The sequence below is a fragment of the Clostridioides sp. ES-S-0054-01 genome (genome assembly GCA_021561035.1).
Taxonomy (GTDB): domain Bacteria; phylum Bacillota; class Clostridia; order Peptostreptococcales; family Peptostreptococcaceae; genus Clostridioides.
Genome location: CP067346.1, coordinates 3,672,958 through 3,788,300, shown reverse-complemented (window position 1 = coordinate 3,788,300; position 115,343 = coordinate 3,672,958). Strand labels below are relative to the sequence as shown.

Sequence of the window (115,343 nt, the reverse complement as noted above, 5' to 3'; positions counted from 1 at the left end):
TTTGAAAACTGCATATATATTTAGTGATATGACATCTAATTTGTAATATATAAAGCTGATAACTTTTTAAAATTATCAAGTTGATAGACTTTAATCTATGAAACCTTTTTAACTGGTCAAGTTATTAAGGGTGCAGGGCGGATGCCTTGGCACTAGGAGCCGATGAAGGACGTGATAAGCTGCGATAAGCTTCGGGGAGTTGCACGTAAACTTTGATCCGAAGATTTCCGAATGAGGAAACTCACTTAGAGTAATGTCTAAGTATCATTGAGTGAATACATAGCTTAATGAGGGGAACTCAGGGAACTGAAACATCTAAGTACCTGAAGGAAGAGAAAGAAATTCGATTCCGTAAGTAGCGGCGAGCGAACGCGGATTAGCCCAAACCAATAAAGTTTTCTTTATTGGGGTTGCGGACATATCATAACGAAGAGGTATCGTAATTGAAGAGGTTTGGAAAGACCCACCACAGAAGGTAATAGTCCTGTATGTTAAACGAGAAGACTTCAGATATGATCCAGAGTACCACGGGACACGTGAAACCCTGTGGGAAGCAGGAGGGACCACCCTCCAAGGCTAAATACTACCTAGTGACCGATAGCGTATAGTACCGTGAGGGAAAGGTGAAAAGAACCCCGGGAGGGGAGTGAAATAGAACCTGAAACCCTGCACTTACAAGCTGTGGAAGCACATTTCTTGTGTGACCGCGTACTTTTTGTAGAACGGGCCAACGAGTTACGTTAAGTAGCAAGGTTAAGCACTTAAGGTGTGGAGCCGTAGCGAAAGCGAGTTTTAACTGAGCGTTCAGTTACTTGACGTAGACCCGAAACCGGGCGACCTACCCATGAGCAGGATGAAGCGAAAGTAAAATTTCGTGGAGGTCCGAACCCACGAGCGTTGAAAAGCTCGGGGATGACTTGTGGGTAGCGGTGAAATTCCAATCGAGCCCGGAGATAGCTGGTTCTCCCCGAAATAGCTTTAGGGCTAGCCTCAAGGTGAGAGATACGGAGGTAGAGCACTGAATGTCCTAGGGGGTATTGCACCTACCGAAGACTATCAAACTCCGAATGCCGTCATCTTATACTTGGGAGTCAGACTGTGGGTGATAAGATTCATAGTCGAAAGGGCAACAGCCCAGATCGTCAGCTAAGGTCCCTAAATGTAAGTTAAGTGGTAAAGGATGTGGGATTGCACAGACAACCAGGATGTTGGCTTAGAAGCAGCCACTCATTCAAAGAGTGCGTAATAGCTCACTGGTCGAGTGATCCTGCGCCGAAGATTTCCGGGGCTAAAACTTACTACCGAAGCTACGGCATCATTATGATGGGTAGGGGAGCTTCCCATACGGGTTGAAGCATGACCGTAAGGACATGTGGACAGTATGGGAGTGAGAATGTTGGCATGAGTAGCGAGATGTGGGTGAGAATCCCACAGGCCGTAAACCCAAGGTTTCCAGGGGAAGGTTCGTCCGCCCTGGGTTAGTCGGGACCTAAGCTGAGGCCGAAAGGCGTAGGTGATGGACAACAGGTTGATATTCCTGTACTACCGATAACCGTTTGAGAGATGGGATGACACAGTAGGATAAGCTAAGCACACTGTTGGTTATGTGTGCCCAAGCATTGAGGCAGTCAGAGTAGGTAAATCCGCTTTGATAATGCTGGGATGTGATGGGGAGCGAAATTTAGTAGCGAAGTAGCTGATTTCACACTGTCAAGAAAAGTCTCTATCGAGGTTAAAGGTACCCGTACCGCAAACCGACACAGGTGGGTGAGGAGAGTATCCTAAGGCCAGCGAGAGAACTGTTGTTAAGGAACTCGGCAAAATGACCCCGTAACTTAGGGATAAGGGGTGCCACCATCCGGTGGCCGCAGAGAATAGGCCCAAGCGACTGTTTACCAAAAACATAGGTTTCTGCTAAGTCGCAAGACGATGTATAGGAGCTGACGCCTGCCCGGTGCTGGAAGGTTAAGGGGATCTGTTAGAGCAATCGAAGCAGTGAACTTAAGCCCCAGTAAACGGCGGCCGTAACTATAACGGTCCTAAGGTAGCGAAATTCCTTGTCGGGTAAGTTCCGACCCGCACGAAAGGCGTAACGATTTGGGCACTGTCTCAACAACAGACTCGGTGAAATTGTAATTCCGGTGAAGATGCCGGATACCTGCGACAGGACGGAAAGACCCCATGGAGCTTTACTGTAGCTTGACATTGGGTCTTGGTACTACATGTACAGGATAGGTGGGAGGCTTTGAAACCAGGACGCCAGTTTTGGCGGAGCCATCCTTGGGATACCACCCTTGTAGTACTGGGACTCTAACCATAGGCCATGAATCTGGTCTTGGGACACTGTCAGGTGGGCAGTTTGACTGGGGCGGTCGCCTCCCAAAAGGTAACGGAGGCGCTCAAAGGTTCTCTCAGTACGGTCGGAAATCGTACGTAGAGTGTAAAGGCAAAAGAGAGCTTGATTGCAAGACATACAGGTCGAGCAAGGATGAAAATCGGACTTAGTGATCCGGTGGTTCTGCGTGGAAGGGCCATCGCTCAACGGATAAAAGCTACCCTGGGGATAACAGGCTTATCTCCCCCAAGAGTCCACATCGACGGGGAGGTTTGGCACCTCGATGTCGGCTCATCACATCCTGGGGCTGTAGTAGGTCCCAAGGGTTGGGCTGTTCGCCCATTAAAGTGGTACGCGAGCTGGGTTCAGAACGTCGTGAGACAGTTCGGTCCCTATCCGTCGCAGGCGTAGGAAATTTGAGAAGACCTGTCCTTAGTACGAGAGGACCGGGATGGACGTACCTCTGGTGTACCAGTTGTCCTGCCAAGGGCATGGCTGGGTAGCTATGTACGGAATGGATAAGCGCTGAAAGCATCTAAGCGCGAAGCCAACTTCAAGATAAGATTTCCCACCGCAAGGGTAAGACCCCAGAAAGACTATCTGGTTGATAGGTCGAAGGTGTAAGTGCAGCAATGTATTTAGCTTATCGATACTAATAGGTCGAGGACTTGACCAATATTTATTTGATGTTTATTCAGTAAAATATATATGTAGTTTTTAGAGTGTTAACTCTAAAGAAACTAGTGTTACTAGATTCTAAAAACTTACTAAAACTTAATAGAAATATTAAGCATAGAGATTATGTGGTTACAATAGCAGAGAGGATACACCTGTTCCCATTCCGAACACAGAAGTTAAGCTCTCTAGCGCTGATGGTACTTGGTGGGAAACTGCCTGGGAGAGTAGGACGTAGCCACGTAATTTTTTTTATTTTTTGTCAAAAAAAACAAAAAAGATGTATTTCTTTTTTCATTTCGGGAAAACTAAACACAGGAATTATGGACTATTATAAAAATTTAATTCTTGAGGAGTGATATAAATGAAAAAAGTTGCTTTAATTTTAGCTATAATAGGTGCACTTAACTGGGGTGCAATTGGTATTCTAGGTATAGACTTAATTGGTAGTATTTTTGGTGGAACATATGAAATGATAAGTAGAATAATATACTTCATTGTAGGTTTAGCTGGATTATACTTAATACCAAGCTTAATGTCTGATGATAGAGAATAATTTATATTCTTGTGTTAGATACCTCATTCTAAATATTTAGAATGAGGTATTTAATTTTATAAAAATATTAATTTGTTTCTTTTTTAATGGTAAAATAGATAAGAATTGAAGTTTTTAAAAAGAAGTATTATGTAAAAAAGGAGTATTATTAATATATGTTTATAATTAATGAATTAAGTAAGATTGTAAGTGAAGAAGTAATATCTTTTCATATGCCTGGTCACAAAAAAGGACAAATTTATAAAAAATTAGGATATAAAGATATACTAGAAAATTTGTATAAAATGGATACAACAGAGATATTAGGAACAGATAATTTACACTCTCCAGAAGGAATTATAAAAAATTCACAAGAAAAAACATCAAAAGTATTTAAAAGTGATTATACATACTATCTAGTAAATGGAAGTAGTTGTGGAATACAATCTGCAATAATGTCAGTATGCAGTCCAAAGAGTAAAATAATAGTAAATAGAGATTGTCATCAGTCTGTTATAAATGGATGTATTTTGGGAGATATAGATATAGAGTATGTGCCTTGTGAGATAAGTGAAGATACGAATGTCTTAAAAGGTATCTCTATAAGTAATGTAATTGATATAATAGATAAAAATTTGGATGCAAAAGCAGTACTGCTTACTTATCCTACATATTATGGAATGACATATGATTTAGAATATATATGTAATTATGCACATAGTAAAAAGATGGTGGTAATAGTAGACGAAGCTCATGGTGCACATTTAGGTCTTAGTGAAAGACTTCCTAAAACAGCTCTTGAGCAAGGTGCAGATATAGTTGTACAGAGTACACATAAAACTCTTCCATCGTTTACACAATCGTCAATGATACATATACAAGGAGACCGGGTTGATATAGATAAAATCTTAAAACTGTTAAGAATTACAGAATCATCAAGCCCTTCATACTTATTATTATCTTCTCTTGAATTAGCAGTAGATATATATGAGAACAAAGGAAAAGAATTAATGGAAGAACTTTTAAATAATATTAGAACTTTTAAAAATAACATTAATGCAAATATTAATATATACGATACGAATGATAAAACAAAACTATTTATATCATCTAAAAAGATGGGTTTAACAGGTTATAAACTAGAAAATATTTTAAGAAACAAATATAACATACAAGTAGAATTATCTAATTATTATGGGGTTCTTTTAATATGTACAATAGGAAATACTACTAAGGATTTCACTAGTTTAGAAACAGCATTAAACAATATTGTAAAAGAAAATTTTAAATTTACGAAGTTAGAAAATAAAAAATACCCTGTTGTTATTCCAAAGAAAATATTAACACCTAGAGAAGCATTTTATAAAGCTAAAAAAAGTGTTAAAATATATGACAGTATAGGTAAAATTTGTGGTGAATGTATAGTACCATACCCACCTGGAATAAGTATAATATCCCCTGGTGAAATAATAAGTAAAGAAATAATAGACTATCTAACGTTTTGTCACTCTAAAGGGATGGCTATAAGTGGATTGAAAGATGTAGATTTAAATTTTATACAAGTAATAGATTTGGAATACATTTAAAAATTATGATACTAATAAAAAATTATGATACTAAAGTAGATAGTTTGAAATTGCAAAGATAAATAAATAGACTGCTTATATAGCGTTATCTAATAAAAGTATTAAAAAAGAAAAAAGTGTTTGTATGGAGGAAATGAAAATGAAAGGTAAGCTAATAATTATAGAGAGTGGTTCAGATGCAAGTGGAAAGGCGACTCAGACAAAAATATTATATGAAAGATTAAAAAAAGAAGGCTATATGATTAAGAAGGTAGAATATCCAAATTATGAGTCTCCAGCATCTACATTGGTGAAAATGTATTTGAAAGGAGACTTTGGTAAAAATGCATCAGATGTAGACCCATATATAGCGTCAACTTTTTTCACGGCTGATAGGTATGCATCGTTTAAAACCGATTGGGAAGAGTTTTACAATGAAGGTGGAATAATTATCGCAGACAGATATACAACATCTAATATGGTACATCAGGCTTCTAAAATGGATATTTGTGATAGAGAAGAGTATTTAAATTGGTTGACTGATTATGAATTTAATTTATTTAAGATACCACAGCCTGATTGTGTTATATTTTTAGATGTACCTATTGAGTTTAGTGAAAAGCTTATGGAGAATAGAAAAAATAAGATTACAGGGAAAGACGAAAAAGATATTCATGAAAGTGACATAGAGTATTTAGAAAAATCTTACAATAATGCTTTATATATAGCAGATAAATATAATTGGAAAAAAATAAATTGTGTTTCAGATAACAAATTAAGAAGTATTGAAAGTATACATAATGAAATTTATAAAATAGTTCTTGATTCAATAAAATCTATGGAGAGATAAATATGTATTTTGAAAATATTATAGGGCAAGATTTTGCAAAGAGATATTTAACAAATTCTATAAAGAAAAATAAACTTAATAATGCGTATATGTTTGAGGGAATAGATGGAATAGGAAAGAAGAAATTTGCTGATGAGTTATCAAGACTATTGCTTGATTATGAAAATCTCGAAAACAGTCCAGACTATGTACTCATAAAGCCGGATGGAAATAGCATAAAAATAGCCCAAATTAGAAATTTACAATCAGATATAGTAATAAGACCTCATAAGGAATATAAAATATATATAATTAATAATGCTGAGAAAATGACTGTAGAAGCCCAAAATGCGCTTTTAAAGACGCTGGAGGAACCTCCAAACTATGCTATAATAATCTTAGTCACAAACAACAAGGAATCTTTATTAGAAACTATAAAATCTAGATGTGATATAATAAAGTTCTCACCTATACCAATGGAGGACTTAAAACGTTATTTGATAAATACAGGTATAGAAGAAGAAAGGGCTCAATTGTTGGCTACTTTTTCGAGGGGAAGTATTGAGAATGCGTTAAATTTATCTCAGTCTGCTGAGTTTTCAGTGATGAGAGAGGATATACAACAGTATATTCAGATAATGTTAGATAAAAACATAGTAGAGATTCTAAATATACCAAATAATATGGAAAAATACAGAAGTCAAATTATAAGTTTATTGGATATAATGATAAACTATTTTAGAGATATTATCCTATTAAAAGAAAATGTAAACAAGAATATGTTAATAAATATAGATAAGCTAGTTTTTATTCAAAATATGAGTGGAAAAATTAGTTATTCTCAATTGTCCAAGATTATTGATATAATAGAAGATGCAAAGAGTAAAATAAACAGTAATTGCAATTTCAATATAAGCATACAAGTTATGTCTTTAAATATATACGAGGTGATTAAATGATAAATATAGTAGGTATAAGGTTTAAAAGTGCTGGGAAAATATATTATTTTGACCCTGTTGATTTTAATATAGAGCAAGATATGGATGTAGTTGTAGAAACTGCAAGAGGTTTGGAGTATGGGAAGGTAGTTGTTGGACCAAAAGAAATGGATGAAATTGAATTAATTTCTCCTTTAAAGCCAATTATAAGAATAGCTACAGAAGAAGATAAAAAAATATATCTAGAAAATAAGGAAAGGGCAAAAGAAACTTTTGAGTTATGCCAACAAAAAATAAAAGAACATGAGCTAACAATGTTTTTAATAGATTGTGAGTATACGTTTGATAGGAATAAGTTGATTTTTTACTTTACAGCAGAAGGAAGAATAGATTTTAGAGAATTGGTCAAAGATTTGGCTGCTATATTTAAGACTAGAATAGAACTTAGACAAATTGGTGTTAGGGATGAAGCTAAGTCTATAGGTGGTCTAGGACCTTGTGGTAGAAAACTTTGTTGTTCATCTTGGCTAGGTGATTTTCAGCCAGTTTCAATAAAAATGGCAAAAGACCAAAGTTTATCTTTAAATCCAACAAAAATATCTGGAATATGTGGAAGATTATTCTGTTGCTTAAAATATGAGCATGATGTGTATAGTGAGGCAATAGAAAAAATGCCTGTTGTAGGTGCATTAGTGCAATCAGATGATGGAAAAGGAAAAGTTGTAGAAGTAAATCCTTTATTAGAACAAATTAAAGTGGAATTCCAAGACAAGACCGTAAAGATATACACAAGAGAAGATATAAAAATACTTAGAGAGCCTAAAAAATGTGATGGCTGTGGCGGTAAATGTAAGGACAATGATGGACTAGATGAGGCCACACTAAGAGAGTTAAAGAAATTAGAAGATTAAATTTAAGGTAGGGCTTTTCCTACCTTTTTTAAAGCAATTAATGATTGAAGTTATTAATATTTGAGGAGAATTTATAATATGCAATTAAAAGATTCAGAAAGAATAGATGATTTACAATTAAAAAATCTTAAAATTATACAGGATACTAACGGGTTTTGTTTTGGTATAGATGCAGTTTTGTTAGCCAATTTTACTAAAATAAAAAAAGATGCTAAAGTAGTAGATTTGGGTACTGGAACTGGCATTATACCTATTTTGATGGCTGGGAAAAGTGAAGCTAAAAAAATTATTGGTGTAGAAATACAAGAAGATGTATATGAAATGGCAACTCGTTCTGTAAAATTAAATGGATTAGAAGAAAGAGTTAAGATTATAAATGATGATATAAAATCCATAGACAAAGTTTTGGACGTAAATGGTTACCATGTAGTTACATCAAATCCTCCATATATGCATATTGATGGAATAAAAAATCCAAATGATAAAAAAGCAATATCGAGACATGAAGTAAAATGTAATTTGGAGGATGTAATTAGAGCTGCATCTAGATTGGTTATGTCTAGAGGGAAATTTTTCATGATACATAGACCAACAAGACTGGTTGATATAATAACTTTAGGGAGAAAATATAAATTAGAGCCAAAAGTTATTCAATTTGTGCATCCAAAACCTCAAAAAGCACCCAATTTAGTCTTAGTTCAATTTGTAAAAGATGGAAGACCAGAGCTTAAGATATTAGACCCATTGTATGTTTATGGAGAAGATGGGAATTATACAAAAGAATTAAAAGCAATATATAATAATGAAGATATAGGAGAGTTGTAGATGAGTGGGAAATTGTACATATGTCCAACACCAATAGGAAACCTAGAAGATATAACATATAGAACTTTAAGAGTATTAAAAGAAGTAGACTTGATTGCAGCAGAAGATACAAGACATAGTATAAAACTTTTAAATCATTTTGAAATTTCAAAGCCATTGACTAGTTATCATGAACATAATAAAGGCTCAAAGGGAGATTATTTAATAAATAAACTAATTGATGGTGAAAATATAGCTTTGATAAGTGATGCAGGTATGCCTGGTATATCTGACCCAGGAGAAGGTATAATAAAACAAGCTATACAAAACAATATAGAGATAGAAGTATTACCAGGTGCAACAGCTTTTGTAACAGCTTTAGTTGGTTCTGGTATGGATACACATAAATTTGTTTTTGAGGGCTTTTTAGATAGAGATAAAAAAGTTAGGAAAGTACAATTAGAGGAACTAAAGGAAGAAAGTAGAACTATAATTTTCTATGAATCACCACATAGATTGAAGGATACACTAAAAGATATGCTTAAAATTCTTGGGAATAGGAAGATTTCTATAAATCGAGAACTTACAAAAAAATATCAAGAGATAATAAGGGAAGATATAGAATCTGTTATAAAAATATTTGAGGAAAAAGAAGTAAGAGGAGAGTTTGTATTAATCGTAGAAGGTTTTCATGGTGAAAAGTCAAAGAAAGAGGATTATGATGGGCTTACAGATAGAGAATATGTTTTAAAACTAATTGAAAGTGGTATGAACAAAAAAGATGCAATAAAAATAGTTTGTAAAGATAGAAAGTTAAAAAAAGATGTGGTTTATAAACAAGTTCTAGATTTATAAAACCTGAATCTGAGGTGATTTTATGGAAATAGGAAAAGTTATAATAGAGAGTTTAAAGAGGGAAGATACACATAAAACATTTATAGAATTAGATGAAAAGCATGAATTAGAAAAAATAATCCCTAAAATAAGCTGTATGAAGTCTGTAGGTGAATGTAAATATCATGTAGTAAATTGTTTTGAACACTCTATAAATGCATTAAGAGAATTAGAAATAGTATTAAATGACAAGGATTTTTTTCCAATACATTTAAGAGAACATGTGTTAAATTATTTAAACACATATATTGAGGATGGAATAAATAAGTTACATGTATTAAAGTTAGGAATATTTTTACATGATGTAGGTAAGCCTGACAGTATGACTTTAGATGAAACAGGAAGAGTTCATTTTACAAATCATGAAAAAATAGGTGCTCAAATAGTTGACAATATGGGTATAAAGTTAGAGTTATCAACAGAAACATATAGACTTATAAGTAAATATGTAAGATATCACATGATACTTTTATCTTTGTACAAGAAAAATGATTTGAGTAGAAAAGAATTAATTAATGTATTTAATTTAGTGAATGATGATACCATAGGTATAATAATGCTTGGATATGCAGATATAGTATCTACAGTAAAATTACTAGATAAAAGTGGAGAAGTTAGTGTATTAAAGACATACATGGAATATATTTTAACAAATTACTTGTATAAGAGTAATTATACACATGTATAAATTTAGTCGATATAATTGAGTTTTAAATGATTAATTGAAGTTTGAAATATATAGAATTCAAAAACATAAAAGAAGTTGTCTTTGTTGTAAAATTATGAAAGACAACTTTTTTTATATCAAAAATTGAAATCTTATTAAGTATACTTAATGGTCTATTAATTAATAAACCATTAGTATTTAATTTATATTACAATATTGATTTTGCTTGTATTGGTGTTGATAATATAACAGAGGTCTTAGTAGAACCTATTTTCTTTATAGTATCAATCACATTTTCTAGTTCGTACATATCTTTTACAATTACTTTTAAAAGTAAGCAATCATCACCTGTTATATGGTGACACTCTACAATTCTAGGGTCCTTTGCAGCTGACTCAATGAATTCTGTATATCCATTACTTGGAAGAGAAATATGAATAAATGCTTTTATAACTCTACCTAATGAATCTGGGTTAACAATAGCTTTATAACCTTCTATAACACCAGACTCTTCTAATCTTTTGACTCTTTCTGAAACTGCAGGAGAAGTTAAACCAACTATTTTTCCTAAGTCCTTCATAGAAATTCTCCCATCATCCTGTAAAATCTCTATGATTCTGTAATCTGTAACATCCATAAATAAACAGTCCCCCTTAAATAAAAATAATTAATGCTATAAAACTTTTTTAGAATCTATCATTCGTGTTTTTAAATACCAAAGATTTCTAGATAAATCAACCTTATAAATGTGTGGTTTTGAAAGTCTTTTGTATTGTTCCCAGATAGTACTTAATTCATATTGTACATGATTTTTTATTTCAAGAACAGGTTTTTTATTATATTTGCATATTCCTTTTATATACAATGGTTTAAGAAGCTCTTTAACCTTATAATTTGTAAATGTCTTTGTTTTCCATGTATAAGTAGGATGGAAAATTTCTAAAGGTTTAGATTCATCTATAACTTCATCATGTAACATAATTAAATCTGCCTCTGCTTTATTGTCTTCGTTATATATTCTTATAACTTTCTTGTAACCAGGATTATTTATTTTTTCTGGATTCTCAGAAATCTTTATCTTAGGTTCAAGAGTTCCATTTTCACAAGATGCAGCTAATTTATAAACGCCTCCAAGAGAAGGTGAATCGAAAGATGTAATGAGCTTTGTACCTACTCCCCATGAATTTATAGTAGCTCCCTCTGCCTTAAGTGATGCTATAGTATATTCATCTAGGTCATTAGATGCAGTGATACTAATATCTGAAAAACCAGCACTATCTAATTGTTTTTTAGCTTCTTTAGATAAATAAGCTAAATCTCCAGAGTCTAGCCTTATACCCATAGGTTTGTGTCCTTTTTCAGAAATATTTTTGAATACTTTTATTGCATTAGGAACTCCACTATTTAACACATCATAAGTATCTACAAGTAGCAAGCATTTGTCTGGATAAACATCAGCATATGCTTGGAATGCTTCAAGTTCATTATCAAATTTTTGTACCCAACTGTGAGCATGTGTACCAATTATAGGTATATCAAACATTTTCCCAGCTAGTACATTTGCAGTTCCAGCACAACCACCAACTACAGCAGCCCTAGCTCCATATATACCTGCATCTGGACCTTGTGCACGACGTAATCCAAATTCAAATACAGAGTCGCCTTGAGCTGCGAAGCAAACTCTAGATGCTTTAGTAGCAATAAGGGACTGAAAATTGACTATTGTCAACAATGCTGTTTCAATGAGTTGAGCTTGATATAAAGGTGCTTTAACAGTAATTAATGGCTCATTAGGGAACATGATAGTTCCTTCTTCAACAGCATATATATCTCCTGTGAATTTAAATTCTTTTAAAAACTTTAAGAACTTATCAGAAAATAAATTTAAGTTTTTTAAGTACTCTAAATCTTCATCTGAAAAATGAAGATTATCTATGTATTCAACAACCTGATCAATACCACAAACTATAGTATACCCTCCATCACAAGCGTTTTTTCTAAAAAACATATCGAATACAACAATGTCTTCGTGAATATTTTTTTCAAAATAGCCATTTAACATAGTAAGCTGATATAAATCAGTAAGAAGTGTTAGATTTCTCATTATTTCTCTCCTTAATTATTATTAAATATTAAAAATTGTAAAAACTCCCACACTTATACTAAAACATAATATAGTACAACTTTCAAGTATAAAGTATTACCTAACTATCATAAAATTATTTAAAGAGGAGGATGATTATAATAGGAAAAATATGGTTTTATATGGTATCAATAGGGATAATAGGAAGTTTGTTTTCTAAAAATATGGGTGAATTAAATAAAGTTATATTAAGTGAAACATCAAAAGGTATAGAATTTGCAATAAGTCTAGCTGGTATTATGGCACTTTGGATGGGTATAATGAATATCGCAAAAGAGTCAGGTTTAATTGAAAAGATAGGTCAAAAACTAAATCCTATAATGAGAAGATTATTTCCTTCTATCCCAAAAGGTCATAAAGCAATGTCTTATATAGTTATGAATATTGCTTTAAATATGTTGGGCGCTGGAAATGGTGCAACAGCATTTGGTTTAAAAGCAATGAGAGAGCTTCAAACTTTGAATAACAAGAAAGATACAGCTACTAATGATATGATTATGTTTATGGTAATCAATATATCATCTATACAAATAATTCCATTTACTATAATCAAATTAAGGATGGATATGGGAGCTCAAAATCCAAGTGAAATAATTTTTACCACTTTATTTGCAACCATAATATCTACAGCAATAGCAATAATAACATGTAAATTTTTTCAAAGAAGATATAGATAAAGGGGATGTAGATACATGGAGATATTTTCAAACTTACTTATACCAATAATAATTTTGTACATAGTAGTTTATGGTAAATATAAAAAAATAGATGTATATGATAGTTTTGTAAAAGGGGCAATTGATGGATTAAAAGCAGCGTGGGATATTCTACCATATATAATAGGTATATTTTTGGCAATAGGAATATTCAAAACTGGTAAAGGTCTTGATATGTTAGAATGGCTATTTACACCAATAGCAAATATGATGAGTATACCTAAAGAATTAATAGGTCTAATAAGTGTAAAACCTTTATCTGGAAGTGGTGCTTTAGGGATGTATAGTGAACTTGCAAATAGGGTTGGAATAGGAAGTTTGGTAGAAAAAATGGGTGCTACAATTGTAGGTTCTTCTGAGACTATTTTTTATACAATGGCAATATACTATGGAAGTCTGAAGATAAAAAATACTAGACATACATTATCATGTGCTATGATTAGCCATGTTGCAGGTGTCATAGCAGCTGTTTTTATTTGCTATGTAATATTTGTATAATTTGTTGACAATATGGGAAAAATTTTATAATATAGTGATTATATAGAAACAAATAGTAATACAAATTATAAGCTATGAAAAGAAGAGTAAATAAAGGTTTTTTCTATCAGAGAGCTAGGTTAGGTGAAAGCTAGCGTCAAGAGCTTTATTGAAGATGGTCTTGGAGCTTTTTATCTGAGCAAGTGTGCTAGGATAAAACGGTTGGACACGTTATAGTCTACTAAGGTATCTATAAAGTATTTCTACATTTCATGTGAAACATAGCCATTATAGATGAATTAGGGTGGTACCGTGAATAATCTCGCCCCTATGTTAACTCATAGGAGGCGATTTTTTATTATTTAAAGGAGATTACGAACGATAAAAAATTAGGAGGTAAATAATATGAGTAAACCGAGTTTTTATGTAACAACACCAATATACTATCCAAGTGGAGGATTACACATAGGACATACTTATTCAACAGTAGCTGCAGATACAATAGCTAGATTCAAGCGTTTCTGTGGATACGATGTAAAGTTCTTAACAGGAACAGATGAGCATGGTGAAAAAATTCAAAAGAAAGCCATGGAGCAAGGAATGTCAGAGATAGAGTATCTTGATGGAATGATAAGAGATATAAAGGCTTTATGGAATACTATGGATATATCTTACGATGATTTTATAAGAACTACAGAAAAAAGACATACAGATATAATACAAAAGATATTTACTAAATTATATGAGCAAGGTGACATATATAAAGGTGAATATGAAGGTAGATACTGTACTCCTTGTGAAAGTTTCTGGACAGAATCTCAATTACTAGAAGGAAATAAATGCCCTGACTGTGGAAGAGAAACATACTTAGTAAAAGAAGAATCTTATTTCTTTAGATTATCTAAATATGAAGATAGATTAAAAGAATTATTCAAGGATGATAGTTTCTGTTTTCCTGCTACTAGAAAAAATGAAATGGTAGCAAACTTTTTAGATAAAGGATTAGAAGATTTAAGTGTAACCAGAACAACTTTTGATTGGGGTATAAAAGTTCCTTTTGATGAAAAACATGTAATTTATGTATGGGTAGATGCTTTATGTAACTACATAACAGCATTAGGATATATGACTGATGATGATGAAGAATTCAAAAAATATTGGCCTGCCAATGTTCAAATAGTAGGTAAAGAAATAGTGAGATTCCATACAATAATATGGCCGGCACTTTTAATGGCTTTAGGTTTAGAAGTTCCAAAACAAGTATTTGGACATGGATGGATACTGTTTGCTGATGACAAAATGAGTAAGTCAAAAGGTAATGTGGTTTATCCAGAACCTATAATAGAAAGATATGGAATAGACACACTTAAGTACTTCTTATTAAGAGAGTTTGCATTTGGGCAAGATGGAAGTTATACTCATAGAAATTTTGTAACAAGAATAAATTATGACCTAGCAAATGATTTAGGAAACTTAATAAGCAGAACTGTAGCTATGGTTGAAAAGTACAATAACGGTATAATACCAACAGCAAAAGTTTCAACTGATTTTGATGCTGATTTAAAAGAGCAAGCTGTATCGACTAGAGAAAACTTTGAAGCCGAAATGGATAAGATGCAATTCCACGAAGCATTAGAGAGTGTATGGAAACTAGTTAGAAGAACTAACAAATATATAGATGAAACTATGCCTTGGGCACTAGCTAAAGATGAAAGTAAGAAAGATGAATTAGACACAGTTTTATATAATTTATGTGAATCTATAAGAATAATCGCAACACTAATAAATCCTATAATGAATGAAACTGCTAATAAAGTATATGAACATATAGGAATAAAAGGTCAAGATGATATAACTACATGGGAAAGTACAAAAATATTTGGTCTTATTGGAGAAAATGTAAAAGTATTTAAAGGTGAACCTTTATTCCCAAGATTAGATATAGAAAAAGAGATAGAAGAATTAACTAAAATGTTCTCTGGGAAACCTTCAGTAGAGGAAAAACCTTTAGAGCATAAAGAGGAAATTACCATTGATGATTTAGACAAAATAGAGCTTAGAGTAGGGAAAATAATAAGCTGTGAAAAGCATCCAAAAGCAAATAAATTATTAGTATCACAAGTTAAGGTTGGACCAGAAACAAGACAAATAGTATCAGGAATAGCTGAATACTATAAGCCAGAAGACTTGGTAGGTAAAGAGGTTACAGTGGTATGTAACTTAAAACCAGTTAAATTAAGAGGGGTAGAATCTCAAGGTATGATATTAGCAGCAGGTGATGATGGAGACCCATATGTTTTACCATTTACACAAGGTGCTAAAGATGGATGCGAGGTTCGTTAGTAGGCAATTAAATAGTAAGGAGATTAAAGATGTTATTTGACTCACATGCACATTTAAATGATGAAAGTTTTGATGAAGATAGAGATGAACTTATTGGTTCATTAAAAGATAAAGGTGTAGATTTGGTTGTAAATCCAGGAGCAGATATAGAAACTTCGATAACAGCAATTGAACTTGCGAAAAAATACGACTTTATATATTCAGCAGTTGGAGTACATCCACATGATGTATCAAAACTAGATGATACAGCGATAGAGACGCTAAGAAAACTTGCAACTGAAAATGAAAAAGTTGTGGCTATTGGAGAGATTGGATTAGATTATTATTATGATTATTCTCCAAGAGAAGAACAAAAAGAGTGGTTTAAGAAGCAAATTGAATTAGCTAATGAATTAAAACTTCCAATAATAATACATGATAGAGATGCACATGGAGATACTTTTGAGATAATAAAAAGCACTAAAAGCCCTGAAATAGGATGTGTACTTCATTGTTATAGTGGAAATGTGGAGTTAGCTAGAGAATATGTTAAGATGGGTTGTTATATATCAATTCCAGGGACAGTTACTTTTAAGAATAATAAAAAAACTAGAGAAGTAGTAAGAGAAATACCTCTAGAAAGATTATTCATAGAGACTGATTCACCGTATATGTCACCAGAGCCACATAGAGGAAAGAGAAATAATCCTTCTCAAGTATCTTTTGTTGCTGATAAGATAGCTCATGAAAAAGGAATATCTTATGAAGAAGTATGTAGAGCTACAAAAGAAAATGCAAAGAAATTTTTTAATATAAAATAGACAAATTAAAATTTATAATGACATATAAAATAAGTCATTATAAGTATAGGATGAGGGGCTGTCTCAAAATAAAGATTGTACTGAGACCTAAAAGTTGGACTTTATACAGGAATGGAATTTTCATTCCTGTTTTTTTACTTTATGTAACTTTACTTTATGTAACTTTAGATTCATATTCAAATCTATATTTAACAGGGCTACGCCAATTTAATTTTTCTTTAATTCTTTTGTTATTACAATAGTAAATATATTCTGTTATAGTTGTCTTTAATTCGTTGAAACTTTTATATGTTTTTCTATAATACATTTCTTGCTTCATTATTCCAAAGAAATTTTCCATAGGAGAATTATCAAGTCATGTACCCTTTCTAGACATGCTTTGAAATATTTTATTTTTCTTAAGTGTTTTGTTATACTTATTCATTTGATATGCACAACCTTGGTCTGAGTGAAAAGTTTTTCTATAAGGACAATCTTTTGCAATATTGATAGCTTCATTTAAAGCATGACTTATTGATTTAAGGCTAGGTCTATCTGAAATACTGAATGATAAAACTTCTCCATTAAACATATCTAAAAATGGATCAAGATATGCTTTTTTTATAATTAATTTTCCGTTTTTATCGGTAGTATATATTTTAAATTCTGATGTATCAGTTGTTATTTTCTGATGTGGAATTGATGTTTTAAATCTTCTATTAATTTTGTTATTTTTTATCTTTTCAATTGTACTTTTATAGGAATTATATTTGCGTGATTTACGAGAAAATGCTATATATTTAAGTTCTAATTTTCTCATAATACGTCTAACTTTCTTTTGATTAATAACGATACCACTATTTTTTAATGTATCTGTAATTCGGCGATAGCCATATCTGCCACTGTGTTCTTCAAAAATAGACATGATTTTTTCTTCAATATATTTATCTGGATTTTCAATATCAAATCTCTTCTGGCAATACATATATGTTGATTTAGGAAATTTAGTAGCTTCAAGAAGAATGGAGAGTTTAAACTCCTTACGAAAATCATAAATTACTTTTGCTTCGTATTGTTTTTTAACCTTTCGGGAACATTCATCCCTGAAGCACGCAGCTTTTTTAGAAATGCAAGATACGCTTTTAAAAGTTGATTTTCATATTCTAATTCTTGTTCTTTTGTTAATTCATTTTTTTCTTTAGTGTTTTTGCTTTTATTCATTGATGGTCTTCCTTTTGTTTTAGACAAGGCATCGACAACACCATGTAAAAATTTTTATTTCCATATTGCTATAAATGTACTATTTTTCATTCCAAAATGGTTAGGGACTTCTTGTGCACTAGATTTAGTTGTTATCATATAGTTTATAACATCTAGCTTGAACTGTATAATATAGAAAGTATTTTTATTTTTTCTTTTTAGTCCATCCTCTCCTAATGTATTATACGTATTAACCCATCTTTCAACTTGAGAATGGTTAGCAACTCCATGTTGTTTTGCTATTGAAACATATCCTGCTTCTCTATTTAAATAGGACTTAATTACTTTTAATTTGAAATTAAAATCGTATTTAGCCATATAGAAACACCCCAATCGTTAGATTTTTAGTCCAACAATTGGGGTGCAGTACACTTTTTAGTTCATGAGGCACTCTTTTTTGTATGAAATCAATATATTTTCATAATTTCAACAATGAAAAAGATGCTTATATCTATTTTTAGATATTAATTTAGAAGTGGATATATTACAGCCCAAAATAGTTTATTTTAATGTCATTATGAAAATAGTTAATATAAAGGAAATGCTTTATTAAATAATTATTAAACTAAAGTTAATAAATTATTGGGCGATTATTAAAGAGAATATAAATTTTATGTTGAGCAGTTATGTCATAATATGATGAAAAAATAGATAAAAATGAAAATAAAAAGGAGATTACTTCTAGATAACTGTGAAATTGGAAGCAATAGTACTTAAATAGAGAAGACTTATTTAAGTTTAGGTTGGCTTTAGAAGGGGGATTATAGATGTCTTTTTTACAAGTAAAAAATGTAAGTAAAAGTTATGGACAAGTCAAAGTGCTAAAAGATATATCTATTGATATTGAAAAAGGAGAGTTTATCTGTTTACTAGGTCCAAGCGGTTGTGGTAAAAGTACATTACTTAGAATAATTGCAGGGCTTGAGGATAAACATGATGGAAAAATAATAATAAATGATAAGGATATGACTAGTTCACCACCTGAAAGTAGAAATTTTGGTATAGTTTTTCAGTCATATGCATTATTTCCAAATATGAATGTTTACAAAAATATAGCTTTTGGGTTAGAAAATAAAAATATAAGTAAATCTAATATAGATAAGAAGGTTAAAGAAGTTTTAGAAGTTGTAGAATTGAGTGGATATGATAAAAAATATCCATCACAATTATCAGGAGGACAACAGCAAAGAGTAGCATTAGCTCGTGCAATTGCTTTAGAGCCAGACTTTTTACTTCTTGATGAACCGTTATCTGCATTAGATGCAAAAGTAAGGTTGAAACTTAGGGAACAGATTAGAAGTCTACATAGAAAACTAGGCATTACAATTATAATGGTAACACATGACCAAGAAGAGGCACTTTGTTTAGCCGATAAGATGGTTGTTATGAATAATGGAGAAATAATACAGGTTGGAACTCCTAAAGAAGTCTATAAAAGTCCAGAAACACCTTTTGTAGCTGATTTTATAGGAACAATAAATTTTATAGATGATGGTGTTAATAAGATAGCAATTAGACCAGAAGATATAAAGATAGAGTTTAGTAGAGATTCTAAAGATAAGGATATAAAAGTTGGGGAGATTTTAGATATTGAATTTAGAGGATTTAACTATAGAATTACAGTTGAGTATTGTTCTAAGCAAATAAAGCTAGATGTAGTTTCAAAGGTTGCGGAGCGAATGAAACTATGCATAGGTTCTAAAATAAACTTCAAGATACCTAAAGAAGGAATTGTAGAATATAAATCAGAGGGATGTGCTTAATAGCTAGGGGTGAATAAATGATAACAGTAAAAAGTAAAAGAAGAATAGGTGATAGCACGATACAGAAATGTTTCTTAGTTTTTTCAGTGATTGCACTAATATTATTCATATTATTTCCATTAATATCATTATTAAAAAATGCATTTTTAGATACAAGTGGAAATTTTATAGGTATTTCAAACTTTAGTAAATATATTGAAAATCCAAGTCTTATAGCATCATTTAAAAACTCAATTTTTGTATCTACAATTTCATCTTTAATATCACTATGTTTAGCATTTATATATTCATATGCAATAACAAGAACGAATTTAAGGTTTAAAAACTTTTTTAAAACTATGGGAATATTTCCACTTTTTGCACCAGCTATGCTATATGGTATCTCACTTATATACCTTTTTGGAAATAAAGGAATATTTACAATTATAGGGATAGAAGTACCACTATATGGTCCATTAGGAATAATTATTTGTCAGATACTATTTACATTTCCACAAGCATTCTTAATATTATCTGTTGCACTTTCGATGGCTGATTACAGGCTTTATGAAGCAGCAGATAGCTTAGGGGCTAGTGAATTTAAGAAGTTCTGTAAAATCACAATTCCAGGTATAAAGTATTCACTAGTTAGTTCGTTCTTTGTATCTTTTATACTTGCATTTACAGATTTCGGAGCGGCAAAGATAGTTGGAGGAAACTACAATGTATTGGCTACTGACATATATAAACAAGTGGTAGGTCAATTTAACATACCAATGGGAGCTACTGTTTCTATGGTAATGTTGATTCCTGTATTGATAGCTTTTACATTAGATAAGATGGCAAGTAAAAAACAGGGTATGACTATAACTGCAAAATCTATACCATATAAGATTAAGGAAAATAAGCTTAGAGATAGAGTGTTTTTAGTAGTATGTAGTCTTATAACTTTATTGATTTTTACTTTGATATTTGTTTCAGTTATAGGTTCAGTTATAAAATTATGGCCATATAATTTAAGTCTTACAATGGAGCATTATACATTTAAAGGTATATCAGCAAATGGAATAAAAACATATTTGAGTAGTTTAAAAATATCAACTTTAACAGCAATATTTGGAACTATATTTGTATTTTTTAGTGCATATATGATAGAAAAAGTAGATAAGTTTCCTAGACTGAGACAAATAGCTTACTTTTTATCGATGATACCAATGGCATTACCTGGTTTGGCTTTAGGTATATCATATATAACTTTTTTCAATTCAACAAGCAATCCATTAAATTTTTTATATGGAAGTACAACGATAATAGTTATAGCCAATATAGTTCATTTTTATTCAGTATGTTTTATAACTTCAAACTCATCCCTAAAAATGTTGGATAGAGAGTATGAACTAGTTGCAAAATCTATAAATATTCCATTTTATAAGGTGTTTTTTAATGTAACAGTGCCAATGTCCATAACATCAATACTTGAAGTAGTAGTATATTATTTTGTAAATTCAATGGTTACTGTCTCAGCACTAATATTTTTATATACTCCTCAAACTCAAACTGCATCAATATCAATATTAAAGCTAGATGAGATAGGGTATATAGGTCCATCAGCTGCTATGGCAGTATTAGTGCTTTTAACAAATATAATAGTAAGACTTTTGTATGAATTTATAACAAAGAAATTAAAAAATAACACACAAAAATGGCAACAAAAAGATGTTGCATAGGGGAGGTAAAAATGAAATTTAAGAAGCTAATTTCCTTAGGAGTATTATCAACACTTTTATTGAGTGTAATAACGGGGTATAGTACTGCATCATCAGGTTCAGATTCAAAGTCTAATAGTAAGACGAAAGGAGAGTTAACTGTTTATACAGCAATTGAAGAAGATAGCATAGACACATATTTAACTACATTTAAAGAGAAATATCCAGATATTAAATTGAATGTACTTAGATTATCAGTAGGAGATATAACAGCAAGACTACTGGCTGAAAAAGATAATCCTCAAGCAGATGTGTTATGGGGGGTCGCAGCTACAAGTTTGATAATTTTAGATGACCAAGGAATGTTAGAGCCATACGCTCCAAAAGACTTTGATAAGATAAATCCTGCATTTAAAGATGATAAGGAAGTTCCTTCATGGGTTGGGATAGATGCTTGGATGACGGGTATAACAGTAAATACTAAAGAATTAAAGGATAAAAACATATCAACTCCTAGTTCCTATAAAGATTTAATAAAGCCAGAATATAAAGGTCTTATATCTATGCCTAATCCAGCTTCTGCAGGAACAGGGTATTTAACAGTATCGGCGCTTATACAAATTATGGGTGAAGAAAAAGCATGGGAATACATGGATAAGCTACATAAAAATATTGGTGTATATACTCAATCTGGATCGGCACCAGCTATATCAGCAGCTTCAGGAGAATATCCTATAGGTATATCTTTTGGAAATAGAGGTATAAAGTTAAAAGGTGAAGGTTATCCAGTAGAAGTAGTGTTTCCAAAAGAGGGTTCTGGATGGGAGTTAGAATCAAATGCCCTTGTGAAAAAAGATAATATAAAAGAAGCTTCAAAAGTATTTTTAGATTGGGCAATAAGTAAAGATGCAATGAATGAGTATTCTAAGAATTTTGCAGTTACTACAATTGATACAGGAAATCCAATACCAGAAGGATTCCCTAAAAAGCCATTAGAACAAATGATAGATAATGATTTAAAATCATCAGCAAGAAATAGAGAAGCCATACTAAATAAATGGATATCAAAATATGATGGGAAGACAGAAAAAGAGAGTTAAGCTTAACAATAAAATCTAATGCAAAAGAGCCTAGAATATAAATTTTATATCTAGGTTCTTTTAATATATTTGTCTAAAACACATATTTATATATAAAAATAAATATCTTAATACCTTGATTAAATCAAATAAAAACCTTAAAATAAAGGAATGTAAAGAAAAACTAAAAATGAATAAAAGGTGAATTTATATGATAAAAGAAATAATAGTAGTAGAAGGAAGAGATGATGTTACAGCAGTTAAGAGAGCAATAGATGCAGAACTTATAACTACAGGTGGATTTGGATTTCCAAAAGGTGTAATGGAGCGTATAAAAGCTGCCAATGAAAGACGTGGTGTTATAATATTTACAGATCCAGATTTTGCAGGTGAAAAAATAAGAAAAAAAATAGCATCAGAAGTTCCAGGATGTAAACATGCATTTCTGCCAAGAGAAGAAGCTAAAAAGGATGGAGATATAGGCATTGAAAATGCTACTCCTCAAAGTATAATAGCAGCTTTAAATAAAGTTAGAACTGAAAATACAGAAAAAAGAGATGAATTTAAGCAAGTTGACTTAATTAAAAATGGTCTTATAGGTAATGAAGAAGCATCATTTAGAAGAGATGCACTTGGTAAAATACTTGGAATCGGATATGGAAATGCAAAACAATTTTTAAATAGATTGAATAATTATGGAGTTGAAAGAGAAGAATTTATAGATGCATTAAAACAAATATAAATGTAATATTTAATATATGAAAAATATGTATATAAAATAAATTGTGGAATTACAGGCTAATTTTAACCTATAAGGCGAAATTCTTCTTCATCACTGTAGGAAGAGTATTTTGCTAAAACTTTTGGTTATAGCAGATGGCTATACTACCAATAATTATAATTAATAAAATTAAATATCAAAATAAGTTAAAAAGGAGTAAATAATGGATAGACTATCTTCACATAATGCAACAAAGGAAGTAGTACAAAAATATAATTTTAAATTTTCAAAGTCTTTAGGTCAAAATTTTTTGATAGATAGTAATATAATTGATAAAATCTTAGCTGGAGCTAGAATCACAGAAGGAGATAATATAATAGAAGTAGGACCTGGTATAGGTACTCTTACTCGTGAGATGGGTAAAATAGCAGAAAAAGTAGTAGCTATAGAAATCGATAGGAATTTAATTCCTATATTGAAAGACACCTTGTCAGATTTAGATAATATAGAGGTTGTAAATCAAGACATATTAAAAGTAGATATACAAGAGTTAGTAAAAAACAAATTAAATGGTGGACCAGTTAAGCTTGTGGCAAACCTTCCATATTATATAACTACTCCAATAGTTATGAAATTTTTAGAGGAAGATATACCTGTAACAGATATAGTGGTCATGGTTCAAAAAGAAGTTGCAGATAGAATGAATGCTAATTCAGGTACTAAAGATTATGGAGCATTATCTATAGCTGTTCAATACTATTGTGAGACAGAGATTGTAGCAAAGGCTCCAAGACATATGTTTATACCACAACCAAATGTAGATTCAACAGTTATAGGTCTACATGTAAGAGCTGAAAAAAAATATGACGTTCATAATGAAGAAATATTTTTTAAAACAGTAAAAGCATCTTTTGGACAAAGAAGAAAGACACTTCTTAATTCGTTGGGAGGGCTTGGTTTTCTTAATAAAGATGAAATAAGAGAAATATTAAAAAAAGCTAATATAGACGAAAAAAGAAGGGGTGAAACTCTTAGTATAGAGGAGTTTTCAGTTCTTTCAAATATAATAAATACAAAAGTATCTTCTAAATAGAAGGTACTTTTTTTTATTTTATTAACATATATTGTTTAGAGAAACTGTGTTAAGGGGGGATTGCAGTGGGTTCTAAAAGAAAGTTTAAAAGAGACTATATAATACTAGAAGCTAAGGACATAAACTTTAGATACAAAGAACGAGTACTGCCAAAAGCTTTTGCAAAAGTTGAAGTAAATGATGAAAAAGCAATTATTGCATTATATGTAGAAAATCTAAAATATGTTAAAGATGGGTATAAAGCAGTAGCAATAAAAGGTGACCATGGATTAATAGACCTAGGAAATATAATTTTAAATGAACAAGGAAGAGGTGAGTTTGTTTTAGATTTAGAAGATTACGATGATGAGATAAAAGGTATTGCATTATTGTATGAAAGAAATATACCTTTAATTGGATTTAAAGGAAACAAGATTGAAAATTATGAGGACATATTATTCCAAGAGATAGAAGATGAAGAAGAGTATGAAGAATTGGAAGAAGATGAAGAGTTAAACGCTGAGGAAGAGAGTGATAGAGAAGAAGGGAATGACGATGAAGAAGAATACATTATAGAAGAATATGATGAAGATGAGTATGAAGATTATTGGGAAGATGAAGAAGACGTTGATGAGGGAGAGTTAAAAGCAAGAACGGAAATAGAAGATTCTAGAGATGAGGAAATAGAAGAATTCAATAATTATAAAGAAATAGAAAATTATAATAAGGTTAAAGCACAGGAAGAATATATAGATATAGAATATGATGAAGAAGATGAAGAAGAAGTTTTTGAAGTAAACAGAGAAGAAGACAGATTTGTTTCTTCAAAACCTACTAAATCAAAGAAAACTCAAAAAGAGCAAAATAATATTGAAAAAATAAAAAGAGTCAATGGAGTAAGTCAAGGAGACAGTGGAAATAAACAAGCTAGCACATTACTTATGCCAAGACAAATAAAGAAAGGTTTGAAATTATTTAAAGAAGTAAAACCGTTTGTAACAGATTATATAGATAAAACAAGATGGTGGAAAATAGAGATAAATCCTACAACATTGTGTGGATATACAATGCCTTATTTAGGCTATTTAAATGTGCTGAATTATACTATGTATAGTGATGCAGTGTTGCATTCATATAAATATAGACACTACTTATTTGGAGTTCAGTATGATGAATATAATAAGAGAAAACATTATATTTATGCTATTCCGGGAAATAGAAATGAACAGCCAGATAATGGAAGCACAGGATTTTTAAGATACCAAGCTTGTGACAATAGAACAAATAGCTTAGGGTATTGGCTATGTTTTATAGATTCCAGACAAAGAAATATAGTTAGATAAAAATGCAAGAATTTAGTTTTAGCTTTCATTTTGCTGAAAAAAATTAATTAAAGTAATACAAAACTTTAAAAACTATTGATAATATTTAAATATTAAACTACAATATATTTTAAAATACCTATTATATTATGGAGGAAGGTTATGATAAACGAGCAAAGGATTTTAAACGAGTTCCTTGAATTAGTACAGATAGACAGTTTATCTTTAAAAGAGGGGAATGTTGCTAAAGTATTAGTTAAAAAATTAGAAGAAATAGGTTGTTCAGTAGTAGTAGACAATGCTGGTGAAAAAACAAATGGAGAAACTGGCAATATAATAGCTACACTAAAAGGAAATAAAGAAGGAAAGAAAATATTATTTAGTTCACATATGGATACAGTGACTCCAGGTATTGGAGTAAAACCTATAGTGGATGAAGCAAATGGAATAATAAAAAGTGATGGTACTACAATATTAGGTTCTGATGATAAAGCAGGTATAGCAGCTATATTAGAAGGCTTAAGATATATAAAGGAAAATAACATAGAACATACTGATATACAGGTTGTATTCTCTATATGTGAGGAATGTGGATTAGTTGGAGCTAAAAATTTAGACTATGGAAAAATAGATTCTGAATATGCTTTTGTATTAGATAGTGGTGGTTCTCCAGGAGAGATAATAGTAAAAGCTCCTGCACAAGATGTAATAAATGTTAAGATATTAGGAAAGACTGCTCATGCAGGTCTTGAGCCTGAAGCTGGTATAAGTGCTATAATGGTAGCAGCCAGAGCAATAGAAAATATGAATTTACTTAGAATAGATGAAGAAACAACTGCTAACATAGGAATTATAAACGGTGGAACAGCCACAAATATAGTAACAGGTGAAGTTAATATAGTTGCAGAAGCCAGAAGTTTAAAAGAAAATAAATTAGATGTTCAAACTAAACACATGGTAGAGACTTTTGAAAAAGCTGCAAAAGATTTTGGAGCTAAAATTGAGATAGATGTCAATAGAGCGTACACACCAATAGATGTTAGTGAAGATTCTGAAATAATAAAACTTGCAAAGAAAGCTTTTTCAAACTTAGATATAGAAAGTCATACTGAATCTACAGGAGGAGGTAGTGATACAAATATATTAAGTAAGAATGGTATCGAAGCTATAACTTTAGGAATAGGTATGAAAAATGCTCATACATTAAGTGAACATATAGCTATAAAAGATTTATATAATTCTGCTAAAATGGTAGTGGAGATAATAAAAGAAGCATAAACTTAAATAATAGTGTATAATATATATCGCCTAGCTTAAGCTAGGTGATTTTTCATTTTATAGAAGATTGATAATCTCTATTGAAAGTAAAGGGTACACATTTGTATATAAGAGTAGATTTAATTTATGTTCAGAGGTACATATTTTAATAGTATTTAGAGTTGTTTCAAAAGGAGGAATAAAAATGGAGACAAGGTATGAAGAAGCAAATAAAATAACAATACAATCGATACTTTGGAATGTAGTATTAACAATAATTAAGGTTATAGCTGGTGTTATTGGTAATTCTAGTGCTATGGTTGCAGACGGGTTGCATTCAGCATCAGATATTATAAGTTCTATAGGAGTATTAATAGGCAATTATGTATCTTCTAGACCAGGAGATAGAGAACATAATTATGGTCATGAGAAAGCAGAGACATTAGTATCATTCGTGTTATCAATATTGCTTATCTTCGTTTCTATAACAATAGGTATAGAGGCAATTAAATCTTTATTTAATTTAGATGCATTAAGTGTTCCATCAATATTACCATTAGTAGTATCAGTTATTTCAATCCTGATAAAAGAGTATCAATATAGAATAACAATAAAAGTTGCTAAAAAGATAAATTCACCGGCCCTAAAAGCTGATGCTTGGCATCATAGGTCAGACGCTTTATCTTCAGTAGCTGCTTTTATAGGGATAGGTGGTTCTATTTTAGGGTTTAAGCCTTTAGACCCAATTGCATCAGTTGTAGTGGCTATATTTGTGGCTAAAGTAGGAATTAATATACTTATAAGTTCTGTTAATGAATTGATGGATGTTTCGGTTGATGAAGAGGAGATAAAAGAATTAAACTTTATTGTAGCAGATACAGAAGGGGTTAAGAATCTAGGTGATATAAAGACTAGAAAACATGGAGCTATGGCATATGTAGATTTAACTATATGTGTGGATGAAAATCTGACAGTTAAGCAAGGTCATGACATTGCTACCAAGCTTGAAAAACATATAATAAAACATATGGAATTTGTAAAAGGTATAACAGTTCACGTTGAACCATGTACTAATTGCCAAGGAAATAAGTGTAATAATTAATTAAACCTTAAAAAAAAGTGTAAAAAGTTATATAATTGTTTTATGATTATAAACTCTAGGGGTGGTTAAATGAGCAAGAAAAGAAAATTAAAGAAAAAAGCTGCAATATTAATAGGAGTAGTTGTTTTCTTTATAATATACTTTATATCCTTTAGAATAGGAATAAATCTGGAAAAGGATAAAAGTGAAGTTCCAAAGAAAGTAGAAAAAGAAGAAGATAATAGGTCTCTAATGACCCAAATAAAAGAAAAGAAGAAGGTTTATATATCAGATAAAAATATAGAAAACATAAAAATTGAAGAAGATATGTGGGATGAAATAAAGCTATTTTTCTCAGGTTTCAAGAAAGTAAGAAATACTACTTCTTATGAAGCAGTTTATGAAGGATATTCTGATGATGGAGTTAAATTTTCTACTGATCTTAACTTCTTTAGAGTATATACTGTAAATAAAGAAGAATATTATAAAGTTCCAGTTGATTCTAAGAATGTTTTTAAGAACCTTTTAGATGAGAGTATATATACTTCGTTTGACCTTTTAAGTCACTATAAAGATTGGAAAGAGGTAACTATAACTTATGGAAAAGAAACTAAAAAAGTTCATAGATGGAAGTTTGATGATTTAGCACATAAGATGATTTCAAAAAGAGTTGTAGGAAAAGTTCAACCTGAGAAAAATAAGGAAAGAAGTGACTATAACTTTACTATAAACATAAAAGGTGATAATTTTGCTGTAAAGGTTGATACAATGGGAAAAGATTATGTAAAAGTTACTTCTAAGAAAACTGTATCTTACTATGAGGTTCATACAAGTTTGTTTGATTACCTTAAAAATGAGATATTTGAAATTGGAAAGAAATAGGATTTTGAGAAGGGGCTGTTTCAAAATAGAGAGATAAGCCTCTTTTTCATTGTTGAAATGATGAAAATATATTTGATTTCATATAAAAAAGAGTGCCTCATGAACTAAAAAGTTCATTTTGAGACACCACCTAAATTATTTTTATATGTTATTTTTCAACCAACAAGTCTGCAACTTTATAAATTGGACCAGCACCAGCAGTTATTACTAAATCATTGTCATTAACATTTTCACGTAAATATTTTACTATATTCTCAAATTCTTTTATGTAGATAGCATCTACGTTGTTTTGATATAATTTTTCAACCAAGTCTTTAGAATGTATATCTCCAGGGTCTTTTTCTCTAGCAGCATATATGTCTGTTATGATAACTTTATCAGCAGCATAGAATGCTTCTGAGAATTCACCTAAAAGAGATTTTGTTCTAGTGTAAGTATGTGGTTGGAAGACACACCATAAAGTGGATTTTTTTAATTTTTTAGCAGCAGCCAAAGTAGCTTTTAGCTCAGTTGGATGATGTGCATAATCGTCTACTACTAAAGCATTCTTATAATACCCCTTAGTTTCAAATCTTCTTCCTACACCTTTATAGATTTTTATATTTTTTCTTATAGTCTCTAAGTCAATACCAGAAACAAGAGCTGCCATTATAGCAGAAGAAGCATTATATATGTTATGAAGACCATATACAGAAAGCTCAAATTCTCCTAAATCTCTTCCTTGATATTCTATTTTAAATATTCCATGACCACTATTGTCAAAGTGAATATCTTTTATTACAGCATCATTATCAGAATCCCTACCGTATTTTATAATAGTAGCTTTAACATCATACAATATGTCATCAACATTTTCGTCATCACCATTTATTATGAAATAGCCTTCTGGAGGCAACAGCTTACCAAATTTGTTAAAAGAAGCCTTGATTTCATCTATTCCAGAGAAATAATCAAGATGGTCTTCCTCAACATTTAAAACTATAGATATTTTGGGGTTAAAATTAAGGAAACTATCTACATATTCACATGCTTCAGTTATAAAGTGGTTAGAATTACCTATCTTAACATTACCACCTATCATATTTAAGTTACCACCAACTAGTATGGTAGGGTCTAAGTCTGCATATTCAAAGATTGTAGATAACATAGATGTTGTAGAAGTTTTTCCATGTGTTCCAGAAACTGCTATAGAATTTTTATATTCCCTCATAATTTGGCCTAAAAAAGTCGCTCTGTTCATTACTAATTTATTTTTTTCTTTAGCAGCCACAAGCTCTTCATTGTCTGGATGAACTGCTGCTGTATAAACAACCATATTTACATCATCTGATATATTATCTTTTTTCTGACCAATATAGATAGTTGCCCCTTGGTCTCTAAGTTTGTCTAATAGGTATGATTCGTTTGAATCCGAACCTGAGACTTGATAACCTTTATTGATACATATTTCAGCTAATGCACTCATGCTGATACCGCCAATCCCTATAAAGTGTATATTCATAATAAAACCACCTTTCTTTTTAATTAAGTCCTACAATATGAACTATTTATGTGGTATAATAATATAATGTTCAATATTTTATAATTAATATGCATATAATATTATATGTATTTTATTTTTGAATATAATAAAACATAAGTAATATTATACCACAATAAGAATTGTTATGCATTAGTTAGTTTAACGTTATATAAAGGTACTTGTAGGAGGAAATAATAATGAAATTTAAAAGAACAGAGAGAATTGGAGCAATAGTCAAAATACTGTCTGATAATCCAAATAAAATATATACATTAAGTTATTTTACAAATCAGTTTAATGCAGCAAAGTCAACAATAAGTGAAGATTTATTAGTTGTAAAGAACGTATTTGAAAAGTTACATTTAGGTAAAGTTATAACCATTTCAGGAGCAGCAGGAGGAGTAAAATATATACCTAAAACTTCTATAGCAGAGAATGCAGAGTTCTTGATGGAATTATGTGAGAAAATATGTGACAAGTCTAGAATATTATCTGGTGGTTTTTTATACTTGATTGACTTAATTTATGACCCTACAATAGCTGCTAAGATAGGAAAGATATTTGCATCAAATATTGAGTATGTAGATGCAGATTATGTTGTGACAATGGAAACAAAAGGTATACCTATGGCACTTATGACTGCAAAAGCCATGAACTTACCTCTAGTTATAATAAGAAAAGATATAAAAGTGTCAGAAGGTCCTACCCTTAGCATGACATATGTGAGTGGAAACAGCTCTAAGGTTGAGAGTATGAGTTTGCCAAGAAAAGCTCTTAAACCAGACAGCAAAGTTATAATTATAGATGATTTCATGAGGGGAGGAGGTACTATAAAAGGAATGGTAGACCTTATGAATGAATTTGGTGCAGAGGTTGTAGGTACTGGAGTATTCATATCTACAACGAATCCTTCTGAAAAGATGGTAAAGGATTATATTTCACTGATTCAGCTGGATGTTAATGGAGATGAAATAGTAGTAGAGCCAAATTTGAAGACTTTTAAGGATGAATATAGAAATGAAGATTTAGATGAAGAAGAAGATTCAGAATTTGAATTTGAGATAGATGAAGATTAATAAAAAAATATTTAGAAAAATATGTAAAAATAAAAAGAGGATATCCCTAGTTGTCCATAGAATTATTTAAAAAACAGTTTATATTAATTTATTCCAGCGATAATAATTTTAATATAAATTAATTTCTGTCAAAATCAAAGGGGGATATTTTGGTATGAAGATAACTGACGTAAGAGTAAGAAAATTAACAGAAGAAGGTAAGATGAAATGTATAGTTTCAATAACTTTCGATAATTTGTTTGTAGTACATGATATAAAAGTTATAGAAGGCCATAATGGGCTATTTATAGCAATGCCTAGCAGAAAAGTAGGCGAAGGGAATTTCAGGGACATAGCTCATCCTATAAATGCAGAAATGAGACAAGTTTTAGAAGATGCAGTTTTACAAGCGTATCATGAAGCATTAGTTCAATGGGAAGTAGCTGCTGAATAATAATAAATATATAAAATAGAGAGAGCCCGAACATTTAGGCTCTTTTTAAATGTAGAATTTCCATTAAAATATGTACTTTTTACTAAAAAAGTGCTATATTATTAGTGATAATGTATATGTTGTATACAAATTATTAAATAAATGTATTATAATGTATATTGATTGAGAAAATCTTACGAATAAAATTAAATTAGATTGAATGGAGTGTATCAATGAACTTTAAAGCTATAATCCTTGCTGCTGGCAAAGGAACGAGAATGAAGTCTAAATACCCAAAAGTTATTCATAAAGTATGTGGAAAAGAAATGGTGAATCATATTATAGATGTTTCAAAAAAATCAGGTGTGAAAGATACTGTTGTGATTTTGGGGCATGAAGCTGATGTAGTAAAGGAAAAACTTGCAGAAGAAACTATAATAGCTATGCAAACAGAACAGCTTGGAACAGGACATGCTGTAAAAATGGCTAAAGAGTATATTAAGGATGAAGATATAATAGTTGTACTTTGTGGAGATACTCCACTTATAAAAGAAGAAACACTGAAGAAACTATTTGAATATCATATAGAAAATAAATATCATGCCACAGTTCTTACCACAAGAGTTGGAAATCCAACAGGTTATGGTAGAATAATAAGAGATAAGAAGGGTGACCTTCTTAAAATAGTGGAACAAAAAGATGCAAATTCAGAAGAAAAAATGATAAGTGAGATAAACTCTGGAATTTATTGTTTCAATGGAAAGAGCCTTAGAGAAGCCTTAGATTTGTTAAATAATAACAATTCACAAGGCGAATATTATTTAACTGATACTGCTAAAATAATGAGAGATAAGGGATTAAAAGTGGGTGCATTTGCAGGTTCAACTATTGAAGAACTTATGGGTGTTAATTCAAGAGTAGAATTATCAAAGGCAGAAGAAATTATGAGAAGAAGAATAAATGAATCTCATATGGTAAATGGAGTGACTATAATAGACACTAACTCTACCTATATAGAATCTGATGTTCTGATAGGTAATGATACTATAATATATCCAGGTGTTATATTACAAGGAAAAACAAATATAGGTTCAGATTGTATAATTGGAATGAATTCATCTATAACAAATTCAGAAATAGGTGATGGTACAGAAGTAAAAAACTCAACTATAATTGATAGTAAAGTTGGAGAAAATTCTACTGTTGGACCATATGCATACTTAAGACCAAAGAGTAACTTAGGAAACAATGTAAAAATAGGTGATTTTGTAGAAGTAAAAAATGCTATTATAGAAGATGGTTCAAAAGCATCTCATCTTTCTTATATAGGAGATGCACATGTTGGTAAAAATGTAAATATCGGATGTGGAGTAGTATTTGTAAATTATGATGGTAAAAATAAATTTAAATCAATAGTAAAAGATAATGCATTTATAGGTTCAAATTCTAATTTAGTTGCACCAGTAGTTGTAGAAGAAAAAGGATATATAGCAACTGGTTCAACAATAACGCATGATGTTCCAGATGGAGCTTTGGCAATAGCTAGAGAAAGACAAGTTATTAAAGAAGGCTGGGTAGAAAAGAAGAATCAAAAAGACGACCAAAGCAAGTAATTATTTAGTTTATTATTTTGGCTAAAAAATTTAGCTCGAAATTATTATAAATTATATTCATTAGTATTTTAAAATTTTCAGGAGGGTTACATAAATGAATACTAGCGGAAGCGAGATTAAAATTATTGCAGGTAATTCATCGAAAGAGTTAGCACAAAAAATAGCTGACTATATAGGTGTATCAGTACTAGATTGTGAAGTAGGTACATTTAGTGATGGTGAAATATGTGTAAATATGAATGAGACAGTAAGAGGTTGTGATGTGTTTGTAGTGCAATCTACTAACAGCCCAGTAAATGATAACTTAATGGAGTTATTAATCTTAATTGATGCATTAAAGAGAGCATCAGCAGGAAGAATAACAGCAGTTATTCCTTATTATGGATACGCAAGACAGGATAGAAAGGCTAAGGCAAGAGATCCAATCACTGCTAAATTAGTTGCAAACTTAATAACTGCTGCTGGAGCAGATAGAGTGTTAACAATGGATTTACATGCAGCTCAAATACAAGGATACTTTGATATACCATTAGACCACTTACTAGGTGGAACAATATTAGCAGATTATTTCAATGAAAAGAAGATAGAAGATTTAGTAGTAGTATCTCCTGATTTAGGAAGTGTTACTAGATCAAGAAAGTTTGCTAACACTTTAAATGGAGAAGTTCCAATAGCTATAATAGATAAGAGAAGACCAAAAGCTAATGTATGCGAAGTTATGAACTTAATAGGTGATGTTAAAGGTAAAAATGTTATACTACTAGACGATATGATAGATACAGCAGGAACAATCGTTAATGCTGCAAATGCACTTAAAGAGTTTGGAGCAAAGGATGTTTATGCTTGCTGTACTCATGGTGTATTATCAGGACCAGCTATTGAAAGAATTGCTAATTCAGAGATAAGTGAGTTAATAGTTCTTGATACTATACAACTTCCTGAAGAAAAAAGGATAGATAAGATAAAGATAAAAACTGTAGCTCCATTATTTGGTGATGCGATAAGAATGATATTCTCTAATGAATCAGTAAGTAAATTATTCTAATTTATTAGATTTATAAGAGTTGTTTAAAAGGATATAAAACTTTTGAGCAACTCTTTTTTGATATTTGAATTTATAGAGCTATTTTTTTTAAGAAATGTATGTTATTTTAGAAAAGGATTATGGTTTAAAAATTATGTGTAGTTAAGTAAACTAAATATAAAAAATAACTTAGTATAAACAAATAAATAATAAAATAATTTTATATATTTATTACTGAAAAATAAGTAAACTAATAGAAGATATGGAGAGTAAATATTATGTATATTTATGATTTATTGGAACACGGTATAGGACTAAACGCATCAGATATACACATAACAGTTGGAACAAATCCTGTAGCCAGAGTAAAAGGTGGATTTGTAAAACTAAGTGAACAGATATTGACATCAGAAATAACAATTCAAATGGCAAAAGACATAGCAGGGGAATCTATGTTTAAAGTAATAGAGGAACATGGAGAAGCTGATTTTTCAGCTTCTCTAAAAACAGGAGAAAGATTTCGGGTAAATGCATATAGACAAAAAGGAAATTACGCAATAGCAATAAGAACCATAACAGCAGAGATACCAACTTTTGAAAAATTGGGTCTTCCAGAAGATATAAAATCATTTACTGAAAAGCATAAAGGATTAGTTTTAGTTACAGGTCCAACAGGAAGTGGTAAAAGTACAACACTTGCAAGTATGATAAACATAATAAATGAAACACAACAAAAACATATAATTACACTTGAAGACCCAATAGAATATGTACATCATCATAAACAAAGTTTAGTAAATCAAAGAGAAGTGGGAACTGATACAGAAAGTTTCCATTCAGCTCTTAGAGCTATTTTGCGTCAAGACCCAGATGTAATACTAATAGGAGAGATGAGAGACCCTGAAACTGTATCAATAGCATTAACAGCAGCAGAGACAGGTCATTTAGTATTTTCAACACTACATACAGTTGGGGCGGCTAAGACAATCGATAGAATAGTGGACATGTTCCAACCATCTCAACAGCAACAAATAAAAACACAGCTATCTACAGTTTGTGAAGGTGTAGTATCACAGCAGTTACTTCCTACAGCAGATGGAAAAGGCAGAATAGCTGCGATTGAATTGATGTTTGCTACTCCAGCAATAAAAAACCTGATAAGAGAAGGTAAAACATATCAAATTCCAAACATGATACAAACTGGAGTTAAAGCAGGTATGAAAACTATGGACCAAGATTTAATGGAACTTTATAAAAATGGAAAGATTACAAAAGATATGGCACTTAGTAGATGTACTGACCAAGAGTTTATGGCAAGAATGATAGGTGGAGTAAACTACAATGGATATTGTAATCGTTAATTTATATGTATTTATAGTTGGGCTATTATTTGGAAGTTTCTTTAATGTTTGCATTTTTAGGATTCCAGAAGGTATATCTATTTCTAGACCTCCTTCCCATTGTATGAGTTGTAATACTAAACTAAAGCCAATAGACTTGATACCAGTACTAAGCTATTTAATGAGTGGTAGAAAGTGTAGATATTGTTATGAGAAAATTTCTAGTAGATATGTTATAGTAGAATTGATTGTAGGAATTTTATTTTTAGCAGTATTTATGTTATATGGAGTATCTAAATCTACTGTTTATTATTTGATTCTTGTGTCCTTACTGATTATAATTACATTTATAGATATTGACCACTTTATAATACCAGATAAAATACTGGTTTTTGGAGCTATATTTGCTATAATTTTCAATTTCTTATTTAAAGAGATTCCAATTAAGGATTCGATTATAGGTGCTTTTATTTGTGGAGGAAGTGTTTGGATTATCGTGATTCTTATTGAATTTATAATAAAAAAAGAGTGTATGGGTGGAGGAGATGTTAAACTATTTGCAATGCTGGGTTTTTATATGGGTGTTAAAAATGGTCTTTTGACAGCTTTGCTAAGCGTTTATGTAGGAGCAGTATATGGAATTTGTGTGATAATTTTAAGTAAGATAAAAGGAAAGGAATACAATTCTGTTATACCTTATGGTCCATTTATATCAATTGGAGCATTAATAACAATCTTATGTGGAAAACAGTTATTTGAACTTTATTTTTCTATGATTATGTAGATAATAGTTAAACTAAATCAAGTTTTAATTTTTATAAAAATGAATTAAAGTATCTAATAAGGACAATATTATTATTAACCCTATTACTAAAGTGCTACAAACTATGGAGTATATAATAGTAATTTCCTTATTTTTTGCACATTTGATAAATAAATCTCTATGTATTTTTTGTGATAGAGTAAAGAAAAATTTATATAATATGCTTTTTATTTACATAATAACTGTAGTTTTATCTGTATTAGTATATCTAAAATTTGGAATTAGTGTAGAATGTGTACAATATATGCTATTAATTCCATTTCTAATAATTATATCCATTGTAGATTACTACACAATATATGTATATGATATAACAATAGTTAGTGGTATAATAGTTCAAGGTATAATTTTTTTGGGCTTTTACAATATCGTCCAATTTGACTATATAAATCATATATTTGGACTAATTATAGGCTTTATTATACCTTATATTATTGCTAAACTAACAAAAGGATTAGGCTATGGAGATGTAGGTCTCTATAGCTTATGTTGCTTTGCATTGGGAAATAGATATGGATTTTATGCGATAGTTTTATCATTTATTTTAGCGTTTTTGTTTTTTGCTATTTTATACATAACTAAAATGTTTAAAGATATAAGTATAAAAAAGCAAATTCCTTTTACACCTTTTATTTCCTTAGCAACAATTTTAATAATATTTACAGAGTATAATATATTTGATTTCTATTATAGTCTGTTATACAAATTTATATAACAGGAGGTAAGAAATGTACGTAGTAGTAGGGTTAGGTAATCCAGGAAAGAAATATGAGAAGACTAGACATAACGTTGGATTTGATGTTATAGATATTCTTGCCAAAGAATACAATATTAGTGTTACTAAAATAAAGCATAAAGCCTTAATTGGTGAGGGGAGAGTAGGTACTGAAAAAGTATTATTAGTAAAGCCACAAACTTATATGAATTTAAGTGGAGAAACATTAATAGATATATATAAATATTACAAGGTTGATTTAAGTAACATAGTAGTAGTATACGATGATATAGATTTAGATGTTGGAAAGATACGCATAAGAAAAAAAGGAAGTGGAGGAACTCATAATGGTATGAAATCCATAACTAAATGCCTAGGTTCAAATGATTTTCCAAGAGTAAGAGTAGGTGTATCTAAGCCAGAAGTTGGTCAAGACTTAGCAGACTTTGTACTTTCTAGATTTAGAAAAGAAGAATCTGATAATATAAATGAAGCACTAGAAAAAGCAGCATATGCTATTGACTCAATAATAAGAGAAAATATAGATATGTCTATGAACAAATACAATGGATAGTGAGAGGGAGATTTAAATGAATGATGTTTTTTTATATCCTTTGCAAAATTCAAAAGAGTATAAAGATATAATAAACTGTATAAAAAATACAAAAGGCTCATTATTGGTTAATGGACTTTTACCAGTACAAAAACCTCATATATCGTATTCTATGTTTAATGATTTATCACGACAAATGATTTTTATAACGAGTAGTGATTTAGAAGCAAAGAAAGTATATGAAGATTTAAGTTTTTATATTGAAGATAAAGTTGAATATTTAGGCTTTCAAGATGTTTATTTTTATCACTTGGATGCAAAGGACAGAAGCGAAGAAGCAAAGAAACTAAAGGTATTGTTAAAACTAGCAAATAAGGAAAAAATAATTTTAGTAACTTCTATTGAAGCAGTTTTAAGAAAATACATACCAAAACAAGTTTTACTTGATAGTGTATCTCATTATAAAGTAGGAGATAACTTAGATTTAGAGAAATTAACTGAGAAATTAGTTTCATTAGGATATGAAAGAGTTTCAAAAATAGAGGGGTTTGGTCAATTTAGTATAAGAGGTGGAATTATTGATGTATTTTCACTTGAATATACAAATCCAATTCGTATGGAATTATTTGATGATGAGATAGATTCCATACGAACTTTTGACGTATATTCACAAAAATCAATTGATAAATTGAAACAATTCTCTATAACTCCATCTAGGGAATTTATTTATCCAGAGAAAACTACAGATGCATTAGTTAAACTAAAAAAAGAAACAACTAAAAATACTGATGAAGGTACATTTCAAAATATAGATTATATATCAAGCAAGACTTATTTTGAAGGTGTAGAAAACTATATAGATTATATTTATCCAGAAGAAAACAAAAGCATATTTACTTATCTAGCAGATGATGCAATAGTGTTTATCAACGATATAACAAGGCTTAAAGAAAGATGCGAAAATTATATAAATGAGTTTAGAGAAAATTATAAATTAAATCTTGAAAGAGGTCTGGCTATTAAGAGCCAAGGTAAATTATTATATCATTATACAGATTTAGAGTACTTAGTAAAAGACAAGTCTGTAGTATTAAACTCACTATTGCCAAAGTCTATAAATAATTTTTCTATAAAATCTATAATCAACTTTGAAAGTAGAGAAGTTCCTACATTTAATGGAAAGGTAGATTTGCTTGTAGAAGAATTAAATAGGCTGAAATACAATGGATACAAAATAATTTTAGCAACAAATACCTTAGAAAGGGCAAATAAATTAGGAAAAGATTTATTGGATAAAGGCTTAGAAACGACTGTTTCTAAAGGTAGAGATATTGAAATTAAATCTTCTCAAGTTATAATTGTACCTGCACACATAAACAGTGGTTTTCAGTATAAATCCATAAAGTTTGTTGTTATAACAGACAATGAAATGATAGGTGTTTATAAAAGAGCGTCTAAGACTAGCAATAAAAAAGTTAAAAAAGGAAAGAAAATAGAATCATTTTTAGATTTAAGTGTTGGAGACTATGTAGTTCATGAAAATAGTGGTGTAGGTAGATACACAGGAATTGAACAAATTACGGTCAATGCTATCAAAAAAGATTATATGAAAATAGTATATCAAGGTGGAGATAATCTATATGTGCCAATAGACCAGATGGACAAAGTACAAAAATATATTGGTGCAGAAGTAGAAAAAGTTAAGTTAAATAAGCTTGGAACAAACGAATGGACAAAGGCAAAAGCAAAAGTTAAAAAAGAAATTGAAGATATGACAAAGGACTTAATTGAGCTTTATGCAAAACGTGAAAAAATACAAGGATATAAGTTTTCAAAAGATACACCTTGGCAAGCAGAGTTTGAATCGTTGTTTCCATATCAAGAAACAGAAGACCAATTAAAGGCGATAGAGGAAACTAAAAAAGATATGGAATCAAGTAGGGTAATGGATAGACTTGTATGTGGAGACGTTGGTTATGGAAAAACAGAAGTAGCTATTAGAAGTATTTTTAAAGCTTGTATGGACCAAAAGCAAGTTGCTGTGTTGGTTCCAACAACAATATTAGCTCAACAACATTATAATACATTCAAAGAGAGATTTGAAAATTATCCTTTGAGAGTAGAAGTTTTAAGTAGATTTAAAACTCCAAAGCAACAAAAACAAATTATTGAAGATGCTAAAAAAGGATTAGTAGATATTTTGATTGGAACACATAGAATAATATCCAAAGATATAAATTTACCAAACTTGGGTCTTGTAGTCATTGATGAAGAGCAAAGATTTGGAGTAAAACATAAGGAAGCTTTAAAGAAAATTAAATCTACAGTAGATGTACTTACACTTTCAGCAACTCCTATACCAAGAACTTTACATATGTCTTTAAGTGGAATAAGAGATATGAGTGTTATAGAAGAACCTCCACAAGAAAGACATCCTGTAATAACATATGTTACAGAGAGTAAGGAAAGCGTAATTCAAGATGAGATAGAGAGAGAACTAGGTAGGGGTGGACAGGTATTTTTTGTATACAATAGAGTTGAACACATTGAAGAGATGGCAAGTATGATTCAAAAGCTCGTGCCAGATGCTAGAGTGGCTGTTGCACATGGAAGAATGACTTCTAAATCATTAGAAAATATAATCCTAGGATTTTTAAATAAAGATTATGATGTATTAGTCTGCACTACAATAATTGAAACTGGTATGGACATATCCAATGCAAACACAATGATTATATATGATGCAGATAAAATGGGGTTAGCTCAACTTTATCAATTGAGAGGTAGGGTTGGAAGAAGCTCAAGACAAGGATATGCATATCTTTTATATGAAAAAGATAAAACTCTAAGTGAGATAGCAGAGAAGAGATTAAAAGCTATCAGAGAATTTACAGAGTTTGGTTCTGGTTTTAAAATAGCAATGAGAGACCTTGAAATAAGGGGAGCTGGAAATATTTTAGGTTCCCAACAACATGGTCATATGGCAGTTATAGGTTATGACTTGTATGTAAAAATGCTTAATGATGCAATTAAAAAGGTTAAAGGCGAACCTATTGTGGAAGAAATTGATGTTGAAATAGATTTAAGTGTAAATGCATACATTCCAGATAATTATATCAAAGATGAATTGATTAAGATTGAAATGTATAAGAAAATAGCTTCTATTGAAAATAAAGAAGATATGTTGGATATACAGGAAGAACTTGAGGATAGATTCTCTGATATACCTAAACCAGTTCAGACACTTCTTACAATAGCTTATATAAAATCACTGTGTAAGATATTAAAAATAGAAAAAATAAGACAATTAAAAGATGAAATATTGTTAGTTCCAATAACAAAGTATAGAACTAAACAGAAAATAGGTTATAATATAGTTACAGAATTAGAAGAATTATTAGAAAAAATGTGCAAGGTGAAATAACTTGTAAATTTAAGAAGGGATGTTTTAAATTTGAAAAAAGTAATAACATTGGCAATAGCTATGATTTTGGTAGTATCTGTGACTGCCTGTAGTTCTAGTAAAGGAGAAACTGTGGCGACAGTTGAAGGGACAAAGATATCATCAGATGAGTTTAAAAAAACTATAGCTCTTTATAAAGATTCTATGGAACAAACTTATGGAAAAGATATATGGGATAAGGAAGTTGAAAAGGGTGTAAAATATAAGGACAAGTTTAAAGACTTAATTCTTGACCAACTTATAACTACAGAAGTAATATATTCTCAAGCTAAAAAAGACAACTTACTTCCTAAAAAAGAGGATGTTGAAAAAAGTTTTAAAGAATTAAAAGATGCTATGAGTAAAGATGAAAAATATAAAGAACAGCTTAAGAAATTAGGAATAGATGATGCGTTTTTAAAAGACCAACAAGAGAAAGATTTAGCAATGCAAAACTATCAAAGCAATTTTACTAAAAAGACTAAAATATCAGATGAAGAAATGAAAAAATACTATGATACACATAAAGATGAATTTAAAAAAGATGAAGTAGAAGCCTCTCATATTTTATTGAAAACAGTAGATGACAATAATAAGCCACTTTCAGATAAGGAAAAGACCGAAGCTAAGAAAAAGGCTGAAGAGGCTCTTAAAGAGGTTAAATCAGGAGAAGATTTTGCAAAAGTAGCAAAAAAATATTCACAAGATTCTACAGCAAGTGATGGAGGTAAATTAGGATTTTTCTCAAGAGGTCAAATGGTTGCTGAGTTTGAAGAGGCTGCTTTTTCTATGAAAAAGGGTCAAGTTTCTAATTTAGTTGAAACTCAATATGGATACCATATAATTAAAGTAACGGATAAAATAAATGAGCAAACATCATTTGAAGATGCTAAAGAAACTATAAAAGACCAATTATTAAAAAATAAATATCAAGAGCAAATAGAAAAATTAACTAAAGAAGCTAAGGTAGAAAAAGATGAAAAAGTAATAAATAAAATCACAATCTAAAAACTAAAAAAAGAGTAATATGATTAAAAAAGCTATATCTAGATAAGATATAGCTTTTTTTGTATATTTTTCTTAACAATGGTAAAAATAAACTTAAAGTAATTTATGGAGGGATTAAAAAATATGAAAGCAACAGGTATAGTTAGAAGAATAGATGATCTTGGAAGGGTAGTTATCCCAAAAGAGATAAGAAAGACATTAAGAATTAGAGAAGGAGATCCTTTAGAGATATTTACAGCAAAAGATGGAGAAGTCATACTTAAAAAATACTCTCCAATAGGAGAATTAAATGAATTCTCTCAAGAATATGCTGAAACATTAGCTGAAGTACTAGGATATGGTGTGTTGATAACAGACTTAGATTCTATAATAGCTGTATCTAAGCTTCCTAAAAAAGATTATAAAGAAAAAAGTATAAGTGATGAGTTAGAAGCAATAATAAGTGAAAGAACAGTAAAGTATTCAAAAGATAAAAACATTTTACCTTTATTTAAAGAAGACCAAAAAGAATATACTAGTCAAGTTATCATGCCTATAATTAGTGCATCTGGTGACTGTATAGGTTCAATTGTAGTTGTTTCAAAAGATAAAGATACAATTGCAGAAAGTGAAGAAAAATCTTTAAAAATTGCTGCTAACTTTTTAGGAAAACAAGTTCAATAATTTTATCATAAAGACCTTTTAAATGAAGGTCTTTTGAAGTTTTTGTGTAAAATATTGAATATAGCATTAAAAATATGGTATATTAAAGTTTGTTATATAAACAGTGTGGAGGTTATGTTATGAACAATAACAAAAATAAAGACTCCTTTCTAAAAGGAGCCCTTATACTTGGGCTAGCAGGTGTAATCGTAAAAATAATGGGTGGATTTTTTAGGATTCCCCTTGGAAACATGATTGGTTCAGAGGGTATGGGATACTATCAGGCTGCTTATCCTGTGTATACTCTATTTCTAACATTAGCTACCGCTGGATTTCCAACAGCTGTAGCAAAATTGGTTTCGGAAAAAGTTGCCATTGGAAATTTTAAAGGAGCAAATAAGATATTTAAGGTGTCACATACAGTTTTATTCATTACCGGCATAATATCATTTTGTATATTATTTTTTGGAGCCGACTACATAGTAACAAACATAATGAAAAATCCAGGTGCCTTATACTCTATGAAAGCCATTGCTCCAGCATTACTATTTGTTCCTGCAATGTCTGCATATAGAGGATATTTTCAAGGGAGACAAGATATGACTAAGATTGCTGTGTCTCAAGTTGCAGAGCAGTTTTTTAGAGTTGTATTAGGTCTTACTTTGGCTTACTTCCTTATGAAGAGTCTAGGGCAGACTTTTGGGGCAGCGGGTGCTATATCAGGAGCTACAATAGGTTCAATAGCATCTATGCTTTATTTGGTGTTTGCTTATATGCTAGGGAGAAAAGAGCGTAGAGCAGAAATAGATGCAAGTCAAAGGTTTAAAGATGAGAGAGTTTCTTATATTTTTAAAAAGCTTTTAACTGTTGCTATTCCCATAACTATAGGAGCATCAGTAATGCCACTTGTAAATATGATAGATAATGTTATTGTAATAAGAAGACTTATGGAAGCAGGTTTTACATACAAAGTAGCAAATTCAATGTTTGGTCAATTAACAGGTATGGCAATGGCCACAATAAATTTACCAGCAGTTATAACAACTGCAATGAGTATGAGCTTAGTTCCAGCAATTTCTAAAGCATATGCATTAGGAAATAAGTCAAAGGCTAGAAAAGATACTAAGAGTGCAGTTAAGGTAACTTTACTTATAGTATTACCTTGTGCGTTTGGTATGGCTTCTTTAGCAATACCAATAATGGGTCTTTTATTTCCACATGAACCATCTTCTGTAGGAACTATTTTATTTACTCTCACTCCATGTGTATTATTTTTAGGATTAATACAGACATTGACTGGTATAATTCAAGGAATGGGAAAACCAATAGTACCTGTAATTGCTTTATGTGTTGGTATGTTATGCAAAATTGTAATAAGTTATACTTTAACAGGTATACCAGATATTAATGTATTGGGTTCAGCCTTTGGTACAGTTACAGCGTACTTTGTGGCATCCATGATTAACTTATTATATGTCAAAAAACACATGAACGTAAACTTCTCTAAAAAAGAATTTATAATAAAGCCATTTATAACAGTTATGACAATGTTTATAATAGTTAAGTTGAGTTATGGTGCTTTAGTTGGATTCTTAGGAAATAGCATATCCACAATAATTGCAATAGGTATTGGTGGAATTGTATATGTAGTAGTAATACTTGGAATAGGTGGAATTAAAAAAGAAGAGATTTTGACTATGCCAAAAGGTGATAAATTATATAAATTGTTAAAAAAAGTTAAACTTATAAGATAATATAGGAATATATATGCAAATAAAGGAAATACTATACAAATAGTAAAGCTCCTTATTTGTATTATAATATAAAAATAAAGTGAAATTTGCTAATAGGAGTGATGTTATGGGTAAGATAAGTATTGTAGGTCTTGGACCAGGAGATTATTCTCTTATAAGCCAAGGTGTGTTAGAAACTTTAAAAAATAGCCCTAGAGTTTTTTTTAGAACAGAGAAACATCCAATAATTGATAAACTTAAAGAAACTATACAATACACTTCTTTAGACCACTTTTATGAAAATGAGGAAAATTTTGATAATGTTTATTTAAAAATATCTGAATTTATCATAGAAGAATCTGCAAAGGGTGACTTAGTATATGCTGTTCCTGGTCATCCAAGAGTCGCAGAAAAGACTGTAAGTATAATAGAGAGATTAGCCAATGAAAATCACATAGAAGTAGAAATATTGCCTTCTATGAGCTTTGTAGACGCTATGTTTAACTATTTGGCTATAGACCCATCTGAGGGATTTAAATTGATAGATGCTTTTGAAATAGAAAATTCATATATAGACTTAGATACAAGTGTGATAATAACTCAAGTATATGATAAATTTATAGCATCTAATGTAAAGTTAAAGCTTATGGAACACTACGACTATAATCAAGAAGTATGTATAGTAAATGGAGTAGGTGTCAAAGATTTAGAAAGTAAAAAGTTTATAAAGCTTTGCGAATTAGACAGAAATGAAAACTTTTTTGACTATTTAACTAGCTTATATATACCCAAAAGTTCTAAAAAGATGTATAATACAGTACATGACTTAGAAATAATAGTTAATACACTTAGAAGTCCATCTGGATGTGAATGGGATAAAAAACAAACACATCAATCATTAAAAAATTCTGTTATAGAGGAAGCATATGAACTTTGTAATGCAATTGATAATAATGATATAGATGAAATGGTAGAAGAACTAGGAGACGTTCTTTTACAAGTTATATTCCATTGCCAGATAGGAAATGAGGAAGGCTACTTTGATTTAAAAGAAGTAGTAAATGGCATATGTAAAAAATTAATTCATAGACATCCTCATATATTTAGTGGTGCAAAACTAGATATGTCTAAGTTTGAAAAAACTTGGGAAGAATTAAAGAAAGAAGAGAAAGGCGAAAGTACTATAACAGATGGCCTTAGAAGGATACCAAAACATTTACCAGCTCTTATGAAGGCTAGTAAAGTTCAACATAAAGCAGCACTTGTTGGCTTTGATTGGGACGATGTAGAAGATGTATTTAAAAAAATTGAAGAAGAATATCAGGAATTACTTGACGAACACAGGGTCGGGAATATAAAATACATAAAGGAAGAACTAGGCGATTTATTATTTTCGATAGTAAATCTAGCTAGATTTTTAGACATAGACTCAGGAGAAGCCTTGAACTGTACTACAGATAAATTCATAAATAGATTTGAGTTTGTAGAGAAAAGTGCAATGAATTTAAATAAAAAATTAGAAGACATGACACTTGAAGAGATGGATGAATTTTGGAATCAGGCTAAAAAACAATAAAATTGTGGAAGGAAATTTGTCAAAAATCTAGAACTTTTATCACAAAGATAGAAGTCTATATTATAAACATTTTTAGGAGGTAAATATCGTGAATAAAGCTGAATTAGTATCAAAGATGGCAGAAAAAAGTGGATTAACAAAGAAGGAAGCAGAGGCTGCGTTAAACGCATTTATGAGTTCTGTTCAAGATGCACTAGTAAATAATGAAAAAGTTCAATTAGTTGGATTTGGAACATTTGAGACAAGAGAAAGAGCTGCTAGACAAGGAAGAAATCCAAGAGATCCAGAGCAAGTTATAGATATACCAGCTTCTAAAGCACCAGTTTTCAAAGCTGGAAAAGGATTAAAGGATATAATAAATGGATAATTAGAAATCTTGTGAAAAAGTGTGGATAAATTTACCACACTTTTTCTATAGAGCTAAAGGAAGGTGATAATTATGAGATTAGATAAGTTTTTAAAAGTATCTAGGATTATAAAGAGAAGAACTGTTGCTAAAGATGCATGTGATAAAGGAATTGTTACTATAAATGGAAAAGTTGCTAAATCTTCTTCGGAAGTGAATATTGGAGATACATTAGAAATACAATTTGGAGAGAAGAAGATGAAGTTTAAGATAAATGAAGTAAAAGAACGTGTATTAAAAAATGATGCAAAAGAAATGTACGAAATTTTAGAATAAAATTAATAGTCCTCTAGTATATTAATAGTAGTATTAGTGAAATATTTACTGGGGGGATATTATGGAACAGAACATAACTTTGAAAGATAGATCAAAGCTAGTTATTTCAGGAGTTGAGCACATATATTCTTTTAATGATAAAAGAGTAGAGCTTAAAACTTCTGTAGGAGAGATGGTAATTGAAGGCGAGAACCTAGATATGAGCAAGCTAAGTATAGACGAAAATATAATTAGCATAGATGGAACTATAAATTCTATGGTGTATGCAAAGCCTAAAAAGCCACAAGAGAGTTTTTTGAAAAAGGTATTTAGATAGATGATACCTTTTACTCAAGATGTAAGCATTTTTTATGCTACTATTTATGGTGGGATACTCATAGGAGTGTTGTTTGATTTTTATAGAGGGCTAAGGGGAAATTTTAAATTCATCAATTATTTTGCGATAATCTTTGATGTATTGTTTTGGTTTCTAGCTACAGTTATAATATTCGTGACAATAAACCTTACAGAGTTTTTTGATTTAAGATATTACCATTTTGTGGCTTTGTTTATTGGTTTTATTTTATACTACAACACCATAAGTAAAATTGTTTTATCAATTATCAATAAAATAATTCGTTTTGTGAGGAATTCTTTTAAAAAAGTTACACATTACATAGTCAGTTTTTTGAACAATTTGTATTACGTTATAATCTATTCACTACACCTACTATTTGATATTATATTTTATATACCAAACATATTTATAGCGACGAAAAAAAGTATAAAAAGAAAATCAAATAAAAAATTAAAAAACAAGAAAAAATCAAAACCTAAGAAGAAAAAAAATAAAACTAAAAAAAGGGTGTAGGAAAAATGAACTTAAGAAAAAAATTTTCAGGACAAATCATTGTTATCAGTTTATTTTTAGGAATATCAATTTTTAGTATGATGACTGGATTCGTATTTGAGTACACAAAAGCTAAGGAATATAAAAAAGAAATAGCAAGTCTAAATAAACAGTTAAAAAAGACTGAAATACAAATAAACAGCTTAAAGAAAGATGAAAAATCATATGAAGGAGACTTAGAAGAAATAGCAAGAAAAAGATTAAATATGGTAAAACCTAATGAAACAGTTTATGTAGATATAAATCGTTGATTAAATCTTGCTAATAAGTTTACAGATATATTGATTTTAAAATTTAAGATTTAGTAAAAAAGTCATTCAGTTAAGGATGGCTTTTTGTTTTTATTGAGGAGGTATTTCATAATGAAAGTAGGAGCTATAGACATTGGGACAAACTCAATGAGATTATTAGTAGCAGATTATAGAGATGGAAGGCTCATAAACAGAAAAAAATTTGTTAATACAACTAGAATTGGTCATGGTGTAGATAATAAAGGATATATAAAGGAAGATGCTATTCAAAGAAATATAAAAGCATTAAAAGAATTCTCTGATAAGTGTAATAATGAAAAGTGTGAAAAAATTTACTGTATGGGGACATCTGCTCTTAGAGACAGTAAAAATGGAGATTACTTTGTTAAATTAGCTAAAGAAGAAACTGGAATAGATGTTGATATAGTTACAGGAATAGAAGAATCGAATTTGGGATTTAAGGGTGTCTTAGAAGGCATACAAGATGATGATACTATTATTGTTATAGATATTGGAGGAGGTTCAACAGAATTTATTGTAGGTGACTTAGAAGGAATCAAATTTAATAAAAGTGAAAATGTAGGTGCTCTTAGGATGACAGAGAGATTTTTGAAACATGATATTATTGAAGATGAAGAGTTTAAAGCTATGAGTTCATTTATATGTAATGAGATTGATGAAACTTTAAACTATATAAAAAAAAGAGGATTAAAAACTCTTATAGGCATAGGCGGTACGATTACATCATTATCAGCAATGAATCAAGAATTAGAGGTTTACTCTATGGAAAAAGTACATAATAGTAAAATACACAAAAAAGAAATAGAAAAAATTCTACAAAAATTAATAAAGATGACATTAAGTGATAAAAAGAACTTAAAAGGGCTACAAGAAAAACGTGCGGATATTATAACTGCTGGTGTAAAAATATTGAATATAATAATGGAAAAATTAGAAATAGAAGAAATAACCGTAAGTGAATACGATAATTTGGAAGGCTTAATATGTCAAAAGTCAAAAAAAATGTATTAATATTTTTTGATTTTTAAAACCGATTATGACAAAAAAAATTACTCCTCTTTGTTACAATTCTTAATATAAACAAAAGAGGAGGTTTTTTTATGCAAAGAAGTGTAGCAGTTGTGAAGAATAAAACTGTAAAACCAAATGTCATAAAATTAATAAGCGGATATATTGATTTTACTACGGCGGCATTCGCCGTAATGGGATTTTTACTTAGTAGGTCTATTATAGTAGACTCTGTAGCTCCCTTAGGAATTGCATTTTTTATATGTGCATCAAAGATTGATAAGTACAAGATACCTGTATTCATATCAACATTATTAGGAATATTGTTATCATCTAATGATTTTGGAAATGTAGCAAAATATGCTGTGTGCCTTACAATATTTATGGCGATGAATAAGAAATTAAAATTATCAGATTCAATTGCTAAGGTAGCATTTATAGGTGCAATGATATTACTTCCAATTTCCATGGGACAAGCTTTCTTTTCAAATAGGTATACGTACAATCTTCTTATAGCAGGTGTAGAAGCAATAATAATGTTTATATCTATATATGTGTTTTCTTATGGGATAGGTTTAATGGCCAATGTCAACAATAGGATGTCTGTACGGACAGAAGAAGCTATCTCAATAAGTTTACTGCTGACCTTTAGCATAATGGGGATAGGTGATATATCCTTGTTTGGAATATCAATAAGGACCATTTTATCAACAGTATTGATATTACTGACCTCCATAGTAGGTGGAGCTACCATGGGAGCATCTAGTGGTGTAATTATTGGGGTAGCATCCATTTTAAATAATATGACATCAGCTATTTATATGGGGATATATTCTTTTTCAGGATTAATAAGTGGTGCATTTAATAAAATAAATAAATATTTCTGTATACTAGGATATATTCTAAGCTGGATAATAATATACCTATATACTTCTGGTATTACTTCTAATATGATGCAATTAAGAGATATACTATTGGGTTGTTTAATAGTTATAGTGTTGCCAGAGAGGTTATTTAATAAGATTGAAAAATTAATAAAAAGTAATGTAGCTTCAAATGAAATCGTATACGATTATATTATGAGAAGCAAGAATCTAACTAATAGTAGATTGAATAGTATTTATAAAACTTACGACGACCTTGCAGATACATTTGATAAGATAAGAGAAAAAGATAAGGTGTTAGACCAAAGAGATATAGCTAATGTAATAGATATGATTCATAATGATGAATGTAAAAGTTGTAGTATGAGAAGAATGTGTTGGGAATCAAGATTTAATCATACATACACTATGATATATAACATTCTTGAAAAAATTGAGGAGAAAGGAGAGTTAAGTCTAAACGATATACCTAAAAATTTTAGAAAGGAATGTATGAAACCAGAGTCAATAGTGAAAATATCAAATCACTATTACAAGATGTTTGTATTAGATTATGATTGGAGTGTGAAGTTTTCAGAAAGTAGAAAGTTAATAGCAAATCAGATAAGAAGTATTTCAAAATCAATTAAATCGCTATCCCAAGATTTAGAAGGCGATATAATGCTGGATATAGAAAAGGAAAAAAATATATATGAGCAGTTAGAAAGATATGACATAACAGTTGATAAAGTAAGTTACTTAACAAAGAGTAACAGTGAATTTGAAATATCAATAGAAAAGAAAACTTGCCATGATGGATGCATGTGTGAAGATAAAATTGTAAATATAATTTCAGACCTAGTAGGTGAAAATATGTCTGTTAGAAAAATAGGGTGCCATTGTTTAGGAGGTAAATGTAAGGCAACATTCGTTAAATCTCAAAAATATAAGGCTGTAACAGAAGTTTCAGCGATGTCAAGGGATGGACATATTCTTTGTGGAGACAATTACACATACATGGAGATAAATGATGGTAAGTATATGATGGCTATAAGTGATGGTATGGGAAAAGGTAAAAAAGCATATGAAGAATCTTCTGCCACTATTGATATACTGGAAAAAATGATAGATGCAAAAATTAAAGACGAAATAGTTATTGATACTATAAATAATATGTTGCTATTAAAGTCTTCAGAAGAGATGTTTTCAACTCTGGATTTAGGAATTTTAGATTTAAAACGAGGCTGTTTAGAAACTATAAAGATGGGAGCGTGTTCTACTTATATAAAAAGAGAGGATGGAGAAGTCGATTTAATATCATCATCATCATTGCCTGTGGGTATATTATCAGATGTAAAAATTGATAGAAAAAATGTAAAAGTTAAGGAAGGAGACTATGTTATAATGGTTTCTGATGGAATTGTAGATGCAGGAAGAAATAACAATTTAGGAGATAATTGGTTAATATACTTCTTAAAGAATATAGAGACTACAAATCCAAAGGAAATATCAAATTTAATATTAGATAGAGCATTAGAGTTACAAGCGTTACAAATCGAAGATGACATGACTGTTTTAGTTACGAAAATATGTACAAAATAAAGTTTACAAAATTATGTGTATAAACTGTGGATAACTTGTGTATAATATGTTAATAGACTTTTGAAAAAAGTATAGTTATTAACAAAAAAAACATATAAATCAACAAAAATTGTTGATAAGTATGGCAGAAATGTTAATAAAATGTAAAAAAAGAAAAAACAAAAGCTATTATCAAAAGAGATTCATGTTGAAATAACTAAATTTCTATACAAAGAAAACCTGTGAATATGTTGATTATTATGTGGATAACTATTAATTCGATATTTATTTATATAGTATGAATAATTGAATAATATATCTGAAAAAAGCCATCCTATTATTAAGTAAATTTATTGAAAGGATGGCTTTTTATGAATAGAAAATTGTGCAAAGCAATAATACCTTTATTTATTTCTATTTTTTGCATGTTAATAATAAGTATAAAAGCTGACCAAGGATATCAAAAGAATAATGATAGAGCAGTTACTGTCATGAATAATGATACTGAAGATGATGCTGAAAAAAAACAAGAAATAGATTATGAAAAAACATGTTGGAACTTACAATCTTTATTTAAAAGTGATGACCAATGGAAAAAAGAACTTAAGAGTTTTGATAAAGATACTAAAGAATTAAAAAATTACATAGGTAAAGTAACAAAATCACCAACACATTTGTCTTTTGCCTTAAATATCAAGGAAAAGCTTGATATAAGATTAAATAGACTTTCTGCCTATGTAAAATTAAAACAAGATACTAATAAAAATTCATATAAATATTTAGATATGAATGATACTATGAGTAAATCCTATGGCAACTATATGGGGATTTGTTCGGATTTAGAATTAGAGATATTAAAATTATCAAACAAAGATTATAAGAAAATTATTTCAAATAAAAATATAAATAGGAAATATGGTGCATATTTAAGGGATATAAGAAGAAATAAAGTACATTATTTGGATGATAAGTCAGAAGACATCCTAAGCAAAGTGTCTTCAATAAGTAGTCTTCCAAGTCAAGTTTATGAATTATTTAGGAATATGGATAGAAAAACTAATTTGACACCAGCTCAATATGCAAGTGAATTAGAATCATCAGATAGAGAAAATAGGAAAAAAGCTTATCAAGATGAACTTATAACTTACAATGATAATGTAAATACAATTGCAGGTTTGATTACTGGTCAAGTGAAAAAGAATATTTTTTATTCTCAAGAGAGAGGTTATGAGTCTTCTTTAGAAATGTATTTGGAATCTGATAATGTAGATGAAAAAGTATACAATAATTTAATAAGGACTGTAAATAGCAATATGGACAGTCTACACAAATATATAGATTTAAGAAAAAAGGTATTAAAATTAGATAAGGTTCATTCATATGATATGTTTGTACCTATAGTTAAGACTGCTGATAATAATATTAATTATGAAAAGGCACAAAGTATAGTATACTCAGCGTTGTCACCTTTAGGAAAAGAATACAATGATGTAGTGTATAAAGCTTTCAATGAAAAATGGATAGATGTTTATTCACATGAAAATAAAGTAAGTGGTGGATACTGCTTATCTGTTTATGAAAATCATCCATATATACTTTTAAATTATAATAATTCATTAGGTTCAGTTTCAACTTTATCACATGAACTTGGTCATGCTGTATACGAATACCTAAGTTCTAAGAATCAGAATTATTTTAATTCAAATCCGTCTATATTTACTCATGAGGTTGCATCTACAACTAATGAAGCATTGCTTTATGAGATGCTTATAAGAGAGGCTAAAGGTAATGATGAAAAAGCTTATTATATAACACAATATTTAGACTTGATAAAGGACACTCTTTATACACAAACTATGTATGCTGAATTTGAAAAAACTATACATGAGTTAGTAGAAAAAGGAAAAAGTGTAAATGCATTAGTATTAAATGATGTTTGGGGACAACTTCTTAAAAAATATTATGGACAAAACTATGAATTAGACCAATTATCTAAGGTCGGATGGGCTAGAATCCCACACTTTTATAATAGTTTCTATGTCTATAAATATGCTACAGGTTGTAGTGCAGGAGTAAGTTTTGCCCAAGATATACTAAAAAATGGTTCAGATAACTATATAAACTTCCTTAAAAAGGGAAGTTCAGATTATCCAATAAACTTATTAAAATCAAGTGGCATAAATTTAACTAATACAAAACCTATAGAAAATACAATCAAAAAATTTGACAGTTTAGTAGCTGAACTTGAAAAGCTATTATAAAGATTATTATAATCCACGTGGTAAATATATCGAATTAATGATAAAATATACTAAAAGTTTAAAGTCCTATCAATATAGGACTTTTTATTTATTAATTAGTGGGAGATGATTCTATGCAAGTTAAAGTTAAAAAAGCCGTAATACCAGCAGCAGGTTTAGGAACTAGATTTTTGCCAGCTACAAAGGCACAACCAAAAGAAATGTTACCAATAGTTGATAAGCCTACTCTACAATACATAATAGAAGAAGCTGTGGCTTCAGGAATAGAGGAAATACTAATAATAACAGGTAGAAATAAAAAATCTATTGAAGACCACTTTGATAAATCTGTAGAATTGGAACTTGATTTAGAGAAAAAAGGAAAGAAAGAATTGTTAGAGATAGTACAAAATATATCTAACATGATTAACATACATTATATAAGACAGAAAGAGCCAAAAGGATTGGGAGATGCAATTTATTGTGCTAGGCATTTTATAGGTTATGAGCCTTTTGCAGTAATGTTAGGTGATGATATTGTGGACAATGATGTACCTTGTCTAAAACAACTAACAGACGCATATGAGGAGTATAGAACTACAATATTAGGTGTTCAAAAAGTGAATCAAGAAGATACTAATAAATATGGTATAATAGAAGCAAAAAATATAGAAGGTAGAGTTTATAAGGTAAAAGATATGGTAGAAAAGCCAGAATCAGGAAAAGCTCCTTCAAATATTGCTATTTTAGGTAGATATATAATAACTCCTGAAATCTTTGATATTCTTAAGGATTTACCACCAGGTAAAGGTGGAGAGGTACAACTCACAGATGCTTTAAAGATATTGTCTAAGAAAGAAGCTATGTATGCATACAATTTTGAAGGTAAGAGATATGATGTTGGTGATAAACTAGGATTTTTAGAAGCTACTGTTGACTTCGCTCTAAAGAAAGAAGACCTTAAGGAAGATTTTATAAAATATTTGAAACATATATGTAGTGAATTTGATAAAAATAGTAATGTGTTATACAATAATACAGATGAAAAAATAGATTTAGCTGAAGTCAATGAAATTAGAGAACTTGAAATTCAAAAATAATTAATGAAAGGTGATGTACAGTGGCAAAATCAAGTCAGAAAAGAATTAATAGAATAATAGCTGTTGGGATTGTGGGAATTCTTGTATTAACGAGTATAACAGCTGTTTTGAGTATGATTGCAACTATGTAATAGGATAAACAAAAGCAGTTGATATACATAAATATAAAAACCATATATAACTTGATGTAGTTTAAAACTTACAACACTTTAGTTATATATGGTTTTTAGAATTTATAAATGTAAAAAAAATTTTTTATAATAGTTGCATATTTTAAAGGAAAATATTATTATAAGATATAAATATAGTGATAAATTTATAAAAACGTGCTAAGATTGGACTTGAGATACAGTAATATAATAGGTAATAATGTTTTAAATTTTATTTATTGACCATAATGTATAAATAGTGATATTATTAGACTTAACTGTTTAAATAAAACTTTTCTTTTTCATGCCTTCAATTTCCAAAATAAGTATGTATATAAATGAATATATAGATGAGGAGGATTTTTTTGATTTTAGATGATAAAGTATTAGAAGGATTAGGTGGTAAGACCTTAGTTGAGCTACGAGATATAGCTAAAGAATTAAAAATAAAATCAATTACTACATATAAGAAAAATGAGTTAATTGAGATTATAAATTCCAAAATTAAAAATGAGGAAAAAATAAACGAAGAGATTAAAGAAAAAAATGAAGATATTAAAGAAGACATAAAAAATAGAAAAGAAAATATAGAGCGTGAAAGTATAGAAAAAGAAGTTGAATATAAGAGCCCTACCAAATCATACAACAAGAAAGAAATAGATACTCAAAATATTTCCCAAAACCAAGAAAACAGAAATCAAAGAAATGATTATAGTAAGACAACGAATGTAAATGATTGTAATAAGTCATCAAATATGTCTAATAGAGTGGTCAGAAATAATAATAAAAACTATTATATGCCTAAACAGGTTGATGAATCTAAGATAGTAGATGAATTCAATACATCAAAAGAAGATGAAGTAGTAGGTGTGCTTGAAATTCTGCCAGATGGATTTGGTTTTTTAAGGGGTTCAAATTATTTATCTACTGAAGGTGATGTTTACGTTTCACCATCTCAAATAAGAAGATTTAATATGAAAACAGGAGACAAGATTAAAGGAATAACTAGACATCCAAAAAGCGGAGAGAAATTTAGAGCACTTTTATATGTTCAAAAAATAAATGATGAAAACCCTGACACAGCTATACAAAGAAATGCATTTGAGACATTAACACCAATATTTCCAGAAGAACGACTTACACTGGAAACTAATAGAAATGAAATAGCTACAAGAATTATAGATTTAATTTCACCTATAGGAAAAGGGCAAAGGGGATTGATAGTAGCACCTCCAAAAGCGGGGAAAACAGTTCTTTTAAAAAGTGTTGCAAATAGTATAGCTAAAAATCATCCAAATGTTGAACTTATAGTACTCCTTATAGACGAAAGACCAGAGGAAGTTACTGATATGAAAGAATCGATTGAAGGAGACGTTATATATTCTACTTTTGACCAAGTATCAAGTCATCATGTCAAAGTTGCAGAGATGGTGTTAAATAGAGCTCAAAGATTAGTTGAACATGGTAAAGATGTAGTAATTTTACTAGATAGTATAACTAGGTTAGCAAGAGCATATAACCTTACAATATCTCCTACAGGTAGAACTTTATCTGGAGGTATTGACCCTGGTGCACTTCATGGTCCTAAGAAATTCTTTGGGGCAGCCAGAAATATTAGACAAGGCGGTTCTTTGACAATACTAGGAACAGCACTAGTTGAAACTGGTTCTAGGATGGATGATGTAATATTTGAAGAATTTAAAGGTACAGGAAATATGGAATTACACCTAGATAGAAAATTAGCAGAAAAAAGAATATTCCCTGCAATAGATATTTATAAATCCGGTACAAGAAGAGATGACTTATTGCTTGATGATGAAGAAAAGACAGCTCTTTGGAGATTAAGAAGAGAGATGAGTAATAATTCAGTAATGGAAATTACAGACAAAGTCATTGAACTTATAAAAAGAACTAAGGACAATAAAGAGTTTGTAAAATCAATAAAGAATTTGTAAAATCAATAATACAAATGTAAATATAGATTATATGAAGTAATGGAAAAATCACTTGAATGGCATAATAAGTTATGCTATAATAATGTAGTTGATAATGTAAAAAGAAAGTTAATATAATTAATTTTTTTAAATAAAGAGAAGAGGTGACTATAATGCAAAAGGAAATACAACCAAAATACAATCCAGTTGAAGTGCGTTGTGCTTGTGGGAACACATTTGTTGCTGGTTCAACTAAGGACGAAATAAAAGTTGAAATATGTTCAGAGTGCCATCCGTTCTATACAGGAAAACAAAAGAACATAGAAAAAGGTGGAAGAATCGACAAATTCAAGAAAAGATTCAAAATGGACTAATTTTTATAAAAGTGGAGTTGGAGGAAGCCAACTCCTATTTTATTACAAAAAAACATTCATATTCTACTTTAAATTGTCTTTTTGTATTATAATAATAAATATGTAAAATTGAGTATTCTAAATACAATAAAATGAGGTGAGTGGATGGCAAAACAAGCTGTAGGTGGGCAAGCCGTTATTGAAGGTGTAATGATGCAGTCAAAAGACAAAAGAGCAGTAGCTGTTAGAAAAAGTGATGGAGAAATAGCACTAAAAGAAGATAGAATAAAAAGTTGGGTAAGAGATAAGAATATAGATAAGATACCTTTTATTAGAGGTTCTTTTGTTATGATAGATACAATGATTCAAGGTATGAAAAGCTTAAACTTTTCTTCAGAATTTTTTATGGAAGAGGCTGAAGAGGATAGATTTGATTTATTTATAAAGAAAATTTTTAAAGATAAGGCAAATGATATAATTATAATATTTTCATTAGTTATAGCAATGCTACTTTCTGCTGGATTATTCATTTTTATACCTACATTAGTAGGAGGAGCTTTTTCTAAGGTAATGCCTAATGATTTTATGCTTAATTTAATAGAAGGAATCATAAGGATAGCTATATTATTTGCATATATAGTACTGATTTCACGAAGTAAAGATGTAGAAAGAGTCTTTCAATATCATGGAGCAGAACATAAATCTATATATTGCTATGAAAATAATTTAGAACTTACAGTAGAGAACGCTAAAAAATTTAAAAGGTTACATCCTAGATGTGGTACAAATTTTTTATTTATAGTTATGGCTGTATCAATAATATTGTTTGCATTTTTCGGTTGGCCAAATCCAATATTTAGAATATTTATGAGAATTATATGTGTACCTATAGTAGCAGGTTTATCCTATGAAGTAATTAGAATTCTTGGAAGATATGATAATGGATTTACTAAAATTATCGCATATCCAGGAATGATGTTGCAATATTTTACAACAAAAGAGCCTGATGATGAGCAATTAGAGGTTGCTTTAGAAGCATTAAAGGCAGTAGTAGATTAAAGAAAAGGATATTTATTATGACGATAAAAGATATAATTATTAAATATTCAGATACGTTTAAAGATGTAAGTGACACTCCAAGATTAGATACAGAGCTATTGTTACAAAAAATATTAGGTGTTGACAGGCTATATATTCACTTAAATCTGAATAAAGAGCTAACTGAAGAACAAGAAACAAAATTTATAGATTTTTCTAAAGAAAGATTAAATGGAAGACCAATAGCATATATAGTTGAAAACAGGGAGTTTATGGGATTAGATTTTTTTGTTAAGGAAGGCGTACTGATTCCAAGACCAGATACAGAAACTTTAGTAGAAGAGATAATTGAAATATGTAAAGAAAAAAAAGATGTAAGTATACTAGACATAGGTACTGGTTCTGGTGCTATTACAGTAAGTTTGGCTAAGTACATTGAAAATTCTAAAATCATGTCTTTTGATATATCAGAAATAGCCTTAGAAATAGCTAAAAAAAATGCTATTATAAATGAAGTTGGTGGAAAAATAAAGTATATCAATTCTGATTTATTTACAGCAATAAGTGATAGTAACATAAAATTTGATATCATAGTTTCAAATCCACCCTATATTAAAAAACAAGATATAGAAACTCTGCATACACAAGTAAAAGATTATGAGCCATATAATGCTCTTGAAGGTGGAGAAGATGGATTGGACTTTTATAGAAAAATAACAGAACAAGGTAAGAAATATTTAAATAGGTGTGGAATATTAGCATATGAAGTTGGTCATAATCAAGCTGAAGATGTAATAAATATTATGAAAAGTAATGGATATAAAAAAATATATACAAAGAAGGATATTCAAGGCATTGATAGAGTTGTTATAGGTTACAATATATGATATAATCAACAATTGATATGTTACATTTAATCGAGGTGAAAGTATGTTAAAAAAATTAGAGGTATTGGAAGATACATATAAAGACTTAAGTGAAAAAATAGGTGATCCGGATGTAATAAATGATCAAAAAGTTTGGCAAAAGTATATAAAGGAACATGCTGACTTAGAGCCTATTGTTATGAAATACAGAGAGTATAAAGGTGTTTTAGATAGTATAAAAGAATCAAAAGAAATTTTACAAGAAGAGTCAGATGAGGAATTAAGAGAATTAGCTAAAATGGAGTTAGCTGAGATGGAAGAAAAGGTAGAACCTTTAGAGGATGAAATAAAAATATTATTATTACCTAAAGACCCTAATGACGACAAGAACGTTATAGTTGAAATTAGAGGTGGAGCTGGAGGCGATGAAGCAGCTCTATTTGCAGGTGATTTATTTAGAATGTATTCAAGATATGCTGAGAGAAGAAGATGGAAGATAGAATTATTAAGTGCAAGTGATACTGGAGTCGGTGGATATAAAGAAGTATCTTTTATGATAAAAGGTAAGGGAGCATATTCAAGATTAAAGTACGAGTCTGGAGTTCATAGAGTTCAAAGAATACCATCAACTGAATCTGGTGGAAGAATACACACGTCAACTTCCACTGTTGCAGTATTACCAGAAGTTGAAGATGTAGAAGTTGATATAAATCCAAATGATTTGAGAATAGACGTTTTCCGTTCTTCAGGTAATGGAGGACAAAGTGTCAACACTACTGACTCTGCTGTTAGGGTAACACATATACCTACAGGTGAAGTAGTATCTTGTCAAGATGGAAAATCACAACTAAAAAATAAAGAGCAAGCTTTAAAAATATTAAAAGCTAGACTTTACGATAAAGCATTGGCAGAACAACACAAAGATATAGCAGCAGAGAGAAAAAGCCAAGTCGGAACAGGAGACAGATCAGAAAGAATAAGAACATATAATTTCCCTCAAGGTAGAATAAGCGACCATAGAATAAACTTAACTTTATATAAGTTAGATGCATTTTTAGATGGGGATATAGATGAAATGATAGATGCTTTAATTACTGTTGACCAAACAGAGAAAATGACTGCAATATAAGTAATGTGTTAAAGAAGCTGTTTCTTTCTAGAAATTATTTTCTATTTTGAAACAGCTATTTTGTATTTTAGGTCATGTTATCATATTCTACTGTATATAATTGTTATATACAAGTATAGGAGGGTTATATGATACTAAAAGTAACAATGATTGGACTTTTGGCAGGTGTTATAGGGACAGGATTAGGAGGCGTAATATCAGCTATTTTTAAAAGAGAAGTTGATAAATATTTAAATTTCTTTATGGGACTATCTGGTGGAATAATGTTGGCTGTAGTGGTATTTGATTTGATGAAAGAATCAATGGACAAAATGGGGATAATCAATACAGTCATATTTACGTTTGTTGGAGCTCTCATAACTATGTACATAAAAACAAAATTGGATATGTCTGGAAGTGTGGCATCTGGATATCTTATATTCATAAGTATATTACTACATAATTTACCAGAGGGACTAGCTATTGGTTCTTCTTTTATGTCAACTGAAAGTTTGGGTATTACTCTTGCTATAGTTATAGGTCTACATAACATACCAGAAGGATTGGCTATGGCATTGGGATTAGTTTGTAATAAAATGAAACTAGGTAAAGTTATTTTATTTACTGTAATAGCTGGGTTGCCTATGGGTTTAGGAAGTTTTTTAGGTGTTTATTTTGGAGGAGTATTTACTTCTCTTATAGGTGTATTTCTTGCCACAGCAGGAGGTACAATGATGTATGTTGTATTGGAAGAAATTTTTCCGAATTCAAAAAGTGTGTATTGTATAATTGGTTTTTTGTTAGGTACAATAATTGTAAACTATATATAAAATTAAAATGAAAGCAGGCATACAAAAGATGAAAACTATTATAAGTAATATTGATATAAATAATATTGATTATGAGGAAATAAGAATACAAGCAAAACTTCTTAGAGAAGGTAAGACAGTTATTTTTCCAACGGAGACAGTGTATGGTCTAGGTGCAAATGCGTTAGATGAAAATGCAGTAAAGAAAATTTATGAGGCTAAAGGAAGACCAAGTGATAATCCATTAATAGTACATATATATGAAAAAGACGAAGTCTATGATTTAGCCAAAGATATAAGTGATAAGGCTAAACTTGTTATAGAAAAGCTTTGGCCAGGACCTATAACAATAATATTAAATAAGAAAGATATAATCCCATATAGAACTAGTGGAGGGCTTGATACAGTTGCAATAAGGATGCCTTCTAATGTTATTGCCAGGGCAATAATAAGAGAAGCTGGTGTACCTATTGCAGCTCCTTCTGCAAATATCTCAGGTCGACCATCTCCAACAAAAGCAAAACACGTATATGAAGAGATGAATGGAAGAGTAGATGGAATAGTTTTAGGAGGAGATAGTAATTTTGGATTGGAGTCAACTGTATTAGACCTAACAGAAGAAACTCCTATGATATTGAGACCAGGAAGTATAACTAAGGAAGTTTTAGAAGAACTTCTTGGAGAAGTAAAGCTTGACCCATCATTAAGTAAAAATGAAGATAATCAAAAAGCTAAAGCTCCTGGAATGAAATATAAACACTATTCTCCAAATGCAGATGTATATATTATATCTGGAAAAAGAGAAAATGTAGCAACAAAGATTAATGATATGATAAAATCTAATAGAGAAAAAGGTCTAAAGACAGGTGTAATGTGTATTAGTAGAAACCGAGAGTTTTATGATGGGGAAGTAATAGATTTAGGAAGTTCTCTTGAAGAAATTGCAAGTAATCTGTTTGATGCCCTTATAGAAATGGATAAAAAGGGTATTGATGTCATATACTCAGAAGAGTTCCCTAAGACTGGAGTTGGACAAGCAATTATGAATAGACTACTGAAGTCAGCAGGGTACAAAGTAATAAAGGCTTAAAAGGGAGTTGTAAAATATGAATATACTTATTGTATGTACAGGTAATACTTGTAGAAGCCCTATGGCTGAGGCTATATTAAAGAAGGCAATTGAAGAATCGGGAAGAAATATTGAAGAATATTGCATATCGTCAGCAGGTATATCTACAGTAGATGGTATGAACGCTTCTAAAAATTCTATAGAAGTGTTAAAAGAATTAGGGATAGACTTATCAAATCATAAAAGTAAAGTAATTACTAAGGAATTAATTGATAAATCAGATATAATACTAACAATGACTAAGTCTCATAAAGAAATTTTAGTACAAGCGGTTCCAAAATGCAAAGAAAAAGTGTATACTTTTAAAGGGTTTGTAAATGAAAATGATGCAGATATATCTGACCCATTTGGTGGAAATTTAGGTACTTATAGGGATACTATGAACGAAATAATGTATTCTGTCAACGAAATAGTAAAAAAAATATGAATTGGAGGATAAACAAATGAAGATAGGGTTAGGTTGTGACCATGGAGGATATAATTTAAAAAAAGAAATAATAAACTATTTGAAAGATAAAGGCATAGAATGTGTAGATTATGGAACTAATAATGCAACAGATTCTGTTGATTATCCTGTTTATGGAGAGATAGTTGCAAATGCAGTTATAAATAAAGAAGTAGATTATGGAATATTATGTTGTGGTACAGGAATAGGAATATCTTTAGCTGCTAATAAGGTTCCTGGAATAAGATGTGCAGTTGTATCAGATGTATTTTCTGCAAAAATGTCAAAAGCACATAATGATGCAAATATGCTGTCATTAGGTGAAAGAGTTTTAGGAAAAGGTCTAGCACTTGAAATAGTTGAGGCGTGGATTAATACAGATTTTGAAGGTGATAGACATGCTAGAAGAGTAAATATAATTAAATCAATAGAAGAAAAACACAATAAATAATAAAAATTACAGTTTTATCAGGAGGAATTATTAAAATGAGCAAAGTGGTAGAGACAAACCATCCATTAATACAACATAAATTAACTTTAATGAGGGATAAAAATACTGGTTCTAAGGACTTTAGAGAACTTTTAACTGAAATTGCAATGTTAATGGGATATGAAATAACAAAAGATATACCATTAAAAGATGTAGAGGTAGAAACTCCTATTCAAAAGACCTCATCTAAAGTAGTTGCAGGTAAAAAATTAGCAATAATTCCAATTTTAAGAGCAGGTCTTGGAATGGTAGATGGATTAGTAAGTTTAATGCCAGCAGCCAAAGTTGGACATGTAGGACTATATAGAGACCCAGAAACATTAAAACCAGTTGAATATTATTGTAAGCTTCCTCAAGATATAGGAGAAAGAGATATAATAGTAGTTGATCCTATGCTTGCAACAGGAGGGTCTGCTGTAGCAGCTATAGATTTACTTAAATCTAAAGGAGCTAAAAGTATAAAATTAGCTAACTTAGTAGCTGCACCAGAAGGTATAGCAGAAGTACAAAAATATCATGATGATGTTGATATATATGTTGCATCAGTTGACGAAAGATTAAATGAACATGGATATATAATTCCTGGTCTTGGTGACGCTGGAGATAGATTATTTGGAACTAAGTAAAAATAAATAACCATAAATATTTCTTAGGGATTTTCTTATATAGTGGATATAATTTTATGTAAGAAGGTTCCTTTTTATATATGTTTTCTCAAAATAAGAATTCTTGAATTGATAATTTTCTTGAATTGAGAATAAAAAGTTTTTACCAATTAAAAAAGAATGTTTATTTTACAGGATTCTATATAATAGTCGTTCATTTCAATGTGGCATGTTAGTTGCTAACGATTAAGTTTATATGTATTAAATGTGTCAGTTAAATTAAGAATGGAATATTAATAATATTATTGGGAGTGGTAATACATGAAGAATTGTATAGTGGTAAGAGGGGCTGGAGATTTAGCAACAGCAGTTATTCATAAATTACACAATAGTGGTTTTAAAGTAGTTGCCCTAGAAATAGAAGAGCCATTAGCTATAAGAAGGCAAATTTCTTTTTGTGAGGCTGTTTATGAAAAGAAGGTAACTGTTGAAGGTGTAGAGTGCATACTTTGTAACACTGAAAAAGAAATTGAAGAAACTTTATCTCAACATAAAGTAGCATTGATTATAGACCCAAAAGGAGAAAAATTACCTAAGCTAAATCCAATCGTTTTGGTTGATGGGATACTAGCTAAGAAAAATTTAGGCACGACTAAAGATATGGCACCACTCACAATAGCCTTAGGTCCTGGCTTTTTTGCAGGAGAAGATGTAGATGTTGTTATAGAGACAATGAGAGGTCATAATCTAGGAAGAATAATAACTAATGGTAGAGCAGAAAAAAATACAGGAGTGCCAGGAGCAATAAAAGGTTTTTCTAAAGAGAGGGTAATGCATTCACAGTACAATGGGATAATGGAAAATGTATGTAAGATAGGTGATATAGTTGAAAAGGGAGACTTACTTTGTTATATTAATGATTATGAAAAAAAATATGAAGTTAGAGCGACAATATCTGGAGTCCTTAGAGGATTGCTAAAAGATGGAGCAAAGGTAAATAAAAATTTAAAAATATTAGATATAGACCCTAGAAAAGAAGAAGTTAAGAATGCTTTTACAATATCAGATAAAGCTAGATGTATAGCTGGAGGGGTTTTAGAAGCAATACTAAACAATGGAATTTATCCAAAAAATTAATTTATATTAGATAAAGCTATTAATATTTTATTAAGATGATGTAATAAATTTAATAGATTAAATAGAGCATATAACGGGTATTTAAAATTTAAATGATAAAAATGCTCTTTTTTTATTGGACATTCAATTGACATGTGTATATAATATAAAAATAAGTATTTATTTAGGTTGAAATCTAATAAATATATAGTACCAGTACATAAGCAAAGAGGAGAAAAGTAAATTATGAGACCATCATGGGATGAATACTTCATGGAAATTGCAGAAGTAGTGAAAAAGCGTTCAACTTGTATTAGAAGACAAGTAGGTGCTGTCATTGTAAGGGACAAACAAATATTAACAACTGGATATAATGGTTCTCCAAGAAATCTTGAACACTGTGAAAATATTGGATGTAAAAGGCAGGAGTTAAATATTCCTTCAGGAGAAAGACATGAATTGTGTAGAGCATTACATGCTGAACAAAATGCCATAATACAAGCTGCCCATAATGGTATTAGTGTAGATGGGTCTACTTTGTATGTTACTACAAGACCTTGTGTTTTGTGTGCAAAAATGTGCATAAATGCAGGGATATTAAAAATTGTTTATGAAGGTGATTATCCAGATGATATGTCTACAGAATTATTAAAAGAAGCGGGAATAGAACTTATAAAATTTTAGTGGCAAAATTGAGATGACAATAAATGCTAAATTATGACACTGAAATACAATGACATATTATGATTAAAAGAAAATGTTTGAAAAATAATCAGATTAGTAGTAAGATATATTTTATAATTAAATAAATTTATGAGATAGATTAATTACATGTTATTTATTTTGTAATAATGAGGGATACTATTTATGAGTAAAAGAAATACACATATAGAAATTGCAAAGTTGTTTAGTTTAATAAGTCAAATAGGATTGATGATTGTAATATCAATATTAGGATGTACTTTCTTAGGAAAATTTTTAGATAGTAAATTAAATACTACTCCAGTTCTTACAATAATATTTTTATTGTTAGGTGTTGGAGGTGCTTTCAGTGGTGTTTATAAAACTCTAATAGTATATACACGAAGGAAGTGATATATTGGACATAAAATTACTCAACCAGGTAAGGTCAGTAACAAAGGGTATAGTGATATTTGATGTAGTTTTAATTGTGCTAATGTTGATAACATCAACATTAAGTAAGCCAGTATTATTAGGACTTATATTTGGCTCTATAATAGCTATGTTAAATTTTAGATTATTAGCGATATCACTGGAAAAATCAGTGACATTTTCCGCTGGAAAGGCACAAGCTTATGCGTCAGCACAATATACCATTAGATTATTTATAATGGCAGTTGTTCTAATTGCTTCAGCTAAGGTACCGCATTTAAATATAATCGGAACAGCATTGGGATTATTGAGTACAAAGTTTGTCATATTATCAAAAAACTTTATAAATAAATTAAAGAGGAAGGAGGCATAAGTATGAGTCAAGCGCATTATTATCTCATAGGAAACTTTAAGATTAGTGAAACAATACTAGTAAGTTGGGGAATAATGGCCTTTTTAGCGATAGCATCTTATTTTTTGACTAGAAACTTAAAAAAAGTTCCAACTAGCAAAATTCAAATATTTTTAGAATTTGCAATAGGTGGTCTTGCTAAAATGGTTACAAATGTTATGGGTAAGAATACAATAAAAAGAATGCCATATATGATACCATACATAGGAAGCTTATTTTTATTTTTCGCATGCTCAAATTTAAGTCCATTACTTGGATTAAGGTCACCAACAACCGACCTAGATACAACTGCTGCATGGGCAATGATTACATTTTTTATGATTTATTTTGCAGGAGTTAAATTTAAGGGGTTGTCATACTTTAAAGAATTGGCTCAGCCACTTGCCATAATGTTACCAATCAATATTATAGGTGAGCTAGCTAGACCAATATCATTAAGTTTCCGTCCATTTGGGAATATTTTAGGTGGAACAATAATAATGGGTCTGTTTTATCAACTTTTAGGTTTTATATCTAGCTTAATACCTGGATTATCAATACCAATTGGACAGATATTAATACCAGTCCCATTACACTTGTATTTTGACTTATTTGCAGGATTGTTACAAGCATATATATTCATAATGTTAACAATGGTATTTATATCAAGTGCAGGAGAATTAGATTAAGAAATCAGCTTATATTAAGATAAAAAATAATTTAAAAAATTAAAGTTTTAAGGAGGAAATAATTATGGAAACAGCAATAGTAGCGGCAGCATCAGCAATAGGAGCAGGAATAGCAGTTGCAACAGGTATAGGTGCAGGTATAGGTCAAGGTGTAGCAGCAGGTAAAGCTGCAGAAGCAGTAGGAAACCAACCAGAAGCTAAAGGAGATATAACTTCAACTTTATTACTAGGAGTTGCTATAGCAGAGTCTTCAGCAATATACGGTTTGGTTGTATCAATAATACTTCTATTCGTAAATCCATTCTTTAAATACTTAGGAATGTAGATTTAGTCCTTAAATATTTTGAGATAGGTTTATAGGTAAATCATCTCAAACTTATAATCATGAGAAGAGTTTTATCTTCTCGTGATTATAAGTAGTTATGATTTATGGAAAGGAGGATAATTATGGAGAAAGCACTAGTAGGTATAACATGGGAATTTGTGTTCCAGATTGTTAATACCTTTATAATATTTTTACTTCTGAGAAAGCTTTTATTCAAGCCAGTATTAAATATAATTGAATCAAGAGAAAATGATATTAAAAATGATTTGGCAGAAGGCGAAAAAGCAAAAAATGAAGGTTTAGCTCTGAAAAAAGAATATGAGTCAAAAATCAATTTTGCTAAAGATGAAGGTCAAGAAATAATAAAACAAGCAACTATAAGAGCAGAACAGAAATCAGATGATATAGTAAATACTGCAAAGAAAGATGCTCTTGATATAAAAGAAAAAGCAAACAAAGATATAGAACAAGAAAGACAAAAGGTTATAAATGAAATCAAAAATGATATATCTAACATAGCACTACTTGCAGCATCTAAAGTTATTGAAAAAGATTTAGATAAATCTAAACATGAGGAATTGATAGAAAACTTTATAAAAGAGGTAGGGGAAGCTAAATGATAAATGTAATAGCAAATAGATATGCAGAAGCCCTATTTCAATTAGGAGAAGAAGAAAATTCGACTGACGTCTTATTCAAAGAGCTAGAAAAAGTAGTAGATATGATGACTAAAGTTAGTAAAGATTTCTACAAAGTTTTAAAATCACCATTAGTTTCAAAATCAGAAAAGAAAAACTTGGTAGAAATTATTTTTAGTAATGAAGTAAATTCTAACATAAAAAACTTTTTAAAAGTTCTAGTGGATAAGGATAGAATATCATATTTAGAAGATATCGAATTAGCTTATAAAGAATTATTAAATAAGAAAAATAACATAATTGCTGGTGTAGCAATAAGTGCTATTCCAATGAGTGAAACAGATATTAAAGAACTTGAAGTCAAACTTTCAAATAAATACAACAAAAATGTTACTATAGAAAATGTTGTTGACAAGACTATACTAGGGGGAGTCCTAGTTAGAATTGGAAATGAACAGATAGATGGCACTGTAAAAACTCGTCTGGATAAGATGAAAGAAAAGCTATCTGAAGTAATATCTTAAGAATGGCGGTGAACCCATGAACTTAAAACCTGAAGAAATAAGTTCTATAATTAAACAGCAAATAAAAAATTATGAGAATAAAGTTGAGTTGACAGATACAGGTAGTGTTTTAACAGTTGGGGATGGTATAGCGAGTGTATATGGATTAGAAAAAGCTATGTCTGGTGAGTTATTAGAGTTCCCAGGTGAAATATATGGTATGGCACTTAACTTAGAAGAAGAAGTAGTTGGAGCTGTTATACTTGGAGATGACAGTGGAATAAAAGAAGGCGATATAGTTAAGAGAACTGGAAGAATAGTTGAAGTTCCAGTTGGAGAAGCTTTAATAGGTAGAGTTGTAAACGCTCTAGGTCAACCAATAGATGGAAAAGGACCTATAGCATATACAAAAACTAGACCAGTTGAATCTGAAGCACCTGGTATAATAGATAGAAGGTCTGTTTATGAACCATTACAAACAGGAATCAAATCAATAGATTCAATGATACCAATTGGTAGAGGTCAAAGAGAACTAATAATAGGTGACAGACAAACTGGTAAAACATCTATAGTTATTGACACTATATTAAATCAAAAAGGAAAAGATGTTATCTGTATATATGTAGCAATTGGGCAAAAACGTTCTACTATAGCTCAATTAGTTAGCTCTTTAGAAAAAGGTGGAGCTTTAGATTATACAATAGTAGTTTCAGCAACAGCATCTGAATCAGCACCACTTCAATATATAGCACCATATGCTGGTGCAGCTATGGGTGAAGAATTTATGTACAATGGAAAACATGTACTTATAGTGTATGATGATTTAAGCAAACAAGCCGTTGCATATAGAGAAATGTCATTGTTACTTAGAAGACCACCAGGACGTGAGGCATATCCTGGAGATGTATTCTATTTACATTCAAGATTACTTGAGAGAGCAGCTAAGTTATCTGATGAATTGGGTGGAGGTTCAATGACTGCTTTACCTATAATAGAAACTCAAGCTGGTGACGTTTCAGCGTATATACCAACCAATGTTATATCTATAACAGATGGTCAAATATACTTACAACCAGAGTTATTCTATTCAGGTGTAAGACCAGCAGTTGACCCTGGTATATCAGTATCAAGGGTTGGTGGTTCTGCGCAAATTAAAGCAATGAAAAAAGTTGCAGGTACATTAAAACTTGCATATTCACAATATAGAGAACTTGCAGCATTCTCACAATTTGGTTCTGACTTAGATGAAGATACTAAAAAGAGGCTTGCTCAAGGTGAAAGAATTGTTGAGATATTAAAACAAGGTGAGCATCAACCAATAAAAGTTGAAAATCAAGTTATGATAATATATGCTGTTATAAATAATCATCTAGAGGACATTCCAATAGATAATATAGCTAGATTTGAATCAGAATTGTATGCATTTGTAGATAATAATTATCCAGAAATATCAAGAAAAATATTAAGTGGAGAGGACTTCACTCATGATTTAACAGATGCAATAAATGAATTTAAAGAAAAGTTTGTTGTTGAAGTATAATCCTTTTTAAAAAAGGAGGTAAATTAATTGGCAGGAGCTGGAATTAAAGCAATCAAAACACGTATGGGAACTGTTGAAAGTACAAAGCAAATAACTAAAGCGATGGAGCTAGTTGCATCTTCTAAGCTTAGAAAAGCAAAAGAAAAAGCTGAAGATTCAAGAGAATATTTTAATACTTTATACGATACAGTAAAAGATATTGCCCAAACAACACGTGGAGTTAGAAATGAATTTTTGAAAGAAAGAGAAGTAAAAAATAAGTGCTATATAGTAGTAGCTGGAGATAGAGGGCTTGCAGGTGGATACAATTCTAATATATTAAAGGAATCTGTATCTCATATGGAAGGTAAAAAGGAAACAGTTATTACTGTTGGAAAGAAAGCTCATGAATTCTTTACTAAAAGAAACTACAATATAGTAAAAGATATAAATAGTGTTGAAGCTTGTGGATACGAAGATGCGATAGAAATTTCACAAACTGTTATTGACTTGTATAAAAAAGGTGAAATAGATGAGGTTTATATTGCTTATACAAAATTTAAATCAGCTTTATCACAGGAAGTTAAAATTTTAAAATTGCTTCCATTAGTTTTTGAAAAAGATACGGATGAACAAGGAAATGTAATAAAAGAAGAAAAACAAAATAAATCAAAAGTACAATATATACCATCAGCAGAAGCAGTTTTAAGTTATATTGTACCTCAATTCATATCAGGTACAGTATATGGTGGAATTTTGGAATCTTTTGCATCAGAGCAAGGTGCTAGAAGAACTGCTATGGAATCAGCCACAGACAATGCGAATGAAATGCTATCTAATTTAGAGTTAAGTTATAACAGAGCAAGACAGTCAGCTGTAACTCAAGAGATAACAGAGATAGTTGGTGGAGTTGAAGCTCTAAAATAGGGAGGTTAGGAAATGGCAAATGTAGGTAAAGTAGTACAGATTGTAGGAGCTGTACTAGATGTTAAGTTTGATAGTGAACAAAGCCTACCTAACTTATTAAATGCGTTAGTAATAAAGTTAGGAGATAAAGAAATAGTTGCAGAAGTTGCTCAACATATAGGTGATGATACTGTAAGATGTATAGCTATGAGTGCAACAGATGGACTTGTAAGAGGTATGGAAGTTGTAGATACAGGAGGACCAATAAGTGTTCCTGTTGGAGATGAGACTTTAGGTAGAATATTCAATGTTCTTGGAAAACCAGTTGATGGAAAACCAGCTCCAAAATCTGCACCTAAATTACCTATACATAGACCAGCACCAGCATATGATGAACTAGAAACTACAGCTGAAATACTAGAAACTGGTATTAAGGTAGTTGACTTACTAGCACCATATCTAAAAGGTGGAAAAATAGGTCTATTTGGAGGAGCAGGAGTAGGAAAAACAGTTCTAATACAAGAACTTATAAACAATATTGCTAAGCAACATGGTGGTATTTCTGTATTCTCAGGAGTAGGAGAAAGAACAAGAGAGGGTAATGACCTTTATGGAGAGATGAGTGAATCTGGAGTTATAAACAAAACTGCTCTAGTATTTGGTCAGATGAACGAGCCACCTGGAGCGAGAATGAGAGTTGCTTTAACTGGACTTACAATGGCAGAGCATTTTAGAGATGAGCAAGGACAAGACGTTTTGCTTTTCGTTGATAATATATTCCGTTTCACACAAGCTGGTTCAGAAGTTTCAGCACTTCTAGGACGTATGCCATCAGCTGTTGGTTATCAACCAACATTAGCTACTGAAATGGGTGCACTTCAAGAGAGAATAACATCAACTAAGAAAGGTTCAATAACATCTGTTCAAGCGGTATATGTACCAGCAGATGACTTAACTGACCCAGCACCAGCTACAACATTCTCTCACTTAGATGCAAAAACAGTTTTATCAAGACAAATATCATCATTGGGTATATATCCGGCAGTTGACCCTCTTGAATCTACATCAAGAATTCTTGACCCTAGTATAGTAGGAAAAGAACATTATGAAGTAGCCAGAGGTGTACAGTCGATACTTCAAAGATATAAAGAACTTCAAGATATAATTGCTATACTTGGTATGGATGAACTATCTGATGAAGATAAGTTAATAGTTGCACGTGCTAGAAAAATACAAAGATTCTTATCTCAATCATTTACAGTTGCTGAGCAATTTACAGGAAATCCAGGTCAATATGTTCCTGTTAAAGAGACTGTAAGAGGATTTAAAGAAATTCTTGAAGGTAAACATGATGACTTACCAGAGTCAGCATTCTTATTTGTAGGAACAATAGAAGACGCTGTTAAAAAAGCGAAGGGAAGTATGTAATCATGGCCAGTGAATTTTCATTGAAAGTTGTAACTCCAAATAATACTTTTTATGATGGAGACGTTGAAATGATAGTAGTTAGAACTACAAAAGGAGACAAAGGGGTATTGAAAGGTCATATACCATTTGTTTCAGGTATACCTGTAGGAACTTTAAAGATAAAAAAAGATGGAAGCTTTAAAGAGGCGAAAATAGCAGAAGGATTCGTTAATGTGGCTCAAGATAAAACTGTCATATTGACAGAATCTGCTGAGTGGATTTAGTAATTTAATTTAGAATGTAAAAAGTCATTTTGACCAAAAATATTTTGGATAAAATGACTTTTTTGCATTTTGATGTTAATAAAATAACGATTAAATTGTAAAGTTTTAGTGATAATAAATTCACAAAATGTTTAAATTTACTGCAAAATGATGTTGTAATTAATAAGATAAAGAAGATTTGGACAGCTTTTATGTACGTAAAGACATCTTCATATAAGAAATACACATAAAATTTTTATAAAATTTAAAAAATTTGCTTAGTTGTGTAGTATAATAAATAATATAATAGATTTGTATATAATATTCATTACAAATAATTTTAAAAGTTACAGTTTTATTATAATGATTATTAAATTAAGATAAGTAACATAAACTAAATAATAATATGTATTATCGATAGTAAATTTATAAATTCATTATTAATTATTGAAAGAAGTATTATAAATTTTCTGGAGGAACAATGAATATATTTGAAATTGGTGTAGACATAATTGAAATTGACAGAGTAAGAAAAGCCTTAGAGAAAAATAATAGGTTTTTGGAGAAGATATTTACAGATAGAGAAATAGAGTATTTTAACTCTAAGAATTTTAAAGCAGAAAGTATAGCAGGTAATTTCGCAGCTAAGGAAGCTATAAGTAAATCTATGGGTACAGGGATTAGAGTGTTTAACTTTAAAGATATAGAAGTTCTCAGAAATGAAATGGGAAAACCAATAGTAAAAACTTATAATAATCTAGCAAAAATGTGCATAGATTATAATGTTTTAGAAATAAAAGTTTCAATATCACATTCAAAAGATTATGCTATAGCAAATGCGATAACCATAATTAAGGACTAAGGAGTGATTACATTATGATGGATAAAACAGCAAAAGAAATAATGACAACAGATGTAATAGTAGCAAAACAAGATGATAGTATAGCAGATGTAGCCAATATGCTAATTGCAGAAAAAATAGGAGGTCTGCCAGTTGTAGATTCAGAGGATAGAGTTGTTGGAATAATTTCTGAAACAGATATTCTTAAAAAAGAAAAATATATAGAAGCACCTCTCTATATAAATCTATTACAAGGATTGATTTTCTTAGATGATTTAAAAAAAGTAGAAAAAGATATAAAGCAAGTAGCTGCATATAAGGTTGGAGAACTTATGTCTAAAGATATAATAAAGGTTCATGAAGATGATAAGTTTGATGATGTAGCTAATATAATGATTAAAAAATCAATAAATAGAGTTCCTGTAGTAGATGATGACAATAAACTTAAAGGTATAATTTGTAGATATGATATAATAAAAGCTTTATACAATGAATAAACTGAAATAGGAGGTGTGATGTGAGAAAAAAGTGGACCATAGTATGTATTATGTTCTTGGCACTGGTTATAATTGTAATAGGATGCCAAAAACGACAGTCCACAAAAGAAGAAGTATACAAAGATTTTCAAAAGCAGATTTCTGATATGAATTCTTACAGTTGTAAAGCTGAAGTAGAAGTAGTTGGAAATAGAAGCCCGCACAATTATGTTTTAATTCATACGTATAAAAAAACCGATAACTATAAATTAGAAGTAATTTCCCCAAAACATTTAAAAGGGAAAAGTATAGAATATCAAGGTGATAAAATATTAGTTAAAAATCCAAATATTAGTGATATAGTGGAGTTACCTAATACAGGAAAAAATAATCAATATCTTTTTATAGGAGACTTTATAAAAAACTATCTTCAAAACGAAGAGATGAAAGTAAAGTTATCCAAAGGACATTTGGTTTTAGAGACTTTTATTCCTGGGGATAATAAATATTTTAACAAGCAAGTATTATATGTAAATGCTGACACAAAAAGTCCTGAAAAAATGGAAGTGTTGGATAAAGAGGGAGTGCCAAGATTTACAGTAAAATACAAAGATTTTGAATACAGAAACTAAGGGGGACTAAAGACATGCAAAAAATAACAGTGCCTACATGGGCAGAGATAAATCTAGATAACTTAAGATTTAACTTAAATAATATTAAAAATTTATTAGAAGAAGATATTAAGGTTTGTGGAGTAATAAAAGCTGATGCATATGGGCATGGTGCAGTAGAAGTTGCAAAATTATTAGAAAAAGAAAAGGTAGATTATTTAGCAGTAGCAAGAACTGCTGAAGGAATTGAACTTAGACAAAATGGCATAACACTTCCTATTTTGAACTTGGGATATACTCCAGACGAAGCTTTCGAAGATTCTATAAAAAATAAAATAACTATGACAGTTTATTCTTTAGAAACAGCACAAAAGATAAACGAAATTGCAAAATCTTTAGAAGAAAAAGCCTGTGTTCATGTTAAAATAGACTCGGGGATGACTAGAATAGGTTTTCAACCTAATGAGGAGTCAGTACAGGAAATAATAAAATTAAATAAATTAGAATATATAGATTTAGAAGGTATGTTTACTCATTTTGCTACAGCTGATGAAGTAAGTAAAGAGTACACTTATAAACAAGCTAGTAATTATAAATTTATGTCTGATAAATTGGATGAGGCTGGTGTAAAAATAGCTATAAAACATGTATCAAACAGTGCAGCTATTATAGATTGCCCTGATTTAAGATTAAATATGGTAAGAGCAGGAATAATATTATATGGTCATTATCCATCTGATGATGTGTTTAAAGATAGGTTAGAATTAAGAACAGCCATGAAATTAAAATCAAAAATCGGACATATAAAACAAGTTGAACCAGGTGTAGGAATAAGTTATGGACTAAAATACACAACTACTGGTAAAGAAACAATAGTTACAGTTCCAATAGGATACGCAGATGGATTTACTAGAATTCAAAAAAATCCAAAGGTTCTTATTAAAGGAGAAGTGTTTGATGTAGTTGGTAGAATATGCATGGATCAAATAATGGTTAGAATTGACAAAGATATAGACATAAAAGTTGGAGATGAGGTTATACTATTTGGAGAAGGCGAAGTTACAGCTGAGCGTATAGCTAAAGACTTAGGAACTATAAACTATGAAGTGTTATGTATGATATCAAGAAGAGTTGACCGTGTTTATATGGAAAATAATGAGCTTGTACAAATAAACAGTTATTTGCTAAAATAAAACCATGATATTATAATCTGGGAGGCGATTTTGTGTACGATAAGAGTAAAGAAAAAATAGAAGTTACTTTACCAGACTCTCTGATTTCTGAAGTTGATAGTATAGTTCAGATGGAGAACAGTAACAGAGAAGATTTTGCAAAAGCTGCTTTTCAGTTCTATATAACTCAGAAAAAGAGAATTCATATTAAAGAATCTATGAAAACGGGTTATAGAGAAATGGGTCAAATTAATCTGTCACTAGCTGAGTTAGGTATGACAGTTGAAGAAGTATCTTCTGATGATAAAAATGAAGGGAAGATTGCCCAAGGTGAGTACTAATTGTGAAATAAAGCGTGGTGATTTATATTACGCTGATTTAAGTCCAGTTGTTGGTTCAGAGCAGGGAGGCGTTAGACCTGTTCTGATAATACAAAATGATGTAGGTAATAAATATAGTCCTACAGTTATAGTATCAGCTATAACATCTCAGATTAATAAAGCCAAATTACCTACTCATGTAGAGATAAGTTCCAATGAATATGGGCTTAATAAAGACTCAGTAATTCTTTTAGAACAAATTAGAACCATTGATAAAAAGAGACTGAGGGAAAAAATTGGTTGTCTAGATGAAAATATGATGATAAAAGTAGATGATGGACTTCAAATAAGTTTAGGATTGTTTACTTTCTAAAGAGGGATTTGTCTTTTATTAGACAATCCCTTTTTCTTTTAAATATCTCTTAGGGTTTAATTTTAGTGTACTATATTAATAAAATTAAAAATAACGCAAAAAAATAGCATAAAAGTGATATAATAATATGGAATTGATATAAAATTACGAACTCAAGGGAGGTTAATTGCATGAGAGACCATAAAGGATTAAATGAGATTGCGCGTATCATAAGAAGAGATATAGTCTCAATGATACATAGAGCCAAATCTGGACATCCAGGAGGGTCATTATCAGTAGTTGAAATACTTACTGCATTATACTTTGATGAAATGAATGTGGATTCTTCAAATTCTAAAATGGAAGATAGAGATAGATTTGTATTATCAAAAGGGCATGCTGCACCAGCATTGTATGCTACATTGGCTGAAAAAGGCTATTTTGATAAGGAAGAACTAAATGGTCTAAGGAAAATCGGTAGGATGTTACAAGGTCATCCAGATATGAAAGGCACGCCAGGTGTAGAGATATCAACAGGTTCTTTAGGTCAAGGTTTTTCAGTTGCGTGTGGTATGGCTATGGCATCAAAGCTGGATAATGCTCCATGGAATGTATATACTTTACTTGGTGATGGTGAAGTTCAAGAAGGAATTGTTTGGGAAGCTGCTATGAGTGCTGCACATTATAAGCTTGATAATTTAATTGCTTTTTTAGATAATAATGGACTTCAAATAGATGGAGATATAGAAAGTGTAATGAATTTAGGTTCAATAGTTGATAAATTTAAAGCTTTTGGTTGGAATGTAATTGAAATAGATGGACATGATTTTGACCAAATATTTGCTGCTCTTGATATAGCTAAATCAACAGTTAAAAAACCTACAATGATAGTTGCAAAGACTATAAAAGGTAAAGGAATATCTTTTATGGAAAATCAAGCAGGATGGCATGGGACAGCTCCAAGTGATGAGGAATTAGAAAGAGCCTTGCTTGAACTAGGAGGTGCTGATAATGAGTAAAATGGCTACGAGAGAAGCATATGGTAAAGCGTTAGTAAAACTAGGTCAAATAAATGACAATGTTGTGGTGTTAGATGCAGACTTATCAAAATCTACAAAAACACATGATTTTTACAAATCATTTCCAGATAGATTTTTTAATATGGGTATAGCTGAACAAAATTTAATAGGTGCAGCCTGTGGATTATCAACTGCTGGTAAAATACCTTTTGCAAGTACTTTTGCTATGTTTGCTACAGGAAGAGCCTTTGAGGTTATAAGAAATTCAGTTTGTTATCCAAAACTAAATGTAAAAATCTGTGCTACTCATGCAGGTCTTACTGTTGGAGAAGACGGAGCATCTCATGAAAGTGTAGAGGATATCGCTATAATGAGAGCTATACCAAATATGACAGTTCTTGTTCCAGCTGATGGAGTTGAAACAGAAAAAATGATTTTTGAAGTAGCTAAGTATAATGGACCTGTTTATGTTAGACTAGGAAGAAGTTCAGTGCCAGTTTTATTTGATGAAAACTATAAGTTTGAAATAGGGAAAGGTACAGTTTTAAGAGATGGAAATGATGTATCAATTATAGCTTGTGGAATTATGGTAAATGAGGCTCTATTGGCACAAGAAAAGTTGCAAGAAGAAGGTGTAAGTGTTAAAGTTATAAATATGTCTACCATAAAACCTATAGATAAAGATTTAATATTAAAAGTAGCAAGAGAAACGCATGCTATTGTAACTGTAGAAGAACATAGCATAATTGGAGGATTAGGTTCTGCTGTAAGTGAGATAGTAGGAGAGTTTCATCCAACTATTGTAAAAAAAGTTGGAATTAAAGATTCGTTTGGAGAATCTGGTACTCCAAATGAATTGTTAAAAAAATATGAATTGACTTGTGATGACATAGTAAAGGCTGCTAAAGAAGCTATTATTGCCAAAGGAATGTAAGATATATAAATTATTTATGTTTGTTAATAATATAATATATTTAAAGGAGAGGTGTAAATTGCTATATTAATTTATACCTCTCTTTTTTATACATTATATCAATATATCAAAAATATAACAAAATATTCAAATTTTTACAAAAATAGAGGAAATATTCAAATATATATTGACTATTCAGAAAAATATGACTAATATATAATTTATAGAGAAATTAATTTTATATATAACGACTACTGAGACAAAAAAGAATTTAAAAAAATTTATGGAGGGAGGTCTAGGTATAAAAAATATATTATAAGTTTTAAGTTATTATACTAAAAAGCTATAAAACAGTTATCATGTATTTTATGTTAAAGGAAATTATAGGTAGTTTATAGAATTGTTTAAGCAGATGAAAAAATTTCATGTGGGAGGTAACTGAGATATGTCAGAAAAAGTAAATGTTAAAACAGTCATCAGTTTCGCAGGTGCGTATGTAGCAACAGTAATCGGTTCTGGATTTGCAACAGGACAGGAAATAATGCAATTCTTCTCTTTTTATGGTTTTGCAGGTATTATTGGTGGGATAATTTCAATGGTGTTATTCTCATGGATGGGCGCTTCAGTTATGTCAAAAGGTAAAGAACTTAAACTTAAAGAGCCTATCAAAATTTATCGTGTTTATTGCGGTAAGTATTTAGGAATATTCTTTGAGTGGTTTGGACCTTTATTCTTATTTGGTGTTTTTGTAGTAATGATTTCAGGAGCAGGAGCAACTTTAACTGAATATTATGGATTAAATCCATTTGTAGGTAGAGTTGGTATGGCAATAGTAGCATTATTAACTGTTTCACTAGGTCTTGATAAATTATCAAAGATACTAGGTGGAATAGGTCCTATAATAATAATCTTTACACTTTTAGTTGGTGGTATAAGTTTAGCTAATAATATAGGTAATATAGGAGAGGCTGCACAGGTTCTTAGTACTGTAAAGGTAGCTAAACCAGTTCCAAATGCTTACCTATCTGGTGTAATATATACTACTTATAATACAATTGTTGTTATGGCGTTTTTAACTGGGTTAGGAGCAAGTGCTGCTAATAAAAAAGAAGCTATTTGTGGTGGTATATTAGGTGGGGTAGCACTTATGGCAGCGGCTATAATGATGCACTTAGCTATTCTTTCTGATATAGGCAACTTATATTCAAAAGCAATACCTTCATTATTCTTAGCTGATAAGATTTCTCCAATAGTTGGAATTTTATTCTCAATAGTTCTTATATTAGGTATATATACAACAGCTGTACCTTTATTATGGTCAGTAACTAATAGATTTGTAGAAGATAATCATCCTAAATTTAAGTTAATAACTTTAATAACAGCTATATTAGGTCTTATAGGTGGATTCCTACCATTTGATAAGCTGGTTGGTATTTTATATCCATATACTGGATATATGGGCGTAATAATACTGGTTTGTGTTCTTTATAGACAGATTACAAAAACATCTGGATATCGAGAAGGAATTAGTGGCAGATAAATATTTTAGTATTGTAAACCAAAGAGTTATGTGAAAACAGTTTCGTTGTTTTCATATAACTCTTTTTATTTTGTAGCCTATTACCAAATAGGGAAAACATGTTTTTTAATTGCATTACATATATTTGTAATTATGTATAAATATATCCTAATCAATAATTTAGAGTCTAAGATAAGGTTATAAATCATATATTTAGAATATATGAGAGGAGTGATAAGATTGAATGTAAAGTTTAATATTAAAGGTATAATTTATGGAGTTATAGCTCTTGTATTTGTTATAGGTGGATTTATATTCATACCAAGTATGTTTGTAGAGAAATCTAAACCCATAGATTATACAGTATTACAAAGAAATTCAATACCAGAAAAGATACTTGATGTGATGGATAAGTATACAAATGAAGAAAGAGCATTAGCAGCTAAAATTGATAACAAAATATATATTATAGTGACTAGAGGAAATAATAAATACGGTATAGAAATGGACAAAATAGAAAGTGTGATTGAAGAAGGAAAGGATGTTTTGAGAGTCAAGATAAAGTATAAAGATAGAGAGAATTCTTTTCCATACATAGTTGTTGAAACAAATATGAGCGAGCTTCCAGATAGAATAGAATTAAATGCGACGAAATAAGAAGATATTTTATAATTAAATAACTGCGTATTGTACAATAAAGTCATGGTTTTTATTAATGTAAGTAAATTATGTATGGTTCTTATTGTTGTAAAAGCCATGACTTAAAATGCTTATTGAGTAAAATGTTAAAAGTAAAATTTATTACTATATTAGAGTATTTGATGTTCTAATTACTTGGAGTGATAATTCTAGTTTCAGTAACTATATAGTCTAATTGGGCATCATGAGTTTCTTTTGGAATAGAATCGAATATCTGGAAATCAAATGCTATTCCTATAGTTATGGCATCTTTTCTTAAGTTTTCTAAAAATCTATCATAAAATCCTCCACCATATCCTAGTCTATAGCAATGTATATCATATGCTACAGCTGGTACAATTACAACATCCAAGGTCTTAATATCAATTGTAGGTGATTTTTCGTTAGGTTCTCTTATTCCATATGTTCCAATCCTAAATCCATCTTTTAAATCTGTTATTTGAGTAGGGATTAATGTATGAGTTTCTTTTATTGTGATAGGGCTTGAGACTATTTTCTTTAGGGACAAAAGTTTTTTGATTAAATTATCTGTTTGAACTTCATTGTTAAAATCTAAATAAAGCATTACATTAGTTGCATTTCTTATATCTTCCATTTGAAGTAATTTTTCTGTTATTAAATTTGAATTACTAAGTACAAAGTGCGCACTTTTATTTTTTCTGGATTCAATAACTTTTTTCCTAAATTCTTTTTTCATAAAATATTCCTCCTCTAATGTGTTATAATGTGTACATCAATTATATTTAATATAAATTTTAGTATAGTTTATTACAATAAAGCAATATATTTGGGTAAATGTAATAAAAATAACAGCTAGTCATATAATAATAATAGTTTATGTAAAAGGAGATGTATCTTGTGATTTCAAAGAAGAAGGCTATTTTTTTAGGGGTGATTTTAGTAATTATAACAGCTATGGTTACGTCATCATTTCAGTTAACATTGGGTAATAAGGTTGTAATATCGAAAGAACTCTATGAAGACTATAAAAAATATGATAAGTTGTTAGGATTAGAATCTATTATAAAACAAGATTTTTATAAAAAAGTATCTGATAATGATTTGGTAGATGGAGCATCAAAAGGTTTGTTCTTAGGAACAAATGATAAATATTCTGGTTATTATACTAAAGATGAAATGGAGAATTTAATAAATGATAGTGAAGGCTCTTATGTTGGTGTAGGTATGTATATAGGAGCATCAAAAGATGGCGGACTAGTGGTAGTTCCTATGAAAGATTCTCCAGCAGAAAAAGCAGGTGTAAAAGCAGGTGATAAGCTAGTAAAAGTAAATGGAAAATCTGTGTCATATAAAAATTCAGACGAAGCTGTGAGTATGATGAAGGGTAAAAAGGGGAAAACAGTTGAGCTGACAGTATTAAGAGAAGACAAACAACTAAGCTTTAAAGTAAAAACAGAACAGATAGTCGAGAAAAGTATAGAAAGTAAAGTAATTGATAATGACTTAGGATATATAGAAATTACCCAATTTATATCAAGTACATATACTGACTTTGACAAAGCTTTAAAAGAATTAAAAGCAAAGGATATTAAGGGATTAGTAATTGACCTTAGAAATAATCCTGGTGGAATGCTAGATATATGTAAAGAAGTTGCTGATGAGCTAATTGGTGAAGGAACTATAGTATATACAAAAGACAACAAAGGAAACACCGAGTACTTGAAATCTGATAAAGAAAAATTGGGACTTCCAATAGTGGTCTTGACTAATGGAGAAAGCGCCTCTGCTGCTGAAATACTAACAGCTGCAATCGTTGATAATAAAGAAGGTATTTCTGTAGGTACTACAACTTTTGGTAAAGGATTGGTACAATCAGTTGTAAGATTGAAAGATGGAACAGGATACAAACTAACTACTGCACAATACTTTACACCTAATGGAGATTATATCAATGAAAAAGGAATAAAGCCTACAATTGAAGAGAAAGATGAAAATAAACAGCTGGATGTAGCAACTAAATGGCTTAGAGAACAGATTGCTAAATAGGATTTGATTTTTATAAACTTATGGTATAAAATGAAGAGGATTATAAAAGAGGCTGTCTCAAAATAGAGATAAGCCTCTTTCTAATTGCTGAAATGATGAAAATATATTGATTTCATACAAAAAAGAGTGCCTCATGAACTAAAAAGTTCATTTTGGAACACCCATTATATTTTTATATAGAACTTATTTATTAGCAGCATACTTACATATACCATTTATATAAGTTTTATGTATATTAAAGTCATTATCTATTACTATAAAATCTGCATCCATACCTTGGTATATAGAGCCACAGACATTATCAATATTACAACTTAAAGCAGGTATATATGTAGCCATTTTTATTGCATCTTCTAAAGTTGATATATTCCAATCAACTATATTTCTTACAGCATTATCCATTGTTAATACACTTCCGGCTAAACTTCCACTATTTAATCTTGCAACACCATTTTTTACATTGACATCAAACTTGCCAAGAGTATATTGACCATCATCCATAGCACCAGCTCTCATACAATCTGTAATCAAAGCAATATTGTTTCTAGACTTAATATCCATTATTATTTTAGCAGCTATGGGGCTTACGTGATGTCCATCACATATTAGTTCAGCATAAGTGTTTTTTAGTGCCATAGCTGCTCCAACCATTCCAGGTTCTCTGTGATTTAGAGGACTCATTCCATTATACATGTGTACAAACACTTTAGCTCCAGAATTAACAATTTGCTTAACCTGTTCAAATGTAGCTGAACTATGACCAAGTGCTACTGATATATTATTTTTAGTAGCGTATTTTGTGAATTCTATTGAACTTTTACGCTCTGGGGCAATTGCTATTTTTCTTATTAAATTTTTTGATTTTTTTTGCCATGATTTTAAAATATCTATGCTAGGGTCTTTAAAATATTTTTCGTTTTGAGCACCTTTATATTTTTCTGTAAAAAAGGGTCCTTCTAAATAAATTCCTTGTATTTTTGCTCCTTCGACTTTATCATAGTTATTACTTATATTTTCTATAGAATCACTTAGTGTATCTATAGAATCAGTTAAAGTTGTGGGTAAGAAAGAAGTCACTCCATATTTTAATAACCCTTTTGAAATTGTGTTTATTGCTTCAAATGTATTATCCATGATGTCTGCACCTAAAAGACCATGGATGTGAGTATCAACTAAGCCAGGAGCAATATACTTACCTGAAAAGTCTATAACACTATCAGTAATATCTGGTGTTTCTTGTTGAAATTCACCAAATTTGCCATCAATTATGCTAAGGTAACCTTTTTCCTTGATTCCACACTTCATAAAAAATTTATCTGCATAAATAAAATTTTTCAAAACTACCTCCTTATAATTTATACTATCATTTGTAGTCTTGACGTTTATAAAATATCAAGTTTTCTGGAAATCTATTTAAAATTTGCTATCTTACATGCCTTACCTTATATACAAATTTATCGCTTCTAGCAACACTCAAAGTAAATTCAATAACTATATTATCATCATTATATGTTGTACGAAGTAATTTTAGGCAAGGTGAATCACCTGGTACTTCTAATAGCTTTGATTCCTTATCGGATATTATTCCTGCTGAAAATTCCTCATCAGCCACCTTAATAATCTCTCCATAATCTTCTCTAAATATCTCATATAGAGGTTTTTGTTCTATTTTTTCTTGTGTCAGTCCTGTAAATTCTTTCATAGGAAGATATGTTCTTTCAAGCATCATAGGAAGATTATCAGCAAGTCTTAGACGCATTATTTTTATTATTTTTTCACCAGGAGCTATACCTAATTTCTCAGAAAAATATTTTGTACTTTCTACTACTTCAAATGATAATACTTTTGTACTTGGTTTTTTTCCTTGTGTTCTCATATAATCTGTAAAGCTATAACTGTCCATTAAGTTTTGGGAATTTTGACTGAGTGCAGCGACAAAAGTTCCTTTTCCATGTCTTTTGTATATATATCCCATATGTTCTAATTCAGCCATAGCTAATCTAACTGTAGTTCTACTTACTCCATATTCATCACAAATTTTTCTTTCGGAAAGCATTCTATCATTTGGTTCCATCTCATTTTCAATTTTAGTCCTTAGTATTTCGACAAGTTGGTCATATATTGGTCTTTTATCATTTCTTTTTATCATAAAAATTATAGTCCTTTCTAAGTGGTTATAACCACAATTTGATTATAAAATATACAATTATTTCTGTCAATGAGTAAAGTTTAATCAAAATCAAATAAGTAATACTATTAATTTATTTCAAAATTATGATGCATTGACAAAAAGAGTGAAATAATTTATATTCAAATTGGTAATAACCACTTAAGATGTATTATAGACGAGGCTTTTATATTTTTACATATTAATTTATTATTTATAAAAATAAAAAATTAATAATGAGGAGAATCTAGTATGATTACAATAATAACATTCAACCCATCCATAGATAGAATGTATAGAGTAAATAGTATAAATATAGGTGAGGTGCAAAGGGTAGTAAGGACAAATGCAACTGCTGGAGGCAAAGGATTAAATGTAGCCAAAGTATGTAAAATTTTAAAAGAAAGTCCTTTAGCTATGGGATTTTTAGGGGGTTTCAATGGAAAATTCATACAAAATGAACTTAAAAAATTAGATATACAAAATAAATTTACAGATATAAAGCAGGAAACTAGAAATTGTCTAAATATAATCGAAGACAATAAAATGAGTACAGAATTTTTAGAAAAGGGACCGAGGGTGGAAAAAAGCGATTTAGAGAGGTTTGAAAATGACATAGATGAAGTAATAAAAAATACTAAAATATTAGTGGCATCTGGTAGTTATTGTGAAAATATGCCAACAGACTATTATAAAAAGTTAGGTAATTTATGTAGAGAAAATAATATAAAATTTATATTAGATACATCAGGAGATGCTTTAAAAGTAGCTTTAAAGTCGCAACCATATTTAATAAAGCCAAATATAGATGAAATAAGAAGTTTATTAGGGATTAATATAGAGTCAAGGGAGGAAATTATATTATCAGGAAAAAAACTTCTTGAAATGGGGGCAGAAAATGTATGTATATCTTTAGGAAAGGATGGAATGGTTTATTTAAGTAGAGATAGTGTATATGATGTGAAAGTACCACATGTAAAATGTGTAAATACTGTAGGTAGTGGAGATAGCACTATAGCTGGATTTAGTGTAGGTATTTTAAGGGGTTATAAAATAGAAAATTTACTTAAATTTGCAAATGCTTGTGGCATAAGCAATGCCCTAAATATGGAAACTGGATTTGTATGTTTAGAAGAAGTTGAGAAGTATCAGAATTTAGTTGAAGTAACGAAGTTAAGTTGAATAGATTTAATGTGAATATAATAAGTTTAATGTGAATGTAATATAATTTGATATATAAAAAGCAGAGTCTTATATAAAAATGGGGATGTCTCAAAATAGAGAGTAAGTATCTTTTTCATTGTTGAAATGCTGAAAATATATTTGATTTCATACAAAAAAGAGTGTCTCATGAACTAAAAAGTTAATTTTGAGACCCCCACATTTTTATAATAAATATCTATTTTACTGAACCTATAATTTTCTCTAGTAATCTTTGAGCTTTAACACACTCTTCTCCACTAATTGCTGGTTTTATATTATTTTCTAGGCAATCAATGAAATGATTTGTTATATCCTCGAAGCCTTTTTGTTTTAATATATTTACCCATGCACCACTTTGTTTTGAAGTTAGATTTCCATTCTCCTCTATTTCCAGTATATTAAGGTTCTTAACTCTTTGAATCTTACCTTTTGAAAGAATTTCAACTTGTTCTAATTTTGTTCCAGAATTTCTATGCATAGAGGTATTTATGGAAAAGTTTTTACCTTTAAGCTTATGACTTACAAATATTAGATTCTTATTGTCTGTTAAAAATAAATCCTCTCCAGCAATTTTGACATCACTATCTGCTAACCATAAAGCAGTATCAATAACATGTATATAGTCATCTATAAGTGTACTGTCAAATCCAACATTTCTTAGAGAATTTAATCCATGTTTACATATATTGATAGATACAATTTCTGTGGCATTCCTTTTAATTTCTTTGTACATAGGACAGAATCTACGGTTAAATCCAACCATTAAATTTAGGTTTTTTTTCATACTTAATTCGATAAGCTCTTCTCCTTGCTCTACTGTTGAAGCAAGCGGTTTATCTACATATATGTGAATACCTAAACTTAATAATATCTTTATAATTTCGTAGTGTGTTTCTGTAGAGCTATGTAGAAAAATACAATCACACTTTTTAGCTAAAGATTCAATAGAATCAAATGGTGTGAGTCTATAATCACTACAGATTTTTTCTCTTTTGGCTTTATTTGGAGTAAAAGCTCCTACAAATTCAAATTTCTCAGATTTTGTTAAGACAGGTAAATATGCCTTTTGAGCTATAGAGCCAAGACCTATCATACCTATTTTTATATTTTTCATAATAGTTTCTCCCAGTATTTTTTATATTTATAGAACTGATTATAATTCAGACAGATAAATTTGTAAACTTTGTGTCAAAAAAATAAATACGAAGTTTATACAGGTAAATCAATGGTGAAATAAAGATAATTGATAAAGTAATTTTAAAAAATACCTATAAAATTGATTGATATAAATATTTTATGTATTGACAAAAAATTCAAATTAATTTATATTTGGATTAGTGGTAATTACCACTTTGGTTTAAATAAATTTTTATCATAAAATAAAAATGCCAAAACGTCTATAATATAATTCTATTAAATTTTTTAAAATAAACTAAAAATAACCTATAACAGTAATCAAAATCTATAGAGTATATTTAAAAATTAGTTTTAGTAGTAATAAAAAGTCTTATTAAAAAAATATAAAAAAGCATATTTTTTTACACTAAAAAGTGGTTATAACCTCATTACCAAAATTAAATGTTATAAGTATGAAAGGGGAATGAAAATGTTTAAACTAGAAGAACAAAAACTAAAAGATTTAGGTGCAATAATAACGACTAACGAAATAAAACAACAACCTGAATTATGGTTAGAAACTTATGAAATATATAAATCCAATAAGGAAAAATTGAACCAATTTATAGATACAATAAGTAATAATCACGGTCAGTTTAGAGTTATATTTACAGGTGCTGGAACTTCAGCTTATATAGGAAACTCAATACTTCCTTATCTTAAAAATAAAAATGACATAAGAAAATACATATTTGAAACAATACCTACTACAGATATAGTTTCTAATCCATATGATTACTTAAAAAAAGATGTACCAACGTTATTAGTTTCGTTTGCAAGAAGTGGAAATAGCCCTGAAAGTTTAGCTGCCCTAAATTTAGGAAATCAGATTGTAGATAATTTTTATCATTTAGCTATAACTTGTAATCCAGAAGGAGAACTGGCTAAAATGACTAAAAATGATGAAAATAATTACTTGTTATTAATGCCATCAAAATCAAATGATAAAGGTTTTGCTATGACAGGAAGTTTTTCATGTATGATGTTATCTGCTATGTTAATATTTGATAGTTTAGAAGATGATATAGAAAAGTCATATATAAATGCAATAATTGAAATGGGAAGAAGTGTTATAGATAGAAAAGATGAAATACATGAGTTAATAAATAAAGATTTTGATAGAGTTGTATATTTAGGTTCAGGAGGATTGGGTGGTTTGACACAAGAAGCACAACTAAAACTTTTAGAACTTACAGCAGGGAAAATAGCTACAGTATATGATTCTCCTATGGGATTTAGACATGGTCCAAAATCATTTATTGATGAAAAGACACTTGTATTTGAATTTGTATCTAATTGTTCATATACACGAAAATATGATTTAGATGTTTTAGAAGAGATAAAAAGAGATAAAATTGCTAAACTTTCTTGCTCAGTGTCAGTAGAAGATGAAAATAATTTCTCAGGGACAAAGTTTGAGTTTGAAGGAAAATACAATAAATTACCAGATGTGTATCTTGCAATGCCATACATATTATTTGCACAAACTATAGCATTATTTGTATCTATAAAAGTTGAAAATAAGCCAGACACACCATCAGCTACGGGAACAGTAAATAGAGTAGTAAAAGGTGTAACAATATATGAATACTAAAAGTATTTATTAAAACATTATAATTAAATCATTTGGGGGGTATCAATGTGGCATTAGTAACAACAACATCTATGCTTAAAAATGCACAAGATGAAAAATATGCAGTAGGAGCATTTAATGTGGAAAATATGGAAATGGTAATTGCTGTTATAGAAGCTGCTGAGGAGTTAAATTCTCCAGTTATATTACAAACTACTCCATCAACTGTAAAGTATGCAGGTCTTGATTATTATCTAGCAAACGCAAAGGTTGCTGCAGAAAGAGTAAATATACCTGTAGCAATGCATCTAGACCATGGTTCAAGTTTTGACCTTGCAATGAAAGCTTTGAGAAATGGTTATACATCAATAATGATAGATGGTTCTCATGAAAGTTTTGAAAATAATATATCTCTATCTAAATCAGTAGTAAAAGCATGTAGCCCGTCTCTTATACCAGTGGAAGCAGAACTTGGAAAAGTTGGTGGGAAAGAAGATGATTTAGATGGTGGAGATAGTAATGATTATACAAATCCAAAAGAGGCAAAAGAGTTTGTCAATAGAACAGGAGTATCTTCGTTAGCTGTAGCTATAGGTACAGCGCATGGATTGTATAAAGGTGAACCTAAAATAGATTTAGATAGACTATCAGAAATTAAAAAGGTAGTTTCAATACCTTTGGTATTACATGGAGGTTCAGGAATACGTGATGATATTATAAAAGAGGCTATAAAAAGAGGAATAGCAAAAGTTAACTATGCAACTGAATTAAGAATTGCATACAGTAATGGAGTTAAAAAAGTTTTAAGTAAGGATTCTGAAGTTATAGACCCTAAGAAATATGGATTAGCAGGACTTCAATCAGTAAAGGATTTTGTAAAAGAAAAGATTAGAGTATGTGGGTCTGTAAATAAGGCATAAAAAATAAAATATCCTAAATTTATTTTTTATAAGTTTAGGATATTTATTATATGAAAATTTTATATCAATTATAGGTATAATGGTGTATTTTTTTCATTTAATTGATGAAAAATATCAGCTTTTATTGATAAAGTATTACATATATAATTAAAATATAATAAAAATTGAACTATATATTTTATTATTATGAAATATATATCTTAAATTTTAGTGTTAAAATGTACTAGGATATAAATTTCGATAAATACAAATAAAGAGTTTAATTTTTATAAGAAAATATTTTTGTTTATTATACTACTTTGAAAAAGATAATAATACTGAGGGAGGTGGGGATATGAGAGAACGCATTATTCTTGAGACATTGAAAAATAGTAGTGGTTATCTAAATATAGATTATTTTGCAGATAAGTTGGGGGTATCTACTCGAACTATCAGAAATGAAATAAAAAAGATAGAAACTATAAAAGAATGTAATGGTTTCAAATTAGAATATAAGTCTAAATTGGGATATATTCTAAATATTAAAGACCAAGATAAATTCGAGCATTACCTAAAAAACTTACCCTCAGATTTAGTTGAAAATCCAGAACAACGGTTAGAGTCTATAATAGTAGAACTTTTAATAAATGAAGGTTATAAAACTATAGAACAGTTAAGTAAAAAATTTTTAGTAAGTTCATCTCAAATAAAAAATGATTTGAAAAAGATAGATGAAAAGATAAAGGATACAGAATTAAAATTGGAACGAAAGGCTCATTATGGAATTAAAATAGAAGGTTCTGTAAAAGAAATCCAAAGTATATTAGTGGATAATTATTTTAAAGGTAATAGAAATATAACAGAGTACAGAAATAAGTTTATAGATAGTTTTAAATTAGATAATATCAGAAGCACAATAAAAAATGTTCTTAATAAACATAACTTAGAAGTTAACTTAACAGAGCTTGAGGAAATATTAGCACAAATTATTATATTGTATATAAGAGTTAGTATGAGAGTAGCAAGAGATGCTAATGATTTAGAATTATATACAGAAGATTTAATTATAGATGACTTATTAGATAAAATTTTTAGAGATAAAAAATATAATCTTTCTCATGATGAAAAGTATTACTTAAAGCAACTTATAAAATTAAGGACTAAAGATAAGAAAGCCACTATAAAGAATATAGATAAAAATAAACTTCAAGATATAATGTGTAAATTTTTTAGAGATATAGATAAAAAGTATAACTCTAATTTTTTGGAGGATAAAGAGTTTCTTAATTTATTTTATTTACATATTGCATGTTTAATAGAACGTATAAAGAAGAATCACAAGATAATAAATCCTTTTTCAGTTAAGATAAGTCAACAGTATCCAACTGTTTTTAATTTATCTATTCAATTTTCAAAAATCATAGAAGATGAGTATCATATAAAAATAAGTCAAGATGAAATAGGTTTTATAGCTACTCATATTGCTGTTCCTTTTGAAAAGAGAGAAGAGGCTAATTTTAATAAAAAATATAAGATAGCAATAATATGCTCTTCTGGTGGAGGTAGTGCATTTTTGATAAATTTAAGACTTAAAGAAATATTTCCAAATGCTGATATAAAAAATTTTTCATTACTAGAAGAAAAAGCTGTAGTAGAATTTACACCAGATTTGATTTTTTCAATAACAAGTCTTTTATTTGAAATAAATGCCCCAGTTATACTTATAAATGAAATTTTAGATGAGCTAGATTATTTGGATATTAAAGAAAGTGTTAGATTTGCAGACCATATAGGAAATATATCAAGTCCAAAGCAATATATATTAGGTCTGTTTGATAAGAATCACTTTAGATGTATAAAAGAGAAACTCAAATATAAGGATGTCATTGATAGCATGTCACAATGCATAGTTGATGAAGGAGCTTGTTCTCCAACGTATCCTAAAGATGTGTGGGAAAGAGAGAGCTATTTGAGTACTATTTATACAAATGGTGTAGCGATACCCCATCCAATTGAAATGACAGGTAATAAAAATATTATATCAGTGTCTTTAATACAAACTGATATTAGTTATGAAAATAGGGTGCCAAAGATTATTTTCATGATTTCATTAATAAAGGGAAATTTAGAGCTTCATAAACAAATATCTAAATATTTAAGTAAGATTATGGCAGATAAGGATATGGTAGATATGCTAAATAAATCGCAATCCTATGAAGAGTTTATGTATAAGTTAAAAATCTACCTGGGAGGTTAGACATGAATATAGAATTTTTTAAGAGATTATCAGAGGCAGATGGTATAGCTTCTAATGAAGAGGAGGTTAGACAAGTTTTATTAAAAGAGCTAAGAGCTTATAGTGATAAAGTTATATGTGATGGGCTAGGGAGTATAATCTTTTCCAAGATAAAAGATGAAAATGCACCAAATGTAATGATTTGTGCTCATATGGATGAAGTTGGATTTATGGTGAGAAGTATAGATAAACTTGGTATGATTCACCTAATAACAATAGGAGGAGTAAAGCCCCTTGCACAGTTTGTTCAAAAAATTAGAATTACAACACGAGAAGGGAAAAAAATACCTGCTATCATAAATGCTACATATAATGATGGTAAAGCCGAAAATATATATGCAGATATTGGAGCATATACAGAAGAAGAGGTATACAATTTAGGGATTCATGTTGGGGATATGGTGACCTATACAACAAACTTTGAAGAATTTACTCTTTCAGACCGATTAGTGGGAAAAGCTTTTGATGATAGGATAGGATGCTTTGTGATTGGAGAGGTTTTAAAAGAGTTAGATAAGAAGAATCTAAATTGTAATGTTCACTTTGCAGCTACAAGTAGTGAAGAGGTTGGAATAAGGGGAGCAAAGACAGCAACGCAATTAATAAATCCCGATATAGTATTTGTAATAGATGTAGCATGTGCTAAGAATGAGTTTGTAAGAGACTATACAAATCAGAAGCAAATCGATAAAGGTATAATGCTAATGCATAGAGATAGGACTCTAGTCCCTAGTAGGAAAATGATAGATTATGTAATAGAAATTGCTGATGAAAACAACATACTACTTCAACATGATATGTTTGAATCAGGTGGGACTGATGGAGGAGAAGCACATCTTGTAAATGAAGGGAAACCTTGTGTAGTAACTTGTGTACCAGTTAGATATGGTCATTGTGCATTTTCGATAGTAAGTAATAAAGATTTGGATGCCATTATAAGATTATATACACAGTTAATTTTAAATTTTGATGAAGAAAAATATAAACATATAAGAAATTTTATTTAAAGGAGAATAGGAAAATGTCAACAGAAGTACAAATAATGGAGCTTATATCAACTGCAGGAGAAAGTAAATCAAAAGCTTTTGAGGCTTTAAAAAAAGTTAAGGCAAAAGATTTTAAAGGAGCAAAGTTGTTAATAGAGGAGGCTCGTAAAATAGATATTGAAGCTCACAGAATACAGACAGAATTAATAACTCAAGATTTAAATGAGGATGTTGAAAGTCCAGCAATGAGTCTTTTAATGGTACATGCCCAAGACCATTATATGACTTCTCAACTAGCTAAAGACTTGATAGAGGCTTTGATAGATTGTTTTGATAAGTAGTTGGAGTGTATAAATAAATTATTTACATAAATTTTCTTTTAGAAAGTTTTAAATGCTTTCAAAAGATAATAAAAAATACAAATTTTAGGAGGAATTATTATGAAAATATTATTATGTTGTGCAGGTGGATTTTCTACTAATATGCTAATGCAAAATATGAAGAAGGTAGTAAAAGAAAGTACTAAACTTAATGAAAAAGATTTTGAATTTACAGCTATACCAGCAGATTCAATAGAAAGTGAGGTTGATGATTGGGATATAGTACTTATAGGTCCTCAAATAGCTCACAAAATAGATTTCTTAAAAGGAATATTAGAGCCAAAAAATAAACCTTTTGCAGTAATAGATAAAGATGTTTATGGAAAAATGGATGGAGCTACAGTTATGAAGTTAGCATTAATAACTTACAAGAAACATCAATTAGCTCAAGGATAATAAGAAGATTGAGGGAAAAGGGGGATTAAATATGTTTTCAAAATTTGAAGCGTTTATGAATAGAGTATTTATGCCTTTAGCTCACAAGGTTGACAATCAGCGTCATCTTGGTTCTATAAAGGCTGGTATGGTAGCTATGACACCATTCACAATATTAGGAAGTATATTTGCAATACTTCCAGCACTTCCAAATATGCTTGGAGAAAATAACTCAATAAGCAAATTTATATTGAATAATTCAGCAATACTAGATTTGCCAGTAAGTCTTTCCATAGGTTTGATAGGATTATATGCTTGTATGTGTATTGCTTTCAATCTAGGTAATTATTATAAGTTATATATACCAGGTTGTGTTGCACTATCAACTTTTTCTTTTCTATTCCTAGTAGCATCATTCACACCAGATGGTGCATTAGAAATAGGAAATTTAGGAGCTAAAGGGTTATTTACAGGTATGATAGCAGGGCTTGGTTCTGTAGAGTTATATAATTTTTGTAGTAAGAAGAATATCACAATAAAAATGCCAGAAAATGTACCTGATTTTGTATCTAGGTCTTTTGAATTAATACCAACTACTATAATAGTTTGTGGAACTTTTATAGTTGCTCGTTTTGTTTCATTAAAGGTGTTTGGAGAATTACCTCCACAGATACTTACTCAATTTTTATCTCCATTAGTAGGTAGTATGGATAATCCGTGGTCAGTTCTTGCACTTAACTTTGCTATATGTACTATATTCTTTTTTGGAATACATTCATCAGTATTTAGCCCTATAACTAGACCTATAATGATTACATTTATAGCTGAAAATATAGCAGCTATGCAAGCTGGCGAAACAATACCTCATTTCTTTACAGCAGGAGCTTCAAGTGCATTCTTTGGATTTACAGGTTGTGGAATCAGTATAGGCTGTGTAATTGCATGTATGTTATCAAAAAATGCCTCTTATAAGAAGATTGGACGTGTATCATTATTCCCTGCATTATTTGGAATAAATGAACCAATATTATTTGGTGCACCGATAATATTAAATCCAATAATGTTTATACCACATGTATTTGGTGGAGCTATAATAGGTACATTACCAATGTTTTTTATGCACTGGGGATGGTTAGCAAAACCAGTATTTGACCCTCCATATGTAGGAGTATTCCTAGAAGGGTTTTTAACTAATGGAGATTGGCATTCTATATTAGCAAATGCATTGCAATTAGTATTAGCAGTCTTGTTATATTGGCCATTCTTTAAAATAATGGAACGTCAACAAAACAATAAAAAACAAAAAGAAGAAACAAAGAATATATTCTCTAAAGAAGAAGAAGACTTATTAGACGACTTAGGGCTGGACTTTTAATATTTTGCTATGAATAATAAAATAGAGAGACTAGTAGACTTAATTCATAAAAGAGGTGTTGACGCTCTTTTGATTAAAGCTAAAAATACTAAGAGATATCTAGGGGCACTATCAGGTAGTGGTGTGTATGTACTTGTTACTAAAGATAAAAATTATCAAATTCTAGATGGTAGATATACTGATGAAGCAGATAAAAAAACGACTGGTTTCATAAAAAGAGTTGTATCTCAAGGTTCTTATATACCAAATATAATTGAGTTATTAAGAGAACTGAATATAGGCAAGTTGGCAATAGAAAATCAAGCTATGAGTATACAAGAGTATATTTTGCTAAAAAATGCAGGTTTTGAAATCAATTTAATAACCAATGAATTGTGGAAGTTAAGGGCTATAAAATCTAAAGAAGAGATTGAACTTATTAAAAAGGCTTGTGAGATTACAGATGAGGTATTTAGTGAGGTTATTTCTGAGATTAAAAAAGATATGACTGAACTAGAAGTATCAGCTCTAATTCAGTATCATGCATTGAAAAAAGGTGCAAGTGGTATGTCTTTTGAAACAATAGTGGTATCAGGAGAAAGAGGGGCAATGCCACATGGAAGACCTACAAACAAAAAACTGAAAACGAATGAAGCTATAACAATAGATTTTGGTGTTGTTTATCAGGGGTATCAATCGGATATGACTCGTACAATATCTATAGGTAAACCTCCTGAAATTATTCAAGAGATATATGATGTAGTATTAGAAGCACAATTATCTGCAATAGAGTCAATAAAAGAAGGAGTTAAGGCCAGAGATGTTGACAAAGTAGCTAGAGAAATTATAGATAAACATGGATTTGGTGAATATTTTAATCATGGATTGGGTCATGGTATAGGTCTTGGAGATGGTGAGGTTCCTACCCTAAACCCAAATAGTGATGATATATTAACAGAGGGTATGGTAATGTCCTGTGAGCCAGGAATTTACATTCCAAATATAGGGGGAGTTAGGATAGAGGATGACATTGTTATAATAGATGGGAAAGGTGTCCCAATCAATGAGACATCAAAAGATTTTATAATATTAGGAGAGTAAAATTATGAAATATAATTTTGACAAAGTATTAAATCGCAAAGAAGGGAATTGTAGGAAATGGAGCAATCATGTAATTAAAGAAAAGTTCGGCTTAAATGAAGATGCAATTCCTATGGATTTAGCTGATATTGATTTTGAATGTGCTCCTGCTATAAGAGAATCTATCTTAAAAAGAGCATCAGTAGGAGATTATAGTTATACTTTTATAGGAGATGACTTCTATGATGCTATTATAAATTGGAATAAAAGAAGATTTGATATATATGTAGAAAAAGAATGGATAAAGTTGACTTTTGGTACTGTTTCAACGCTTCATTATATAGTCCAAGCATACACTAAAGAAGGAGAAGGTGTATTGATAAATACACCTGCCTATGACCCTTTTGCAGAAGCTGTAGTAAACAATAATAGAAAGTTATGTTGTAGTTCCTTAAAGTTAGAGAATAATAGGTATTATTTAGATTTAGAAGATATAGAAAAACAAATGAAATACGAAAATATAAAATTATTTATATTCTGTAGTCCACAAAATCCATCAGGTCGCATATGGACAAAAGAAGAACTGTATCAAGTATCAGAGTTATGTTTAAAGTATAATGTACTTTTGGTAAGTGATGAAATTCATAGAGATGTAGTATTTAAAGGTTATAGATTTGTATCTTTATGGAATGCACATCCAGAAATTTATAAAAATAGTATAATATGTGTATCTCCTAATAAAGGATTTAACTTAGGTGGACTAAAAACCTCTTATGTATTAATAAGAGATTTAAAAGTTAGAGAAACTTTGTTAGAAAGACTAAAAAGTAATTCAATAACTTCTCCAAATGTATTTGCAATACCAGCAATTGTTGCAGCGTACAATGAAAGTGAAAAATGGCTAGATGAGATGAACAATTATGTAGAAAATAATTTTGAAATAGTTTATGACTTCTTTGAAAGATATATACCAAAAGCAAAGGTTATGAAGTCTGATTCTTCTTTTCTAGCTTGGATAGATGTGAGAGAAGTTTTTGAAAACGAAGAAGAAGCTAAAACATTTTTTAGACATGCAAATTTAACTATGGTAGTTGGAAGTTATTTTGTAAAAGATGGAGATGGATTTATCCGTCTTAATATAGGATGTCCTAAAGAAACATTAAATGAGGCTCTAAATAGAATTAAAAAAACTTATACAAGCATGTATTGTTAAATTATAGAGAATAAGATGTTTATGGGTTTATATAAGAGCATATTATTTAGTTAGTAAATATTACTGGAACTTTGCATTACAGTGGTCGTTAAAATAAAGTGTGTGTTCTTCTAAAAAGTGGTGATAATTAAAATATTAAATATCACTATATAAAGGAAAATGCACACTTTTTATGTTTAATAAAAGTGAAATATAAAAAAATTTATTGGAGAATTTAACTTTACTCAATAAAAGGACTTATAATTTATAAGCCTTTTTATTGTATAGATTCACTTGGAAAATAACATGTCACCTATTATATTATTTGTTATATCCATTTTATTGATGGATGGGGAACAGTTCTACCTTCCTTAGTTACAGATGTTGTAGGGAAGCCAATTGCACAGGCATCAAATCCATATTCTCCTGTTGGTACGCCTAAATAATTCTATTAGTTTACTATAATATACTTTTAAAAATGTTGCAATATGTGTAAATATTCTAAGAAAGGGAAACACATGTATATGGAACTTGATTCTAGAGCTATAGGTCATCCATATTTGAGCTTGCATAAACATAACTGGATATATTAAATATTAATTACTTACTAAGGCTACAGATATTATCTCTAAGAACTTATCTACTTTGTTTCTCATTATTTTTTACATCTCCTTTTTTTCTATTTTTTAATACTAAAATTCTTGTGTATGTTGATAATAGAAACATAATCGTCCATGGAATAAATATTAACTGTTTCATTCCATATATTTCAAATAATGATAACATACCTATAAATTGAATAACATTAATGATGATAATATGTGTGATTTGTTTTTTTAGTGGTTCAGGTAATTTGTTTGAATTCATGATAGATTTCCTTTTTTAATATTTGTAGATACAGCCATGAGAACTAGATAATATAATAAATCTTATATTAATGTTGAATTAATTAGGAAGGAAGAGATACATATTATTTTCAACTATTTAGAAAATAGTAAATTAATTAAGTACTTATAATTATTAAAATAACTTTGATTTAACCATAAAATTTATATATTTTATAAAATAACAAAATAGATGTATTTAAGTTATACCGATGTATTTTTAATTAAGTTCATAATTTTATACATATCTTATCCTTAATTCATTGAATATTCTGTTAAATATAATGATATCTTATTTTTCTATAAATTTCAACATGTAAAATAAAGAGTAAAGCTAAAGTATTTCAACGCATATTGGTATTCACCTAATTACAATAGTCTATTGAAATGAAGTCATAAACAAAGATAATATGCGATAGCATTAAGAAGTTAGCAAAGTAATTGGAATGAACTAGCAATATATTTTAAATATCCTCAAGAGATAAGAACATTGATATATACTACAAATTCAACGAAAAGTTACAATAGATTATTAAGAAAGATTACAAAATCAAAGTCTATTTTCCCTTCATATTATTCTTTGTACAAATCATTATACTTAACAACTATGGATATTTATGAAAATAAGGCTATGATTTTTGAAATCATAACCTTATCAATAAATACCTAATCATCACTTAGAAAATGAATTTCTATTTAAATAATACACATAAATATTTTTAGACTATATTCCAGCAATATTTTTTGATTAAGGAATATTAAATAATACTATTTCATATTCTTATACTAACTTATATAAAAATATTTTATTACTTTGGTAACACATGAAACTGAATTTTATTTAATGTATATTTATACTGTAAGAAGCATTAAAAATTTTTCCTTTACTCAGTTTATTAATGAATTTCTTATCTTTATAAATTTTATTAGAATGTATACTATCAGCAAGACCATACCAAGGTTCTATACATAAAAATGGAGCAGTAGAATTAGTTTCACTATAATAAGGGGTCCAAATGCCAACTAGAGGGAAATCTTTCATAGATAGAGTTATATATTTGCTACTATCATTATTACATATAGATACTTCATCTATGTTAGTGTATATCAAAGCATCATTTTTAAATAACTCTGGGCTTAACTGTAAATTTTTTAAATCTCCAATAAATGTTATATCATTAGTAAAAGAGCCATTTAAATTAATTTTTTCCACATCATTTCTTTTTTTAAATTCAAGATAATATTTAGAAAAATCATTTTGTTCAAAAAAAGGAAGATTGAATGCAGGATGTCCACCTATAGAAAAGAATATATCTTTAGAGTCAGTATTTTTAACAATCCATTCTACCTTTATACTGTTATCATTTAATGTATAGTTTATGATTAGTTCAAAAGAATATGGATACTTTTTTAAAGTAGATTCATTGTCTGTTAATTTATAAGATATGAATGTGTTTCCTTTATCTATAACCTCAAAGTCCATATCTCTAGCAAATCCATGCTGAGTCATACTGTATAGATTTTTTTCTATTATAGTTTCATTATCAAAAAGTTTACCTACTATAGGGAATAATATAGGTGATTGTCTACCCCAATATTTTTTATTGCCATCCCAAAGAATATTTTTATTAGATTTTTTAGAAAATATTTTAGTGAGTTCAGCACCAGAACTGTTTGATTCGATAATTAAATTTTCATTTTGTAATATATTCATTTAAAATCTCCTTTATTATATTTTATGAGTATATTATACTATAAAGTATAAGGATTATTAAATTTTATTTGATATTATATTTAAAAGGTAGATTTTAGTGTATTTTGAAAATTTTGTTTTGAAAATTTGGGATTATTTAAGAAATTTTGTATTATAAATAGAAGGAAATAGATAAATTGTATAGAATAAAATATTATATTAAGATAAGTTAATAATGTTAAATGGGAAGTGAGTTTATGGAAAAACCAAATACAAAAGTTGTTAACTTTCAAGAGTATAAAGACAGAAAAAATCAAAGAGAAGTAAATAGAGACGAACTTTTAAAGCTTATAAAAAAAATTGTGACTTCAAAATAGGGAGTTATTAAACTCCCTATTTTAATGGGTTTCATAATAATTAAGACATTCTAAGTCCATCTATATAATCTTTAAATTGTGAGAAATCTGATTCACTACTTAACTCGATAGTTTCTGAACCTTCCGTATAAAAATTCTTAAGATAGATAGTATAATTATTATCGACACAATCATGGTAAATACATCTATATCCATCTTCATACAAATTTTTTAATTTAGAAAAATCATCCACAATATCATCTCCTTAAAGTTCTTTTAAATATATTTTTACAAAAATCATCTTATTGTATGCAAATTGATAATAGAAAATAAAGGAAATACAGATAAAATGTAGAATAATTTTTGTATGTATGTAAAAATAAAAATAAAAAGTTGAAATTTTTAGAAAATAGGAGTATTTTTTATCTAAAAAGATAATTAAAAAAATAAAAAAATGTTAGGAGGATAAAAAATGAGTTTATTAGAAAGTATATCAAAAAACATATATTCTCTAGATAATTCTTCTATTGAAAAAACAAAGCAGAGATTGGACAGGCTTATACATCCAACTGGAAGCTTAGGAAAGATAGAAGATATTTGCATGCAATTAGCAGGAATATTTGGCAATGAAAATTTTGAGACAAGTAAAAAGGTTATAATAGCTTTTGCTGGAGACCACGGTGTATATGAAGAAGGAGTAGCACCTGACCCTCAAAATATAACAAAACTACAATTTCCAAATTTTTCGAAAGGTCTATGTGGAGTTGGAGTAATAAGTAAATTTGTAGGGGCAGATGTTGTAGCTGTAGATGTAGGAATAAACTGTGATGAAAAACTGGATGGAGTATTGGATTACAAGATAAGAAAAGGAACATCAAATATGGCAAAAGGACCAGCTATGAGTAAAGAAGAAGCTATTAGATGCTTAGAGATAGGTATTGAAATAGCAGAACAGTGTATAGAAAAAGATTATAAGGTTATTGGTATTGGGGAGATGGGTATAGCAAATACTACTCCAAGTACAGCAATAATATCTGTAATTTCAGGGTGTGACCCATTAGAGGTTACTGGTATAGGTGCAGGTCTTAAGAAAGAGAGACTGAAACATAAGGCTGAAGTAATTAGAAAGGCTATTGAAATTAATAATCCAAATCCAACTGATGGAGTAGATATTTTATCTAAAGTAGGAGGATTTGAAATAGGCTCAATGGCAGGCGTTATATTAGGTTGTAGTGCTAATAGAATTCCAGTAGTAATTGATGGATTTATTTCTTATGCAGCAGCATTAATTGCATATAAGATAAATCCAAAAACTAGAGAATATATGATAGCATCTCATTTGTCAGCAGAATCAGGAACTAAAAGAGCATTAGACATATTGAAATTAGACCCTCTATTAAATATGGATATGAGATTAGGTGAGGGAAGTGGAGCTGCTTTAGCGTTTAATATAATAGAAGCTTCAAATTATACTTACAAAAATATGGCAACTTTTGATGAAATTGATATGGGAAGATAAATATAAAAATTTAATATGTAGGAGTGTTTTGATGAGTAAAATTATTCTAGTAACAGGAGGAGCTAGGTCAGGGAAGAGCAACTTTGCAGAAAAACTATGTATGGACAGAAATAATAATACAGCTTATATAGCAACTTCTATTCCATTTGATGATGAAATGAAAGATAGAGTAAAAAAGCATCAAGAGAATAGACCTAGAAACTGGAATACCTATGAAATATATGAAGATATATATTCCATAATTGAAGAGATATGTAAAGAACATGAAACTGTTATACTAGATTGTGTAACATTATTAGTAAATAATCTAATGTTTAAGTACAATCTAAATATAGAAGACTCTACTCAAGAAGAAATAAATAAATTAGAAGAGTATATAAAAGAACAAGTTATCAAACTTATTAAAGAAATAGAAAAAACAAATCTATACTTTGTATTTGTGACGAATGAATTAGGTATGGGAATTGTTCCTGGGAATAAACTTAGTAGGATATATGCTGATGTTGTAGGTCGCATAAATCAATATATAGCATCAAAAAGTAATGAAGTTTATTTTGTAGTTAGTGGCATACCTATGAAAATAAAGGAGTAGTATGTGATTATGAAAAGATTTATTTTAATACTACAGTTTTTGACAAGGATACCTATAAAATTAAATGTAGGATTTGATGATGAATTTTATAAATCAATAGTATATTTTCCACTTGTAGGTTTTGTGATAGGTATATTATCCTATTTAGTAGGATGGATTTCTATGCTTTTATTTGAACCATTTATAGCTTCTATAATAATAACTCTAGCTGGTGTCTTAATTACTGGAGGACTTCATATAGATGGATTAGGAGATACATTTGATGCAATATATAGTTATAGAGACAAAGAAAAAATGCTTGAAATAATGAAAGATTCAAGATTAGGTACAAATTCACTTTTAGCGATTATGTTTGTACTTTTATTAAAGATTGGATTCATCTACAATATAATAAGTAATGATTCATTGTGGGTTATAATTTTTATGCCAATGATTGCAAGGCTAGGAGTAATGTTATTGACATATAAAACTGTGACACCAAGAAAAAAAGGAATGGGAAATTTATTTATAGGAAAATTAACTACAAGTATGTTAATAACTGCTATAATATACACATTATTGATAGTTGCTCTTATTATTAAATTTATATTCTTATTACCTAATATAGTGTTGATTAAAGTACTAAGTTCAGCTATAGTAGTTTTTGTATTTATAATATTATTCAAAAAACATATTTATAAAAAAATTGATGGAGTAACAGGAGATATATTAGGCTGTGGAATAGAACTTTCAGAGCTTGTATATTTGATTTACATATATTTGTTAATTTTTATGTTTTTTTAAACTAAAAAGTGGTGATAATGTGATAAGATTAATATTAATAAGACATGCATTGACAAATGATAATAAAAAGGGAAAATTATCAGGTCATATAAATAGTTGTATTAGTGAAGAGGGTAAGCTCCAAATAAATAAAATTACTAGATATTTGAGTAATGAAGACATAGACAAGATTTATACAACACCATCTACACGTACTAAACATACAATAGAAAAAATATCAAAATTGAAATTATTAGAAATAGAAGAAAAAGAAACTTTAAGAGAAATTAGTTTTGGAGACTTTGAAGGAATAACTTTTGAAGAAATTAAAACCAAATATCCAGATGAGTTTGAAAAAATGATAAAAGAAGGCAACAACTATAGATATCCAAATGGAGAAAGTTTGATAGACTCTTACAAAAGAGTGGCAAAAGAAATTGATAATATAATTTTAGAAAGTGATAGTAATTCAGATACAAAAACAATACTTATATGTTCTCATGCAGGAACGATAAGAAATATAATAACACATTTAATTTCTGGTAGTTATAAATATCATTGGAATTTTAAAATTGATAATGCATCTATTACGGTTTTAGAAGTTGATAGTGGATTTGCTGTAATAGATAAAATGAATTTTACAGACTTTATATAATTTAATCAAAACTAAAAATTACAATATGTGTTTGCAATATACCTGTAAAATTAGTAATGAAAATAGAATATTAGATTAAAATTAGGTTCTTAATTAGATGTTAAAAGGGAAAAAGGTTAGATGCCTTTGCAGCCCCCGCTACTGTGAAACCAACGAAACTATAAATACCACTGTCAATTTGATGGGAAGGTTATAGAAGTAGGATGAAGTTAAGCCAGGATACCTGCCTAATTTAATTTAAAACAAGAGGTCTTCGGGGTGAAAGATTTTTAATTAATATATATAAAAGTCCTATCTTTAGAAGTATTAGGGCTTTTTTTAATTTAATTTTTAGTAAATTTTAACAAGGAGGTATGAAGAGTGGGGAAAAAAATAATGCTACAAGGAACAGCGTCAAATGTAGGTAAAAGTATCTTAGTAGCAGGGTTGTGTAGAATATTTAAACAAGATGGTTATACTGTTGCTCCTTTTAAGTCACAAAATATGGCTTTAAATTCTTTTATAACTAAAGAAGGTTTAGAAATGGGAAGAGCACAGGTATTTCAAGCAGAGGCTGCAAAAATAGAGCCAATAGCTGATATGAATCCAGTTTTACTAAAGCCTTCTGGAAATAATAAAAGTCAAGTTATTGTAAGAGGGAGAGTAGTAGGAGAAATGCCTTCTTCTGAATATCATGATTACAAACTAGAGTTAGTAGATGTATTGAAGGAAACCTTTAATAGCTTGAATTCAAGGTATGATATTGTGGTTATGGAAGGTGCAGGAAGTAATGCAGAGATAAATTTAAAAGATAGAGATATCTCTAATATGGGCATGGCAGAAATCGCTGATGCACCTGTAATAATAGTCGGAGATATTGATAGAGGAGGCGTATTTGCATCATTAGCAGGTACAATGCTTTTGTTAAATGAAGATGAGAAAAGAAGAGTAAAAGGTGTAATAATCAATAAATTTAGAGGGAAAAAAGAACTTTTACAAGATGGTGTAAAGATGCTAGAAGACATAATAAAAGTACCTGTCATAGGAGTAGTGCCTTATACAGATATAAAAATAGAGGATGAAGACAGTGTAACTACGAGATTTAAGAAAAAAATGAATCAAAGCGATATAAACATAGAAATAATTAGAACTCCACATATGTCAAATTTTACAGACTTTAATATATTTGAGACACAGGAAGATGTAAGTATCAGATATGTAGACTACGGAGAATCTTTGGGAAATCCAGATATGGTAATAATACCTGGAACTAAGAGTACTATAGACGATTTAACATATATAAGAAAAAGTGGTCTTGAATCACAAATCAAAAATTTACATAGCCAAGGTAAATTGATATTTGGTATATGTGGTGGATATCAAATGCTAGGTAAAAAATTAAAAGACCCTTATCATGTTGAAAGTGAAATTGAAGAAGTTGACGGAATAGGTCTTTTAGATACAGAAACAACTTTTGAGAAAGAAAAGACTACAACACAGGTAGAGGCTACTATTGTTGAATGTAGCAGTGAATATATGAATGACCTTAAGGGTAAGAAAGTAAAAGGTTATGAAATTCATATGGGTATTACAAATCGAGGTAATGATGTAAGAAGCTTAGATTTGATAACTAAAAAACTTGATAAAGAAATGAGTTATACTGAAGGAAGTGTAAATAAAGAAGGGAATGTAATTGGGACTTATCTTCATGGAATATTTGATGAAATAAGTTTTACAAGAGCAATTTTAAACAATATAAGAAAGAAAAAAGGATTAGGAGAATTAGAAAGCAAAGTAAACTCTTTTAATGAATTTAAGGATAAAGAGTATGATAAGTTGGCTGATTTTTTAAGGGAGCATTTAGATATAGAGAAAATATATGAGATTATGAAATAAGGATAACTTTTATTTATAATTTAGGTAGGAGGTGTATTATGAAAAAAATTTTAATTGCGGGTACTAGTAGTGGGGTAGGTAAAACAACAATATCATTAGGAATAATGCAAGCTTTAGTTAAGAGAAATATGAAAGTACAGCCATATAAAGTAGGGCCAGACTATATAGACCCTTCATATCACACTTTTATAACTGGGAGACATTCCAGAAATTTAGATTCCTATATGTTAGACGATGAAAAAATAAAGTATATAGTAAATAAGTCCTCAAAAGACGCAGATATTTCAGTAATAGAAGGTGTCATGGGTTTATATGATGGTTTTGGAATAGATTTAGATAATTGTACAAGTTCACATACTTCAAAGGTATTAAAATCGCCTGTTATATTAGTTGTAAATGGGAAATCTATGGCAGCATCTAGTGCTGCTATGGTACTTGGATATAAGGAACTAGATAAAGATGTAAATATACAAGGTGTCATAGTAAATAATGTAAAGACTAATAGTCATTATCAAATAATCAAGAGTTCTATAGAAAAATATTGTAATGTTGAAGTATTGGGGTACTTTCCTCCAAATGATAAATTCTCTTTAGAATCTAGACATCTAGGATTAGTTCCTAGTGTGGAAATGAAATCACTAAGGGAAAAATTTTATACTTTAGCAGATGAAATTGAAAACTACATAGATATTGATAGAATAATTGAAATATCGGAAAGTGATGAATTTGAGAGTGATTTTGATTTTCAAACTTTGATAGAAAATAATAAAATAAAAGAGCATGCTAATAATAAATCAATAGCTATAGCATATGATAAAGCATTCAATTTTTACTATAGAGAAAATATAGAGCTCTTAGAAGAACTTGGATTAGAAATAAACTATTTTAGTCCTCTTGAAGATACATCAGTACCAGATTCAGATTATATTTATATTGGAGGAGGTTTTCCAGAGATATTTGGAAAAGAATTAGAAGCAAATGAGTCAATGAGAGCCTCTATACTAGAAGCACACAACAATAATATACCTATTTATGCAGAATGTGGAGGACTGATGTACCTAGGTGAGAAACTGCTGAATCAAGAAGAACAAGAATTTAATATGGTTGGTATATTCAGTGGAATTAGTAAGATGACATCTTCTTTAAAGAGATTTGGATACTGTATTGGTGTAGCTAAAGAAAACACTCTTTTATCTAAAAAAGGAGAATCTATTAAAGGACATGAGTTTCATCATTCAATATTTGAAAGTGATGAAAAATGTGCATATTCAATGAAAAAAGAAAGGGACGGAAATATAGTAGAAGAGTGGGATGGCGGTTATGGTAAAGGAAACACTCTAGCTACGTATCTTCACACTCATTTTTATAATAACTTAAACTGTATAGAAAATTTTTTAAATAAAGGAAATGAATAAATGAATATTTTATCTATTTATATAGGGTATGTGGCAGACTTAATTGTTGGAGACCCATATTCTTTTCCTCATCCAGTGAGATTTATTGGCAAACTTATAAATTTTACTCAAGGTATAATAAGGAGAGTCTCTAAAAATGATAGGCAGTTAAAATTTGGTGGATTTATATTATGGTTTATAACTGTTGGAACAACATATCTAATGACTTATGCTATAGTGAAATTATTCAGTTTTAATGTATTATTAGGTGTTGTAGTAAATAGTTTTATAATTTATACAACACTAGCCACAAAATGTTTGAAAGATGAAGCATTAAAAATCTATAATGTATTAAAAACTGGAGATATAGAAAAATCTAGAGTTCAGCTATCTTACATAGTAGGTAGAGATACTACTAATTTAAGTGAGCCTGAGATAATAAGAGCAACTGTAGAAACTGTTGCAGAAAATACTGTAGATGGTATAATGGCACCACTGTTTTATGCATTTATTGGAGGAGCACCGCTTGCTATGGCATATAAAGCTGTAAATACATTAGATTCAACTGTTGGATATAAAAATGAAAAATATAAAGATATTGGTTTTGCTTCTGCTAAGATTGATGATATAGCCAATTATATACCAGCTAGAATATCTGTTATTCTTATGACAATTGGCAGTTTCTTTTTACGTTATGACTATAGGAATTGTTTTAGAATTTCTATTAGAGATAGAAAGAATCATAAAAGTCCAAATTGTGCGTTTTCAGAAGGTGCAGTATCTGGTGCTTTAGGAATACAGCTAGGAGGTACAAATGTTTATTTTGGTGAAAAAGTATATAAGCCGACAATAGGAGATAAGCTTAGGGAGATAGATAAAGAGGATATAATTAAAACGAATAAAATTATGTATGCATCTTCATTTGTATCCATATTAGTATTTACACTAGCATATGTGTTATGTAGAATTATTTTAATTAACTTAATTATATAAATTATTGTTTGCTAACTTAAGGGGGACATAGATGAAGGATTTAGGGCATGGTGCCAATGTGGATGAAATGGCAAGATTATATGGGAAAGACCCAAAAGAAATAATTGATTTTAGTTCAAATATAAATCCAAATGTATTACCAGATTTAGAAAGATACATTTTGAGAGGATTAGAGGAGTGTAGAAATTATCCAGATATAAACTATACAAACTTGAGAGAAAATATATCAAAATACATAGATATAAGTCCAAACTTTATAATACCTGGAAATGGAGCAACAGAAGTAATTTATTTGCTTATGAAGAGTATTAAAAAAAGATTGGCTATAATAAATCCTACATTCTCAGAGTATAGAAGAAGTGCTGAGTTAAATAATTTAGACATTATAGATTTAGAATTAGATTTAGAAAATAATTTTAAACTTGATATAGATATAATAAAAAATAACATTGAAAAATTTGATAGCTTATTTATATGTAATCCTAACAATCCTAGTGGTAATGTCCAAGATTTAAAGGAACTTGTTTACCTATTAGGTCAACATGATAAGATGTTAATAGTTGATGAAACCTTCATGGAATTTGTTGAAGATGAAAGTGAATATAGCTTGGTAAAGTATATAGAATCAAATGCAAATATATTTATAATTAAAGCAGTGACTAAATTTTTTGGTATGCCTGGTTTAAGGTTGGGATATGGTCTTACAAGTAACGCTAAAATTATAGATAAAATTTATGAACACAAAGAACCCTGGACTATAAACTCTTTTGCAGACATACTATCTAATTTTATTTTTGAAGATAAAGAGTATATTAGAAATAGTAAAGAGTATTACATAAAAGAAAGAAAATATATGTTACAAGAGTTAAGAAACTTAAGAAATATAAAGGTCTATGATACAGATACTAATTTTATTCTGATAAGAACTTATAAAAAAACAGCTAGACAATTAAAAAAAGATTTGTTTAACCAAGGAAATATATTGGTTAGAGATGCATCTAACTTTGTAGGATTAGACGACAGTTTTATAAGAGTGGCTATAAAATCTCACGAAGATAATAAAATTCTTATAGAAAATATCAAAAATTTATTAGGTGATTAAAATGAAATCTTATGGAATATGCCCAGCATCTTGTGGAGAATTTGTACAAGGAATAATTGATAATGAAGAATATCTATGCTCATATGCAATAGATATGTATTCTAAGGTGTATATTGAAGAAAAATTACAAGATATAAATTTAGGTAGATATAAGTCAAGACTAGCAATAGAAAAGGTATTTGAAAAGTTTAATTTACCTAAAAAAGATACTAAAAATATTTCTTTGAATATAGATAGTAAAATACCTGTTGGAAAAGGAATGGCCAGTTCTACTGCTGACATAGGAGCTACCATAAAGGCAACGTTATCATTGATAGATAAAGAGTTGAGTAGTGAAGAGATTTCTAAATTAGCAGCACAAATAGAACCAACAGATTCTATATTTATAGATAAAAATAGTATATTTAACCCTCTAAATGGAACTGTTATAAAATACCTGGGAAATTTAACCAATGCAAAAGTTGTAATACTTGAACCTAATAAAATACTAAATACTATGAAAATTAGGATGAGGGAAGATTATAACAAGTTAAAAATAGAAAATAAAGAAATCATAAAAAAGTCATTTGCTATTTTAGAAGAAGGATTGAAAAATGATAATTTGTCTTTAGTTGGAGAGGCTTGTACCTTGAGTAGTTTAGCAAATGAGAATATAGAAAAAAAAGAATACTTAAATGAAATAATAAAAGTATCAAAAAAATATGGGGCATATGGAGTAAATATTGCTCACAGTGGAACTGTAGTAGGTATTTTAATTGATAAGTTTATGGATGATAAAAAGGTGATAGATGCTTTATGTGAATCTAACATAAATTCTGTCTATAACAAAATTTATACAATGAACATAATAAATGGAGGAATTAAGGGGGAAATAGAATGGAATACATAAAAAATCCTATGAAAATAGAAGAAAAAAGTTTTGAATTGATACAAGAAATAATAGATGAAATTAGACCAGATTATAAATTTAAGAATAATATCGAAGAAAAAATAATAAAGAGAGCCATACATACTACTGCAGATTTTGATTACTTGGATATATTAAGAATATCAGAAGAAGCTGTTGATAGTATAATAGATGCATTAAAAAATAATGCGAGTATTTATACTGATACAAATATGGCTCTTAGTGGAATAAATAAAAGAAAACTAGAATCATTGGGATGTAAATATAAATGTTTAGTAGCAGATGAGGAAACTGCAAAACTAGCTAAAGAAAAAGGAATTACTCGTTCTATGGCAGCAGTAGAAATTGCAGCTAAAGAAGAAGGAAGAAAAATATTTGTTTTAGGAAATGCACCAACAGCTTTATATAAAGTTATGGAGATGAAATTAGAAGGTAAATTAGATTTAGATGCAGTTATAGGAGTTCCTGTAGGCTTTGTAGGAGCACAAGAATCAAAAGATGAAGTTGAAAAAACAGATATACCATATATAATTTCTAAAGGTAGAAAAGGTGGTAGTAATTTAGCAGCAGCAATAGTAAATGCTATATTATATACTATGTAGGTATTTATATGGAAGAATATGTATATGTAGATGGTAAAAAATATCGAAGAGGATATACTACAGGTTCATGTGCAACAGGTGCATCTAAAGCTGCTGTATATATGCTGATTACAAAAAATAGAATCAATACTATAAATATAGATACTCCTAAAGGGATACCACTATCACTAAAAGTTGATAATGTAAATATTTCTGATACATTTGTAGAGTGTTCTATAAAAAAAGATGGTGGGGATGATATAGATGCAACTCATACCATGGATATTTACGCAAGAGCTGAAATTGTGTCTAAAAATGATGAGAACAAAGAGTATCTTACTCTAGGTGATATAGATAGTTTAAGTACCAACAGTGAGTGTCAAAGTAAACTCTATAAGTTTATTAGGATTTATGGTGGAAATGGTATTGGTGTGGTTACGAAAAAAGGGCTAAGTGTAGATGTTGGTAAGCCTGCTATAAATCCGACTCCACTTAAAATGATAAATCATGAAATAAGAAAGCTTATAGGAGATAATTTTGAATCTATACTTGGAGATAATAAAGTTTTAAAAATAACAATCTTTGCTCCACAAGGAGAAAACATAGCAAAAAAAACATTTAATCCAAGGTTAGGTATAGTTGGAGGAATATCTATAATAGGAACAACAGGAATTGTTGAACCTATGAGTGATGAGGGATGGAAGAAGTCTTTATCTATAGAACTTCAAATGAAAAAAGAACAAGGTTTAGATAAAGTAATATTGGTTCCAGGAAATCATGGAGAACAGTTTATAAGAGAAAAACTAAACTTAGACATTAAGTATGTAGTTAGGACAAGTAATTTTATAGGTTATATGATTAAAGAAGCTCAAAGAATAGGATATAAAAAAATCTTAATGGCAGGTCATATAGGTAAATTTATAAAAGTATCTGCTGGTATTTTCAATACTCATAGTAAGGTAGCAGATGCTAGAAGTGAGATATTAGTGGCAAACTTAGCCTTAATGGGAGCTACATACGAATTTTTAAATAAAATAAATCAATGCCTAACTGCTGAAGAAGCTGTAGAGCTAATAAATAATAGTGAATATAGACAAGTATATAATATATTGAGTAATAAATGTAGGGAGAGAGTAAAGCAGTACTTGAATGAAGATTCAGATGACATTGATGTGGAAGTAATCATGTTTTCAATGGATAAGTCTTTATTAGGTAAATCGGATAATGCAGATGCATTAGTGGAGGTCTTTATATGATAAATATAATAGGTCTAGGACCTGGAAACTTAGACTATATAACAAAAAAAGGTGAAAATTTAATTTCCACTTCTGATGTATTAATTGGCGGTAAGAGGAATCTAGAATCTATAAAGAATTTTGAAGGTGAAAAGATAATCCTAGACTCTAATTTGAGAGAAATTATAGAGTACATAAATAACAATAAAGAAAAGCAAATATCAATAATAGCGTCTGGTGACCCACTAATATATGGGATAGGTAGATATATATCCAAAAATATTGACAATAAGATGCTAAATATGGTTTCTGGAATTAGTTCTTTACAATATATATTTTCAAAAATATATGTTGATATGAATGATGTATATATTACAAGTAGTCATGGTAAAGTACCAGATTTTGATTACATATTGTCACATAAAAAAGTATGCATGGTTACAGACTTTAAGATAGGACCAAAACAAATAAGCAAGGAAATAATAGACAGAAATCTAAATAAAATTATTGTTGTAGGAGAAAATTTATCATACGACAATGAAAAAATAACAATAGCAAAACCAGAAGAAATAATAAGAATGGATAATTTCGAGATGAATGTTGTGGTGATTTTAGATGAAGAACAGTGAATTTATAACAGGTAAAGTTCCAATTACAAAAGAAGAAGTTAGGGCGATATCAATAAGTAAGTTGGCTTTAGTAAATGCTAAAACTTTCATAGATATAGGTGCTGGGACAGGCAGTGTAAGTATAGAATCAGCATATAATTATCCAGATTTAAATGTTATATCTATAGAAAGAAATGATGCTGCTTTAGAACTTATAAAAGAAAACGTAAAAAAGTTTAATTTGAAAAATGTAGAGGTAATAAAAGGATATGCTCCTATCAGTATAGATTTAGATAGACAAGTGGATGCTATTTTTATTGGAGGTACAGGAAATAATTTGGAAGAAATAATAGCATGGTCTAAAAATACTTTAATCACTGGAGGTAGACTTGTAGCTAACTTTATAATACTAGAGACGTTTAATCAAACTTTAAATCTACTTAGGAAACATGGATTTAAAGAAATAGACGTATGTGTTTTGAATGTTTCTAAACTAGAGAAACTAGGGAAAGGTGAATATTTTAAACCACTAAATCCTATATATATAATATCTTGTGAAAAAGGGGAAAATAATGATGAATAAAGTACATTTTGTAGGAGCAGGACCTGGAGATAAAGAGCTAATAACATTAAAAGGATACAAACTATTAAGTAATGCAGATGTAGTAATATATGCAGGTTCACTTGTTAATCCTGAACTTTTGGAGTACTGTAAAGAAGGTTGTCAAATACATAATAGCGCACATATGGATTTACAAGAAATAATAGATGTTATGAAGGAAGGTATAGAAAATAATAAGTCTGTTGTAAGATTACAAACAGGTGATTTTTCTATATATGGTTCAATTAGAGAACAAGTGGAGGATTTAAATAAATTAAATATAGATTATGACTGTACACCAGGAGTAAGTTCTTTTTTAGGAGCAGCCTCATCTTTAGGAGTTGAATATACAGTTCCAGAAATTTCTCAAAGTGTAATTATAACAAGAATGGAAGGAAGAACTCCAGTTCCAGAGAAAGAGTCAATACAATCATATGCTAAGCATCAGACATCTATGGTAATATTTTTATCTGTTCAAGAAATTGAGAAAGTTGTGTCTAGATTACTGGAAGGTGGATATCCAAAAGATACTCCTATAGCAGTTATATATAAAGCAACTTGGGCAGATGAAAAGATAGTTAAAGGAACCTTAAGTGATATAGCTGTAAAAGTTAAAGAAAATAATATAAACAAAACTGCTTTAATAATGGTTGGAAGATTTTTAGGAGAAGAATATAATAACTCAAAGTTATATGACAAGGATTTTAAACATGAATATAGAGGGTAATATTGCTATAATCTGTATAACAGAGAATGGAAAAAATCTAGCTATAAAGATAAAATCTTTAGTAAATAACTGTGTTGTATATCAAATAAAAAATAAAAAAAGTTATTTAAATGTTCAAGAAACATGTGTACATATAGTTCAAAAGAAACTAAGCGATTTTGTGGGAGAAGTATTTAATAAATTTGATTATATAGTATTTATAATGGCTACGGGTATAGTTGTACGAAGTATAGCACCATATATAGTGAGTAAGTTTAGTGACCCTGCTATTTTAGTTATAGATGAAAAGGGAAATAATGTAATAAGTTTATTAAGTGGACATGTTGGAGGTGCAAATAGTCTAACAAATCATATAAGTAGTCTTATTGATGCTAATCCAGTAATAACAACAGCTACTGACGTCAATAAAAAAGCTTCTTTGGACATGATAGCAAAATACTTAAATGCACATATTGATAACTTTAGAGAGAATATAAAAGAAGTAAATTCTATGCTGGTAAACAATAGATGTGTTGGCTTGTATATTGACGGAGGATATAAAGTTGATACTAGAGGATTTAAACTTATAGAAAGTAGTAAAGAGTTAAAAGAGAGTTATTTAGATGTTAATATAGAAAAAATAGTTGTAATAAGTAATAAGAAAAATTTAAATAAAGATATTGAAGTTTTAGATAAAGATAATAAATTTAAAAATAGTTATTTTAGTGAGAAAATAGTTAAAGTAATTCCAAAAGATATAGTAATAGGCATTGGATGTAGAAGAGATACGGATAGTAAGTTAATGTTAGATTCGCTATTGAAATTTTTTGATAATCAAGATATAGATGCTAAAGCAGTTCGAACAATTGGAAGTATTGAGCTTAAAAAAGATGAAAAAGCGATTATTGACTTATCAAAAACATTGCAAGTACCATTTGAGATATTTTCAGTAGATGAAATATCAAAGGTTGATAATTTATTCGATAAATCTGATTTTGTTAAAAAAAATGTGGGAGTGTATTCAGTGGCTGAGCCTGTAGCATATCTTTTGAGCAAAGGTAACTTAATAGTTGAAAAACATAAATATAAAGGAATAACTTTTTCAGTGGGGAGAGTAAAAATATGATATACGTTGTAGGAATTGGTCCAGGAAGCAAAGATACCATGACTTTAGAGGCAATAAAAGCAATAGAAGATTCTGAGGCTATTGTTGGGTATAAGACTTATATAAATTTAATAGAAGAATTTATAAAAAATAAGGAAATAATTCAAAATGGTATGAGACAAGAAGTTGATAGATGTAAACAAGCAGTAGAAGAAGCAAAGAAAGGAAAAAAAGTAGCAGTTGTAAGTAGTGGTGATGCTGGAATATATGGAATGGCAGGTCTTATTTTAGAATTAATATCTAAAGAAAAGGAAGATATAAAAGTAAAAGTGATTCCAGGTGTTACTGCAAGTATTGGTGCAGCAGCTATACTTGGAGCTCCTATTATGCACGATTTTTGTCATATAAGTTTAAGCGATTTAATGACTCCATGGGAGGTAATTGAAAAAAGATTAAGACTGGCTGCCGAAGCTGACTTTGTAATTTGTTTGTATAATCCAAGAAGTAAAGGAAGAAGTGAGC

Annotated in this window: 116 protein-coding genes, 2 rRNA genes, 1 pseudogene, 1 riboswitch and 1 other annotated feature (1 of these 121 running past the window's edge); of the genes and pseudogenes, 105 read left to right on the top strand and 14 right to left on the bottom strand. The window is 29.6% G+C overall.

The window, feature by feature from the left end:
* Positions 1-114: 114 nt before the first annotated feature.
* The 10 genes from JJC02_17280 to JJC02_17235 all read left to right on the top strand — a co-directional run bounded on the left by JJC02_17280 (position 115) and on the right by JJC02_17235 (position 10,174).
* Positions 115-3,011, top strand: a 23S ribosomal RNA gene (locus tag JJC02_17280).
* Positions 3,012-3,137: 126 nt separating this feature from the next.
* A 5S ribosomal RNA gene (gene rrf / locus JJC02_17275) occupies positions 3,138-3,254 on the top strand.
* A gap of 120 nt (positions 3,255-3,374) precedes the next feature.
* Positions 3,375-3,566: a DUF378 domain-containing protein gene (locus JJC02_17270; GenBank protein UDN54588.1), complete on the top strand. Its 192-nt coding sequence runs from the start codon at positions 3,375-3,377 to the stop codon at positions 3,564-3,566.
* A 155-nt stretch (positions 3,567-3,721) separates the two neighbouring features.
* Entirely contained in the window at positions 3,722-5,131 is a 1,410-nt protein-coding gene (locus JJC02_17265; GenBank protein UDN54587.1) for an aminotransferase class I/II-fold pyridoxal phosphate-dependent enzyme, read from the top strand.
* Between the two features lie 139 nt (positions 5,132-5,270).
* The gene (locus JJC02_17260) at positions 5,271-5,960 is read left to right on the top strand and encodes a deoxynucleoside kinase (GenBank protein ID UDN54586.1); all 690 of its coding nucleotides are present in this window, start codon (positions 5,271-5,273) and stop codon (positions 5,958-5,960) included.
* Between the two features lie 2 nt (positions 5,961-5,962).
* On the top strand, positions 5,963-6,898 hold the full coding sequence (locus JJC02_17255) for a DNA polymerase III subunit delta' (GenBank protein ID UDN54585.1): 936 nt from the start codon (positions 5,963-5,965) through the stop codon (positions 6,896-6,898).
* Positions 6,895-7,788 carry a stage 0 sporulation family protein gene (locus tag JJC02_17250; GenBank protein UDN54584.1) on the top strand — a complete coding sequence of 298 codons (894 nt, stop codon included), beginning with the start codon at positions 6,895-6,897 and terminating at the stop codon, positions 7,786-7,788. Before JJC02_17255 ends, JJC02_17250 begins: the two co-directional genes overlap by 4 nt.
* Before the next feature lie 78 nt (positions 7,789-7,866).
* Positions 7,867-8,613: a tRNA1(Val) (adenine(37)-N6)-methyltransferase gene (locus tag JJC02_17245; protein UDN54583.1), complete on the top strand. Its 747-nt coding sequence runs from the start codon at positions 7,867-7,869 to the stop codon at positions 8,611-8,613.
* Positions 8,614-9,447 carry a 16S rRNA (cytidine(1402)-2'-O)-methyltransferase gene (gene rsmI, locus JJC02_17240; protein ID UDN54582.1) on the top strand — a complete coding sequence of 278 codons (834 nt, stop codon included), beginning with the start codon at positions 8,614-8,616 and terminating at the stop codon, positions 9,445-9,447.
* 22 nt (positions 9,448-9,469) lie between these two features.
* Positions 9,470-10,174 carry an HD domain-containing protein gene (locus JJC02_17235; protein UDN54581.1) on the top strand — a complete coding sequence of 235 codons (705 nt, stop codon included), beginning with the start codon at positions 9,470-9,472 and terminating at the stop codon, positions 10,172-10,174.
* Between the two features lie 187 nt (positions 10,175-10,361).
* On the opposite strand, the gene JJC02_17230 is transcribed toward JJC02_17235, so the two are convergent.
* Positions 10,362-10,790 carry an Lrp/AsnC family transcriptional regulator gene (locus tag JJC02_17230; protein ID UDN54580.1) on the bottom strand — a complete coding sequence of 143 codons (429 nt, stop codon included), beginning with the start codon at positions 10,788-10,790 and terminating at the stop codon, positions 10,362-10,364.
* 36 nt (positions 10,791-10,826) lie between these two features.
* Positions 10,827-12,257, bottom strand: coding sequence for a nicotinate phosphoribosyltransferase (locus tag JJC02_17225; GenBank protein ID UDN54579.1), 1,431 nt, complete (start codon positions 12,255-12,257; stop codon positions 10,827-10,829).
* 131 nt (positions 12,258-12,388) lie between these two features.
* Between JJC02_17225 and JJC02_17220 the strand changes: the two genes are divergently transcribed.
* From JJC02_17220 to JJC02_17205, 4 genes are all read left to right on the top strand, one after another.
* Entirely contained in the window at positions 12,389-12,973 is a 585-nt protein-coding gene (locus JJC02_17220; protein UDN54578.1) for a spore maturation protein, read from the top strand.
* A gap of 15 nt (positions 12,974-12,988) precedes the next feature.
* Positions 12,989-13,510, top strand: coding sequence for a spore maturation protein (locus JJC02_17215; GenBank protein UDN54577.1), 522 nt, complete (start codon positions 12,989-12,991; stop codon positions 13,508-13,510).
* A 65-nt stretch (positions 13,511-13,575) separates the two neighbouring features.
* Positions 13,576-13,822 (top strand) — a binding site (T-box leader).
* A gap of 72 nt (positions 13,823-13,894) precedes the next feature.
* Entirely contained in the window at positions 13,895-15,832 is a 1,938-nt protein-coding gene (gene metG, locus JJC02_17210; protein ID UDN54576.1) for a methionine--tRNA ligase, read from the top strand.
* A 29-nt stretch (positions 15,833-15,861) separates the two neighbouring features.
* Positions 15,862-16,632 (top strand): TatD family hydrolase, encoded by a 771-nt coding sequence (locus JJC02_17205; GenBank protein ID UDN54575.1) that lies wholly within the window; start codon positions 15,862-15,864, stop codon positions 16,630-16,632.
* A 154-nt stretch (positions 16,633-16,786) separates the two neighbouring features.
* Here the strand turns inward: JJC02_17205 and JJC02_17200 are convergent, their stop codons facing one another.
* The 4 genes from JJC02_17200 to JJC02_17185 are packed head-to-tail and all read right to left on the bottom strand — an operon-like array spanning position 16,787 to position 18,189.
* Positions 16,787-16,972, bottom strand: coding sequence for an IS3 family transposase (locus JJC02_17200; GenBank protein UDN54574.1), 186 nt, complete (start codon positions 16,970-16,972; stop codon positions 16,787-16,789).
* A gap of 15 nt (positions 16,973-16,987) precedes the next feature.
* Positions 16,988-17,740 carry an IS3 family transposase gene (locus tag JJC02_17195; GenBank protein UDN56453.1) on the bottom strand — a complete coding sequence of 251 codons (753 nt, stop codon included), beginning with the start codon at positions 17,738-17,740 and terminating at the stop codon, positions 16,988-16,990.
* Positions 17,668-17,832, bottom strand: a complete 165-nt coding sequence (locus tag JJC02_17190) for a hypothetical protein (protein ID UDN54573.1) — start codon at positions 17,830-17,832, stop codon at positions 17,668-17,670. The genes JJC02_17195 and JJC02_17190 overlap by 73 nt, the downstream gene beginning before the upstream one ends.
* A 54-nt stretch (positions 17,833-17,886) precedes the next feature.
* Complete coding sequence (locus JJC02_17185) at positions 17,887-18,189, bottom strand: transposase (GenBank protein UDN54572.1); 303 nt, start codon at positions 18,187-18,189, stop codon at positions 17,887-17,889.
* 449 nt (positions 18,190-18,638) lie between these two features.
* Between JJC02_17185 and JJC02_17180 the strand changes: the two genes are divergently transcribed.
* From JJC02_17180 to JJC02_17140, 9 genes are all read left to right on the top strand, one after another.
* Positions 18,639-19,634, top strand: a complete 996-nt coding sequence (locus JJC02_17180) for an ATP-binding cassette domain-containing protein (protein ID UDN54571.1) — start codon at positions 18,639-18,641, stop codon at positions 19,632-19,634.
* Between the two features lie 17 nt (positions 19,635-19,651).
* Positions 19,652-21,340 (top strand): putative 2-aminoethylphosphonate ABC transporter permease subunit, encoded by a 1,689-nt coding sequence (locus JJC02_17175; protein UDN54570.1) that lies wholly within the window; start codon positions 19,652-19,654, stop codon positions 21,338-21,340.
* 11 nt (positions 21,341-21,351) lie between these two features.
* The gene (locus tag JJC02_17170) at positions 21,352-22,419 is read left to right on the top strand and encodes a putative 2-aminoethylphosphonate ABC transporter substrate-binding protein (GenBank protein ID UDN54569.1); all 1,068 of its coding nucleotides are present in this window, start codon (positions 21,352-21,354) and stop codon (positions 22,417-22,419) included.
* 190 nt (positions 22,420-22,609) lie between these two features.
* A complete protein-coding gene (rnmV, locus tag JJC02_17165; protein UDN54568.1) occupies positions 22,610-23,140 on the top strand; it encodes a ribonuclease M5 in 531 nt (176 codons plus the stop codon).
* Positions 23,141-23,342: 202 nt separating this feature from the next.
* Positions 23,343-24,212, top strand: a complete 870-nt coding sequence (gene rsmA, locus JJC02_17160; GenBank protein UDN54567.1) for a 16S rRNA (adenine(1518)-N(6)/adenine(1519)-N(6))-dimethyltransferase RsmA — start codon at positions 23,343-23,345, stop codon at positions 24,210-24,212.
* 65 nt (positions 24,213-24,277) lie between these two features.
* Positions 24,278-25,534, top strand: coding sequence for a hypothetical protein (locus JJC02_17155; GenBank protein UDN54566.1), 1,257 nt, complete (start codon positions 24,278-24,280; stop codon positions 25,532-25,534).
* A 141-nt stretch (positions 25,535-25,675) separates the two neighbouring features.
* A complete protein-coding gene (locus JJC02_17150) occupies positions 25,676-26,791 on the top strand; it encodes a M20/M25/M40 family metallo-hydrolase (protein UDN54565.1) in 1,116 nt (371 codons plus the stop codon).
* Positions 26,792-26,975: 184 nt separating this feature from the next.
* Positions 26,976-27,872 carry a cation transporter gene (locus JJC02_17145; GenBank protein ID UDN54564.1) on the top strand — a complete coding sequence of 299 codons (897 nt, stop codon included), beginning with the start codon at positions 26,976-26,978 and terminating at the stop codon, positions 27,870-27,872.
* A gap of 69 nt (positions 27,873-27,941) precedes the next feature.
* Positions 27,942-28,733 carry a hypothetical protein gene (locus JJC02_17140; GenBank protein ID UDN54563.1) on the top strand — a complete coding sequence of 264 codons (792 nt, stop codon included), beginning with the start codon at positions 27,942-27,944 and terminating at the stop codon, positions 28,731-28,733.
* A 148-nt stretch (positions 28,734-28,881) separates the two neighbouring features.
* Here JJC02_17140 and JJC02_17135 read toward each other — a convergent pair whose 3' ends face one another.
* Complete coding sequence (locus JJC02_17135; protein ID UDN54562.1) at positions 28,882-30,234, bottom strand: UDP-N-acetylmuramate--L-alanine ligase; 1,353 nt, start codon at positions 30,232-30,234, stop codon at positions 28,882-28,884.
* Positions 30,235-30,452: 218 nt separating this feature from the next.
* Here JJC02_17135 and purR point away from each other — a divergent pair, with 218 nt between their 5' ends.
* The 54 genes from purR to JJC02_16865 all read left to right on the top strand — a co-directional run bounded on the left by purR (position 30,453) and on the right by JJC02_16865 (position 80,523).
* Entirely contained in the window at positions 30,453-31,331 is an 879-nt protein-coding gene (purR, locus tag JJC02_17130) for a pur operon repressor (protein UDN54561.1), read from the top strand.
* A 154-nt stretch (positions 31,332-31,485) separates the two neighbouring features.
* Complete coding sequence (spoVG, locus tag JJC02_17125) at positions 31,486-31,764, top strand: septation regulator SpoVG (GenBank protein UDN54560.1); 279 nt, start codon at positions 31,486-31,488, stop codon at positions 31,762-31,764.
* A gap of 212 nt (positions 31,765-31,976) precedes the next feature.
* Positions 31,977-33,356, top strand: a complete 1,380-nt coding sequence (glmU, locus tag JJC02_17120; GenBank protein ID UDN54559.1) for a bifunctional UDP-N-acetylglucosamine diphosphorylase/glucosamine-1-phosphate N-acetyltransferase GlmU — start codon at positions 31,977-31,979, stop codon at positions 33,354-33,356.
* A 94-nt stretch (positions 33,357-33,450) separates the two neighbouring features.
* The gene (locus tag JJC02_17115) at positions 33,451-34,401 is read left to right on the top strand and encodes a ribose-phosphate pyrophosphokinase (protein ID UDN54558.1); all 951 of its coding nucleotides are present in this window, start codon (positions 33,451-33,453) and stop codon (positions 34,399-34,401) included.
* A gap of 257 nt (positions 34,402-34,658) precedes the next feature.
* The gene (locus JJC02_17110) at positions 34,659-35,741 is read left to right on the top strand and encodes a type IV pilus twitching motility protein PilT (GenBank protein ID UDN54557.1); all 1,083 of its coding nucleotides are present in this window, start codon (positions 34,659-34,661) and stop codon (positions 35,739-35,741) included.
* Positions 35,722-36,504, top strand: a complete 783-nt coding sequence (locus JJC02_17105; GenBank protein UDN54556.1) for a prepilin peptidase — start codon at positions 35,722-35,724, stop codon at positions 36,502-36,504. The genes JJC02_17110 and JJC02_17105 overlap by 20 nt, the downstream gene beginning before the upstream one ends.
* Before the next feature lie 103 nt (positions 36,505-36,607).
* Positions 36,608-37,258 carry a prepilin peptidase gene (locus tag JJC02_17100; GenBank protein ID UDN54555.1) on the top strand — a complete coding sequence of 217 codons (651 nt, stop codon included), beginning with the start codon at positions 36,608-36,610 and terminating at the stop codon, positions 37,256-37,258.
* Between the two features lie 13 nt (positions 37,259-37,271).
* Complete coding sequence (locus tag JJC02_17095; protein UDN54554.1) at positions 37,272-37,832, top strand: aminoacyl-tRNA hydrolase; 561 nt, start codon at positions 37,272-37,274, stop codon at positions 37,830-37,832.
* A 16-nt stretch (positions 37,833-37,848) separates the two neighbouring features.
* Positions 37,849-41,235 (top strand): transcription-repair coupling factor, encoded by a 3,387-nt coding sequence (mfd, locus tag JJC02_17090; GenBank protein UDN54553.1) that lies wholly within the window; start codon positions 37,849-37,851, stop codon positions 41,233-41,235.
* Positions 41,236-41,265: 30 nt separating this feature from the next.
* Positions 41,266-42,261: a peptidylprolyl isomerase gene (locus tag JJC02_17085; GenBank protein UDN54552.1), complete on the top strand. Its 996-nt coding sequence runs from the start codon at positions 41,266-41,268 to the stop codon at positions 42,259-42,261.
* 123 nt (positions 42,262-42,384) lie between these two features.
* Positions 42,385-42,924 carry a stage V sporulation protein T gene (spoVT, locus tag JJC02_17080; protein UDN54551.1) on the top strand — a complete coding sequence of 180 codons (540 nt, stop codon included), beginning with the start codon at positions 42,385-42,387 and terminating at the stop codon, positions 42,922-42,924.
* 119 nt (positions 42,925-43,043) lie between these two features.
* Positions 43,044-44,657, top strand: coding sequence for a polysaccharide biosynthesis protein (locus JJC02_17075; protein ID UDN54550.1), 1,614 nt, complete (start codon positions 43,044-43,046; stop codon positions 44,655-44,657).
* Positions 44,658-44,763: 106 nt separating this feature from the next.
* The gene (gene mazG, locus JJC02_17070; GenBank protein UDN54549.1) at positions 44,764-46,212 is read left to right on the top strand and encodes a nucleoside triphosphate pyrophosphohydrolase; all 1,449 of its coding nucleotides are present in this window, start codon (positions 44,764-44,766) and stop codon (positions 46,210-46,212) included.
* Between the two features lie 88 nt (positions 46,213-46,300).
* Positions 46,301-46,579, top strand: coding sequence for an HU family DNA-binding protein (locus JJC02_17065; protein UDN54548.1), 279 nt, complete (start codon positions 46,301-46,303; stop codon positions 46,577-46,579).
* A gap of 72 nt (positions 46,580-46,651) precedes the next feature.
* Entirely contained in the window at positions 46,652-46,894 is a 243-nt protein-coding gene (locus tag JJC02_17060; protein UDN54547.1) for an RNA-binding S4 domain-containing protein, read from the top strand.
* Between the two features lie 61 nt (positions 46,895-46,955).
* On the top strand, positions 46,956-47,210 hold the full coding sequence (locus JJC02_17055; GenBank protein ID UDN54546.1) for a sporulation protein YabP: 255 nt from the start codon (positions 46,956-46,958) through the stop codon (positions 47,208-47,210).
* On the top strand, positions 47,211-47,744 hold the full coding sequence (locus JJC02_17050) for a hypothetical protein (protein ID UDN54545.1): 534 nt from the start codon (positions 47,211-47,213) through the stop codon (positions 47,742-47,744).
* Between the two features lie 5 nt (positions 47,745-47,749).
* Entirely contained in the window at positions 47,750-48,034 is a 285-nt protein-coding gene (locus tag JJC02_17045; GenBank protein ID UDN54544.1) for a septum formation initiator family protein, read from the top strand.
* A gap of 111 nt (positions 48,035-48,145) precedes the next feature.
* Complete coding sequence (locus tag JJC02_17040; GenBank protein ID UDN54543.1) at positions 48,146-49,066, top strand: Ppx/GppA family phosphatase; 921 nt, start codon at positions 48,146-48,148, stop codon at positions 49,064-49,066.
* An 89-nt stretch (positions 49,067-49,155) separates the two neighbouring features.
* On the top strand, positions 49,156-51,528 hold the full coding sequence (spoIIE, locus tag JJC02_17035) for a stage II sporulation protein E (GenBank protein UDN54542.1): 2,373 nt from the start codon (positions 49,156-49,158) through the stop codon (positions 51,526-51,528).
* 350 nt (positions 51,529-51,878) lie between these two features.
* A complete protein-coding gene (gene pepF / locus JJC02_17030) occupies positions 51,879-53,768 on the top strand; it encodes an oligoendopeptidase F (GenBank protein UDN54541.1) in 1,890 nt (629 codons plus the stop codon).
* A gap of 113 nt (positions 53,769-53,881) precedes the next feature.
* Positions 53,882-54,847, top strand: a complete 966-nt coding sequence (gene galU, locus JJC02_17025) for a UTP--glucose-1-phosphate uridylyltransferase GalU (GenBank protein UDN54540.1) — start codon at positions 53,882-53,884, stop codon at positions 54,845-54,847.
* Between the two features lie 499 nt (positions 54,848-55,346).
* Positions 55,347-56,951, top strand: a complete 1,605-nt coding sequence (gene rho / locus JJC02_17020; GenBank protein UDN54539.1) for a transcription termination factor Rho — start codon at positions 55,347-55,349, stop codon at positions 56,949-56,951.
* Positions 56,952-57,103: 152 nt separating this feature from the next.
* Complete coding sequence (rpmE, locus tag JJC02_17015; protein UDN54538.1) at positions 57,104-57,304, top strand: 50S ribosomal protein L31; 201 nt, start codon at positions 57,104-57,106, stop codon at positions 57,302-57,304.
* 144 nt (positions 57,305-57,448) lie between these two features.
* Complete coding sequence (locus tag JJC02_17010; protein ID UDN54537.1) at positions 57,449-58,342, top strand: DUF1385 domain-containing protein; 894 nt, start codon at positions 57,449-57,451, stop codon at positions 58,340-58,342.
* A gap of 17 nt (positions 58,343-58,359) precedes the next feature.
* Positions 58,360-59,208, top strand: a complete 849-nt coding sequence (prmC, locus tag JJC02_17005; protein ID UDN54536.1) for a peptide chain release factor N(5)-glutamine methyltransferase — start codon at positions 58,360-58,362, stop codon at positions 59,206-59,208.
* Between the two features lie 43 nt (positions 59,209-59,251).
* A complete protein-coding gene (prfA, locus tag JJC02_17000) occupies positions 59,252-60,316 on the top strand; it encodes a peptide chain release factor 1 (protein UDN54535.1) in 1,065 nt (354 codons plus the stop codon).
* Between the two features lie 128 nt (positions 60,317-60,444).
* Positions 60,445-61,125, top strand: a complete 681-nt coding sequence (locus JJC02_16995) for a ZIP family metal transporter (GenBank protein ID UDN54534.1) — start codon at positions 60,445-60,447, stop codon at positions 61,123-61,125.
* A 28-nt stretch (positions 61,126-61,153) separates the two neighbouring features.
* Positions 61,154-62,194, top strand: coding sequence for a threonylcarbamoyl-AMP synthase (locus tag JJC02_16990; GenBank protein UDN56452.1), 1,041 nt, complete (start codon positions 61,154-61,156; stop codon positions 62,192-62,194).
* Positions 62,195-62,210: 16 nt separating this feature from the next.
* A complete protein-coding gene (locus JJC02_16985; GenBank protein UDN54533.1) occupies positions 62,211-62,660 on the top strand; it encodes a low molecular weight protein arginine phosphatase in 450 nt (149 codons plus the stop codon).
* A gap of 16 nt (positions 62,661-62,676) precedes the next feature.
* Complete coding sequence (gene rpiB / locus JJC02_16980) at positions 62,677-63,129, top strand: ribose 5-phosphate isomerase B (GenBank protein ID UDN54532.1); 453 nt, start codon at positions 62,677-62,679, stop codon at positions 63,127-63,129.
* 35 nt (positions 63,130-63,164) lie between these two features.
* Positions 63,165-63,794, top strand: a complete 630-nt coding sequence (gene upp / locus JJC02_16975; protein ID UDN54531.1) for a uracil phosphoribosyltransferase — start codon at positions 63,165-63,167, stop codon at positions 63,792-63,794.
* 300 nt (positions 63,795-64,094) lie between these two features.
* Positions 64,095-64,910: an EF2563 family selenium-dependent molybdenum hydroxylase system protein gene (locus JJC02_16970; protein ID UDN54530.1), complete on the top strand. Its 816-nt coding sequence runs from the start codon at positions 64,095-64,097 to the stop codon at positions 64,908-64,910.
* Positions 64,911-65,135: 225 nt separating this feature from the next.
* Positions 65,136-65,573, top strand: a complete 438-nt coding sequence (locus JJC02_16965; protein ID UDN54529.1) for a cytidine/deoxycytidylate deaminase family protein — start codon at positions 65,136-65,138, stop codon at positions 65,571-65,573.
* A 183-nt stretch (positions 65,574-65,756) separates the two neighbouring features.
* Positions 65,757-65,984, top strand: coding sequence for an AtpZ/AtpI family protein (locus JJC02_16960; protein ID UDN54528.1), 228 nt, complete (start codon positions 65,757-65,759; stop codon positions 65,982-65,984).
* Positions 65,985-65,988: 4 nt separating this feature from the next.
* Complete coding sequence (locus JJC02_16955; protein ID UDN54527.1) at positions 65,989-66,375, top strand: ATP synthase subunit I; 387 nt, start codon at positions 65,989-65,991, stop codon at positions 66,373-66,375.
* Positions 66,376-66,377: 2 nt separating this feature from the next.
* A complete protein-coding gene (locus JJC02_16950; protein UDN54526.1) occupies positions 66,378-67,082 on the top strand; it encodes a F0F1 ATP synthase subunit A in 705 nt (234 codons plus the stop codon).
* Positions 67,083-67,146: 64 nt separating this feature from the next.
* The gene (gene atpE, locus JJC02_16945; GenBank protein ID UDN54525.1) at positions 67,147-67,407 is read left to right on the top strand and encodes an ATP synthase F0 subunit C; all 261 of its coding nucleotides are present in this window, start codon (positions 67,147-67,149) and stop codon (positions 67,405-67,407) included.
* 122 nt (positions 67,408-67,529) lie between these two features.
* Positions 67,530-68,027 (top strand): F0F1 ATP synthase subunit B, encoded by a 498-nt coding sequence (gene atpF, locus JJC02_16940; protein ID UDN54524.1) that lies wholly within the window; start codon positions 67,530-67,532, stop codon positions 68,025-68,027.
* Entirely contained in the window at positions 68,024-68,569 is a 546-nt protein-coding gene (locus JJC02_16935; protein UDN54523.1) for a F0F1 ATP synthase subunit delta, read from the top strand. The genes atpF and JJC02_16935 overlap by 4 nt, the downstream gene beginning before the upstream one ends.
* A 16-nt stretch (positions 68,570-68,585) precedes the next feature.
* A complete protein-coding gene (locus JJC02_16930) occupies positions 68,586-70,088 on the top strand; it encodes a F0F1 ATP synthase subunit alpha (GenBank protein ID UDN54522.1) in 1,503 nt (500 codons plus the stop codon).
* A gap of 27 nt (positions 70,089-70,115) precedes the next feature.
* Positions 70,116-70,994, top strand: coding sequence for an ATP synthase F1 subunit gamma (gene atpG / locus JJC02_16925; GenBank protein UDN54521.1), 879 nt, complete (start codon positions 70,116-70,118; stop codon positions 70,992-70,994).
* A gap of 12 nt (positions 70,995-71,006) precedes the next feature.
* On the top strand, positions 71,007-72,401 hold the full coding sequence (gene atpD / locus JJC02_16920; GenBank protein UDN54520.1) for a F0F1 ATP synthase subunit beta: 1,395 nt from the start codon (positions 71,007-71,009) through the stop codon (positions 72,399-72,401).
* A 2-nt stretch (positions 72,402-72,403) separates the two neighbouring features.
* On the top strand, positions 72,404-72,664 hold the full coding sequence (atpC, locus tag JJC02_16915; protein ID UDN54519.1) for an ATP synthase F1 subunit epsilon: 261 nt from the start codon (positions 72,404-72,406) through the stop codon (positions 72,662-72,664).
* A 460-nt stretch (positions 72,665-73,124) separates the two neighbouring features.
* Complete coding sequence (locus JJC02_16910; protein ID UDN54518.1) at positions 73,125-73,505, top strand: holo-ACP synthase; 381 nt, start codon at positions 73,125-73,127, stop codon at positions 73,503-73,505.
* Between the two features lie 14 nt (positions 73,506-73,519).
* Positions 73,520-73,981 (top strand): CBS domain-containing protein, encoded by a 462-nt coding sequence (locus tag JJC02_16905; protein UDN54517.1) that lies wholly within the window; start codon positions 73,520-73,522, stop codon positions 73,979-73,981.
* 20 nt (positions 73,982-74,001) lie between these two features.
* Positions 74,002-74,592: a hypothetical protein gene (locus JJC02_16900; protein UDN54516.1), complete on the top strand. Its 591-nt coding sequence runs from the start codon at positions 74,002-74,004 to the stop codon at positions 74,590-74,592.
* A 14-nt stretch (positions 74,593-74,606) separates the two neighbouring features.
* On the top strand, positions 74,607-75,764 hold the full coding sequence (gene alr / locus JJC02_16895) for an alanine racemase (protein UDN54515.1): 1,158 nt from the start codon (positions 74,607-74,609) through the stop codon (positions 75,762-75,764).
* 32 nt (positions 75,765-75,796) lie between these two features.
* A complete protein-coding gene (locus JJC02_16890; protein ID UDN54514.1) occupies positions 75,797-76,084 on the top strand; it encodes a ribbon-helix-helix protein, CopG family in 288 nt (95 codons plus the stop codon).
* Positions 76,053-76,436: a type II toxin-antitoxin system PemK/MazF family toxin gene (locus JJC02_16885; protein UDN56451.1), complete on the top strand. Its 384-nt coding sequence runs from the start codon at positions 76,053-76,055 to the stop codon at positions 76,434-76,436. Before JJC02_16890 ends, JJC02_16885 begins: the two co-directional genes overlap by 32 nt.
* Positions 76,437-76,606: 170 nt before the next feature.
* Positions 76,607-77,434, top strand: coding sequence for a transketolase (locus tag JJC02_16880; GenBank protein ID UDN54513.1), 828 nt, complete (start codon positions 76,607-76,609; stop codon positions 77,432-77,434).
* Positions 77,427-78,368, top strand: a complete 942-nt coding sequence (locus JJC02_16875; protein ID UDN54512.1) for a transketolase family protein — start codon at positions 77,427-77,429, stop codon at positions 78,366-78,368. Before JJC02_16880 ends, JJC02_16875 begins: the two co-directional genes overlap by 8 nt.
* A gap of 424 nt (positions 78,369-78,792) precedes the next feature.
* Complete coding sequence (locus tag JJC02_16870; GenBank protein ID UDN54511.1) at positions 78,793-79,887, top strand: hypothetical protein; 1,095 nt, start codon at positions 78,793-78,795, stop codon at positions 79,885-79,887.
* A 219-nt stretch (positions 79,888-80,106) separates the two neighbouring features.
* Positions 80,107-80,523 carry a hypothetical protein gene (locus JJC02_16865; protein ID UDN54510.1) on the top strand — a complete coding sequence of 139 codons (417 nt, stop codon included), beginning with the start codon at positions 80,107-80,109 and terminating at the stop codon, positions 80,521-80,523.
* Positions 80,524-80,692: 169 nt separating this feature from the next.
* Here the strand turns inward: JJC02_16865 and JJC02_16860 are convergent, their stop codons facing one another.
* Entirely contained in the window at positions 80,693-81,262 is a 570-nt protein-coding gene (locus tag JJC02_16860) for a 5-formyltetrahydrofolate cyclo-ligase (GenBank protein ID UDN54509.1), read from the bottom strand.
* A gap of 152 nt (positions 81,263-81,414) precedes the next feature.
* Here JJC02_16860 and JJC02_16855 point away from each other — a divergent pair, with 152 nt between their 5' ends.
* Complete coding sequence (locus JJC02_16855; protein ID UDN54508.1) at positions 81,415-82,572, top strand: S41 family peptidase; 1,158 nt, start codon at positions 81,415-81,417, stop codon at positions 82,570-82,572.
* A 183-nt stretch (positions 82,573-82,755) separates the two neighbouring features.
* Here the strand turns inward: JJC02_16855 and nagA are convergent, their stop codons facing one another.
* Together nagA and JJC02_16845 are read right to left on the bottom strand one after the other, a co-directional pair.
* Complete coding sequence (gene nagA / locus JJC02_16850) at positions 82,756-83,910, bottom strand: N-acetylglucosamine-6-phosphate deacetylase (GenBank protein ID UDN54507.1); 1,155 nt, start codon at positions 83,908-83,910, stop codon at positions 82,756-82,758.
* 85 nt (positions 83,911-83,995) lie between these two features.
* The gene (locus JJC02_16845; protein UDN54506.1) at positions 83,996-84,721 is read right to left on the bottom strand and encodes a GntR family transcriptional regulator; all 726 of its coding nucleotides are present in this window, start codon (positions 84,719-84,721) and stop codon (positions 83,996-83,998) included.
* 270 nt (positions 84,722-84,991) lie between these two features.
* Between JJC02_16845 and pfkB the strand changes: the two genes are divergently transcribed.
* The gene (gene pfkB, locus JJC02_16840) at positions 84,992-85,921 is read left to right on the top strand and encodes a 1-phosphofructokinase (protein ID UDN54505.1); all 930 of its coding nucleotides are present in this window, start codon (positions 84,992-84,994) and stop codon (positions 85,919-85,921) included.
* Positions 85,922-86,138: 217 nt separating this feature from the next.
* On the opposite strand, the gene JJC02_16835 is transcribed toward pfkB, so the two are convergent.
* A complete protein-coding gene (locus JJC02_16835; GenBank protein UDN54504.1) occupies positions 86,139-87,056 on the bottom strand; it encodes a Gfo/Idh/MocA family oxidoreductase in 918 nt (305 codons plus the stop codon).
* 486 nt (positions 87,057-87,542) lie between these two features.
* On the opposite strand from JJC02_16835, the gene JJC02_16830 reads away from it, so the two are divergent.
* From JJC02_16830 to JJC02_16790, 9 genes are all read left to right on the top strand, one after another.
* Positions 87,543-88,712, top strand: a complete 1,170-nt coding sequence (locus JJC02_16830; protein UDN54503.1) for an SIS domain-containing protein — start codon at positions 87,543-87,545, stop codon at positions 88,710-88,712.
* 47 nt (positions 88,713-88,759) lie between these two features.
* Complete coding sequence (gene gatY, locus JJC02_16825) at positions 88,760-89,611, top strand: tagatose-bisphosphate aldolase subunit GatY (GenBank protein UDN54502.1); 852 nt, start codon at positions 88,760-88,762, stop codon at positions 89,609-89,611.
* A 334-nt stretch (positions 89,612-89,945) separates the two neighbouring features.
* Positions 89,946-91,847: a transcription antiterminator gene (locus JJC02_16820; protein ID UDN54501.1), complete on the top strand. Its 1,902-nt coding sequence runs from the start codon at positions 89,946-89,948 to the stop codon at positions 91,845-91,847.
* A 2-nt stretch (positions 91,848-91,849) separates the two neighbouring features.
* A complete protein-coding gene (ypdE, locus tag JJC02_16815; GenBank protein UDN54500.1) occupies positions 91,850-92,893 on the top strand; it encodes an aminopeptidase in 1,044 nt (347 codons plus the stop codon).
* 14 nt (positions 92,894-92,907) lie between these two features.
* Positions 92,908-93,213 (top strand): PTS lactose/cellobiose transporter subunit IIA, encoded by a 306-nt coding sequence (locus JJC02_16810; protein UDN54499.1) that lies wholly within the window; start codon positions 92,908-92,910, stop codon positions 93,211-93,213.
* Between the two features lie 99 nt (positions 93,214-93,312).
* Positions 93,313-93,648, top strand: coding sequence for a PTS sugar transporter subunit IIB (locus JJC02_16805; GenBank protein UDN54498.1), 336 nt, complete (start codon positions 93,313-93,315; stop codon positions 93,646-93,648).
* A gap of 31 nt (positions 93,649-93,679) precedes the next feature.
* Entirely contained in the window at positions 93,680-95,002 is a 1,323-nt protein-coding gene (locus JJC02_16800) for a PTS sugar transporter subunit IIC (GenBank protein ID UDN54497.1), read from the top strand.
* Between the two features lie 9 nt (positions 95,003-95,011).
* A complete protein-coding gene (locus JJC02_16795) occupies positions 95,012-96,082 on the top strand; it encodes an aminopeptidase P family protein (GenBank protein ID UDN54496.1) in 1,071 nt (356 codons plus the stop codon).
* 4 nt (positions 96,083-96,086) lie between these two features.
* Entirely contained in the window at positions 96,087-97,274 is a 1,188-nt protein-coding gene (locus tag JJC02_16790; protein UDN54495.1) for a pyridoxal phosphate-dependent aminotransferase, read from the top strand.
* A 615-nt stretch (positions 97,275-97,889) separates the two neighbouring features.
* On the opposite strand, the gene JJC02_16785 is transcribed toward JJC02_16790, so the two are convergent.
* Complete coding sequence (locus JJC02_16785) at positions 97,890-98,120, bottom strand: hypothetical protein (protein ID UDN54494.1); 231 nt, start codon at positions 98,118-98,120, stop codon at positions 97,890-97,892.
* A 426-nt stretch (positions 98,121-98,546) separates the two neighbouring features.
* On the opposite strand from JJC02_16785, the pseudogene JJC02_16780 reads away from it, so the two are divergent.
* Positions 98,547-98,807 (top strand): annotated as a pseudogene (locus JJC02_16780) (transposase).
* A gap of 171 nt (positions 98,808-98,978) precedes the next feature.
* Here JJC02_16780 and JJC02_16775 read toward each other — a convergent pair.
* Both JJC02_16775 and JJC02_16770 read right to left on the bottom strand, forming a co-directional pair.
* Positions 98,979-99,851 (bottom strand): aldose 1-epimerase family protein, encoded by an 873-nt coding sequence (locus JJC02_16775; GenBank protein UDN54493.1) that lies wholly within the window; start codon positions 99,849-99,851, stop codon positions 98,979-98,981.
* Positions 99,852-100,247: 396 nt separating this feature from the next.
* On the bottom strand, positions 100,248-100,439 hold the full coding sequence (locus tag JJC02_16770) for a hypothetical protein (GenBank protein ID UDN54492.1): 192 nt from the start codon (positions 100,437-100,439) through the stop codon (positions 100,248-100,250).
* Between the two features lie 219 nt (positions 100,440-100,658).
* Between JJC02_16770 and cobT the strand changes: the two genes are divergently transcribed.
* From cobT to cobJ, 16 genes are all read left to right on the top strand, one after another.
* On the top strand, positions 100,659-101,705 hold the full coding sequence (gene cobT / locus JJC02_16765) for a nicotinate-nucleotide--dimethylbenzimidazole phosphoribosyltransferase (GenBank protein UDN54491.1): 1,047 nt from the start codon (positions 100,659-100,661) through the stop codon (positions 101,703-101,705).
* A gap of 31 nt (positions 101,706-101,736) precedes the next feature.
* A complete protein-coding gene (gene cobU / locus JJC02_16760; protein UDN54490.1) occupies positions 101,737-102,297 on the top strand; it encodes a bifunctional adenosylcobinamide kinase/adenosylcobinamide-phosphate guanylyltransferase in 561 nt (186 codons plus the stop codon).
* Between the two features lie 9 nt (positions 102,298-102,306).
* Positions 102,307-103,080 carry an adenosylcobinamide-GDP ribazoletransferase gene (gene cobS, locus JJC02_16755; GenBank protein UDN54489.1) on the top strand — a complete coding sequence of 258 codons (774 nt, stop codon included), beginning with the start codon at positions 102,307-102,309 and terminating at the stop codon, positions 103,078-103,080.
* A 19-nt stretch (positions 103,081-103,099) separates the two neighbouring features.
* Positions 103,100-103,714, top strand: a complete 615-nt coding sequence (locus tag JJC02_16750; protein ID UDN54488.1) for a histidine phosphatase family protein — start codon at positions 103,100-103,102, stop codon at positions 103,712-103,714.
* 66 nt (positions 103,715-103,780) lie between these two features.
* A riboswitch (cobalamin riboswitch) is annotated at positions 103,781-103,960 on the top strand.
* A 129-nt stretch (positions 103,961-104,089) separates the two neighbouring features.
* Entirely contained in the window at positions 104,090-105,589 is a 1,500-nt protein-coding gene (locus JJC02_16745; protein UDN56450.1) for a cobyric acid synthase, read from the top strand.
* A 38-nt stretch (positions 105,590-105,627) separates the two neighbouring features.
* Entirely contained in the window at positions 105,628-107,004 is a 1,377-nt protein-coding gene (locus tag JJC02_16740; GenBank protein ID UDN54487.1) for a cobyrinate a,c-diamide synthase, read from the top strand.
* The gene (locus JJC02_16735) at positions 107,005-107,976 is read left to right on the top strand and encodes a cobalamin biosynthesis protein (protein UDN54486.1); all 972 of its coding nucleotides are present in this window, start codon (positions 107,005-107,007) and stop codon (positions 107,974-107,976) included. It begins immediately after the preceding gene.
* Between the two features lie 31 nt (positions 107,977-108,007).
* Positions 108,008-109,078 (top strand): aminotransferase class I/II-fold pyridoxal phosphate-dependent enzyme, encoded by a 1,071-nt coding sequence (locus JJC02_16730; protein UDN54485.1) that lies wholly within the window; start codon positions 108,008-108,010, stop codon positions 109,076-109,078.
* 1 nt (position 109,079) lies between these two features.
* Positions 109,080-109,967, top strand: coding sequence for a cobalamin biosynthesis protein (locus tag JJC02_16725; GenBank protein ID UDN54484.1), 888 nt, complete (start codon positions 109,080-109,082; stop codon positions 109,965-109,967).
* Positions 109,955-110,587, top strand: a complete 633-nt coding sequence (locus JJC02_16720) for a cobalt-precorrin-8 methylmutase (GenBank protein ID UDN54483.1) — start codon at positions 109,955-109,957, stop codon at positions 110,585-110,587. The genes JJC02_16725 and JJC02_16720 overlap by 13 nt, the downstream gene beginning before the upstream one ends.
* Before the next feature lie 8 nt (positions 110,588-110,595).
* Positions 110,596-111,822 (top strand): cobalt-precorrin-5B (C(1))-methyltransferase, encoded by a 1,227-nt coding sequence (locus tag JJC02_16715; protein UDN54482.1) that lies wholly within the window; start codon positions 110,596-110,598, stop codon positions 111,820-111,822.
* Positions 111,819-112,430 (top strand): cobalt-precorrin-7 (C(5))-methyltransferase, encoded by a 612-nt coding sequence (locus tag JJC02_16710; protein UDN54481.1) that lies wholly within the window; start codon positions 111,819-111,821, stop codon positions 112,428-112,430. Before JJC02_16715 ends, JJC02_16710 begins: the two co-directional genes overlap by 4 nt.
* On the top strand, positions 112,417-112,992 hold the full coding sequence (locus tag JJC02_16705) for a decarboxylating cobalt-precorrin-6B (C(15))-methyltransferase (protein ID UDN54480.1): 576 nt from the start codon (positions 112,417-112,419) through the stop codon (positions 112,990-112,992). Before JJC02_16710 ends, JJC02_16705 begins: the two co-directional genes overlap by 14 nt.
* Positions 112,985-113,737 carry a cobalt-precorrin-4 methyltransferase gene (locus JJC02_16700; protein UDN54479.1) on the top strand — a complete coding sequence of 251 codons (753 nt, stop codon included), beginning with the start codon at positions 112,985-112,987 and terminating at the stop codon, positions 113,735-113,737. The genes JJC02_16705 and JJC02_16700 overlap by 8 nt, the downstream gene beginning before the upstream one ends.
* On the top strand, positions 113,721-114,842 hold the full coding sequence (cbiG, locus tag JJC02_16695) for a cobalt-precorrin 5A hydrolase (protein UDN56449.1): 1,122 nt from the start codon (positions 113,721-113,723) through the stop codon (positions 114,840-114,842). Before JJC02_16700 ends, cbiG begins: the two co-directional genes overlap by 17 nt.
* A protein-coding gene (gene cobJ / locus JJC02_16690) for a precorrin-3B C(17)-methyltransferase (protein UDN54478.1) crosses the window boundary here: on the top strand, positions 114,839-115,343 show its 5' portion. 221 nt of this gene lie beyond the right edge of the window; 505 of the gene's 726 nt are visible here — the first part of the coding sequence; it begins with the start codon at positions 114,839-114,841; the stop codon falls past the right edge of the window. The genes cbiG and cobJ overlap by 4 nt, the downstream gene beginning before the upstream one ends.

Coding starts and splice junctions, on each gene's coding strand:
- JJC02_17175 (UDN54570.1), top strand. CDS start 19,652: ATGATAACAGTAAAAAGTAAAAGAAGAATAGGTGATAGCACGATACAG.
- JJC02_17040 (UDN54543.1), top strand. CDS start 48,146: ATGAAAGTAGGAGCTATAGACATTGGGACAAACTCAATGAGATTATTA.
- JJC02_16960 (UDN54528.1), top strand. CDS start 65,757: ATGAGTAAAAGAAATACACATATAGAAATTGCAAAGTTGTTTAGTTTA.
- rpmE (UDN54538.1), top strand. CDS start 57,104: ATGCAAAAGGAAATACAACCAAAATACAATCCAGTTGAAGTGCGTTGT.
- JJC02_17185 (UDN54572.1), bottom strand. CDS start 18,189: ATGGCTAAATACGATTTTAATTTCAAATTAAAAGTAATTAAGTCCTAT.
- JJC02_17050 (UDN54545.1), top strand. CDS start 47,211: ATGATACCTTTTACTCAAGATGTAAGCATTTTTTATGCTACTATTTAT.
- atpC (UDN54519.1), top strand. CDS start 72,404: ATGGCCAGTGAATTTTCATTGAAAGTTGTAACTCCAAATAATACTTTT.
- JJC02_16930 (UDN54522.1), top strand. CDS start 68,586: ATGAACTTAAAACCTGAAGAAATAAGTTCTATAATTAAACAGCAAATA.
- JJC02_16860 (UDN54509.1), bottom strand. CDS start 81,262: ATGAAAAAAGAATTTAGGAAAAAAGTTATTGAATCCAGAAAAAATAAA.
- JJC02_17105 (UDN54556.1), top strand. CDS start 35,722: ATGGATATTGTAATCGTTAATTTATATGTATTTATAGTTGGGCTATTA.
- spoVG (UDN54560.1), top strand. CDS start 31,486: ATGAAGATAACTGACGTAAGAGTAAGAAAATTAACAGAAGAAGGTAAG.
- rho (UDN54539.1), top strand. CDS start 55,347: ATGAGGAGGATTTTTTTGATTTTAGATGATAAAGTATTAGAAGGATTA.
- JJC02_16715 (UDN54482.1), top strand. CDS start 110,596: ATGGAAGAATATGTATATGTAGATGGTAAAAAATATCGAAGAGGATAT.
- rnmV (UDN54568.1), top strand. CDS start 22,610: ATGATAAAAGAAATAATAGTAGTAGAAGGAAGAGATGATGTTACAGCA.
- spoVT (UDN54551.1), top strand. CDS start 42,385: ATGAAAGCAACAGGTATAGTTAGAAGAATAGATGATCTTGGAAGGGTA.
- JJC02_17180 (UDN54571.1), top strand. CDS start 18,639: ATGTCTTTTTTACAAGTAAAAAATGTAAGTAAAAGTTATGGACAAGTC.
- prfA (UDN54535.1), top strand. CDS start 59,252: ATGTTAAAAAAATTAGAGGTATTGGAAGATACATATAAAGACTTAAGT.
- JJC02_16950 (UDN54526.1), top strand. CDS start 66,378: ATGAGTCAAGCGCATTATTATCTCATAGGAAACTTTAAGATTAGTGAA.
- JJC02_17100 (UDN54555.1), top strand. CDS start 36,608: ATGGAGTATATAATAGTAATTTCCTTATTTTTTGCACATTTGATAAAT.
- JJC02_16795 (UDN54496.1), top strand. CDS start 95,012: ATGAATAATAAAATAGAGAGACTAGTAGACTTAATTCATAAAAGAGGT.
- JJC02_17245 (UDN54583.1), top strand. CDS start 7,867: ATGCAATTAAAAGATTCAGAAAGAATAGATGATTTACAATTAAAAAAT.
- JJC02_16785 (UDN54494.1), bottom strand. CDS start 98,120: ATGAATTCAAACAAATTACCTGAACCACTAAAAAAACAAATCACACAT.
- JJC02_16995 (UDN54534.1), top strand. CDS start 60,445: ATGATACTAAAAGTAACAATGATTGGACTTTTGGCAGGTGTTATAGGG.
- JJC02_17205 (UDN54575.1), top strand. CDS start 15,862: ATGTTATTTGACTCACATGCACATTTAAATGATGAAAGTTTTGATGAA.
- JJC02_17190 (UDN54573.1), bottom strand. CDS start 17,832: ATGAATAAAAGCAAAAACACTAAAGAAAAAAATGAATTAACAAAAGAA.
- JJC02_16775 (UDN54493.1), bottom strand. CDS start 99,851: ATGAATATATTACAAAATGAAAATTTAATTATCGAATCAAACAGTTCT.
- mazG (UDN54549.1), top strand. CDS start 44,764: ATGGGTAAGATAAGTATTGTAGGTCTTGGACCAGGAGATTATTCTCTT.
- JJC02_16735 (UDN54486.1), top strand. CDS start 107,005: ATGAATATTTTATCTATTTATATAGGGTATGTGGCAGACTTAATTGTT.
- JJC02_17200 (UDN54574.1), bottom strand. CDS start 16,972: ATGGAAAATTTCTTTGGAATAATGAAGCAAGAAATGTATTATAGAAAA.
- purR (UDN54561.1), top strand. CDS start 30,453: ATGAAATTTAAAAGAACAGAGAGAATTGGAGCAATAGTCAAAATACTG.
- JJC02_16910 (UDN54518.1), top strand. CDS start 73,125: ATGAATATATTTGAAATTGGTGTAGACATAATTGAAATTGACAGAGTA.
- JJC02_16790 (UDN54495.1), top strand. CDS start 96,087: ATGAAATATAATTTTGACAAAGTATTAAATCGCAAAGAAGGGAATTGT.
- JJC02_16970 (UDN54530.1), top strand. CDS start 64,095: ATGAAGAATTGTATAGTGGTAAGAGGGGCTGGAGATTTAGCAACAGCA.
- JJC02_16965 (UDN54529.1), top strand. CDS start 65,136: ATGAGACCATCATGGGATGAATACTTCATGGAAATTGCAGAAGTAGTG.
- upp (UDN54531.1), top strand. CDS start 63,165: ATGAGCAAAGTGGTAGAGACAAACCATCCATTAATACAACATAAATTA.
- spoIIE (UDN54542.1), top strand. CDS start 49,156: ATGCAAAGAAGTGTAGCAGTTGTGAAGAATAAAACTGTAAAACCAAAT.
- JJC02_16745 (UDN56450.1), top strand. CDS start 104,090: ATGCTACAAGGAACAGCGTCAAATGTAGGTAAAAGTATCTTAGTAGCA.
- JJC02_16710 (UDN54481.1), top strand. CDS start 111,819: ATGATAAATATAATAGGTCTAGGACCTGGAAACTTAGACTATATAACA.
- cbiG (UDN56449.1), top strand. CDS start 113,721: ATGAATATAGAGGGTAATATTGCTATAATCTGTATAACAGAGAATGGA.
- JJC02_16835 (UDN54504.1), bottom strand. CDS start 87,056: ATGAAAAATATAAAAATAGGTATGATAGGTCTTGGCTCTATAGCTCAA.
- atpF (UDN54524.1), top strand. CDS start 67,530: ATGGAGAAAGCACTAGTAGGTATAACATGGGAATTTGTGTTCCAGATT.
- JJC02_16880 (UDN54513.1), top strand. CDS start 76,607: ATGAGAGACCATAAAGGATTAAATGAGATTGCGCGTATCATAAGAAGA.
- JJC02_16720 (UDN54483.1), top strand. CDS start 109,955: ATGGAATACATAAAAAATCCTATGAAAATAGAAGAAAAAAGTTTTGAA.
- JJC02_16820 (UDN54501.1), top strand. CDS start 89,946: ATGAGAGAACGCATTATTCTTGAGACATTGAAAAATAGTAGTGGTTAT.
- JJC02_16875 (UDN54512.1), top strand. CDS start 77,427: ATGAGTAAAATGGCTACGAGAGAAGCATATGGTAAAGCGTTAGTAAAA.
- JJC02_16845 (UDN54506.1), bottom strand. CDS start 84,721: ATGATAAAAAGAAATGATAAAAGACCAATATATGACCAACTTGTCGAA.
- JJC02_16990 (UDN56452.1), top strand. CDS start 61,154: ATGAAAACTATTATAAGTAATATTGATATAAATAATATTGATTATGAG.
- JJC02_16905 (UDN54517.1), top strand. CDS start 73,520: ATGATGGATAAAACAGCAAAAGAAATAATGACAACAGATGTAATAGTA.
- JJC02_17260 (UDN54586.1), top strand. CDS start 5,271: ATGAAAGGTAAGCTAATAATTATAGAGAGTGGTTCAGATGCAAGTGGA.
- JJC02_17010 (UDN54537.1), top strand. CDS start 57,449: ATGGCAAAACAAGCTGTAGGTGGGCAAGCCGTTATTGAAGGTGTAATG.
- JJC02_16885 (UDN56451.1), top strand. CDS start 76,053: ATGAAGGGAAGATTGCCCAAGGTGAGTACTAATTGTGAAATAAAGCGT.
- JJC02_17250 (UDN54584.1), top strand. CDS start 6,895: ATGATAAATATAGTAGGTATAAGGTTTAAAAGTGCTGGGAAAATATAT.
- JJC02_17265 (UDN54587.1), top strand. CDS start 3,722: ATGTTTATAATTAATGAATTAAGTAAGATTGTAAGTGAAGAAGTAATA.
- cobU (UDN54490.1), top strand. CDS start 101,737: ATGAGTAAAATTATTCTAGTAACAGGAGGAGCTAGGTCAGGGAAGAGC.
- JJC02_17075 (UDN54550.1), top strand. CDS start 43,044: ATGAACAATAACAAAAATAAAGACTCCTTTCTAAAAGGAGCCCTTATA.
- JJC02_16805 (UDN54498.1), top strand. CDS start 93,313: ATGAAAATATTATTATGTTGTGCAGGTGGATTTTCTACTAATATGCTA.
- JJC02_17110 (UDN54557.1), top strand. CDS start 34,659: ATGTATATTTATGATTTATTGGAACACGGTATAGGACTAAACGCATCA.
- cobT (UDN54491.1), top strand. CDS start 100,659: ATGAGTTTATTAGAAAGTATATCAAAAAACATATATTCTCTAGATAAT.
- JJC02_17060 (UDN54547.1), top strand. CDS start 46,652: ATGAGATTAGATAAGTTTTTAAAAGTATCTAGGATTATAAAGAGAAGA.
- JJC02_16740 (UDN54487.1), top strand. CDS start 105,628: ATGAAAAAAATTTTAATTGCGGGTACTAGTAGTGGGGTAGGTAAAACA.
- JJC02_17170 (UDN54569.1), top strand. CDS start 21,352: ATGAAATTTAAGAAGCTAATTTCCTTAGGAGTATTATCAACACTTTTA.
- JJC02_16810 (UDN54499.1), top strand. CDS start 92,908: ATGTCAACAGAAGTACAAATAATGGAGCTTATATCAACTGCAGGAGAA.
- JJC02_16855 (UDN54508.1), top strand. CDS start 81,415: ATGTATCTTGTGATTTCAAAGAAGAAGGCTATTTTTTTAGGGGTGATT.
- JJC02_17150 (UDN54565.1), top strand. CDS start 25,676: ATGATAAACGAGCAAAGGATTTTAAACGAGTTCCTTGAATTAGTACAG.
- JJC02_17045 (UDN54544.1), top strand. CDS start 47,750: ATGAACTTAAGAAAAAAATTTTCAGGACAAATCATTGTTATCAGTTTA.
- JJC02_17135 (UDN54562.1), bottom strand. CDS start 30,234: ATGAATATACACTTTATAGGGATTGGCGGTATCAGCATGAGTGCATTA.
- ypdE (UDN54500.1), top strand. CDS start 91,850: ATGAATATAGAATTTTTTAAGAGATTATCAGAGGCAGATGGTATAGCT.
- metG (UDN54576.1), top strand. CDS start 13,895: ATGAGTAAACCGAGTTTTTATGTAACAACACCAATATACTATCCAAGT.
- JJC02_17215 (UDN54577.1), top strand. CDS start 12,989: ATGGAGATATTTTCAAACTTACTTATACCAATAATAATTTTGTACATA.
- JJC02_16935 (UDN54523.1), top strand. CDS start 68,024: ATGATAAATGTAATAGCAAATAGATATGCAGAAGCCCTATTTCAATTA.
- galU (UDN54540.1), top strand. CDS start 53,882: ATGCAAGTTAAAGTTAAAAAAGCCGTAATACCAGCAGCAGGTTTAGGA.
- pfkB (UDN54505.1), top strand. CDS start 84,992: ATGATTACAATAATAACATTCAACCCATCCATAGATAGAATGTATAGA.
- cobS (UDN54489.1), top strand. CDS start 102,307: ATGAAAAGATTTATTTTAATACTACAGTTTTTGACAAGGATACCTATA.
- JJC02_16705 (UDN54480.1), top strand. CDS start 112,417: ATGAAGAACAGTGAATTTATAACAGGTAAAGTTCCAATTACAAAAGAA.
- rsmA (UDN54567.1), top strand. CDS start 23,343: ATGGATAGACTATCTTCACATAATGCAACAAAGGAAGTAGTACAAAAA.
- JJC02_17225 (UDN54579.1), bottom strand. CDS start 12,257: ATGAGAAATCTAACACTTCTTACTGATTTATATCAGCTTACTATGTTA.
- JJC02_17255 (UDN54585.1), top strand. CDS start 5,963: ATGTATTTTGAAAATATTATAGGGCAAGATTTTGCAAAGAGATATTTA.
- JJC02_17145 (UDN54564.1), top strand. CDS start 26,976: ATGGAGACAAGGTATGAAGAAGCAAATAAAATAACAATACAATCGATA.
- rsmI (UDN54582.1), top strand. CDS start 8,614: ATGAGTGGGAAATTGTACATATGTCCAACACCAATAGGAAACCTAGAA.
- atpD (UDN54520.1), top strand. CDS start 71,007: ATGGCAAATGTAGGTAAAGTAGTACAGATTGTAGGAGCTGTACTAGAT.
- pepF (UDN54541.1), top strand. CDS start 51,879: ATGAATAGAAAATTGTGCAAAGCAATAATACCTTTATTTATTTCTATT.
- JJC02_17095 (UDN54554.1), top strand. CDS start 37,272: ATGTACGTAGTAGTAGGGTTAGGTAATCCAGGAAAGAAATATGAGAAG.
- JJC02_16870 (UDN54511.1), top strand. CDS start 78,793: ATGTCAGAAAAAGTAAATGTTAAAACAGTCATCAGTTTCGCAGGTGCG.
- alr (UDN54515.1), top strand. CDS start 74,607: ATGCAAAAAATAACAGTGCCTACATGGGCAGAGATAAATCTAGATAAC.
- JJC02_17270 (UDN54588.1), top strand. CDS start 3,375: ATGAAAAAAGTTGCTTTAATTTTAGCTATAATAGGTGCACTTAACTGG.
- rpiB (UDN54532.1), top strand. CDS start 62,677: ATGAAGATAGGGTTAGGTTGTGACCATGGAGGATATAATTTAAAAAAA.
- JJC02_16830 (UDN54503.1), top strand. CDS start 87,543: ATGAAAATGTTTAAACTAGAAGAACAAAAACTAAAAGATTTAGGTGCA.
- JJC02_16800 (UDN54497.1), top strand. CDS start 93,680: ATGTTTTCAAAATTTGAAGCGTTTATGAATAGAGTATTTATGCCTTTA.
- JJC02_17115 (UDN54558.1), top strand. CDS start 33,451: ATGAATACTAGCGGAAGCGAGATTAAAATTATTGCAGGTAATTCATCG.
- JJC02_16730 (UDN54485.1), top strand. CDS start 108,008: ATGAAGGATTTAGGGCATGGTGCCAATGTGGATGAAATGGCAAGATTA.
- glmU (UDN54559.1), top strand. CDS start 31,977: ATGAACTTTAAAGCTATAATCCTTGCTGCTGGCAAAGGAACGAGAATG.
- JJC02_17140 (UDN54563.1), top strand. CDS start 27,942: ATGAGCAAGAAAAGAAAATTAAAGAAAAAAGCTGCAATATTAATAGGA.
- JJC02_16985 (UDN54533.1), top strand. CDS start 62,211: ATGAATATACTTATTGTATGTACAGGTAATACTTGTAGAAGCCCTATG.
- mfd (UDN54553.1), top strand. CDS start 37,849: ATGAATGATGTTTTTTTATATCCTTTGCAAAATTCAAAAGAGTATAAA.
- prmC (UDN54536.1), top strand. CDS start 58,360: ATGACGATAAAAGATATAATTATTAAATATTCAGATACGTTTAAAGAT.
- JJC02_17235 (UDN54581.1), top strand. CDS start 9,470: ATGGAAATAGGAAAAGTTATAATAGAGAGTTTAAAGAGGGAAGATACA.
- JJC02_16725 (UDN54484.1), top strand. CDS start 109,080: ATGAAATCTTATGGAATATGCCCAGCATCTTGTGGAGAATTTGTACAA.
- JJC02_17055 (UDN54546.1), top strand. CDS start 46,956: ATGGAACAGAACATAACTTTGAAAGATAGATCAAAGCTAGTTATTTCA.
- atpE (UDN54525.1), top strand. CDS start 67,147: ATGGAAACAGCAATAGTAGCGGCAGCATCAGCAATAGGAGCAGGAATA.
- JJC02_17220 (UDN54578.1), top strand. CDS start 12,389: ATGATTATAATAGGAAAAATATGGTTTTATATGGTATCAATAGGGATA.
- JJC02_17230 (UDN54580.1), bottom strand. CDS start 10,790: ATGGATGTTACAGATTACAGAATCATAGAGATTTTACAGGATGATGGG.
- JJC02_16700 (UDN54479.1), top strand. CDS start 112,985: ATGAATAAAGTACATTTTGTAGGAGCAGGACCTGGAGATAAAGAGCTA.